Source organism: Acinetobacter sp. YH12072, assembly GCF_013419565.1.
GTDB lineage: Bacteria > Pseudomonadota > Gammaproteobacteria > Pseudomonadales > Moraxellaceae > Acinetobacter.
The window spans coordinates 1-82,942 of sequence record NZ_VOZV01000012.1 but is presented as its reverse complement, the minus strand read 5'-3'; the positions used below and the strand labels follow the sequence as shown (position 1 = coordinate 82,942).

Here is an 82,942-nt window from a genome sequence, read left to right as displayed (position 1 = left end):
CTCATGAAATACGGTATTCTGATGGGACAAAACCTGAATCCTGGTCGTTAAAGTGTTTGTTTGCACTCATATTTTAACTGTTAGGACTCAGGTTTTTTTATTTAAAGCAAACTATGGGACAGCAGTGATCATATTGATCCCTTTAAAAATGATTCATTATTAGAATTCTTTTTTCGCGCCAGTACGTACGTGTGTGGTATAAAGTGCCAGACCTGTTAAGGCTAAACCACCGACCAGATTACCTAAAGCAACCGGTAATTCATTCCACAGGAAATAATCTGCAATCGAGAAGTCACCACCCATCATCATGGCAAATGGGAACAGGAACATGTTTACCACTGAATGTTCAAAGCCCATGGCAAAGAACAGCATCACTGGCATCCACATTGCGATGAATTTTCCACTTACTGTAGTTGACATCATCGCACCAATCACGCCCAATGACACCATCCAGTTACACAACATGCCACGAATAAAAATAGTCATCCAACCTGAGAAACCATAAGCCGCATAACCTAAGGTACGGTCTTCACCAATATGAGAAATCTTTTCACCGACTGGATTCGGATCAGTCGCAAAGCCCATGGTATAAACAGCAGCCATCAGTACTGCAACGACTAAACACCCAGTAAAGTTACCTAAAAATACCAGTCCCCAGTTTTTTAAAATGCGTGCCCAGGTTACGCCAGGACGTTTATCCAGCCATGCCAGCGGTGTTAATACAAATACCCCGGTTAGCAAGTCATAGCCCAATAAATACAACATGCAGAAGCCGACAGGAAACAGTAATGCGCCAATCAGTGGCACACCAGTTTGCACTGCAATCGTAATTGCAAATACGGCTGCCAAGGCCAAAATCGCACCTGCCATAAAGGCACGAATCAAAACATCACGGGTTGCCATATGAAGCTTGGATTCACCCGCATCTACTACTTTTTTTGCAAACTCCGCAGGAGCAAGATATGCCATGTTGTCGTCCTCTTTTTCAATATACGGACCTGTTTTTCGAAAAAAAGACGCCTAAGATCATTGAAGACCTTAGGCGCCGTTGCCTTGAATATTAGAACAGGTAATGGTGAATGGCGTCGTTGCCATGTATATCGAAATAGAAGCAAAAGCTATGCCACAAATAATTAACAATCACTTAAATATTCATTTTCTATTTAGCATGAACTCTAGAATGCTGTTGGCATGATATCTGCATTATGCGTTCTGCATACATTCATTTGAGAATAATTTGGAGAGGATTATGATTACCCATCGTCAACAAGTAACTGACATGATCATTTCAGCGAAAGTTTTAAAGTCAATTAAGTGGTCAGATGTTGCCAAAGAGATTGGTCTTTCTAAAGAATGGGTAACCGCTGCATGTTTAGGTCAGATGGCGTTTAATAAAGAGCAAGCAGAAAAGATTGGTCAGATTTTTGGCTTAAGTGATGAAGCCGTTGCATGGCTACAGATCGTGCCATATAAAGGTTCCCTGCCAACCAGCGTACCGACCGATCCTTTAATTTATCGTTGGTATGAAGTGGTGAATGTATATGGTTCTACCATTAAAGAACTGATTCATGAAGAATTTGGTGACGGTATTATGAGCGCGATTGATTTTAGTATGGATATTCAACGCGAAGAAAATCCGAATGGCGACCGCGTCAATGTCGTATTGTCTGGCAAGTTCTTGCCTTATAAAACTTATTGATCAATATCATTTATAAAAAGCCATCAATGTGATGGCTTTTTTTTATTTCATTTTTCTTTTTATATTTGAGCATTAATCTCATTCTCTACATGAAAAAAATTTAGCGACTATACTTTATAAATTTAAAAAATTAATATGAAGTCAATAATTTACATATTATTTTACTAAAATAAATCGTTTTTATTTTAAGCAAAATCTTAACCCCTTCTTCTTTTAATCTGCTTTAACTGCAAAGTATTCCTCTATCAATGAGTAATTTTTAATTTAAATTTCCTATTGTATTTAGATTGATTTAAAAATATCTAATCAATAACATTATCGATAATTATTATCATTTACATTCATTAAAATGTTTTATACCAATCATCCAACTTTCAAGCTATCTTTGCTCAGTTTTGCTATTTTGATGACCCAGCAAAGTTTTGCAGAAAATAGTCAGCAACTTCCCACCATCACGATAGTCACTGATGCAGCACAAACAACAGAAAGCTCTGAACAGACTAAAAGCTATATTATTCAAAATTCTGCAACAGCTTCTAAACTAAATATTCCTCTTAAGGAAACGCCACAAACAGTGAATGTAGTGACGCGTCAACAATTAGATGACTTTGCACTGGATAATACCCGTGATGTACTCCGCAACTCACCGGGGATCATTGTAAGTAACCAGGAGACCGAACGAACTTCCTATCTATCACGTGGTTTTGAAATCTCAAACGTATTGGTAGACGGCGTTGGGATTCCGCTTGAAGGCTATAACTACAATAATGACAATCCAGACAGCTTTTTATTTGACCGTATAGAGATCGTTAAAGGTGCAAATGCCTTAAATAATGGTATTGGCGATCCGGGCGCTACCATTAATATGATTAGAAAACGCCCTACTCAGGAACTTCAGGCCGCGTTTAATACCAGTTATGGTTCATGGAATACCCAACGTTATGAAGCAGATGTTTCCTCTCCCCTGACACAGGATGGAAAAATCAGAGGCCGAGTATTTGGCTATCAGCAGACAGGTGATAGTTATCTGGATCACTATGAACTCGAAAAAAATGGCATTGGTGCCGTGGTTGAGGCTGACCTGACTGATTCGACCTTAATAACTGCTGGTTATACCGAAACGAATCATAATCCCAATGGGGTCAATTGGGGTTCTAATCCTTTAATCAATACTGAAGGTGAACAGTTAAGCTATTCAAGAAATTATAATTACAGTCCGGACTGGGCCTACTGGGACAGTAATATTAAAAACTATTTTGCCGAGATCGAACAACAATTTGGCGCTGATTGGAAAGCTAAACTGAGTTATGAGGAAAAACGGACTGACCGGGATTCAAAACTTTTATTCCTGTCCGGTAAACCTGGTGCTGACGGTACTTCAGGTATTTTCTTATATCCAGGTATGTATATTGATGACAACAAGGAACAGCAGGCCAGTCTGAGTTTTAGTGGCACCTATCCACTTTGGGGACAACAACATGAGGCATCTTTTGGCTATATCTGGGCTGAAAACAATCTGAATGAGTTAGGTTATGCAGGCAGCTTTACCAACCCACTTACCACAGATTTATCCAGTTTTACGCCGCCCGAACCAGTTTGGGATATGTCAAAAACCAGTGGTGAGATGCACATCCGGCAAAAAAACCAAAGCCTATATGCCGCCACCCGTTTACATATGACTGACGATCTGAAACTGCTTTTAGGTGCCAACTATGTTCAGGCTGAAAGTACAGGCAGCAGTTATGGAACAGACACGATTTATGATGAGAATAAGCTATTACCTTATGCAGGCCTGACTTATGAATTTAGTCCTGAATATACAGGTTATCTAAGCTATACCTCAATTTTCCGTCCACAAACAACTAAAGCGCTGGATGGCAGTATTAATAAACCGGTTGAAGGTGAAAGTTATGAAGCCGGGATTAAAAGTTCCTGGCTAGATGATAAGCTCACCGCCAACATGGCCGTATTCAGAACAGAACAAAGCAATTATCCGTTGCGAGATTCTGACGGTATCCCGACTTTACGCACAACTCAGGTCAGTGACCTGCGTTCCCAAGGCTACGAGTTTGGCTTGGCGGGACAACTGACCGACCATTTTAACTTAAGCTTTGGTTATACCCAGTTTAGCCTGAAAGATCTGATCAATGGCGGTGATGCGCGTACCTTCAATCCAACCCAGTCTTTTAATCTTTTAACGACCTATCAGGTGCCACAGATTCCAAAACTGAAACTGGGCCTTGGTGTGCAATGGCAGGATAAAACTTATCTAGAAGTTCCTGAAGCTGCTACAGAGGGTGTTGTTACCCAACAAGCAGGCATTATCAAACAGGATGCATATGCGCTTGTGAATCTGATGGCCAGTTATGAACTCAATGATCACATTACTTTGCAGGCCAACGGGAATAATCTGACCAATGAAAAATACTTATTTAATTTCCCGAATCAGCAAGGCTTCTATGGTGCACCGGCAAATTACAGTGTGGCCGTAAAATTCAAATATTAATTTTTCGCTTGAGCTTTGAAAGAATATTCGGAGCTCATTTTCTTATATGTAAACAATAATCAGGTAGAATTCATGAAAAAAATCATTACTTTGACAATTGGACTGTCACTGACCCTTTCTGCTCAGGCCCATATGCTTTGGCTAGAACGTGCTTCAGATGCAAAAACACATGCATTCTTTGGTGAATATAGTGAACAGCTCAAAGAGACTCAAGAAGGTGCCTTAAAGTCATTCAGCCAAGCAAAAGCGATTCAGACTAAAAAACAATTTAGTCCCCAACTACACCAGGATCATCTGGTCTACTCTACAAAAGATCAAGCAGATGTACAGCTCCATCATGAACTGATCTATGGGGAATCCTTACTCAGCTATCACGCGAAATCCGGCAGACAAAACCAGAAAGCAGACTCAGAGCTGGATATCGTACCGGTTCAGCCGAACAGTAATACTTTTACAGTCATGTATCAGGGTAAACCCGCTGCGGATGTCAAAGTGACTGTCTATTCCCCACAGCACTGGCTTAAAAATTATACGACCAACAACCAAGGCCAAATTAATATTGCTACGCCATGGAAGGGTCAATATGTACTAGAGGTGAGTCAAGAAGTAGACAAGACAGGAAAATTGAATCAGCAAGTGTATAAGAAACAGTACCTGGTCACGACCTTAAGCTTTGTGCATTAAGTTGCCTCAATATTTACTTGTAAAGATTCATATAAAGGCCTTTCCATGATTTCTACCCTTCAGCCACTTGCTATCCTGTATCGATTAAGCATGAGCTTTGGTATTGGTTATTTATGTAGTTATCTGATTGCTCTCGATCTGGCCTATTTTTTACAGGCGAGTCTACCCAAAGCTGAATCGGTTTATCTGGCTGCCTTTATTGCCCTGATTTTTTATGTCTGTTTTGTGATTGGAATCTTCTGTATCCAAAATCTTAAAACACTTTCAGTCTATAGCCTGATTCCTCTCATTGTTTTATTTGTCATTTCCCGCTTCATAGGTTAAACCATGCATAAATCTGTCCGTCAATCTATGGCATGGCTACATTCATGGCTAGGTTTAAGTTTTGGCTGGCTCCTCTTCGCGATCTTTTTAACAGGTGCGGTTACCTATTATCGCCATGAAATTACAATGTGGATGCAGCCACAATTTGTCATGATGCAGGTGAACCAGGAAACAGCTTTAAAAACTGCTTATAGCTATTTACAGCAACATGCACCTGATGCACAGAACTGGTATATCGGGGTAGCAAATCATGATTTACCGGTTAATAAAATTTATTGGCAAACTGCAGAGGGTGCTTATCAACTTAAAACCCTGGATGCTATGACAGGTAAGGAATTAACGCTTTCGGCTACACAGGGCGGAGATTTTTTCTATAACTTTCATTTTCAGCTATATGGCGTACCTTATACCATTGGCCGTCTGATTGTCACCATTGCTGCATTCATCATGTTGATGACCCTGATTTCCGGAATCATTACTCATAAAAAAATTCTGACCGACTTCTTTACTCTGAGAGCTTTTAAAGGACAACGTTCCTATCTGGATTTTCATAATGTCAGTTCCGTCATTGCGCTACCGTTCTTTTTAACTATGACTTTTACTGGACTGGCTATTTTCTTTTATATTGTTTTGCCTTCTGGCATGAAGCAGCTATATCCAGAAAATCCATTTCAATATTTTGAAGAAATCCGAACCAAAAATGTGCTTGCTCCCTCTGCTGTGCCCATTAAAACGGAGATGTTACCGATTCAACATTTTATCACTACGGCGCAGCAGCACTGGGGAAAATCAGAATTTGACAATATTACCGTGAAGCAGCCGAATACCCAGCTGGCAAAGATTACCTTAACCGAATTGAAAGATCATTCTATTACCCGCAATCAGGCACAACTCGTATTCAATGCGACGACAGGCAAATTGCTTGAAAACACCCGTAATGACAGTGCAATTGCTACCCTGAATGCTGGAGTATATGGTTTGCATATGGCACGTTTTGCCGAACCTGTTTTACGTTTCGCCCTATTTTTCTCAGGCATATTAGGCTGTGCCATGATCGCTTCCGGATTATTGCTCTGGAGCCTGAAACGACAGATGCAGAAAAAATCGGATCGTTTTCACTTTGGATATTATCTGGTGAATCGTCTGAATATCACCATGATAATTGGTTTACCTATTGCCATGCTGGCTTATCTTTATGCAAACCGTTTGATTCACATTCCTGTGGGCACCACAAATTATGAAATCTATATCTTCTTTAGTATTTGGCTGATTAGTTTTATCTTGGCCTGTTTAACGCCACAACAGCATTTATGGAAAACGCAGCTTAAAATTCTCATCTGTGCCGCTTTTATGCTTCCACTCATCGACCTGTATTATTTGTGGTCCCAGCATTATCTGGATTCTTTTGCGAACTATTGGCTGTTTTTGCGTATCGATCTGATGCTCTGGATCTTGGCACTTCTCGCTTACTTCCTACATCAGAAAATTACACCTATCCAGCAAAAAGCTGTTCATAAAATTCAGGCCAAGCTTAAAACTGCACAGCAGGAGTCTTCTTCATGATATGGATGGCAATAGTAGGACTGATCTGGATGGCCTGTTTTGGTTTTTATGCCGTGAGTGAAAAACAGATTTTAAAAACCAGACAGTCTCGATATTCTTTTCTTGTGAGTTATCCGGTCATCGTTAAATTGATCTCAGGCAGTCTTTTACTATTGGTATTGTCCCTTTTACGAACTCAATTCAGTAGTAGTATTAGCTTTATGGCACTTTGGGTTTTTATAAGTCCAATCGTATTTATATTTATTCTGAAGATAAATAATTTAAAACAAAGAAAAATTTAAAAGTTTATAAAGGCCTTAAGAATAAAATATAGCTGAGTATATGAGGCGAGAAAATGATTTTTCCGCCTCATAAATATTAGCTTATATAGATATCTGTTTAGAACATCACTCTTAAACCGATTCCATAACGCCCGCCCTGTTCAGAATCAGATGCGTCCTGCCATGAAGTTTTCTCGTTGCCCTTGGAATATTCATAAGCAATATTAAGGTAAGGCATGATCTTTTTATTGATCTCATAACGAGTTTCCAGACCTAATGCTGCATGACTTATTCCAGTCTTTTTAGCATTGGCTGCTTTATCCTTCAAAATGAGGTCAACTTCAACATAAGGCTGCAAAATCAGTTTTTGTGTGAGTAGCAGATCACGTTCTGTTTCTAGCTCAAGTCCGATAAAATCATCTTGACCAAGATACAGATGTGCATTGGTTTCAAAGAAATACGGCGCCAACCCATGGAATCCAAATATTGCATCTACATGTTCAATATTTTGCCCAGCATTAGGCTGACCCAAATTTTCCTGACGGTAGCGAAGACCCGCCTGAGCATCCCAGAAATCTGAAATATTCAGGCTATACAGAGCTTGGACTGCATATTCTGTTGCTCTGGATTCCTGCTTGTCAGCTTTGAGTTTAATGAACAGTTTATTTTCATCCGTGCCAATCCGAAGCTCATTCTCAGACTGTAAGCCTCCCTCACCTTCTGAGTTTTTGATCCATTTATTGTCCAGTTTGACCCGCGTATAAATTTGCCCTCCATGTTCCTTGCGATGATCATGTTCGCTGGAATAGGTTGAAGCTGAATCTGGAATTAAATTTTCAGTAATTTCCGGTGCTGCTGAAGTTAAATGATGCTCTGAAGATTGGATAAATTGTTGATGATGCATCGAATGATCAATATGCTGTTGAGAACTTTCTTCAGCAAAAACAGCCATATTTCCCAACGCTAATACACTAGCCAAAACAGGCTTCAGACAAAGATTAATGTTGCACATGAGCATCTCCTTGTTTTTCTACTGGTTTTGTCATGTGATGATGGGAATGCTCTTCCCGCACAGTATCCTGAGTCGAAACGCCATTTTCCTGAACATTTGCTACAATCAGTTTATTCATCATTCCGGCAGTCATGTGATACAACAGATGACAATGAATCGCCCATTCACCTAGTTCATCTGCAGTCAGCAAAGTCGTAACGGTTTTTCCAGGTGGGACAATCACTGTATGTTTATTCGGCATATCTATTGCAAACTGGCCATTTTCGAGCTGCATGAACATGCCATGTAAATGCATCGGATGTGCCATCATACTGTCATTGATAAATTTCAGCCTGATCCGTTCCCCAAATTTCACTTTGAGCGGCTCTGCTTCATTAAATTTCTTGCCGTTCATGGTCCAGATATACCGTTCCATGGTGCCGCCTAAACGAATCACCAATTCGCTTTCTGCGTCGCGAATATCTTTTTGCGGAGTTAAAGATTTGAGGTCGCTATATTGCAAAGCTTTATGCCCTACCGGTGTAGAGGCATTGGCCCAGCCGTAAACTGGTTGCTGCGTAGAAATCTTGGCATCTTTTTTATATTGCATATGCCCGGTCATATTTGAATGAGCCATATGATCCAAAGCGGATGAAGTATCTGAATGCTCGGTATGATTGCCCTTTCCTTGCTCGATCACTTTGGCCGATGCATGCTGCTTATGCCCTATCATTGAATGTTCAGTATCCCTTTTAACATTTATGTCATGACTAGCATGATTCTGATGATTCATCTGCTCGTGTGCTTCACCCTGCATATTGCCATGTCCCATATCTTCCATGGTCAATAAGGCACGAGGACGGGATATAGGTTTGTGTATGGCGTGATGAACTGGCTTTAATTCATTCTGTAAGCTGCCAATCGCAAAACCGGAACGGTCAATCGATTCAGCTTCAATCTGATAATGTTCCGCAGTGGGCTCCACAATCACATCATAGGTTTCTGCGGCACCAATGCGGAATTCATCGACCGCTACAGGTTTAACAGGCTGCCCGTCTGCACTGACGACTGTCATTTTTAACTGTGGAATACGCACATCGAAAAATGACATGGCAGAGGCATTGATAAAACGCAATCGCACTTTTTCATTTGGTTTAAACTGTCCCATCCAGTTCTGTTCAGGCGTTTTTCCATTCACCAGAAAGGTATAGCCGGTTACATCAGACAGATCAGTTTTCAGCATGCGCATCTGATTCCACATTTTGCGATCATTCCAGGTGGCCTTAAGTCCATCCCGTTTGATTTGCTGAAAAACATCGACCAGAGTTTCACGCTGATTTTGATAATACTCGGCAGATTTTTTTAAATTATTCATGATCTGCAGGCCGGACTGCTCATGAAATTCTGAAAGCATGACCACATAATCACGCTCGGTCTGCTCATGTGCAGGAACTTCCGCCTGGTTTTTAGGATAGATTACAAAGGCGCCGTAAAGGCTGTCCTGTTCCTGCCCCTTGGAATGGGCATGATACCAGTAGGTTCCACTCTGACGAATTTTAAAGCGATAGACAAATTCCTGATTAGGTGCAATGCCCTGAAACCCGTTAAAACCGGGGACACCATCCATCAGGCCGGGTAGCAATAAACCATGCCAATGCAGAGAGCTTTCTTTATTCTTTAGCTTGTTTTTGACGCGAATAACAGCTTCATCACCTTCCTCAAATTCCAGTAAAGGTGCAGGAAATTTTCCATTCACTGTAATACGTTGTACGGTTTTACCGGTGATATTGACTGGACCTTCATCAATAACCAGCTGATATTCTTTTACAGCAGCCAATAATGAAGACGAGATCACTAAACTTAAGCCCAATAACAGGCTTTGACTAATTTTAATCGACATAACTTAATCCTTGATTTATTAAAATATAAATAACGAGGATTAAGTTTTAGGTGGGCGCAGAATTTCCTGCCAATACCCGGCAAGGTGCTTGGCTTGATAATTAGAGATAAAAGTGGTTTCTAAGGCATGAATCTCAGGAAGAGTTAACTTCGAGATTTCCACATCGATCCAGCTACTCAGACTATGGCAAGAGCTATAAATACAATCTGGACAAACATCTTTATGGTCATTTAAGTCGGAGTGGCAATTCATGTCCTGTCTCATATCATGAGCAGAACCATGCATAGCTTGATGCTGGCGATGTAACTTCTCTATTTTTGCCATTTCCTGACAATGGGAACTCATCTGCTTGGCTGACGTTTCCAGATGCATCGTTTTTGCTGAAGCAATCGACATGCCACTCCAGCTTACGGCGAATACCATAAGCATCACAAACCAGATCTGTTTAAAGAACTGTCTGAGCACGATGCACCCTGAAAATATAAAAATGAGTTAACCCAAATAGCATAGGGTGGAATATTAAAATTCGCAAACTTTATAAGCGCTTAATTTAAAGATTAATATTTTGTTCCTGATAAATTGATCACTTCTTAAAATAATTTAGCGGCAGCTTCAAATAAGACACGCCATTGGCTTCTGGCATTAGGAACTGTCCGCCATTCATATTAATCTGGATCGCAGGCAAAATCAGTTTAGGCATACTTAGACCTGCATCACGCTGCTGACGCATCTGTACAAATTCAGATTTGCTAATCCCTTCACGGATATGAACGTTTTGCTGTTTTTGCTGCTGAATCGTGGTTTCACATTGATATTCATGACGTGACTCTGGCAAATAGTCATGACACAAAAATACACGGGTGCTTTCCGGGAGCTGAAACAGCTTGTGAACAGAATCATATAAAACCGAGGCACTGCCATTTGGAAAATCACAACGAGCCGTGCCATAGTCCGGCATAAACAGTGTATCCCCTACAAAGACGGCGTTACCAATCACATAGCTTAAACAGGCAGGTGTATGTCCTGGCGTAGGAATATTATAAACTTCCAGCTTGCCAATCTTGAAATGCTCACCATCCTCAAACAGATAGTCAAAAGGCTGATGCGCATTGATCTGTTTCATGTCCAGATGATAAATCTCGGCAAACGTTTCCTGTACCAGCGCAATTTTTTTACTGATTGCAATCTTGCCGCCTAATTGCTGTTTCAGATATTGGGCAGCTGTCAGATGATCAGCATGTACATGAGTTTCCAGAATCCATTCCACCGTCAAACCTTGTGATTTCACATAGGCAATCATCTGATCGGCATGCTCGGTCGATGTGGTGGCAGACGCAGCATCGTAATCCAGCACGCTATCAATAATGGCACATTGGGCAGTTTGAGGATCGCTCACCACATAACTAAAAGTATTGGTATTTTTATCAAAAAACGCTTTGACGTTTGGCTGCTGTGTCATATTTATACTCCTGCCCATTTACGGTGAATCCAGACCCCAAGCAGCATAGCTGCAATAAAATACAGAGCTTGATAATGTCCCAAGCCAATCAGGGTAAAACTGGGTGCCGGACAAATGCCTGCAATTCCCCAACCGATACCAAATAATAAACTACCCGCCAGCAGTTTAGGATCAATCTTTTGATTCTTTGGTAAATCAATGGGTTCATTAAATAAAGTGGTCGGATGTGGATTATGTTTAGCTTTCTGGAAAGGAATAAAAGCCACCAGAATTGCCCCCATCATGACAAAGGCAAGACTGGCATCCCAATCCCCAAACAGATCCAGAAAATCCAGAACTTTTTCAGGATTAGACATACCTGAGAGCATTAAGCCGACTGAAAACAGGCCACCAAATAGAAAAGCGAATAGATTTTTCATTTAGATAGCTCCAACCAGATGACGAACAACATAAACCGTGATAAATCCCGCCAGCATAAAAGACCCGGTCGCAACAAAGGAGCGATTTGACAGACGGCTAATCCCACAGATGCCATGTCCACTGGTACAACCTGAACCTAAACGTGTACCAAAACCAACTAGCAAACCGGCAATGACCATCATCCATGGGCTGGCATTCAGCTCAATTTCTGGCTGAAACAATACGCCGTAGATAAATGGAACTATAAATAGTCCTGCTAAAAACCAGATCGCAGGAGTTTTGAAAATTGTCTTTCGATTAAGTACCTGCCCAACCAACCCACTCACGCCCGCAATACGGCCATTCACATACAGATAGCCGACCACTGAAAGACCAAGCAGTAATCCACCGAGAAACGCTGCCAAAAAGTCATGCATGAGCATATTCCACTTAAAATATATAATTTTATATTATATAATTATAAATATTAATCAAGACGGTTTTTAAATATTGTGTGACTAATACAGGTTTTTTATATGACAGCAGATGAAACTCAGACACGTATTGATTTTTCTCAGGCTCATGTGGTAAGCGAACGCTTAAAAGTGTTGTCGAATTCTGACCGACTGAAAATTCTATGTGTACTGGTCGATAGTGAAATGAATGTGCAACAGATTGAGCTACAAACAGATATTCACCAACCCACTCTCTCACAACAACTTACGGTACTGCGAAAAGCCGAAATGGTCAGCACGCGTCGTGAAGGAAAGCAGATTTTCTATCAGCTTTCCGACCCCAAAGTACTTACCCTGATGCAAACCTTGTATCAGCTTTATTGCAAGGCTTAAGTGATAAGAAAAATCTTTATTTATCCATAATTGGAGAATACAAATTCTTAAAATATTTAAAAATTAAGTATTTTCAGGAATATCTGCTGGAGCTGTTCTGGTATCACTTTGAATCAGGCCGTCAACTAACTTGATGGTGCGATCACAACTAACAGACAAGCGCGGATCATGAGTCACCAGCAAAATGGCACAGCCCTGTTCCTTATTTACTTTACGAAACAGTTCAAAAACTTCAGACGCGGTCTGGGTATCCAGGTTCCCGGTCGGTTCATCGGCCAGTAACAAGGCGGGTTCTGTAATCAGTGCCCGAGCAATTGCAACACGCTGTTGTTGCCCGCCGGAAAGCTCATTCGGTTTTCGATGTGCATACTTTTCCAGCCCGACTGCAGCCAGAAGTTCATGAGCGCGGTCTAGAGCTTTTTGATCCGGTTTACCATGTGCCATCATTAACGGCATTAGGACATTGTCTAATGCATTAAAAGCTTGAATCAGATGGTGAAACTGAAATACAAAACCAATACTGCTGCCGCGTAATGCGGTACGTGCAGCGTCATCCATACGGCTGGTGGGTTGACCAAGCAGATACAGTTCACCGCTAGTCGGCTGGTCCAATAGACCCAGAATATTTAATAAGGTACTTTTACCCGATCCTGATGGACCAATTAGTGCTGCAAAGTCATTACGTTCAATACACAAATCAATGCCATGCAGAACTTCAACCTCATTGGGCTGACCAATATTATAGGATTTACGTAGTGCTTCCAGCCGCAAGACTTCATTCGATGAATCAGACATGACGAATCGCCTCCACAGGATCAAGTGCCGCAGCACGACGGGATGGTATAGCCGCTGCCACTACACCAGTCAATGTGGCCAGCAATAAAGCCAGCAATAGCAGATTGATTGAAATTGGGATATAGAACAGGCCTGGGCCAAATTCATTAAAGATCCAGACCAGCAAATAACTGACTGCACTGCCGATAATAGACCCCAACAAGCCAAAAATTGCGCCTTGAAACAGGAAAACGCGCAGGATTTGTCTTTGTGTGGCCCCTGTTGCCCTTAAGATGCCAATTTCACGAGTCCGTTGTACGACACTGACTGACAAGACGCTGGCAATACCAAAAGCGACGGAGATGGCCACAAAAATAATAATCATATTGGTTGAAAGGCTCTGCGCTGAGATGGCATTCATTAACTGACCATTGGTTTTAATCCAGCTTTCTGCCTGTAAGGAAGTCAAACGCCCGACCTGCGTTGCAATATTTTCTGCTTCAAAAATATCTTCTACCGTCAGGTCGATTACAGTGATCCCGCCTGGCAGGCTTAGTAAGGACTGTGCCTGTTTTAAATCCATATAGACATAGCGCGAATCCAGCTCACGTACTCCAAGTTCAAAAATTCCGGAAATATTTACGACAGTACTGTTGTCCTGACCGGTGTCTAATCGTAATTTGCTACCCACCTGTACACCCAGATCTTTAGCCAGCTGACTGCCAATCATTACATCATCTGCACCGACACGTAACTGCCCACTGATCATATATTCTTTGAGTGGAATTATTTTCTGATAACGTTCTGGATCCATGCCCACCAGCGCAACCGATTCCTGAGCTTCACCGCGCTGTGCGAATGCAGGTCCAGAAACTACTGGAGAAACAGCTGTCAATAAAGGCACCTGATCCAAGGTCGTCACGACCTCTTGCCAATTATTGATAGAGCGTAGTCTTTGGGCCCGTTTATCTTCTAGAACCAGCTGCACAGTGCCTGCGGGTGCGGGTATAACTTGGTTCACTTCATCGGGAGACAATAAACGGATATGTGCCTGTGTCCCTAAAGTCCTTTCGATGATATTAGACTGCAAGCCCTGTATCAGTGCCGAGATAAAAACAATCACAGACACCCCTACAGCAACACCCACTGTAATCATCAGAGACTGCATTCGGCCTTCTCGCAAAAAACTGATTGCGATCTTCCATTCAATCCAGAGACGCCCTAGTAATTTTTTCACTCGAATTTCACCGGTAATTCATTTTTATTGCTGGCATCATTATTCTGGTCGGCATAGTTGATTTCTTCGGGCTTAAATCGAACTCGTGTGCCATCTTTTAAAGTTGAAGTTGCATCTGACAGTACCTGGTCACCCACTTTTAAACCGGAAATCACTTCAGACATGGCAAGTCCGCGCAGACCCAGTTTCACTTTTTGTCGCTGGATTTTGCTATCACGTGCCAGTAATACGGTGGTCTGATCGCCCTGTACTTTCCCTAGCGCATCATTCGGAATCGCTAAGGTACGATCACGGCGACCTGTCTCGACATTAACCGATACCGTCATATCCTGACGCAGGAAATCAGGTACCGGATCAACCGATAGACGCACTTCTACCGTGCCGCGTTGAGGATCGATACTCGGTGCAATAAAATTAATCCGGGCTGGGAAAGGTTTATCCGGGTAAGCATCGGCAATTGCAGTCGCTTTCTGGGACAACGCCAGTCGTGACAGATTACGTTCATCCAGTGGTACACGGATTTCGGTATTGCCATCCATTGCAATGGTAAATAAGGTACGTCCTGGCTGAACCAGATCGCCAGGCTCAACATCACGGGTCAGCACCGTTCCAGCAACAGTTGCCCGGATTTTAGTTTTAGCCAGTTGAGCCTGTGCTACCGAAAGCTGCTCACGCAATGAAGCCTCCTCTACCTGGCCAGGTGCCAGTGCAGCTGCTTTTAAACGCACAGTTTCATAATTATTGCGTGCTACCCTTTCTGCCTCTACAGCCTGTTCAATTTCTTCTGCCGAAAGGATGCCTGCTTCGGCATTGCGACGACGCGTCGCTTCACGGCTGGCCTGTTCCAGCTGAGCTTTTGCTGAAGCTAATTCTGCTGAGGCTTGTGGACGGCGATTGGTTGCCAGTTCATTCAATGCGACTTCTGCCTGACGAACTTGGGCTGCCAGTTCATCCGATTTAAGTACAACTAGCAAATCGCCCGGTTTGACCCGATCGCCTTCCTTGACCCGACGTTCTAGTACCACGCCGGTTACTTCACTACCGACTTGAGCACGTGAAACGGTGATGACCTGCCCGGTGGCAACCACTGATTGCACCAGCGGCATCGGCTCTAAGGTATAACCTGTGACTTGTGGCCCTTGCCACCAGCGAAATACACCAAATGCAACGAGCAAAAGTAAAAGGATCAGGACAATATATTTATAGCGGATAGCGCGCAATGTGCTTCTCCATTCTGGTTAAAAGCGCAGTTGTAAAGAAATACTTGTAGCTTATCTAGCTGTATATTTTAGATTTATTTGGTTGTAAATAAGTTATTGGTTTTATTTTGCAGATTGGTTCCTAAATCGACTTAACTCTTCTGTAATCCGCTGAAGGTATATTTCTGCTTATCGCTCTTTTCCCTAAAATAAACCCGATATTTCATTCTAGAAGTGAAATTTGAATAACCAAAACAGGCAGTTCTAAAGTGTCAATTTAAGCTAAATGTATAAATGCTAAATCTTGCACAGGTTCTGTTATGAAATGTTGAGTCTAATTCAATCCCAACTAAAAGCTCCTAATATATTTTTTCATCAAGAGCAATCATGGAAAAAATATGAATAACTATCCTGAAACTCCAGCTTCAACTGAAACCCAAGCCCATCAACCGGGTGACCAGACTAAAATGGATCCTAATCCGGAAGTCATTAAAGAAAATTATAAAGGTAGCGATAAATTAAAAGGCAAAGTAGCACTCATTACAGGTGGTGACAGCGGGATTGGTCGCTCTGTATCAGTATTATTTGCCCGCGAAGGCGCCGATATTGCCATTTGCTATCTGGATGAAGATCAGGATGCGCTTGATACAAAAAAAATGGTTGAAGCAGAAGGACGACGTTGTCTGCTGATTCAATGCGATTTACAGCATCCTGATGAAATCAAGAAAATGGTTGAGCAGACCCTTCAGGAATTTAAAACCATTAATATTCTGGTAAATAATGCAGGTGTGCAGTATCCGCAGGACAGTATTACCGATATTTCTCCAGACCAGTTATTCAAGACCTTCAATGTCAATATCCTGTCCATGTTCCATCTGACTCAGGCGGTACTTCCACATATGCAGGCAGGTGACAGTATTATCAATACCACCAGTATCACCAGCTATCATGGACATGACACACTGATAGACTATTCAAGCACCAAAGGTGCGATTACTTCTTTTACCCGCAGCTTATCTACCAATCTGGCGAAAAATAAAACCGGAATTCGTGTGAATGGTGTTGCACCAGGCCCAATCTGGACACCACTCATTCCAAGCAGCTTTGATGAAGAACAACTGGAAGATTTTGGTAAACAGACACCAATGGGACGTATGGGACAACCGAGTGAAGTCGCTCCTGCCTATTTATTTCTGGCCAGTGAAGAAGCCAGCTATATCTCAGGTCAGGTCATTCATGTAAATGGCGGCAGTATTATTAACGGCTAATCAAAGTTTGAAAGTAGATAACAGCCTTTCTAGCTGTTATCTACTTTTTTCTAAAATATTTAATACGTTTTAGTTTTAGAATCTTTGAAAAACAGAATTTGATGGATATCTATAAAATTCATCTTAAAGCTATAAAACAATTCAAACAAATCCTGACAGATGATTACCCGCGCCAAAATCATCCCTTGTTATAGTGATTTCAGACTCTACCTGATGAGGATTCTAAAATGTCTAGAGGTGATAAATCAGCTTATACCGAAAAGCAAAAACGACAGGCTAAGCATATTGAAGACAGTGAAAAAGATCGTGGTCGCCCTGAAGACGAAGCAGAGCGTATTGCCTGGTCGACTGTGAATAAGCAGGACGGCGGTGGCAAGAAAAAGAAAAACTGAGCTATCCAAAGTTCAAGGAAAGTGATGCTATTGATTTAGCATCAATTCAACTATCTAGATTTTATTCCTTTTATTTTTTAAGCAATCGAAAAAGTCTGATAGCGTTAGGAAGTCAGATTCTTTCCTTTGTTTCGTTATTTCATCAAGTCATTCAAGATAATTTTAAGGAAAAATATGAAAATTCTGATTGTATTAACCTCCCATGATCAACTTGGCGAAACGGGTAAAAAAACCGGATTCTGGCTCGAAGAACTGGCTGCTCCTTATTACACTTTTATTGATGCAGGCGCAGACGTAACGTTGGCCTCTCCAGCCGGTGGCCAGCCACCACTTGATCCAAAAAGCAATGAACCTGATGCGCAAACCGAAACAACCAAACGTTTTGAAGCAGATGAAGTGGCCATGCAGGCTCTTGCCAATACGCATAAATTAAGTGATGTGCTGAATCAGGATTTTGATGCGATCTTTTATCCGGGTGGTCACGGACCGTTATGGGATCTGGCCAATGACCAGAATTCTATTTCCTTAATTGAACAGACTCTACAGGCCAATAAACCTGTGGCACTTGTCTGTCATGCACCGGGTGTGCTTCGCGATGTTAAAAATGCAGAAGGCCGACCTATCGTCGAAGGTAAATCAGTGACTGGCTTTAGTAACACTGAAGAAGATGGTGTTGGCCTGACTGATATCGTGCCATTTTTAGTTGAAGATACGCTGAAAGAAAAAGGCGGACAGTATTCCAAGGCTGAGGACTGGCAAGTGCATGTACAGCAAGATGGCCTGTTAATTACCGGACAGAATCCGGCATCTTCTGCTGCAACGGCTGAGGCGCTGTTAAAGTTATTAAAATAATTTCATCCAGATATAAGTCATTGGAGACCAGTTACTTATTTGCTGGTAAAAAACCCTGATGTGATGTCACATCAGGGTTTGTTCAGTTTTATTCTCAGTTCTAATTTGCTACTGCCACAGTTGATGCAATATGCTGGGCCAGTAATTCTCTGAGTTTAAATTTCTGGATTTTCCCAGATGGCGTCATTGGAATCTCGTCCCAAATTTCCAAACGTTCTGGAATATATTGCACTGCCAGATTATGGGTTTTCAGGAAATCGACCAAATCATTAAAACTTAAAGACTGTGAAGGATCTTTTAACTTAATAATCGCACAGGCACGCTCACCCAGCCGTTCATCTGCATAAGCCACTAAAGCGACCACCGCCACATTGGGATGTTTATATAAAAGTGATTCAATTTCTGCGACCGGAATATTTTCACCGCCACGAATGATTACATCCTTTTTACGGCCACAAATCCGGATATAACCTTTCTCATCCTGATAGGCAATATCGCCCGTATCAAACCAGCCATCTGCATCGGTATCATTTAAATGAGCACGTTTGAGGTAGCCACCGAATCCAGAACAAGCGCGAATCATCAAGCGACCAGACTCATTCACCGGCTTGGCCTTCCCTGTTTTATCGACAATTTTGACGTCTACACCCGGCAAGGCGATGCCATCAGTATTAAAAGAACGTTCATCGTCATCTTCTGGACAGGTAGTAGTGACCGCGCCACATTCAGTCATTCCCCAGGCTGAAATCACTTTTACGCCTAAAATCTCCCGGGCTTTTTGCACTAATGGTCCCGGAATTGGCGCACCAGCACAAAGGAAAATTTTCAGTGAATCGACTTTGTCATGCTGTTCAGCCACAGTATTGGATAGGTCATTCAGGAATGGTGTTGAAGCCATGGTGAAATTCACCTGATGCTGATGAATCAGATCGACTGCTTTGGAGACATCCCAGACATCCTGTAATACCACTTTGGTATTGAGCTGAATCGGCATCATCAGGCCATACATAAATCCGGTCTGATGCGCCATCGGTGACGCCATCAATACCACATCATTTTCAGTTAAATGCAAACGCTCTGCATAAGGCACAATATTGGAAAACAAGGTATTAGCGGTATGCATCACGCCTTTCGGTTCACCTGTAGTGCCCGAGGTAAAGATCAGTTGGGTAATATCATCCGGGCCAGATTCCAGCCCATCTAGTGCAACAACGGCTGCAGCATTCTGTTCCAGACCATGGTTGAGTAACAGGCGATCAAAATTATTCTCGCCATCCCCATTTACTACGACGACATGTTGCAGGGTGTCCAGCTTGCTTTGTAGCTGATTGGCCAACTGTTCATGGCTAAAATTGCGGAAAGTTTTAGGCACTACAAAAACTTTAGATTCACCATGTTTCAGCATGAATTCCAGTTCACGCTCACGGAATATCGGCATGAGTGGATTCAATACGGCGCCAATACGACTACAAGCCAGATACAGCAAGGTAAATTCCCACCAGTTCGGCAACTGGCAAGACACCACATCATTTTTCTCAATACCCAACTGTTTCAAGCCCAGCGCAATTTTGTTGGTCATGTCCCAAATCTGCTGGTAGCTGAAAGTCTGTTCAGTTTGATTCTCGACCTTAAAACTCACTAAAGCGGTTTTGTCCGGATTTTTTTCTACCGCACTGCGTAAAAAATCGAGAATTGTTTGATTGAGCCAGTGTCCTTGTTTGAGCATGGCCTCTTTTCTTGTCGGGATCAGAACCGCATCGAAATCCATTCGCTTACTCCTTATTTTTTATAATAGTCTTATTCAGGCTGGGGCGTATTTTCCTTAAGCTGGTACAGCCTTACGTCCTGCCTTATGCCGAGCAATAATTGTTTTCATGATCTGTGCTGTGCCATCGCCAATCTGGAATCCTAGTACATCACGCATGCGTTGTTCCATCACACCACGATCATAACCGGCATGACCAAAAGTCAGCAGGCATTGATGAATCACATCATAGGCCAGTTTCGGCCCCCACCATTTACACATGCCTGCTTCAGAGGTATGTGGCAGATGGTTGTCTTTCAACCATAATGTTTGCAGACAAAGTAAGCGCGCAGCTTCAACCTGCGTTTCATATTCTGCTAACGGATGGGAAACACCCTGGAAAGCAGTCAATGGCTGACCAAAAGCTTCACGTTGCGCAGCATATTCCCAAGCCTCATCCAGACTGACGCGTGCAACCGCCAAAACTTGCAGACCAATCAGGGCACGCGAGAAATCAAAGCCCTGCATAACCTGAACGAAACCTTTATTTTCATTGCCCAGACGATGATTTACTGGTACACGGACATTGTCAAAGAAGATCGAACCGCGGCCAATCGCACGCTGACCATGGCAGTCAAATCGTGTGGTGCTGATGCCTGGTAAATTCATCGGAACCAAGAGCGCTGTCACGCCATGTGCACCATCTTCATGGGTGCCAGTGCGACCGAAAACCACCGAAGCATCTGCCTGATCGGCCGCAGAAATTGAGGTCTTTTCGCCGTTAATCACATATTCGTCGCCATCACGTTCAATCTTTAAACGTAAGTTGGCAGCATCTGAACCACCACGCGGCTCGGTCAACGCAATTGAAAAAATCGCTTCACCAGCTGTCAGTTTTTTTAACCACAGCTCCACCACTTCAGGTTGGCCATGTTCTGCCAGAATCTGGCCATTTAACGATGCAAGCAGATTGATATAGGAAAAACTTAAATCAGCCTTGGCAATGGCTTCATGGATAATCCCTGCTGCCAGTCGGCCCATACCCTGACCACCGTATTGTTCAGGGAGTTCGGGGGCTATAAAGCCCATTTCCCCCATTTTTTTCACCAGATCACGATCAAAGACTCGGCTTTGATCACGCTCCAGAAAACCGGGAGCCACATATTTCTGGGCAAATTTTTCTGCCGTTTCAGCTAAAAGTTCTAGATCTTCGGTGATATAAGGATTCTTTTTCATTGATCAGTCTCCTTATTTAGCATACTTACGGAATTCAGGCTGACGTTTTTCCTTCAATGCATTCACGCCTTCACGAGACTCTTCAGTATCGTAATAAAGTTTTAGCGCATACATGCCCATGCCAGCGATCCCCGCCTGATGTGCGGTATCCATATTGAAACTGCGTTTGGCAATCGCGATTGCGGTCGGACTACGCTGACAGATTTCTTCGCCCCATGCCTGAACTTCTGCATCGAGTTGATCTGCTGGTACACATTTATTGGCCAATCCAATTTCAACCGCTTCCTGACCAGAATAACGGCGGCACATGTACCAGATTTCACGGGCTTTCTTCTCACCCACGACGCGTGCTAAAAATGCTGTGCCATAACCTGGATCGACTGAACCCATTTTTGGTCCGACCTGACCAAAGATTGCTTTATCTGAACAGATCGTCAGATCACAAATCGTGGCCAGTACATTACCTCCCCCAATCGCATAACCTTGTACGCGCGCAATTACCGGTTTGGGGACATCACGAATGGCGGTATGCAATTCTTCCATCGGTAAACCAATGGTACCGCGACCGTCATAATTACCATCATGCGCAGACTGATCACCACCCGTACAGAAGGCTTTTTCACCGGCACCCGCCAATACAATCGCACCAATATTACGGTCATAACCAGCCTTGTTTAAGGCCTTAATCAGTTCGTCACAGGTTGTACCACGAAAAGCATTCATTTTTTCTGGGCGGTTAATTGTGATCCAGGCCACACCGTTTTTTACTTCATATAAGATATCTTCAAAATTCATATTCATTACGTCCTGTACTGTTTTTATCTATCTAATTTATTGTCGATTAATTTGATGCTTTAACCGTTCATGGTCAGGCCACCAGAGACACTAAGCACCTGTCCGGTAATAAAGCTGGCATCTTTGCTCAAGAAAAAGGCAATCGCAGAGGCTAAATCATCCGGTTGACCCAAACGGCCCAGTGGAATGGCACGAACAAAGGCTTCACGTAATTTTTCGGGATTCGATGCACCCTCAGTCACGCCTGCAAGTAAAGCGGTGTCTGTTGGGCCTGGGCAAATCACATTAATTTTGATGTTGTGGCGTGAATGTTCGCGTGCCAGAGTTTTGGAGAAAGATAGCAAACCTCCCTTACAGGCGGCATAGACAGCTTCGCCCGAAGAACCGACACGGGCTGCATCTGAGGCAATATTAACAATGCTGCCGGAATTACGTTCGACCATGCCTTTCAGCACAGCAAAGTGCATATTCAGCATACCAACCAGATTGATCTGGATGAGTTTTTGCCATTCATCAGGCGTACTTTTGATGAAAGGTTTGAAAATGTCCCAACCGGCATTATTCACCAGTCCATCGATCGGGCCCAGTTCGGCTTCCGTTTTTTGGACTGCCTGTTCAACGACGTCACTTTGGGTAATATCACACTGAATTGCTAACGCCTGACCGTATTGATTAATTTCATTTGCCAGCTTCTCGGCAGCTTCCAGATTCATATCAAAAATGGCAACTTTTGCACCTTCTTCAGCCAGACGTCGGCAGGTTGCAGAACCAATTCCGCCAGCACCGCCTGTTACAATCACGACCTTATCTTTTAATCCTTTCATTGTTTTATCCCTACGCTATTCGTTGTCGAATTTAATCGGCTGTTGTTCTAATTCAGTATGTTTTATCTAAAATAGAAACAGATTGAATTTATGTCAATATATTTACATAAAATAATATTTATATTTTTATAAATATATAAATAACAATTACTTAATAATTTTATTTATTCAATGTATTGACCTATATTGACATTTATCTTTAGAGTAACCCATATCTAGTCCCAGCTTATTACTAAGCTGTTTCTGTTTCATGAAGGATGTTTTATTTCTTTAGTTTGCTAGATGACTGCCTTGATATTCAGCTAGAGAACAAACTGAAACTGTGAATATCAAGAAAGATATTTTTAAATGATTTAATCGCTTAGTACAGGATTTAAAGATGCAGATTTCTACTAAAAAACTATGATTTTTAAAACAAATTATAAAAGAAACTGATTTATGCGAAAAAGCGATAGGTTATACTTTGCACCGTTTGGCTATTTCAGTATTGAGGATGTTGCATATAGTGAGTGATACTTTGTCAAAAAAATATGATCAATCCTTATATTCCGCTCATAACCGGCTGTTTTTCCGGCTGTTTCAGGTGGGAAACAGTCTGGATCGAAAATGCTTAAATGAGCTAAAAATATCTCCCGTGCATTGGGCGGTGCTCGGTGCCCTGTCTCGTCCTAAAGTTAAGTCTGGTATGTCTTTTTCAGATCTGACCGAATATCTGGGTGTAAGCCGACAAAATCTGGATGCCGTCTTAAAACGACTGGAACGTGATGGACTGGTAGAGCGTGTTATCAATGAACAGGATCGACGTGCCAAAATTGTTGCGCTTACCACGGAAGGTTTTCAGACCTGGGATAGCCTGCAGGATGATTTTTTTGAGTTTTATGGACAAGCCTTAAATAAACTGGCTTTTGATGATGTGATTACCCTGATTCATTTACTCAATAAAGTAAATGATGGTCTGAAAAGTATTCATCTGCAAAAAGAGTCGGACCAATAAAAAATAGAAATCTTATTTTTAAATTAAATAGATAAAAAATGAGCCCTTATGAGGCTCATTTTTAACATCATTGTTTAAAATGATCATTATGCTTTTTGTGGGTCATATTGACGATCTTTGATAAAGATCCCAGACACTGCACCACACAAGAAATAGGCACCGCCCATAATCAGGAAGCCCAAGCCAATTGAACCACCACTCGCTGCTGCGCCAATAATCGCAGGCGCAAACATGGCCCCAATACGCCCTGCATTATAAGCACCACCGACTGCTGTACCGCGGATTGACGTCGCAAAGCTTTCAGTCATATAAGTTGCGTTAATTGCATATGGAATACCATATAGGAAACCAAAGAAAATCAGCAGATAGGCAATATTATCGGGGGTGTTGAACAGCACAATTACGGGTAGAAAAATCGCCGTACCAATCGCGCCAAAAGAGAAAACGGCGCGTCGACCTAAACGGTCTGCAGCAAAACCGGCCAGAACTTTACCAAAAATCATGGCGACATAAGTCCCGATCATATAGCCCGCCATTGATTTAAAGTTCATGTGTAATTCAGATTCTAGATAAGCCGGCATCCAGTTATTTACACCGTAATAGCCAAACTGCAGGAACCCAGCCGTAAAAATCCATAAAATAAACATTTTACGATTTGCAGGATCTGCAAAGATTTCTTTAATGGTACTTTTCTTAACAGGTTGTTTGGTGGTTTCTTCAGCGGGTGCATATAAACGCAGTAATCTTGCACGCTGCCACGATTCTGGTTCAGGAACCAGTTTCTGGATAAAAATCGCCATAACCGAGGGAATAATGGCAATAAAAAATAGGGTTCGCCAGCCATATTCAGGAATAATCCAACCTGCCAATACAGTAGCTACGATATAGCCGACCGTCCAACCTGCCTGTAAGGTACCTAAAATTGTAGTCCGGTATTTGGTTGGTACATATTCAGCCATCAGGGTACTGGCTGCAATATATAAAGACCCGATCCCAAACGCAGACAGGAAACGTAGTACCGCGAACTGTTCATAGTTTTGGGTAAAGCCCAAGGCTGCAGTTAATACTGAAAAGATCAGAATTGAAATAACGACTGTACGTACCCGGCCTAAACGGTCACAAGCCCAGCCACCAATAAAACCACCAATCGCCATACCCGCCAGTGTAAAACTACCCAAGGTACCGGCTTGTAAATTACTTAAACCAAATTCTGCTTTCAGGCTGTTTAAGCTGAAGGACAGCAGTAGCATGTCCGCGCCATCGACCAGGAGTGCCAAAAAGGCAAAGACAAAGGCAATCTGCTGGGTTCGTTTGGTAGTGGGTTTTATCTTTGCGAGTTCTCTTTCTAAAACTTGTTCTCTTACTAATTCCGTCATATTTAAATCTCTATTCCTATCCTTAGGTTTTTTCATTCTGATCTTGTGTATGCACACTTCTGTATGCATGCGCTTTAAGCGCGATCCGTTTTCAAAGCACAGTACTTACTCCTGTTCTTGTAGTCTCATTCCCGAGACTTTTCCCTCTCCTGTTATTTTTGAATCGTATTTATTCTCGTCATCAGGCTAAAGAAGTTAGGATGATTTTTCAATTATTTTAGATGTTTTATTTTGTTAGACGAAATTAAGTATCGTAAAGTTGATTGTTTTTCCATTTTCATATAGCTTTAAAGCGATTATTAAAATGACATGTAATCTAAATAACATCGAACAGGGAGCGTAACGATGGGTGCTTTAACGGGCTTTCGTGTACTGGATTTAAGCCGGATTTTGGCTGGTCCTTGGTGTAGCCAGATTCTGGCGGACTTAGGTGCGGAAGTGATTAAAATTGAAAAGCCTGATCATGGAGATGACACACGCATCTGGGGACCACCTTGGCTTAAAAATAATCAGCAGGAAGATACCCATGAATCGGCTTACTATCTTTCAGCCAATCGCGGTAAACATTCAGTTGCCGTAGATTTATCTACTCCGGAAGGTCAACGCATTATCAAGAAACTCGCAGAACAGAGTGATGTAGTGATTGAGAACTATAAAGCGGGTTCGTTGAAAAGATATGGTCTGGATTATGAAAGTCTGAGCCAGATAAATCCGCGTCTGGTGTACTGTTCAATTACCGGCTTTGGCCAGAATGGCCCGCGTGCGCAAGAACCAGGCTATGACTTCATTGTTCAGGGTATGGGCGGTATGATGAGTGTTACGGGTGAACGTGATGACCTTCCAGGGGGTGGTCCGCAAAAAGCAGGTCTAGCCTTTGCTGATCTGACCACTGGCTTATATGCTGCAATTGCGATTCAAGCTGCTTTATTGTCCCGTGAAAAAACTGGTGAAGGTCAGCATATTGATATGGCACTGCTGGATACCCAGGTCGCTTCCCTCTCTGTTCTAGCCATGAATTATCTGACCTCAGGTAAAGTCCCTGGCCGCTTCGGAAATGCCCATGCCAATATTGTGCCTTATCAGGTGTTTAAAGCACAGGAAGGTGAATTCATTATTGCTTGTGGGAATGACCTGCAATTTCAAGCGCTGTGTCAGGCCGTGGGTTTGACCAAAGTGGCAGAAGATCCGCGTTTCTTGAAAAATTCAGGCCGGGTTACACATCGTGAAGAACTCACCACTCTCTTACGGGCTCATTTCTACTCTCAACCGGCAAAACACTGGGTAGATCTGATTCATGCAGTCAAAGTCCCAGTGGGCATGATCAATAACCTGAAACAGGCTTTGCAAGAAGAACAGCTTCTGGCGCGTGAAATGGTCATTCAGATGCCGCATACTCTACGTGACGATTACACCTCGATTGGTTCGCCGATTAAACTTTCCAAGACCCCGGTAGAATATAAAAAAGCACCACCGTGTCTGGGTGAAGATACCGACGTCATCTTGAGCCAGTATTTAAGCCCTGCTGAAATGGAAGAGCTGAAAAGTAAAAAAGTCATCCAGCAGCGCTAAACTGCTCAGCAATAAAAAAAGGAATCGAAAGATTCCTTTTTTATTTTGACTATGTCATTTCTCAGCAGGCTTTGGCATCCGGCTGCACGGTTTTAGGCAACTCACGGCGTAGAATTTTACCGACTGCAGACTTTGGCAATCCAGACACAAACTCAATATATTTTGGCAGCTTATAACTGGTCAATTGTAGTCTCAGATAAGTCATGACTTCATTCTCGGTCAGACTGGTATCCTGTTTTACAATAAAGGCTTTCGGAACTTGTCCAGATTTTTCATCATCCACTCCAATGACGGCACATTCCAGTACTTTAGGATGTTTGGATAAAACGCCTTCCAGCTCATTTGGATAGACATTAAAGCCGGAGACCAGAATCATGTCCTTTTTACGGTCCAGAATAGTGATATAACCCTGCTCGTCCATACAACCGATATCACCTGTCAGGAAGAAACCATCTTTGGTAAATACCTGTGCTGTTGCTTCCGGTTGCTTCCAGTAACCTTTCATCACCTGAGGGCCGCGAATAGCAATTTCTCCAGCCTGATGAAGTGCTACAGGTTTTCCTTCATCATCCAGAATCTGAATTTCTGTGCCTGCCAATGGCAAGCCAATACTACCGCTAAAGCGCTTGCTTAAAGGTGGGTTAAATGTTGCCGTTGGTGAGGTCTCAGAAAGACCGTAGCCTTCATAGATATGACAGCCTGTGACTTCGTACCATAATTCTGCTGTATTTTTTAAAACAGATGCACCACCGCCTGTCGTGGTTTTTAGGCGTGAGTGATCCAGCTCGCGGAAACGTGGATGATGAGCCAATGCATTAAACATGGTATTCACGCCCGGAAACACCGTCGGTGGATGCTTATGATATTGATCTACCAATGCATCCAGATCTCTTGGATTTGGAATCAGGACATTGGCAAAACCGCGACTTAGTCCATAACTGAACAGGCAGATGGTAAAACCATAAATGTGATACAGCGGCAAGGCACAAAACACATATTCTTCTTCAGTGGCATAGCGGTCACCAAAATGGCTGATAAACACCGTACTGTTCTGGGCAATATTAAATAAGATATTGCGATGACTGAGTTCAGCCCCTTTGGAAACACCTGTAGTCCCACCGGTATATTGCAGAATGACAGTATCTTCCTGCTGCTGTACAGGCGCTACAAAATCAATCACCTGTACCTGATCAATCGCCTGCTTAAAGTCAGAAAAATGTTTATCAGGATATTGCGCTGTTTGGCTATAAATTGAAACTGACTGATCCTGAATGAAATCGAGTGGATGGGTAGAAATCACATGTTTTAGCGCAGAACATTCATCCAGATTATTTAACTGTTCTAAGGTTGAGCCCAGAATAATCAAGGCTTCTGCTCCTGAATCCTGAACTTGATGATACAACTCACGTTGGGTGTACATCGGGTTTACATTAACCAGAATATAACCCGCACGAATAATCGCGAAAGTCGCAATCGGATATTGAATAATATTCGGCAACATCACCGCGATGCGGCTACCGGCTGCTAGGCCTAGATTCTGTAGGTAAGTAGCCAGTTTCTGGCTATAAACATCAATCTCCTGATAGCTGAACTTTCGATCCAGATAAAAGAATGCAGTCTTATCCTTAAACTTAAGCAGATTCTCAGCAATCGTCGTACTCAAAGTTTTGTCAGGATCGGGCCGGGTAAATTCCGGATTGACATTCCATTTTTTATATTCTTCCATCCATGGCTGACTTGTCATTACAGCACTCCTATCCTTGATTTTAAATTTATTTTGTATCGTGAAACTTTATTTTGATTAAAAAATAATAACGTTATCTTTCCTCCCAAATCAATGCAATATTTGGCTAATTTCAAATTTTTACAAATAAAATCACGAATTTTATGGCTAATTATTTGGATATATTTTATCAATTAATAATATAACATTTCTTATAGCGAAATAATAAATCAGTAAATCAACAAAAGAATGTGGATTCATTCTTATAAAACAGCAATGTAACAAGAAAAGGATGTCGATGATGACGTATGAAACTTCAGTGCTAGAAGCTGAACGAGTCACAGTTCAGCCTAAAAAATATGGATGACCGCGTTTATTCTATGTTTTCTTATTTTACTTACAGACGGTGTTGATCTGGCTTTTTTGGCCTATAGCCTCACCAGTATCAAAGCTGAATTTAATTTAACCACGGTTCAGGCAGGTGCCTTAGGGAGCTGGAGTCTGGTCGGTGGAGTGATTGGCGGATTAATTGGCGGTTGGGCCTGTGACCGTTTTGGCCGGGTGAAAGTTATTGTATTTTATATGATTCTTGCTTCCAGCTTATCCTGCACCTTGGGCTTTGTAGAATCTTACCATCAGTTTTTAATTATCCGCAGTATTGCAGCTATTGGACTGGGTTCCCTATACATCGCCTGTAATACCTTAATGTCAGAATATGTTCCGACAAAATACCGGACGACTGTTCTGGCAGCACTTATGGCCGGTTTTACCTTAGGTTCATTATGTGCAACTTTACTGGCGGGCTGGATTATTCCTGAATATGGCTGGCGTATGCTGTACTGGATTACCATTTGCCCGATCGTTCTGGCTTTTCTGCTTTATTTTCTTGTTCCTGAACCGGATTCATGGCTACGTTCACGTGAATTAAAACGTCAGGAAGCAGCTAGCAAAGTTAAGGTGAAAAAGCAGAATCCTTATAAAGTCATTCTCAAAGATAAAAATCACCGCTGGATGTTTTTACTATGGATTTTAAGTGCAGGTGCCCTGCAATTTGGTTATGCCGGTTTAAGTAACTGGTTACCTGCCTATCTGGAATCGAATCTGGGCATCAGTTTTAAGGCCATGACTGGCTATATGGTTGGCACGTTTATGATCATGATTTTTGCCAAGATCGTCGCAGGCATTCTGGCAGATCGTTTCGGACGACGTGCCTTGTTCGCTTTTGGAACCATGGGCACAGCCCTGTTTCTTCCGATTGTAATTTATTTCAATACACCGACCAATATTTTGTACCTGATGCTCATGTTCGGCTTCTTATATGGTATGCCATTTGCCATTAATGCCACATATATGACTGAAAGCTTCCCTACTTCGATTCGTGGTACTGCTGTAGGCGGCGCATTTAATATAGGTCGTATCGGAGCAGTATTTGCACCACTTACAATTGGATATTTTGCTCATGGAGGCTCAATTGGAACAGGTCTACTGGTAATGGCCGGTGCCTATTTTATTTGCGGTCTGATTCCTGCACTGTTTATACGTGACCGCTTATATGATCCGCAAAAAGCAGATTAATCTCCATCATCTTTTGATAAAAAACCAGTCAAATAGACTGGTTTTTTAATGAGTAAAATTTAAAAATCAGACAACTTTTCTTTGAGCATTTTCCATGTATTCATAATAGTAACCACTGCGAATAAAATGCTGGTTTTTGTCTCTGAATGAATGCGCATAATCTGGCCAGACCAAAGTCAGCTTGCGACTCAGCGGGTCCAGATACCAGCTTTTACAGCTTTCTGATAACCAGACACTGCCTTGGGAAAGCTGCTGTAACTCCTGCATATAGGCATTTTCAGCATCTTGATCAGCTTCAAAGACCTGAATCTGTTCCTGTTCAAAAAACTGCAAGGCGTCCAGTACCAGATCAAATTGGGTTTCCAGGAAATAAAGTGCTGAGTTATGCCCACTTCCGGTATTAGGACCATTTAGAATAAACAAGTTTGGAAAGTTATGGACGGTCGTAGATTGATAACCCTGCATACCACTAGACCATTGCTGCTCCAGGCTTAAACCCTGTTTACCTACCACCTTTGCCGCATAGGGTGGACGTGCCGCTTCAAACCCGGTGGCGAATACGATGATATCTGCAGGGAATTCATTGCCGGACTTACTGATTACACCGTCTTTCGTAATTTCAGCCAAAGCTGAATTTTCAAGCGTGACATTGGGTTTTAGAAAAGTCGGATAATAATCATTGGACAGCAATAAACGCTTGCAGCCCGGTTCATAATTCGGTGTGAGTTTCTGCTGTAATTCAGGATCTGAAATCTGATGTTTTAAAAATTGCAGACAATTTTTCTTGACCCGCTCGATCTGGCTTTTCAGATTACGGCGCTGGGCAAAATTGTATTCATTACCCCAGAACAAGGAATGTCTTAACGCTGACATGCTGTCCGGATCTTTGCGGAAGAGCTGTTTTTCTGACTCAGAATAAGGTCGGTCTGGTCGCGGCAAAATATACGGTGCACTGCGTTGCAATACGGTCAGACTTTTTGCTGTTTTGGCAATTTCCGGTACAAGCTGAATAGCAGAAGCCCCTGAACCTACGACAACGACGCGCTGATTATCCAGATTAACTTCGTGATTCCAGCGTGCAGAATGCATCACCTGACCTTGGAATTCTTCTAGTCCCGGAATTTGTGGGAGATGTTCATCTGCCAGATGCCCAGTAGCGGTAATTAAAAATTCCGCTTCATAAACACCTTTAGAGGTCTGAATATTCCAGCTACGTTTTTCGGTATTCCAGCTGGCTTTTTCCAGTTGTGTATGAAAATCAATATGTGGCCGGATATTTTCCTGATCACAGCATTGAATCAAATAGCGCTGAATTTCTGCCCCTTGCGGAAAGACACGTGACCAATTGGGATTTTTAATGAAAGAGAAAGAATATAAATGTGACGGTACATCACAGGCGACGCCGGGATAGGTGTTATCACGCCATGTTCCCCCTACTTCTGCTGCACGTTCAATGATTTTAAAATCGTGAATGCCCTGCTGTTTAAGACGGATCGCCATGCCTAATCCACCGAAACCGCTGCCTACAATTAAAATCTTGCTGCGCTGTCCTTGAGCTTGCATTATTTTTCTCCTTTTTTACGGCATCATGGGCTGGATTTTTTGATTCGCCGGATACTGTTCTGGATGCTGGCTAAACTGGTTGATCAGTTGCACCACTTCTGCTGGCGCTTCGATATGGATCGCATGCCCTGAAGCAATTTCGATATATCGGCTGTTCTGAATCGAAGCAAAGAGTAATTTTGCTTGGGCTAATGGCACCATGCGGTCTTCACGGCAAGCCACGATTAATGTCTCTGCAGAGATATCTGGCAAGATGGCAGTAATATCAATGCGATAATTCAGTTCACGCTGTTTGGCTGCATCTTGGGAAGGCTTTACAAAGCGTGCCAGATCAAGCACCTGTTTTTCAGAACGGGCTGACAGATAGTCATCGCTATACAGGCAATAATTCACAAAATGTGGCAATGCCGCAGATTGATCATTAAATAGCTGTTGCCAGATCGCGGTCCGTAGTTGTTGCACCGAACTGGTTTTTGCCCAACCCGCTAACAGAATCAAATGTGCTACGCGCTGTCTAAGACTCGCGGCTACTTGTGCAGCAATCACGGCACCGAGTGAATAACCCACCACGGTAATTGCTTCATCTTCTGCCACTGCATACTGGATCAGTGCTTCAACTTGTTGACTAAAATCAGTCACTGCTAAATCGGATTTATCCGGGGTATGCAAATCAATTGATAAAACCCGCTGATGAATACCGAGCATGGGAAAAATATAGCTGAAATGTTTGTCCGTATTTCCACCTGTGCCATGAATCAGAATAATGGTGGGATATGAGGATTTCTCTCCGACTTCATGATAAGTCAGTTGTTGATCACCATAAGGACATTGTCGAGTAATCGTGTCTAAATCCATATAGACTCCTGATCTTGTTGTTTTATGGCCGATGCAATACTAAAAAGTACTCATCGATATTGAATTTTGTGCAGGATAAAAAAGTAGTAAGAAAAAAAGACCCACGATCGAAAGATTGATCGTGGGTAAAAGGATTAATCGAATTTGAACTCTTCAGGAGTCAGCAGGAACAGGCTCTCACCACCGGCCTGAATATTGGCAATGTGGGTTGAAGTTCTTGGCAGAATACGTGCAAAGAAGAATTGCGCGGTTTTAATCTTCGCTGCATAGAACGGATCAGTATTGCCTTCCTCAATTTTTTGCTGCGCCGTAATCGCCATTTTCAGCCATAAATACGAAGACACCACATAACCAGAGAAATATAGGTAATCCACAGATGCCGCACCGATTTCATTGGCAGACTGTTGTGCCTGAGCCTGAATCGTTTTGGTTAATTCTAGCCATTGCTCAGTCAGCTGGCTCACTTGTGCAACCTGCTGGTTAAACTGGGCATGTTGCTGATGCTCTTTAACAAAGCCCTGAATCTCATCCGTTAATGCAGTGAGCAAACCCAATTTTGAACCTAGCACTTTACGCGCCAGCAAGTCGATTGATTGAATTTCAGTAGTACCTTCATACAGACTGGCAATACGTGCATCACGGGCAATCTGTTCCATGCCATGTTCAGCAATATAGCCGTGTCCACCAAAGACCTGCATACCGTGTTTGGCAGCTTCTACACCTGTTTCGGTCATTAAGGCTTTAGCAATTGGGGTCAATAATGCCAGACGGTCTTCTGCAGCTTTCTTCTCTTCAGGATTATCCGTTGCTTCAGCGATATCAGCATACGTTGCCAGATAATAAGCCAAGGCACGTGAACCTTCTGCAAATACCTTTTGAGTCAGTAGCATATTACGCACTGCTGGATGCACGATAATTGGATCCGCAGGCAGGTTTGGCTCTTTCGCACCTTCAAGTGAACGCATGGCCAGACGGTCTTTGGCATAAGCCAATGCGCCTTGATAAGAAGATTCAGCTGCAGCCAAACCTTGAATCGCTGTACCAATACGCGCAGAGTTCATAAAAGTAAACATGCAGTTCAAGCCGCGGTTTTCAGGCCCGATCAGGAAACCTTTGGCATTATCAAAATTCAGTACACAGGTCGCATTGCCATGAATACCCATCTTGTGTTCAATTGCGCTACACACCACGCCATTGCGTGAAGCCACATTTCCAGCTTCATCCAGATTGTATTTAGGCACGATAAACAGTGAAATACCTTTAGTACCTGCTGGTGCATCCGGTAAACGTGCCAATACGATATGCACGATATTTTCCGCCAGGTCATGCTCACCTGCAGAAATAAAGATTTTCTCACCGCTGATGCTGTAGCTGCCATCTTCATTTGGCACCGCTTTGGTACGGATCAGGCCCAGATCAGAACCGGCATGTGATTCAGTCAAACACATGGTTCCGGTCCAGCGACCTGCAATTAAAGGTACCAGGAATTTCTGTTTCTGTTCATCGCTACCATGATGCTCTAAGGTACGCATCGCACCATGTGACAGGCCTGGGTACATACCCCAAGACCAGTTAGTCGCCGTAATAATTTCTGAAATGGCAATACGGTATAAGGTCGGGAAGCCTTGGCCACCATATTTTTCATCACCAGTTAATGAGGTAAAACCAAGTTCTACATATTTGTCATAAGCAGCTTTAAAACCATCCGGTGTAGTCACGACGCCATCTTGCAGACGGCAGCCCTGCTGGTCGCCTGTCGCATTAATTGGTAGAAGTTCGTTTTGGCAAAAGTCAGCAGCGACTTCCAGATATTGTTCCATAATATCCATAGAAACTTTGTCTGCGAACTTTGCATAGCCTTCGTATTTCTGTTCAACATTGAGCAGATCTTTCAGGACAAACTTCATGTCTTTTAATGGCGCAATATAATTTCTCATCGTAATTCCCTTGTATGAGTTCTAATTTGTATATTTATGACAATTAATTTCATAATACGAAATTATGTTTTAGGTCGAATATAATATAAGTGCATGGATAAAATCTAGTCATGACATAAAAAATCACATTTAAAAAATTAAAACTTTGGTATAAAAAAGCCATTCGGTAATGAATGGCTTTTTATTAAATGATCAAAATAAATCGATCTAGCGCGGGAAAAACTGAGCCAAACGTTGCTGAACAATCTGTTCTGCTTCTTGCATGATATTGTCAATCAGCGTTTGACAGGTCGGGATATCATGGATCAATCCCATGACTTGACCTGCTGTCAGTACGCCTGCATCTACATCGCCATTTTCCAAAGCCAGCTTGCCTTTTAAGCCACTGACATAAGGGCGAATCTGTTCAAATTCCAGATTTGGATCTTCACCCATTTTAACGACGAGGTTAGATACCGCATTTTTGGCAACACGCGCAGTATTTCTGAACTGGCGGTAAAGCAGATGCGTTGCCCTTTCATCATTGTCGACATAAAACTGCTTGATGTTGGGATGGATTGGCGCTTCTTGTGTGGCACAGAAACGTGTCCCCATATTGATGCCTTCAGCACCTAAAGCGAGTGCTGCTACCAGACCACGACCATCCGCAAAACCACCACTCGCTACAATCGGTATAGTGAGCTGATCAGCGGCTGCTGGAATCAGGATTAGTCCAGGAATATCATCTTCACCCGGATGGCCGGCACATTCAAAACCGTCAATCGAGATCACATCCGCACCGATTCGTTGTGCTGAAAGTGCATGTCTGACCGAGGTACATTTATGAATCACAATGATGCCGTGCTGTTTAAAGGCCTCAATATGTTCATGTGGCTTGTTACCTGCCGTTTCTACAATCTTGATTCCACTTTCAATAATGGCCTGACGATATTCGGCATACGGCGGTGGGTTTACAGCGGGTAATAAAGTTAAATTGACCGCAAAAGGCTGATCCGTCATTTCACGGCAACGTGCAATTTCCTTGGTCAGCGCTTCAGGTGTGGGTTGTGTCAATGCCGTCAGCGTTCCCAAACCACCCGCATTGGAGACTGCACTGGCCATTTCTGCGGTACCGACCCACATCATGCCGCCCTGAATAATCGGATAGCGAATGCCTAAAAGCTCGGTGATACGCGTTTGAATGTTCATGAATGTTCTCCTTAGCGTCCGGTAAATTGTGCAGGACGTTTTTCAACAAAGGCCTGCACACCCTCTTTGTAGTCCTGGCTACTTAAGGCCAAGTATTGCAGGTTTTGTTCCAGCTCCAGTTGCTGATCCATGCTATTTTCAGCACTGCGTTGCAAAGCCTGTTTGGTTAAGGCCAGTGCATAGGTCGGCTGTCGTGCCAGTCGCTGTGCAAGCTCATCGATATAAGCATCAAATTCTGCATCAGGGATCATTTTCCAGATCATACCCATTTCAGCCGCTTCTTTGGCATGCACAGGCTCACCAAGTAAAGTCAGTGCCATGGCACGTGCATAGCCGATCAAACGCGGCAACATCCAGGTGCCGCCGGCATCAGGAATTAAGCCAATTTTAGAAAAGGCTTGAATAAATTTGGCACTTTCCTTGGCAATAACCAGATCGCAAGCCAGCGCGATATTGGCCCCTGCACCGGCAGCCACACCATTTACTGCCGCAAGCACCGGTTTGGGACTTTTACGAATCAGGTTGATCAAAGGATTATAATATTTGGCTAGAGAGCCTTCGGGAGGCAACGGCACACTACCGAGCTGCCCGGCACGTTCTTTTAAATCCTGTCCCGCTGAAAATGCCCGACCATTACCACGAATCACAATCACCCGAATATCCGAGTCTGTATTCCAGCTTTTCAGCACCTGCTGCACTTCCTCATGCATTTGCCGATTGAAACTGTTCAGTGAATCTGGACGGTTAAAACTTAAAGTGGCAACGCCTTGCTGAACCTGGGTCTGAATCATTTCCCACATCATCAATTTCCTTATTTTTTTGTCTGTATCTCTACAATTAATAGCCTTTATTGACATCCACCTGATGACACAAATCCAGGCCCTGATTTAATCGGCGGTCATTTTCCAGTATCTGCTCTACCACCACAGACATTGGGGCATGTGAGGCAACATGTGGTGTCACCACAATTTTTTCATGCTGCCAGAATGGATGGTCCACAGGTAACGGCTCCTGCTCAAACACATCAACAATCGCACCACGAAGATGACCTGAATCCAGCGCATCCAATAAATCCTGCTCGATTAAATGCTGGCCACGCCCGACATGAATCAAAGCCGCCTGTTCAGGCAGTTGCTGAAATAATTCAGCAGAAAGAATACCGGTATTTTCTTCAGTAAGTGGTAGTAGGTTAATCAGAATCTGACTTTGAGCCAGGAATTCGGAAAGCTGTTCTTGGCCCACATAACTTTTGACTTGATTAATGTCTTTTGGGGAATTCGACCAACCAGAGACTTGATAGCCCATGTCTGCGAAACGTTCTGCTACGTATCCGCCCATATGCCCCAGTCCCATAATCCCGATCTGGATATGATGGCTATAGCTCTGGCGATACTGCTTCCACAGCTGCTGCTTTTGCTGTTGGATCATGCGGTCAAAATAACGCTGAAAATACAGCACGCCCCAAAGCAGATAATCAAACATGCCCTTTTGGTGATGTGGATCCAGTACCCGGCAAACGGCTTGATCTGGGCGTACAGCATTTAAGTTTAAATGTTCTACCCCAGCAGCAATCGAATGAATCAGGCCAAGCTTTGGTAGCTGCTGCACTTTTTCCAGATCTGGAAACCAGGCAGCAACCGTGGTTGCCTGTTCAGCTTCAGGGCTGTCAACTGTACAGAAACTACCAGCTGGCGCATATTTTTGAAAAGACTTGACCAGAATGGCTTCAATATTTGGTACAGAACTGGAAATAACAATCATGATGCATACTCCGTATATTGATGCTCAATCAGGGACAAAGCGGCCTGCCAGGCACGCTGTAAAATCGGTTCAATGAGAGGACTGGCGAACTGTTTGGCTGTTTTAATTCGGACTTCTTCAGCTGGATAATGCAACTCGGCACCGCCGCTTAAGGCCTTCACCTGTGCCTGACAGGCGCGTTCCAGGAAATAGATTTCATGAAAAGCCCGTGCAATGGTTTCCCCAGCTGTTAATAGCCCGTGATTGCGTAAAATCATGGCACGATGGTCGCCCAAGTCCTGAATCAAGCGTTCTTGTTCGTTAGTTGAAAGCGCAACGCCTTCATATTCGTGATAGGCCACATGCTGATAAAATTTCATGGCATGCTGGGAAATTGGGAGAAGGCCGTGTTTCTGCGCAGAAACAGCAATTCCATCCGCGGTATGCGTATGAATGACACAGTTCAGATGAGGATGCGCGTCATGAATTGCAGAATGAATCACAAAGCCTGCCATATTGACTGGCTTGTCTTGTTCATAGCTTTCTACCACCTGCCCTTCATGATTAATCTTCACCAGCGTTGAGGCACGCATTTTTTCAAATGCGACCCCATATTGATTAATCAGAAAGCAATCTGGCTGATCTGGAACTCTTAGGCTGATATGAGTATCAATCAAGTCAGTCATCCGATAATGCGCAATAATGCGATAAAGCGCAGCCAGTTCACAGCGTGCCTGCCATTCAGCAGCTGTAACGAGATTTTTTATTGTCATCATTCCATCCTGGAAAAATATAGCATTTCGATCACTATCTGTTATATCATAATTTTAGAAAAACAGAATATTATTTCATAAAGCGAAATATTTTATTAAAGGGAAGTTATATGACTACAGCTCAAATGAATGGACTTGAATATCTAACTGCAATTAAAAATGGCGAATTGCCTGGTTCAGCGATGGGACAACTGATTCCCATGAAACTCAGTGTCGTCCGTGAAAACTACGTGGAATATGAAGTTTATCCAGATGAACGTCATTTCAACCTACAAGGTGGCATTCATGGTGGATTTTGCGCTACTGTTCTGGACAGCGTAACAGGTGCAGCGGTTCATACCACAGTTGATGCTGGTGTCAGTTTTTCTACTATTGACCTGAATGTCAAAATGCTCAAAGCCATGAAAAATGGTGAAACTTATACTGCGATTGGTGAAGTGATCCGGATTGGGCGCAATGTACTGACTTCAGAAGGACGAATTATCGACAAAGACGGTAAAATTTATGCCTTTGGTTCAGCAACTTTATTGGTCACTGGCCGCAAATAATCCTTACGCTGATTTAATTAATCCCTGCGATATGCAGGGATTTTTATTTCTATATAAATAGTCCAATAAAAAATGCCATGTATATCAGCTATACATGGCATTAATACGATGACTAAAGTGGTTATGCAGCTTCAGGGTTTTCAATCACCATCGCAAGACCTTGACCCAGACCGATACATAAGCTGATCACGGCATATTTTTTACCCGTACGCTGTAATTGACGCGCAACAGTTAAAGCCAAACGAGCACCTGAACAGCCCAATGGATGGCCAATCGCAATACCACCACCATTTGGATTCACACGCGGATCATCAAATGCAACATCCAGGCCTTTCAAGCAAGATAATACCTGGCTGGCAAATGCTTCATTGATCTCGATAATGTCCATATCATCTAGCGTCAAACCTGCACGTTTTACGGCTTTTTTGATTGCTTCGATTGGACCCGCGCCCATGATGCGTGGCTCAATGCCAGCGGCTGCAGAAGACAGGATACGTGCTAAAGGTTTTAAGCCATACTGTTCCTGAACTTTTTCACTGCCGATAATCAGTGCTGCAGCGCCGTCATTGATACCTGATGCGTTACCCGCAGTCACTACACCACCTTCGAAAAGCGGTTTTAGCTTGGATAATGCTTCAAATGTTGAAGATGGACGTGGATGTTCATCTTCAGTCACTAATTTAGGCGGCAATTTACGCCCTTGTGAAACTTCAATCGGGGTAATTTCACCTTCAAAGAAACCTGCTTCTTTTGCAGCTTGATATTTCGCTTGTGATGCAGCAGCAAAAGTATCTGCCTGTTCACGCGTAATGCCAAACTCTTCAGCGACGTTATCACCTGTTTCCGGCATGCTGTGCGCGCCAAACTGATCGGTGAATTTACGGTTCGGGAAACGTGTACCAATCGTGGTGTCATAGATTTTGGCATCACGTGAATACGCGCTTTCAGCTTTAGCCATTACAAACGGTGCACGTGTCATGCTCTCTACACCACCTGCAATATACAGTTCGCCTTCACCTGCGGTAATGGCACGTGCTGAATCGATCACAGCACCCAGGCCCGACGCACATAGACGGTTAACTGTTTGACCTGGAACGGTCACTGGCATACCAGCAAGCAATGCTGCAAATCGAGCCACATTACGGCTGTCTTCACCGGCTTGGTTCGTGCTACCAAAGATCACATCTTCTACGTCAGCTGCTGGAATACCGGTTTTTTCTAGCAGATTTTTAATGACTGTTGCTGCCAGATCATCTGGACGCACAGTGGCCAGGCTTCCTGCATGGCGACCGATTGGAGAACGTAAACCATCATAAATATAAGCATTTAACATGAGTGTTATTCCTTTAACTTTTTAATTAATGTGTAGTATGAACAAGAGGTAAACCGAGTTGAACGCGGCGGCGTAACCAAGGACTTGGACGGTAACGCTGGTCACGGGTAATCGCCGTCATACGGTCTAGAATTTTCAGAATTTTTTCAGCGCCTAATACATCGCCCCATTCAATTGGGCCGTATGGATAACCAAGGCCTAACTTCACGGCAACGTTGATATCTTCTACAGTGGCAACACCTTGCTGGGCAATATCACAGCCAAGATTCACAATCATTGCTAAAGCACGTTGCGCCACAAAGCCGACGCTTTCCTGAATTGTGCTCGCAGTCACACCATCCAGATTGAAAATCGATTGTGCTGCATTTACCAGTTCAGCTTTGGTCACAAACGTTGGCATTAAAGTACGGTGTTTATTCAGGCCATAAAGCAGATCGATACAGACTACTTGCTGCGGAGATACTTGATAACGGACTGCTGCTGAAGTGGCATCTTCACCATAAGTCGCAATTAAAATTAAAGCATCTGCTGAAGGTGCGTCAGTCTGCTCGATCTGGATGTTGAACTGCTGTAGATATTGCTCAAGCGCTTGACGGTCTTCGCTATATTCTGTACCCAGCCAAACCGATGGATATTGATCCAGCTTTTCAACCAAGGTTGGAGCCACATCACCTACTTTGCTCCCCGAGGTATAATCGTAAAAACCTTTACCAGTTTTACGGCCTAGCTGTTTAGCAATAAAACGCTGGCGGGTAATCACGCTTGGGCGGTAACGTGTTTCTTCATAATATTGGTGATAAATCGATTCACTTACCGGATGAGATACATCCATCCCGGTCAGATCGCCTAACTCGAATGGTCCCATCTTGAAACCGATGCCGTCACGATAGATGCGGTCAATGTCATAAAATGGAGTGACATTTTCATTCAGAATCGCATAGGCTTCACTACCAAAGGCACGACCAGCATGGTTAATGATAAATCCTGGGGTATCTTTGGCTTTTACCGGGCGATGTCCCATTTTTGTAGATAACTGAGTAAGCGCATCCACAATATCAGCACGGGTATTAAAGCCTTCAATGACCTCAACCACTTTCATCAGTGGTACTGGGTTAAAGAAGTGATAACCGGCAACGCGTTCCGGTTGGCTGCAATTGGCGGCAATCGCACTGATAGACAGTGAAGATGTATTGGATGCCAGAATTGCTTCCGGTTTTACGATACCTTCCAGTTGCTGCATCAGCTTTTGTTTGATTTCCAGATTTTCAATAATCGCTTCAACGATTAAATCGCAATCTTTCAGGTCTTCGATCTGCTGGGCAATGGATAAATGAGCAAGATCTTCAGCAGCTTTTTCATGGCTGAATTTACCTTTATCAGCCAGGGTATTTAATGTTTTAGCCAGCTTTTCCTGTGCCTGTTCAGCAGCACCCGCTTTGGCATCAAACAGCACCACATCATGGCCAGATTGAATTGCGATCTGGGCAATGCCCGCACCCATCGTACCTACGCCAATAATACCGATTTTCTGAATTTGAATGCTCATGCTTATCGTCCCTGATAATTTGGTTTACGTTTTTCGATAAAGGCTTGCATACCTTCTTTTTGATCTTCTGAAGAAAACAGCATCTGGAAGGATTTACGTTCCAGCATTAATCCGGCATTGAGTGGCACATCTTCAGCCAGTAAAGCCACTTCCTTGATTTGTTCCAGCGCGATTGGCGGCATTTTTGCCAGACCTTCTGCCATTTTGATTGCTGTTGCCAGGGTTTCGCTGTCTTCCGTTACTTGAGACACCAAACCAATCTGATACGCTTCTGGTGCAGGCACCAGACAACCCGTCATGATGATACGCATCGCATGGAATTTACCCACGGCACGAAATAAACGCTGTGTACCACCAGCACCCGGCATCACCCCTACTTTGACTTCAGGCTGACCGAACTGGGCACTTTTCCCGGCAATAATAATGTCAGCATGCATCGCCAGTTCACAACCGCCGCCCAATGCATAACCGTTTACTGCTGCGATCACCGGCTTTGAACATTGTGCGATGGCTTGCCAGTAACGCTCAGTACGACGTTGCATCATCTGGATCGTTTCAGCATTGGCTAATTCTTTAAGGTCTGCACCTGCTGCGAAGTCAGTTTCACCACCAGTGAGAATAATGGCGCGGATATTTTCATCATCATTCAATTGCAGAAAAGCCGCAGCCAGTTTCTGACGTACTTCTGTATTCAGGGCATTTTTAGCTTCTGGACGATGGATCTTGACCATCGCCACATGTGTCGAGATTTGCTCTACTTGAACTACCTGTTCCATCAAAAATCTCCATTTATTTTGTATAGCGAAATTTTATTTTATATAAAACTACGGTTTCTAAACCCATAAATCAAGATTTTTTCTCTCAAAAACTCAAAAAAGTTATTTTTTAATAAAAATTAGAGTAAAAACTCTTGTTCAGTTGGCTATTTTATGATTAATTGATTTCGCAATACGGAATTAATTATTTAATTCGAATTTTGGTTATTCATTTATGTAAATAATAACCACAATACAAAATAAAAAAATTAATTTCCGTCATAAGGATACTACGTTGTTCAGTGATTTTTCACTCAAGGTGAAACGGAAAAATCAGATCCAGCCTGATCGTAACAGGACGAATGTGCACAGACGCTTAGACCGTAGATAAGGAAAATGCTTTTCCGTGAGGAAGAAAATGGATTTAGCGGTAGCAGAGGAAATGCTACTTTTAATTTATAGAGGATATAAGAATGACAAGCGATACCATCGTAGCTGAGGAAACTAAAACGGGAGTCTCCTCCGACGGCACCGTCAAACAGGCACCTAAACGCCTGTGGATGACGGCCTTTGTCTTTGCTTTTTTGATTTTACTATGTGACGGTGCAGACATTGGTATTCTGGCTTTCAGTTTGACCAGTCTGAAAGCGGAATGGGGACTGACTTCTGTACAGGCTGGCGCCTTGGGAAGTTATTCTCTTTTGGGTATGGGAATTGGTGGCTTTGTCGGTGGATGGGCCTGTGACAAGTTTGGACGTGTGCGTGTCATCGTATTAGCAACTATTGCTTTCTCGATATTGTCTGCTTATTCAGGTTTTGCCCAGTCTTATACTGAATTCTCAATTCTACGTACCCTTTCTTGCTTGGGTTTAGGCTGTTTATATATTGCCTGTAATACCTTGATGTCAGAATACGTACCAACCAAATACCGTACTACTGTACTGGCAACATTGATGACTGGTTTCACTTTAGGTTCATTGGTGATTACCATGATTTCGGGCTGGATCATTCCTGAATTCGGCTGGCGTATGCTGTACTGGATCACAATTGCTCCATTAGCTTTGGGTATCCTGATGCACTTTATGGTGCCAGAGCCAGAATCATGGAAACGTGTGCGTGAAATGAAAAGAACTGGTCAGATCGTGGATAATGATGCTAAAAAAGGCAATCCATATATCACCATTCTTAAAGATAAAACCCATGGCAAGATGTTCATCCTTTGGTCTTTCAGCTCTGGTTTCCTGCTATTCGGTTATTTCGGTGTAAGTAACTGGTTACCAAGTTATCTTGAAGCTGAGTTAGGCATTAAATTCAAGGAAATGGCGCTATACATGGTGGGTACCTTTATCACCATGATGTTCGCCAAGATCATTGCAGGTTATGTGGCTGATAAAATTGGTCGCCGTATTGTGTTTGCTTTCGGCACCATGGGAACAGCGCTATTTATTCCTGTTGTCGTGTATATGCACAATGCCGATAACATTGGTGTACTGATGCTGATCTTCGGCTTCCTGTACGGTATTCCATATGCAATTAATGCAACCTATCTAACTGAAAGTTTCCCAACTGGAGTTCGTGGTACAGCAGTTGGCGGTGCGTTCAATATTGGTCGTATCGGTGCAATCTTCGCTCCAATTACCATTGGTTATCTTGCGATGAATGGTTCGATCGGTACTGGTCTATTGGTAATGGGTGCAGCTTACTTCCTATGCGGTTTGATTCCTGCCCTGTTTATTAAAGACCGTTTATACGATCCACAAAAAGCAGAATAACTTAACCTGTGTAAGGGCTGTAAATTAACGGCCCTCCTCAATCCAAATTTTTATGACTTTAAATATCGAACCTATGGGGTTTGACCTGAACTGGATGGTTCCTGTTGAACTGGCCTCATACTCATTATTCCGAAGTTAGCATCTCTGCATTTAAAAATTAGAGCAACAACAAGGAAAAGAGCTTTCCTTCTTATACATCTGAAATATTTCTTTAGGGATTAAGAAATGAAAAAATTAGTTTTAGCGACGTTATGTGGTATTGCTTCAGCACAGGCATTTTCAGCAGAAGCGTCTGAAGACCGGATGCAGTTTTTAGAATCACAGTTAAAGCAAATCCAAGCTGAACTGGAACAGCAAAAAGCAGCTCAACTTGCGTTAAAGAACCAGCAGGAAGAAGCCAAAGCACAAGACTCTAAAACTTTGAGTTCGATGGTTGATAATGTCGATGTTTATGGCTTGATCCGTCTGGATGGTGCTATTGATTTTAAGAGCACTCCAAAAGAACGTGGTCGTACCATTAATCAGATCAATAAAGTACCTTTTACTGAACCTGACTCTACCCGTTCAGATTTTACTGCAGCTGCCAGCCGAATTGGTTTTCTGGCCAAAGACTTAGGTGGCAATCCGAATGTTTCTGCACGTTTAGAAGCCGACTCCTGGACGAATAATGGTAAAGGCGATGGTGGCTTACGTATCCGTCATGCGCATTTAAAATACTATAACTGGACTTTTGGTCAGGCCTGGTCATTGATGTCTACACCAGAGATTAGCACTGAAGCTGTCGCCTACAGCTTGTTCTTGGGTGGATCAGTCTTACGTACACCTCAGGTGAGCTATGCTTTCAAACTTGATCCGGAAAATACCTGGAATGTCGGTCTGGAGTACATGGCCGGTGGCGATCGTTCTTCTGCCTTGCCTGCTTTAACCACTAAATATGTTCATCAATCAGGTCCGCTGCATTTATTAGCTCAAGGCTTTGTCAATCAAAAGCAGGCGCAAACAGATACAGGTGATATTGAAAAAGTTGGTTGGGGTGTAGGTCTTGGTGGTCGTTATCATCTCGATGATCAAAACTCGATCCAGGGTAACTATTTCCATATGGTCGGCGACCAGCGTATTGCAGCTTTCTTGACTCAAGGTTCAACAACTGATGGTGCTGCCTGGGGTGGTGATTATTCAGTCGACCCAATCAATAATGAACTTTTACTCAATGAATTTAATAGCTTAAATATCGGCTTTACGCATAAATTTACGCCAAAACTACGTAGTAGCATTAATGCCAGCGTTGTTGATTTTGATGATTCCAGCGACTATGCACGCGCGAATCCTGAAACCAATAAACGTTTAACCGACTATGTGGCTAACGTGATTTATTCTCCAGTTCCAAAGATTAATCTGGGCGCAGAATATCACCACGGTAAGCGTGAAACTTTTGATAATCGAGAAGCGGATGTTTCTCGTGTGAACTTATCAGCGACTTATAGTTTCTAAAGCCTTAGGAGACAAGGATGTCAGCCCAAGGGCAAATTTCAAGAAAGTTTATGTTTATGATGGCTATGACCTGCGCACTTTGCGCGGGTTGTAACTATTTTAACCAGCCATTAATTTATTCTATTGCAGAAGATCTGCATATCAGTGTAGCCGAGTCTGGCTGGACTGTCGTTTTAACTCAGATTGGTTATGCCACTGGGTTATTTTTGTTTGTGCCTCTAGGCGATTTATTTGAAAAACGTCTCTACATTTGTAGTTTGATGCTGTGTACCGGTCTGGCGCTAATCGGACTTTCTGCCAGTACCAATCTGCATATGCTGTATGGTTTTACTCTGCTCGCCTCTTTCTGTTCGATTACCACCCAGATTCTAATTCCTTTTGCGGCCAACCTATCTCAAAGAGAAAAAAGTGCTGAAGTGGTCGGTCTGCTGATGAGTGGTGTTTTGGTCGGTATCCTGTTTGCCCGAACTGTATCAGGACTGATTTCTACCTTATGGTCTTGGCACGCCGTATACTTATTGAGTGGCTGTTCTATTCTCTTGCTCAGCATTGCCATGTGGTATCAGTTACCTAAGGCGAAAAGTCAGCTACAGATGAGCATCTTGCAGATTTATCGCTCACTATTTACCTTTGCTAAAACCGAACCGATGCTGATTCGACGCAGCATCATTGGTGGTTTGGGCTTTGGTATGCTGAGTATTATTTTTACCACCATGACTTTTGTGCTGGCGGAAGCACCCTATCATTTTAATGATTTCCAGATTGGCTTGATGGGCATCGTTGGTATAGTCGGCATCTGGTCATCACAATGGACCGGTAAAATGATTGGACGGCACCGAGAAAAATGGGTCGCACAACTCGCTACCACAGGATTAATTCTGGCCTGGATTCCCCTATTTTTTGCGCAGAGCTATTTATGGGTATATATCATTGGTTTAATTCCTGCCTATTTTGGGATTTCTTCACTGCACGTCTTAAACCAAAATCTGGTTTACCGTATCTCGGTGCAGGCCCGTTCCCGTATTAATGCCATTTATATGACCTGTTACTTTTCAGGTGCCGGGATTGGTGCGTTTCTATCACTCAACCTATGGAAAATGTATGGCTGGTCAGCCTGCGTTGCATTAGGCTTTGTCTTTGCCCTGCTCATCTTTAGTATTAACCGCTACGACCTAAGCCGCGAACGCAATCTGGTCAATATCCAGTCCCAATCCTAATCGATCTAAACTAAAAACTACGCACTCATAAAATATGAGGTTGAGTGCGAAGTGCATGACACATTATCTATGTTAATTTTAGAAATTCTTTAAAGCTCATTTGTCGCTTTTTTACATAAAGATAGACTCCAAATTGGAGTATTACAAAGAAGCCTATGTTTCTTAAAATAGTAAACAATAAGTCTAAATTGCCAAAAATTAAGTCTGTAGCGAAGAGCAAGATCACTAATACGGAATGTAAGTATAAGGTTTGTTGAGTCTTACTTTGCAGTGCGGTAGCTGCATTGATATAACCAATGAGCGTTAATCCTAATATCATAAGAATGATTCCGCAGATAATACCTAGGGTCATATAAGGCCCAGAGCTATATGCAAACAGTGTTAATACAGCACCAGTTAAAGCTACTAAACCTACAAATGAGCCTAATAAATTTCTTAAATAATATGCCATTTGTTACATGATCTCTTCTAATGAAAGTTTAGAATTTTTAGCCTTGTAGTTGCTAAGAAATGTTTTCTCTTGTTCCAGGTATATCTATTACTTCTTGTACAAATACATTAGATTGATGGCACTTAATCTTTTGAATAAAACCGAATGAAGATGCAATCATATTTCAAGTATTTCTGTTTTGGATTTGCAGCATTCTCTTTATTCCAAATTTATTCGGATATTGTAGATGGTAAAACAGAAATTAGTGCATATTTAGGAAATATCGGGTTATTTCTAGTATGTATTGAAATGGGCGTTCTAATGACTTATGAACAACTCACAGCTGAAGTAACGTTAAGAAATTTCTTTTCCAAAGATAAATCTCTATCTCTCTCACCAGTTGGGATCTTTGCTCATACACTAGGGAAAATTGGATGTATCTTATTAATTATTGATTTTGTAATAAGCTTTGCCTAAAAATTTCTAGCTCATTTAACATAATGGCGATTATGCAAAATTTAGTTGCAATCTAAAAATAGAAATGTCCACTTTTAGAATACGTAACTAAACGCATAAAAATACAGCGTAAAAAAAATCGCAGCCTAAGCTGCGATTTTTAACCATATTTAAATGACTTAGCTTATTATACGGATGCTTTTAACTGTGCAGCTGCACGGCCATCGAGCAACTTGCAACCTGTCTGTTGCTGAAGTTCCTCAAAACTCAAGCCATCGACCATTTCTAGCACCCAAGCCTGATTATCTTTGAGTTCAATAATACACAAATCGGTATAAATGCGGTCAACGCAGTTTTTACCGGTAATCGGATAAGTCAGCTCTTCCACAATTCGTGGTTCGCCATTTTTAGTGACATGTTCCATGCAAACATAGACACAACGAGCACCAACCGCCAGATCCATCGCCCCACCCACCGCTGGAACCGCATCCAGTGCACCGGTATGCCAGTTAGCGAGATCACCGTTCACAGCAACCTGAAAGGCGCCCATAATACAGAAATCTAAATGGCCGCCACGCATAATATCGAAGGAATCTGCAGAGTTCATAAAACTGCCGCCATCCAGCATGCTGACTAGTTCTTTACCGGCATTAATCAGATCATCATCAGCTTGATCAGGATCAGTTAAAGCGGTAAAACCCAGAACGCCATTTTCGGAATGCAGGATAATATCCTGTTCAGGCTTTAAATAACCGGCAACGCGTGTTGGTAAGCCAATGCCTAAATTCACATAAGAACCGGTCGGAATATCCTGTGCAACTTTTTCTACAATCTGTTCGCGTGTACGTTTTTGAATTGTCATTATTTGATATCTCCTACCTTCACCACATGCTGCACAAAAATACCCGGCGTTACGATAATCTCTGGATCAAGCTCGCCTAGCTCTACAATTTCATGCACTTGGGCAATTGTTGTTCTGGCTGCTTTTGCCATTAACGGGCCAAAGTTTCGCGCTGCTTTACGGTAGGTTAAATTGCCCCATTGATCAGCCTGATTGCCATAAACCAAGGCATAGTCTGCATGAATTGGATATTCCAGCACATAGTCCTTGCCATTGATATGGCGGGTTTCTTTGCCTTCAGCAATCTTGGTGCCGTAACCTGTAGGCGTAAAAATAGCGCCCAGACCTGCACCCGCTGCCTGAATACGGCAAGCCAAGTTGCCTTGTGGCACCAACTCTAGTTCAACCTTTCCAGCTTTATACAGTTCTTCAAAAACCTTGGAGTTATTGGCACGAGGAAATGAACAGATCATTTTTTTCACCAGTCCTGACAATAACAAGTTGGTTAGACCACGGTCACCAGAAGCTGCATTATTATTAATAATAGTCAGATCTTTAGGACCAATATCAATCAAAGCTTCAATCAGTTCGATTGGCTGTCCTGCCAGACCGAAGCCACTGGTCATAATATGTGCACCATCTGGAATCTGCTTCAGTATGGTTTCGATATCCTGTGTGATTTTATTCATTTAATTGCTTCCTAGCATCTTCCTGTCTTTATAAATGTTTGATTAATCAATTAGTCAGCTTTTTGTGGGTCAAATAAACGGTTTTTAATGAAAATCGCCGGGATCAGGCCACAAATAAAATAAGCCACACTCATGATGAGTAGACCTGTACCAATTGATCCACCTTGCGCAAAATAGCCGATAGTTAAAGGTGCCAATACTGCGCCTAGACGGCCAATGTTATAAGCGCCACCTGTAGCTGTACCACGGACTTTGGTAGAGAAACTTTCAGTCATATAAGTCGCGTTAATGCCATATGGAATACCGTAAAGGAATCCGAAAAACAGCATCAGCCATAAGATATTGTCCGGTGTGTTGCCAAAGACAATAATTGGAATAAAGATTGCAGTGCCCATGGTACCGAAAGCAAATACTGCACGACGACCAATTTTATCCGCAATAATGCCTGCGATCACTTTGGTACACATCATGATCAGGAAGGTCCCAATCATATAGGTGGTCATTTCTTTAAATTTAATACCTAAGTCTGATTCCAGATAAGCCGGTAACCAGTTACTTACGCCGTAATAACCAAACTGTAAGAATGCGGTGCTGAACGACCAGAGGATGAACATGCGACGGCTTAAAGCATCGGCAAAGATCATTTTGAAGGTATTCTTCGGCTTTTCCTGCACTATGCCGCTGGCTTTGGCTGCCAATCTTTCTTGACGTGCCTTTAACCAAGCTTGTGGTTCTGGTACCAGGAAGAACATGCCAATCGCAAGAACAATCGGAACAATGGCAATATAGTAAAGATAACGCCAGCCTAGCTCTGGAAGCAGCCATCCTGCAAGTACAGTGGCAACGACTGAACCAAGTGTCCAACCTGTCATTAAGGCAGCAAGTACTGTAGAACGATATTTTGTTGGCACATATTCTGCCATTAGAGTATTACAGGCAATATAGAGGGCACCCAAGCCAATTGCTGAAAAGAATCGCAACCACTTAAATTCTTCATAGCTTTGAGTGAAGCCCAGCCAGAAGGTTAATGAAGAGAATAAAGCGATCGCAACAACAATCACCCGCACTCGTCCGAAGCGGTCACAAGCCCAGCCACCAAAAAAGCCACCAATGGCCATACCAGCAAGTGTCCAGCTACCGAGTGCACCTGCCTGAATACTACTTAAAGAAAATTCTTGTTTGAGGCTGGTTAGACTGTAGGCTAATAGTGCAAGATCTGCACCATCTACCAATAACGCTAAAAATGAAAAGATAAAAGCCAGAATCCAGACCTTTTTCTTAGGCATATTTTCTTCTGGTAGAAGGTTTTGTTGTGAATTAAGCGTATTCATAATGTCCTTTACACTTTGCTGGCACTCCTGTGCCCTTTAGAAGTTTATGGTTCACCTAATTAATTAAATGAAACATAGAATGTTGAATTGATCTTTAATTCTGAATCTGACTAGATTTTTAAAATCCATCCCAGAACTGGATTGGCTGACTTTAATTAAAGTCAGCCAAAACAAACTAGCCAGCAATGCTGGCTAGAAGTTGATCTGCATTTAGTTGGAGAATGCAGCAATACCTGTTTGAGCACGACCTAGAATTAGGGCATGTACATCATGGGTACCTTCATAAGTATTGACCACTTCCAGGTTTACCAGATGACGTGCCACACCAAATTCATCAGAAATCCCGTTCCCGCCCATCATGTCACGCGCTAAACGGGCAATGTCTAAAGCTTTACCACAGTTATTACGTTTGATCAGTGAAGTACCTTCGACTGATGCAATGCCTTCGTCTTTCATACGGCCAAAACGTAATGCTACTTGCAGACCCAACGCAATTTCAGTTTGCATGTCTGCCAGTTTTTTCTGGATCAGCTGATTCGCAGCCAATGGACGACCGAACTGTTTACGGTCCATGGTGTATTGATGCGCTGTATGCCAGCAGAATTCAGCTGCACCCATCGCACCCCAGGCAATACCATAACGCGCACTGTTCAGACAGGTAAATGGACCTTTTAGACCACGAATTTCCGGGAACGCATTTTCTTCTGGAACAAAAACATTGTCCATCACGATTTCACCGGTAATCGAAGCACGCAGGCCAACCTTACCGTGAATCGCTGGTGCAGAAAGCCCTTCCCAGCCTTTTTCTAGAATAAAGCCACGAATATCACCGACATTGCCTTCAGGAGACACTTCTTTTGCCCAAACCACAAAGACATCAGCAATTGGGCTGTTGGTGATCCACATTTTCGCACCAGTCAGACGGTAACCACCATCAACTTTCTTGGCACGAGTAATCATGCTGCCCGGATCAGAACCATGATCTGGTTCAGTCAGACCGAAACAACCGATATATTCACCGGTCGCCAATTTCGGTAAATATTTCTGCTTCTGTTCTTCAGAACCAAATTCATTGATTGGCACCATCACTAGCGAGCTTTGTACGCTGGCCATTGAACGATAACCTGAATCCACACGTTCTACTTCACGGGCAATCAGACCATAGCTGACATAATTTAAGCCGGCACCGCCGTATTGCTCAGGAATGGTTGGACCCAACAGACCGAGTTCACCCATTTCACGGAAAATGGTTGGATCAGTTTTTTCATGACGGAACTGTTCTAATACGCGTGGCATCAGCTTGTCCTGACAGTATGCATGTGCGCTGTCACGGATCATGCGCTCTTCTTCAGTCAGTTGCTGTTCCAGTAAAAATGGATCTTGCCAGTCAAATCTAATTCTTGTGCTCATTTTAATATTTCCAATATTCTAAAATCTGCTGCTTAAGCAGTCGCTTGTTTAATCATTTCACGTGCGATGATGATTTGCTGGATTTGAGTAGTACCTTCATACAGACGGAACAAACGCACATCACGATAGAAACGTTCAATTGAATATTCACTGATATAGCCCGCGCCACCATGAATTTGCAGACAGCGATCCGCTACACGGCCACACATTTCAGTCGCAAACATTTTCGCGCATGAAGATTCAGTGGTCACATTCTTACCTTCGTCACGCAGACGAGCAGCATCAAGAACCATACATTTCGCTGCATAAATCTCAGCTTTAGAGTCTGCCAGCATGCCTTGGATGAGTTGGAAATTCGCAATTGGTTGACCGAACTGCTTACGTTCCACTGCATAATTTAAAGCGTCTTCCAGCATACGCTCTGCCATACCTACGCTATAGCCAGCAATGTGCAGACGGCCTTTATCCAGGACACGCATTGCAGTTTTAAAGCCAATGCCTTCAACACCACCGATCAACTGATCTTTATGAACTTTACAGTTGTCAAAAATCACGTCACAAGTGTATGAACCGTGTTGACCCATTTTTTTATCAATTTTGCCCAGACTTAGGCCCGGTGTATTCGCTTCTACCAGGAATGCAGAAATGCCGCTTGCACCTTTGATATCAGGATTGGTACGCGCCATCACCGTAAATGTCGTTGCACGCGGTGCATTGGTAATAAAACGTTTGGTACCGTTTAAAATATAGTAATCCCCATCTTTAACCGCGCTAGTTTTCAAAGATGCTGCATCTGAACCTGAATCCGGCTCAGTTAAACAGAATGAACCAATGATTTCACCAGTCGCATAACGTGGCAGGTATTTCTGTTTTTGCTCTTCTGTACCGTCAATCACGATCCCGCTTGAACCGATCCCGTTATTGGTCCCGATCAAAGAACGGAATGCAGCCGATGTACGGCCTAATTCCATTGCGACCAGAATTTCCTCTTCCATGGTGATACCTAAACCGCCGTATTCCTCTGGAATAGTTAGGCCAAACAGACCCAATTCTTTCATCTGCTCGACAATACGCTCAGGAATCGCGTTGCTTTCTTCAACTTCATGTTCTAAAGGGACTAGTTCATTTTTGACAAAGTTACGAATAGTCGAAAGAAGTTGCTCAAGCATTTCCGGATCGCGAATCATAGGGATCTCCATGTTATTTAGTTCATCTGGGTAAATTCCTTTACCCTTTAATTTTAGTTTCGTAATACGAAATAAATAATCATAAAAATTCATTTTGAGCAAGAAAAATTATTAAAAATTTTATTTTTTAAGCAAAAAAGCAAATTTTTCTAGCTTTAATTAAAAATTATAGTTAGAATTTTATTTCACAATGCGAAATTTTTTAGATTGTTAGTAGATTTAGAAAAGAGTTAGATGATTTGAATCAGATCATAATTGATTCTATAAAAGCGCAGCGAGATAAGAATGTTTCAATTAAATCGTGCTGATGATTCTAGTTTTGATTGGCTCCATTTTCCTGAAATTTTATCTGGCGAACTTTAAATTTTCTAAAGATACTTAAAGATCATTACAGGTCTCAAAAACCTATAGATTCTGCATGGTTTTTAGCTGAATAGCGCTAATTAACTTAAATACAGATAAAGTGAGCACTTTTTTATTTATTTTTATCATTAATAGAAGTGTTTTATTTTGTATCGTGAAATTTAATTGCTATCATATTTATTAATTTACCTTTAATTGCTCTGACCATGACAAAAAATAAAACTGGCGAAATACCTAATTTTGATGAGATCCGTTTAGATCCGATTTCACATATTCATCGAGAAAATAACCCACAATTTATCGCGTCTATTGCACGTGGTTTAGAAATCCTCAGATGTTTTTCCGCAACGAATCAATTACTGGGCAACCAAGAAATTGCACAGCTAACTAATCTGCCAAAACCGACTGTTGCCCGGATCACCAGCACGTTGGTTTCTTTAGGTTATCTAAAACAGTTACCGAATACGACCAAATACCTGTTGGACGTTGGTGTATTGGCTCTGGGTTATGCGGCGCTCAGCAATATTTCGGCACGTACACAGGCTTATCCATTTATGGAAGAAATGTCACGTTATGCGCAAGCGCCTGTCGCCATGGCAACACGTGATCGTCTGAGCATGATTTATTTGGAAGTCGTTCACACAGAGTCTACTTTGACCATGCGTCGTCCAGTTGGCTCTACCCTGCCTATTCATAGTAGTGCGATGGGCCGTGCCTGTCTGGCTGCGATGGAAGTTAAAGAACGTGAATATCTGTTTGATGCGATCAAGAAAAGAAATGAAGATCAATGGCCAACCATTAAGCGTAATTTAGAACGTGCCATCCGTGATTATCAGGATTATGGCTATTGCTTATCTCTCGGCGATTGGGCCAAAGATGTGAACTCTGTCGCAGTACCTTTAATTCACCCTAAACATGGTATTTTGACCTTTAACTGCGGCGCGCCAACTTACCTGCTCAATCAGGAAAAACTGGAAAATGAAATCGGTCCTCGTCTGATTCATATGGTTAATAACATTTCTCTGACTTTAAATAATATTTAAGCTGTTATTTAAGATTTAAATGGGCGGCAATGATCGCCCTTTATTTTTTCTTTTTTAAATTATCCGTAAGATATGAGAGCAATATATAAAAAAGCCCATTCTAAGATGGGCTTTTTTAAAGATTTAAAGATCAGCAAATTTGGCTGATGATCTCAGCTTATCGTGCTAAAAACTTGGCACGTGCTGCATGCAGTTTCTTGTAGCTATCAATTAAACGTAGATGACGATCCAGACCTTTAAGCTGCATATTGGTTTCAGCTAAACCGTAGAAACGTACTGTACCTTCTACTGAACCGAGGACTGAATCCATACGGGCATCGCCAAACATACGGCGGAAGTTGTGTTCATAGTCTTCCAGTTCCATTTCATCATCCAGAATGACTTCAAGCACTACATTCATGCATTGATAGAACAGGCCACGTTCAACCGTGTTGGTATTGTATTGCAGGAACTGTTCGACCAAATCTTTAGCTTCTTCAAATTGTTGTAGAGCCAGATAGATCAGCAGTTTTAGTTCCAGAATGGTCAGCTGACCCCATTCGGTATTTTCGTCAAATTCAATCCCGATCAAGGTACGGATCTCGGTATAATCATCTTCATCTGCTTCTTCCAGACGTTCAACCAGAGCTTCCAGCTGCTCATCATCCAGACGATGCAGGTTCAGGATATCTTCACGATATAAAAGCGCCTTATTAGTGTTATCCCAAACTAGATCTTCCACCAGATAAATTTCAGAATAACCCGGTACCAGAATACGACAAGCGGTTGCACCTAAATGCTGATAGACCGCCATATAAACTTCGTGGCCCATCTCTTCCAGAATGGTAAACAATTCCTGCGCTTCATCGGCATTTGAGTTTTGGCCATTATTGGTGAAATCCCACTCGACAAAATCATAGTCAGATTTTGCGCTGAAGAAACGCCAAGATACGACACCACTTGAGTCAATAAAGTGCTCAACGAAGTTATTCGGTTCAGTAACTGCATTTGAAGTGAAGGTTGGTTTTGGCAGATCATTCAGGCCTTCAAAACTACGACCTTGTAACAGTTCAGTCAGACTACGCTCTAAAGCGACTTCAAAGTTTGGATGTGCACCAAATGAGGCAAAGACACCACCCGTACGCGGGTTCATCAAGGTCACGCACATCACCGGGAACTGGCCACCTAAAGAAGCATCTTTGACCAGTACCGGAAAGCCCTGTTCTTCCAAGCCTTTAATGCCTTCAACAATTTTCGGATATTTTGCCAGTACGTGTTCAGGTACATCCGGCAGTGCCAGTTCGCCTTCCAGAATTTCGCGTTTAACAGCACGTTCGAAAATTTCAGACAGACATTGCACTTGAGCTTCAGCCAAAGTATTGCCCGCGCTCATACCATTACTGAGGTATAGATTTTCAATCAGATTCGATGGGAAATATACAGTTTCACCATCAGACTGACGTACAAATGGCAATGAACAGATACCGCGTGCTTTATTGCCCGAGTTGGTGTCATACAGATGAGTACCTAGTAACTCATCTTCAGGATCATAAATTTCACGGGTATGTTCATCTAAAACTTCGGCTGGCAGTTCACCATTTGGACCTGGCTGGAACCATTTTTCATCCGGATAATGCACAAATTCTGCATTGGCAATATCTTCACCCCAGAACTGGTCGTTATAGAAGAAGTTACAGTTCAGACGTTCAATGAATTCACCCAGTGCAGACGCCAGCGCACTTTCTTTGGTTGAACCTTTACCATTGGTAAAGCACATTGGTGACTGAGCATCACGAATATGCAGTGACCAGACATTCGGTACGATATTACGCCAAGACGCAATTTCAATCTTCATGCCGAGGCCTGCCAGAATCGCAGACATATTGGCAATAGTTTCTTCGAGTGGTAAGTCTTTACCCGGAATACAGGTCAGACTGTCTGAAGCCAGATTAGGCATTAATAATGCCTGAGCATCAGCATCAATACTTTCTACTTCTTCAATAACAAATTCAGGACCGGTCTGAATTACTTTTTTGACGGTACAGCGGTCAATCGAACGCAAAATCCCCTGACGGTCTTTTTCAGAAATATCAGCTGGTAGCTCGACCTGAATTTTAAAAATCTGTTTGTAGCGGTTTTCAGGATCGACGATATTGTTTTGGGACAGACGGATATTATCGGTGGGAATGTCACGCGCTGCACAATAAACTTTAACAAAATAAGCTGCACACAACGCAGAAGATGCCAGAAAATAATCAAATGGACCTGGCGCAGAACCATCACCTTTATAGCGGATCGGCTGATCGGCGATTACCGTGAAGTCATCGAACTTGGCTTCCTGACGAAGATTATCGAGATAATTGACCTTAATTTCCATGTGGATACCTAAATATTCTTATGTGCCACCACGGACAGATAAGATGCTAAATCTGAATATACAAGCCGAATCACGGAGGAGAATTTGACTCAAAAATAAAAATAACCCGGGTTAAACCTTCAACCAGTTAGTTTCAGGATAAGCTCGAGTAAGAATGGGCGCTATTATAGAATCATTTTATGAAATTGATAATGTTTGCTCGAATTTCCTGCAGATTTATCAAAATATCTGTTAATTAAATATTCAGGAAATCTGGCTTTAAGCCGGGAACAGGCTGTTTTTATTGATACTTGCTGTTCCCGACTGGATTTCATGGACTGCGAAATGCATATTTTAAATCAGATCAAGATCCAAATTAAAAGTCATAGCCAATGCCAAACACAGCGAGATCGCGCTGCTTATCACCGAAACGGTCGTAACCACCGAAGATATAATCACCAGACAAGGTCAATTTCGGCGCAACTTCATAACTTAATCCAGCAGTTGCATAACGGAAAGCATGCTGTTTTGTGGTATTACCTAGCTCATTACCTTCATATTTACCTTCATCATTAAAATAACCACCTGCTGCACCGACATGTGCACCAAGCTTGTCATTAATCTGATGGGTTAAATCCAAGGTATAAAAAGTATCGCCCTGATTGGCATAGGCCACATCATATAAATAGGTCGACACACCTGCTGTAACACTGGTCTTGTCATTCAGTGCACGACTTACATTCAAACCTAATTCATTTGAAGTCGTATGGCTGCCACCCGGATAATAATAGGTTGCATCCCAGAAATTCCAGTCGTAGTTTTCACTGCTATAGTTATAGCCCACGATAAAATCATGTTCGACTTTATCGCGACGATGTGATTTTTTGCCTTCCAGTTCCGGATAGGAATAACCTAAGGTTGAGCCCCAGTAACCGACATAAAAATTACCATAAGCCAGATTCAGCGCTGCCTGTAAAGCAACGTCATCATTTTCTGGTGCATTGGTCAGACCACGAGAGATGTATTTAGAAACTACACTGATGTTTCCACTGGTTTCAATTTTTTTTGCTTCCGCATCATCTGCAAAACAATAAACACTAGAAACAGCAGCACAGCCGAAAAGGACTGTTTGTTTGAAAATTCTCATAAAATATAAATTATATTAAGCAAAGAATGGATAACACTGAAACCGACTACAGTTTTATCCAGCTTTGGGTAAAAATAAATTCCGCTATATTCCTTGATGCAACAAGCAACAGGAATATAGCCATGACTTAAGCGCGTGGGGCCCGGTAGAAAGGCGCTGTAGAAGCAGGTAATGCCTGCTTGCCACGGATATGATCTGCAAGCTTTTCAGCCATCATGATCGTGGTTGCATTGAGGTTGCCTGTAATAATAAGCGGCATAATTGAAGCATCGATGACACGCAGACCTTGCATCTCATGCACACGCCCATAACCATCGACAACTGCCATATCATCCTCACCCATTTTACAGCTACAGGACGGATGATACGCTGTTTCTGCATGATTACGAACAAATTCATCAATTTCTGCATCAGTTTGCAGATTTTTGCCCGGACTGATTTCTTCACCACGATATGGATCCAAGGCTGGCTGATGCATAATTTCACGGGTAATGCGGATGGCATCACGGAATTCACGCCAGTCCTGTTCGGTACTCATATAGTTGAACAAAATACTTGGATGTTCAAACGGATCTTTGGATTTCAGGCGAACCCGACCACGAGATGGTGAACGCATGGAACCGACATGAGCCTGGAAGCCGTGTTCATGAATAGCATTGGTCCCATTATAGTTAATCGCCACTGGCAGGAAGTGATACTGGATGTTTGGCCATTCAAACTCATCCGAAGAACGGATAAAGCCACCCGCTTCAAACTGGTTGCTGGCACCAATGCCTTTGCCTAGGAATAACCATTCTGCGCCAATCATGGGCTGGTTATACCATTTCAATGCCGGATATAAGCTGACCGGTTTTTTGCACTTATATTGTAAGTACATTTCCAGATGGTCTTGCAGGTTTTCACCCACACCCGGCAGATCCTGAACCACGGGAATATCCAGACTTTTTAATAATTCAGCCGGACCTACACCAGAGCGTTGCAGGATTTGTGGAGATGCAATTGCACCTGCACATAGTAGAACTTCACGATCTGCAAAGACCTGAATCGGCTGTAAGGTATTTTGACCTTCAAAATATTCTACGCCAATCGCCTGATTACGGTTAAACAGAATCCGGTTGGTCATGGCATGGGTAATAATGGTGAGATTATCCCGACCTTTGGCCATATCTAGATAACCACGTGCCGTACTGGAACGACGACCTTGTGGTGTCACAGTACGATCCATCGGCCCGAAGCCTTCCTGCTGATAGCCATTTAGGTCATCGGTACGTGGATAACCGGCTTGAACCCCAGCTTCGACCATGGCATGGAACAGCTCATTGTTACCATTCTTAGGCGTTGCGACTGAAACCGGACCTGAATCACCATGATAGTCATTGCCGCCAATATCGCGGGTTTCAGCTTTTTTGTAATAGGGTAGACACTGCGCATAGTTCCAGTGTTCCAGACCTTTAAGGCTGGCCCACTGTTCCAGATCCATAGCATTACCACGGATATAGCACATGCCATTAATCAGTGAAGATCCGCCCAGACCTTTACCACGGCCGCATTCCATACGGCGATTGTTCATGTGGGGTTCTGGATCGGTCAGATAGGCCCAGTTATAACGGCGTCCTTGTAAAGGATAAGCTAAAGCAGCCGGCATCTGGGTTCTAAAATCCAGACGATAGTCCGGGCCACCTGCCTCAAGTAATAGCACCTTAGTATCTGGATCTTCAGTTAAACGCGCTGCCAGAACATTACCCGCAGAGCCCGCACCGATAATAATATAGTCGTAATTCATCAAATCCCCCTTATGCGCTAAATACAGACTGGAAAGGACTGAGTTCGACCTGAACCGATTTGGTCTGGGTGTAGTGCTGCAAAGTGACTAGACCATTTTCACGTCCGACACCGGAATGCTTATAGCCACCGACCGGCATTTCTGCAGGTGATTCACCCCAGGTATTAATCCAGCAGATACCTGCTTCTACCTGATGAATAATTCGGTGTGCACGGGCCAAGTCTGGTGTGACGACACCTGCGGCCAGACCATAATCGGTGTCATTGGCACGACGAATGGCTTCTTGCTCGGTGTCATAACTCAGGATACTCATGACAGGACCGAAGATTTCTTCACGCACAATGGTCATGTCATCGCGGCAGTCGGTAAATACGGTTGGCAGGACATAAGCCCCTTGGGCAAACTGTTCATCCTCAGCACGTCCGCCGCCACATAATAGGCGTGCTCCTTCTATCTTGCCTTTCTCGATATAACCCAGTACTTTTTCCATATGCTCAAAGCTGGAAACCGGACCGAAATTGGTTTCAGGATCGAGAGGATCACCCATACGGATATGTTCAACACGCTGCAAAATCTTTTCTTCAAATTCTGCTTTCAATGCCAAAGGTACAAAAACGCGAGTACCGTTAGTACACACCTGACCGGAACTATAGAAATTGGCCATCATGGCAATATCAGCCGCCAGATCCAGATCGGCATCTTCACAGATAATCAGCGGGGACTTACCGCCCAGCTCCATAGTGACTTCTTTCAAACTAGAATTAGCAGCTTGCGCCATGACCTTTTTGCCGGTAGAAACACCACCAGTGAACGATACTTTGGCAATATCAGGATGCGAAGTCAGATAACCACCAATTTCACCACTGCCGGTAACCACATTAAAGACACCATGCGGTACACCAGCTTCAGTATAAATTTCTGCCAGTTTCAGCGCAGTTAAAGGCGTAACTTCACTGGCTTTGAAAATCATGGCATTGCCTGCAGCGAGTGCCGGTGCAGATTTCCATAAAGCGATCTGAATTGGATAATTCCATGCACCAATTCCAGCGACGACACCCAAAGGTTCACGACGGGTATAAACGAAGGAACTGCTTCTCAGCGGGATTTGCTGGCCTTCAAGAACCGGTAGAATCCCCGCATAATATTCGAGTACATCTGCACCTGTTGTTATATCAACAGTCGATGTTTCACTAAAGGCTTTACCGCTGTCCAGACTTTCTAATTTTGCCAGCTCATCGTTGCGCTCGCGTAAAATGGCGACTGCCTTGTTCAAAATGCGCGAACGTTGAATCGCGGTCATTTCTGCCCAGACTTTTTGCCCTTGTTGTGCAGATTCAACCGCACGATCGATATCATTTTTTGAACAGACCTGCACTTCAGCCAGGACTTCGCCTGTTGCAGGGTTAATAGTTTGAAACGTGCTATTGGACGTTGCATCGACATATTGTCCATGGATATAAGGACGTTGCAGTTTGAATGTTGTCAATGGAATTCCCTCGCAGATTGTTTATTTGAGTTGTTGCCGGATATATTCACTACACAGTTCAATCGGCAGTTCTGGATCAATTTCGCCACTTACTAAAGCACCTCTTAGCCAGAATCCATCAATGAGTGCAGCCAGACCTTGTGCTGCCTTCTCAGCTTGATCCTTACTCAGCTTTTTCATGAATTCATATTTAAGATTGGAATGTAAGCGGTAATGGTTTATTTGCTGTAAACGATGTAAATCAGGCTGGTGCAGACTGCTGGCCCAAAAAGCCAACCACACCTTCATGGCCGCTTTATCCGTTTGTGGAGCAGTAAAATTGCCACGCACAATCGCCAGTAAGCGTTGTTCAGGAGCGTCATTCACCTGTGACTTGATTTCAGCAACAGATTTACCTAATTGCTGCAATAAGTAACGCATTGTGGCTTCAATTAACCCATTTTTACCTTGAAAATAATGACTTATGATGCCGGTTGAGACACCTGCCCTCTGAGCAATCTGACTAATTGAAGCTTCTGCAAAACCTAGCTCATTCACTGCAGCTAAGGTGGCATCGATCAGTTGCTGACGACGGATCGGTTGCATACCAACTTTTGGCATAGGACTAACCTGAATAACGGATGTAGCAATAAAAAATCACTCTGCTAAAGCAAATAGCTGAATGATGTAACAATTCATAAACGCTTTTTTAATTGAACGTTCAATTAATAAAAATTATAGTGCCAGCTCACCCTTGATGTACAGCGCAGTTTGTTTTGGATTTGCAAAAGTTTGTAATTCACGAAAACAAGGAAGCTTTAGGGCCAGTTTTTGCTTTTAAATCACACTGCACTGTAGATCATCCGGCAACAAAAACGATGGTCAGAGATTTATGCAAAAGAAAAACGAAGAGGTGCAAGATAGTCTGAATAAGGTAGTCTTTTATTGTTCGGCGACGCTTATTCTGCTGTTTTCTATCATCACGATTTTATTTAATGAACAAGCCAATCTAGTCATTATTAATATTTTAAACTGGGTCAGTAGTACCTTTAGCTGGTATTACCTGCTGGCGGCAACGCTGTATCTGGTTTTTATTGTCTTTATCGCCTGCTCACGTTATGGCGAAATCAAGCTTGGTCCCAAACATTCTAAACCCGAATTCAGCCTGCTGAGCTGGTCGGCCATGCTGTTCTCAGCCGGGATCGGGATTGACTTGATGTTCTTCTCGGTCGCTGAACCCCTGTCGCACTATATGAGTCCACCAGTCGGTGAAGCTGAAACCTTTGAAGCCGCGCGTCAGTCCATGGTCTGGACCCTGTTTCACTATGGTCTGACTGGCTGGAGCATGTACGCGCTGATTGGGGTTGCGTTGGGATATTTCAGTTATCGCTATAATTTACCACTGACAATTCGCTCTGCGCTTTATCCTATTTTTGGAAAAAGAATTAATGGCCCGATTGGCCATACGGTAGATACCGCTGCAGTACTCGGTACGATTTTTGGTATTGCCACCACCTGCGGTATCGGTGTGGTTCAGCTAAATTACGGTCTGCATGTCCTGTTTGGCTTGCCGGAAAATATCTGGATTCAAACTGCATTAATTGGTGTTGCAGTCGTTATTACTATTATTTCCGTGACTGCGGGTGTCAATAAAGGTATTCGGGTTCTGTCTGAAATTAATATCTATGTATCAATCGGGTTGCTGCTCTTTATTCTCTTTATGGGAAATACAGAGTTTTTATTAGCGGCTCTAATTCAGAATTTTGGTGATTATCTCAGCCAGTTCCCGAAACTCTCTTTAAGCAGTTTTCCTTTTGAGCAGCCTAAAGAATGGATGAATAGCTGGACCCTGTTCTTCTGGGCATGGTGGATTGCTTGGTCGCCGTTTGTAGGTCTGTTCCTGGCACGTATTTCCCGTGGTCGTACTATTCGTGAATTTGTCACCGGGACTTTGGTTATTCCTCTGTTATTTACCCTCACTTGGTTGTCTATTTTCGGTAACAGTGCTTTATACAGCGTGATTTTTGATGGTAATACTCAGCTTGCGACAACTGTTTTAGAAAATCCGGCACATGGTTTTTATGACCTGCTGGCACAGTATCCAGGTTTCACATTTCTCGCAGGTGTCGCCACCATTACAGGTTTGCTGTTCTATGTGACTTCAGCGGATTCAGGGGCATTGGTATTGGGGAACTTCACCACTAAATTCACTAATATTGAGCATGATTCACCGCGCTGGCTCAGTGTGTTCTGGGCGATTGCGATTGGCCTGTTGACGCTAGCTATGCTAATGGCTAACGGTGTGACAGCATTGCAAAACACCACCATTATTATGGGCTTACCTTTTAGTTTCGTGATCTTCTTTGTCATGGCCGGTTTGTATAAATCCTTGCGGCTTGAGGATTTCCGTCAGGCCAGTACCAGTCTGAATGCTGCACCAGTCGTCGGTAATGTTGACATCTTTAACTGGAAGAAACGTCTGAGCCGGGTGATGTTGCATCCAAGCCTTTCACAGACTCGCGCCATGCTGGATGACGTCTGCAAGCCGGCCATTGAGGCAGTTGCGACTGAGTTAACCGATAAGGGTATTCAAGTGAATATTCAGGAAAAACCGCTTGAGGAAGAACCTGAACTGTATCATCTGGATCTCACCATTCAGCTGGATGAAGAAGAAAACTTTGTCTATCAAATCTGGCCAGTACGTTATGCCACACCGAACTTTAGTTCACGGGGTAAACGGACTAAACGTTATTACTATCGTCTGGAAAGTTACCTGTTTGAAGGATCTCAGGGCAATGATCTGGTCGGTTATAGCAAGGAACAAGTCATTAACGACATTCTAGATAAATATGAACGTCATATGATGTATCTGCACATCAACCGGATCAGTCCGGGTAAACGTCCACTTTTCCCGGATCGTGAAATCTAGGATCACTCAACTACGGAAGGATTGAATGATGTCAGCAAGTTTAAATGCCTTTGCCCTGTTTTTTTCGTTACTCAATCCATTTTTGATGAGTATCTATATGCTCGGAATTATTCGTAATTCCGAAGCAAAGGTCTTCAATATGGCATTGATTCAGGGCAGCCTGATCAGCTTTATTGTTTTCATCATTTTTGCGAAAACTGGCGAAGCCTTCTTCAATGAAGTGCTACATGCTCGCTTTGAATCCTTCCAGATTTTTGGTGGTCTGATTTTTCTGGTGATTGGTTATCGCTATGTCTTTGAAGGTGCGGATACCATTGGGGTGATGCGGGGTGCGCCGAATCATCTGGCGGGTACGATTGCCATGCCTTTTATGATTGGCCCTGGAACAATTTCAGCTTCGGTTATTACCGGTGTACAGCTCAGTTTAATGCAGACTATTTTAGTGATCTTTTTTACTTTATTTTTAACCTGCAGCTTACTGATCCTGATGAAATATCTGCATGATCATATGCAACACAAATATTCCAATTATATTGACCTTTATGTCGATATTGTTGGTCGTGTCGCAGCACTATTAATCGGTACAATTGCGATTGATATGATTGTGACAGGTGTCAGTGGAATTTTGGAAGGCTAGTTTTATACAAGCTGACAGGATAAAAAAGCGGGTAAAAATGCCCGCTTTTTTATGAAGTGATGATTTTAAAATTTAAACGACACACCTGCATAGGTTGAGAAGCCTTCACCCGGTGAAGATCGTGCTCGATCTGCACCTTTGTCGTCATAACCTGGAATCACCACTGCTGCATATTTTTCATCGGTGATATTCTTGAAGTTAACCCAGGCACTCCATGACTGATCTTCTGGCGCATATCCCAGATCAATACCCCAAATCTGATAATCATCACTAAAGCGGCTATTGGCATAATCATGCGCCATCTTCGATGCATATTCAGTATTTAGCCCTACATAAAGACCGTTATTCAAGGCGTAACTGAGCTGCGCCTGATAAAGATGTTTTGGAATCCCTGGCAACTGGTTTTTGCCAAATAAAGGATCGTTTTTATACTGGAAATCACTCAAGGTATAAGCCTGTCGTAGGCGAAGTTCACCCTGCTGTGATGCATACAATGGTGTATCCAGACTGAGTTCTACACCTTGATGAAGGGTTGGAGTCACATTGGATTCAACACTAATCCGTTCTTCTGGGAGAGCCGTGCTATTGTCATACTCCTTAATCATTTCAGAAGACAATAGCTCATTTTTAACTCTGGAATAGTAATAACTCAGTGCCCAATCACCCCAGGCTGATTGGCCCCTGCCACCCAGTTCTAAAGTATTTGCAGTTTGCGTGTCCAGATAAATAGGTTCACGCACTCGTCCTGCAGCGACCCCACCATCAAAATAATATGGCGAAGACCAAGCCATCGCCCATGGATGTGCCGGTTCAATACTACGACTTAAATTGGCAAACCATTGCAGTGTCTCATTTGGCTGATAAGTCAGGCCAATGCGCGGTGCGAAATTCCATTCATAGCGACTGACTTCGGGACTGGCCTCCGGATAAGTCACTTCACTTTCACGATGGGTATAGGCAGCTGCCAATCCAAGATCAAGCTTAAACCGATCATTCAACTGGGTTTCCTGATCAAATTGCAGCACATTGTCTGAACCACGATAGGTATAACGGCGTGTTACGGTACCTGCTGGATACTCCTCCCCGGTTATAACCCGATCAGTTCTTAAACTTTCGGTAACCCCACTGTTTGGACGGTGCGTGGTACTTCGAAAAGCAACTCGTCCTTGATGTTCAAGACCGAACAACTGATAAGGCTTTTCATACTGAATCCGTGCACTAATATCTTCATAATCGACATTAGTACGATAGGTACTTTCACGTAAATCTAGTGGATAATGATGATAAGCCAGACTACCGGTCAGTATGGCATCATCCTGCAAATTCCATGTCGTAGTATTGGCTAGCCAAGTACTGCCCGGCTGAATCCGTTTGGCATCAATAGTTACGAAATTAGTGTCAGCCGCTTCAGGATTATTCTTGAGCTGTTCCTGGGTAATGCGCCCTGGCGTTAAATGTTTGCTTTCACGGTAACGGGCATAAAAGCGGGTCTCAATATCTGGACTGATCTGATAACCCAGATTAAAAGCTAGACCTTTACCATCACCTTCGGCATGATCCTGAATCCCGTCAAACTGTGAACCCGTTACTGTCAGATAATAATCTAACTTATCGAGTTCTCGGCCAGTACTAAACTGGTATTTCTGATAGCCATGGCTACCCGTTTCATATTTTAATTCAGAGCCATTCTGCTCTGCACCAGTCTTACTTTTATAATTAACTGTTCCACCTAAGGACAATCCGCCCTGTTTTAAACCATTGGCACCACGGTACACCTCAACATGATCAATCCACCATGGTTCAAGCAGTTCATAAGCTGTACCACCCGGTCCGGTAAAGGGAATATCATCGATCATGACATAAGTTCCGGATGCATGTGCACCAGAAGTACGGTTAATGCCAGAACCACGGATAGAAATTTTGGCTCCTTCATTGCCCGGCGATTGGGCATAAATACCGGGCTGGAGACGGAAGACGTCAGCAATGGTTCCCAGACGCTGATGTTCGAGCTGCTGATCTGAAATAAAATTGGTTCCTCCCGAAACTTTAGCGAGTTCGGCCGCAGTCTGTTGCTGGGAATTTGTATTTTGCTCAGTGGTCACCACAATAGTGTCCAGTTGCTGAACACTATCCTGTGCTAGCGTAGTTTCAGCATAAAGATGGCCTGAAAATGCCAACAGTATCATCAGGCTAAGCGGATTTTTCTTGAGAGGGATTTTTGTCATATTCATGGCGAATTTATACAATCCTGTATAAGTGATCCTGATCTGCTTTAGGACTTGGCTTAAAATTTAAGCTGTAGCATAAATGAAGCATGCAAAATTAAGCAGATATTTTCTGCCAAAATATCTGACTGGTGCGGCAATATTTTTAATTTATTCTATACAAATAATCTGTCAGTACTTTGCAAGATCACAGATAGATTCAAACAATTTCTGACATCTAATTTATTAAGTATTTGTAATTTATATATATGTATTTTTTTCTTGCAACCATCTCTTTCGAGTTGGCAAAAAATGATTTAAATTAAAAATTTTGAAGATATAAACAATATTCTGATTCATAAAGATCAGTTTAATAGACAGGTTTCTAGACCAAAATCTTAGTCATAACTAGAAAATAGAATTCTTATTTTTTGAACTATGGCTTATAGATTTCAGCCCAAAAAAGAAACCCTCCTGCTGGAGAGTTTCTTCATGTATTCTGGCTATTATTTTATTTAGAGGCATTTTCGATTACTTGTGCTTGTAATGGTACAGCTTGCTGGGTTTCAGCTGATTTTTTCTTGGTTTTCATTTCTGCCACTTTGGCCAGAGTTTTCTCGGTAAAACGTAAACCACCATCTTCTGCCATCACATTACCCGCCATCAAAAGACTGCTCATTACTACTAGCAGGGATGGTATAAGTTGTAATTTCATGTCTATTCCACCTTTTTATTTTATAGTGGATTAAAAATAAGCAATTATTATTCCAATATTTTTATCTATATTTGATTTTTTTATTTTTCCCGATCATCTTGATGAAATTAAAATTGATCTAAGCGATAAATTTTATATTCTTTATTGTCTTAAAATTCCTTATTTTAGTGCGATTATTTTGGTTACGCCTCATTTTAGTCAGAGTAATTTAGTCTCATCAGACTCTATGCACTATTTTTATGACACTTTTAACCTGATCTCCTGATTTTTTGCACCAAATTGCATGGTATGTTTTTTGCATAAGTCCTCATAGAATATTCCCCGATGTACTAGTTAAAAATCTTGCATGTCTAAATTACGAATTGCCCTGATTGATGATGATCCAGAACGCGCTGAATTTATTCAGGCTTCTTTACTTGCGCATGATTTTCATGTGGTGGCCTGTGTCATTCTGAATGACCTCAACATTGTTGATATCAAAAGCCTGCATGCCGATGTCATTCTGTTAAATATGGATCATCCTCATCGCGATATTATCGAAAGCTGCGTGAGTCAGTATGAATTACCTACGGTTCTATTTACCCAAAATTCCAACAAGGACACCATCAGAAATGCCATTGATGCCGGAGTCACGGCATATATTGTGGACGGGATTGATCCAACCAAACTGGAAAATATTCTGGAAATATCGATTGAACAATTCCAGAAACATAAAAAACTGTTACATGACCTGAAGGAAACTCAGGAAAAATTAAGTGATCGCAGGGATATTGATAAAGCCAAAGTCCTGCTGATCCAGCTGCATGGACTGAGCGAAGAAGAAGCATTTGCCCTGTTGCGCAAAAATGCCATGAGTCACCGGATTACCATTGGCGATATGGCAAGGCGCTTACTTGATGCACAAAAACTGTTATCCGGCCAATAAGGAGCATTCAATGACAACATTAGAAAAAACAGAACTCAATATTGGCTATATTCCACTGCTTGATTGTGTTGCCATTCTTTGGGCGGAGCGACAAGGTTATTTTACTGAACAGGGTTTAAAGGTAAACCTGATCCGTGAAGCCTCCTGGTCCAGCTTACGCGACCGTCTGGCCTATGGCTTTCTGGATGCTGCCCATTGCCTGTCTGCCATGCTTCCCGCGGCTGCTTTGGGCGCAGACCAGTTACAAGTCGCTTTGCAGACCCCATTAGTCCTCAGTATCAATCAGGCATTTATCAGCTTAAGACAGGATCTGTGTTATGAACTGGGCATTCAGCCTGAAGATAATGAACAGATCACGTCGCAAAAGCTGGTCAGTGCCTTAAAGCAGCAACACAAAGTAGGTCTGGCGCATGTTTATAAATATTCTATTCATCATTATTGTTTAAGAGAATGGCTGGCCTTAAGTGATCCGCAATATGCCAAAAATATATTGCTCAAGACCTCACCACCCCCTTTAATGGTCAAAGGAATTGCAGCACAGATTTTTGATGGTTTTTGTGTGGGTGAGCCATGGAATATTCAGGCCAAGCTTGAAGGTTATAGCCTGATTGTCGCAGCAAGCCAAAATGTGATTCCTAAAGTGGCAGACAAAGTGCTGGCAATAACTCAGGAATGGGGCGAGTTGCATCCACTGACTGTAGAGGCCTTAGTCGCTGCTGTAAAAAAAGCCCAGATGGATTTAAAGCATGCTACGGATCTTTCTGAAGTCTGGGACATGCTGATGGATTATCAGATTATCCAGTTTGAATGTTCAGCTTCTCGACACGTTTATGACTTCCATAAGATTCAGAATATTATTCGTAACCTTGCAGGTGAAAGTGTTGAGCCTCAATTCACCGATTTTATCTGGCTATTAGAGCAGATGGAAAAATGGGAAAATATTGATCTGTCCGCAGATGATCAGCAACAGATTGCCCAATCCTGTATTTATCAGCAAGAATCCACGACTGTATAAATTATAAATTTATAAAATTCCATAAAAAAAGACCCAGAATCGTTCTGGGTCTTTTTATTTACTGCTGATATTTAGCTGAACGCTTGCTGCAAATCCAGTTGCATGAATTTTTGCAAGGACAATTTTCCAGCAATCATCTGATTGATGAATTGTGACATTTCATCATACAAGGTCTCATATAGTTGCGGCTCTAATGCCATATGTCTTAACTGGATCTGTAAATGCATCAACAGTTCCTGCTGCTCACATTCACCCTGTTCCAGAGCATAGATATAACCTAACACTGCGCCTTTTAAAACCACATCAGACGGTAAACTATATTTAAGCAAGGTCGATAATGAACCCATAACCCGTTCATTGTGTTTCAGCTTTCTTAAGGGTTCACGCCCTACACGTGCACATGGGTCCTGATAAGCATAGGCACAGGATTCAGTAAAACTTTGTGCCAGACGTTCCAGATCTGAAGCATGCTTAGGAATCTGGTAACAGAGACCATGCTTCACCTGCGCTAAGGCCTGCTGCATGAATTTTCTGACCGCATGATCTGACATGGCCACGCCAATGGTCTGATGACCGCGCAGGCTGGCATACCAGGCCATCATCGCATGCACACCATTCCATAAGCGGTTTTTAATCAGCTGGATATTGGCAATATCATCTACCAGAATCATCTGGCGCATTTTAGCCAATAATGGACTGTTATTTTCCACATAGATTGGCATATCCGTTTCGGCATTAAACAGAATCAGATCCATTGACTGTAGAATATGACTTGGCTGAAAATTACGGCGCAGGTCTTCAATATATAAGCCCGCCTGATGTTCCTGCTCTGCATTCAGGGCTGTAGAATCATCCAGATCCACTACGGACAGATCTTCATCCAGCTGATACTGCTTGAACATGTTGTATTTGATGCGCAGCTGACGGTACAGTTTCTGGTCGGACAGTTTGGATACCATACGGTTCACCACTGTGTCACAGAAATAATGCTGATCCATAATGTGCTGCGCTGTCTGTTCATCCGTAATCTGTTTCAGACGGCTCAGAATCTGCTGCATCACCAGCTGTTTGGCCCCGATTTTATTCAGGATAATTAACAGCGTCAGCGGCTGTTCCTGCTGCTCGTAGGCCAAGTATCGCGCATATAAACCCTGTGCAATTACTTCTGCTTCAGAAACCAGAGCTTCCTCAGGGACACAGACTGCCACCAGACTGGATTCAATATACATGTTCTGCATTTGCTCCAGATCATGCGCATCAATCACACTCATATTTTCAATACGCTGGTCAAAAGAGTTCTGACCATAACGAATGCAATAGGTGCCAAACGCATTTACGGCAGATTGATAGAGTGGATTACGCGTTGAGGCAATAATTTTACGGGGACGTGTATAACCATCCCAGTGTGATAACACCTGAGCCAAATAACCACCGCCAATTGCACCGAAGCCGTGAATCCCGACCGTTAACTGATTCAGCGTTTGCGGAAATGCGGTCTCAAGTTCTGGCATTTCCAGAACAGGAACAAACTGGTTCAGGTCTGTCAGAAAATCTTCCATTGTTTCATAATAATACTGGGCTTGTGCCAGCATCGATTCATTCGGCGTTTTAATATCTTTAAAAAGTACCGTCATACCGCCTGCATCATAGGCAGATCGTAGACCATTTTCAGAATCTTCAAACATCAGGCATTGAGCCGGACTTAAATTGATTTTTTCGGCTGCACTGATAAAAATTTCTGGATGAGGTTTCCCCTGTTTAATCTCATCGCCACACACCAGTACATCAAAAAATTTATAGACATTGGCATTGATCAGATATTCTTCTGCGATCGCACGTCGGCTCGAAGTCGCCACAGCCATTTTCAGGCCTGCCTTGCGTAGGCGTTCCAGTACTTGTAATAAACCTTTTTTAATTGGAACACCATAATTGCGTACATGTTCTAGTTCCAGTACATCAGCACGCTGGCGGATCTCGGCATAAGGAACATCTTGTCCATAACGCTCTTTGGCCAGCTGCTCGGCACTACGGGCACTTAAGCCCAAACACTGCATTAAATAGTTTTCAGAAAATTCGACGCCGATCAGCTCACGCGAAGCTTGTTGCAAGGTTTGAAAGCGCAAGCGTTCAGTATCAAACATGGTTCCATCCATATCGAAAATTGCGCCGTGTACGATTTGATTTTTAAATTCTAGCATTGCTCCCCTTTTATAATTCAATGAGTTAAGAAGTGGACAATACCTTAAGGAAAATAAGAGATTAAATAAACCGATGTAAAGATATGAAATAGTTCTGACTATAAATTAATCAATAAAGACTAAAATACGATTATTTATGTTTCTGGATGTAATCAAACTGTTAACTTAAGTAAGTTGTTATTCCTGCCTATCAGTTTAAATTTTTCTTTTGAAATATCAGTTTATTTTATCATTTTGAATGTTTCTGCTTATTATGGCATTCATTTTGCTTAATCAGTATTACGTTTTATAAAAATTGTAATATTGAGGGGCAACACTATGAGTTACGTTGCACGTGAACTCAGTCAAAGAAATAAAATACTGTTTGGCTTGGGGTCTTTTTTAATACCGATCTTGATTTGGTGTGCAGTCAGTTATTTGCCATTTATCTGGCATCCACAAGTCCAGATTGCCGATTCAGGCAGCGTTAGCTATTTACAGGTCGGTAGTCGTATTGATAAGGATATCTTTTTCTCTGCTGCGCAATCCGCCGTGGATCAAGGTCTGGCGCCGCCCCAAGGTATTCTGGTCAATCCGATCTATCTGCCTGCCCCGCATGAAGTGGCGATCGCGTTGGTCACTGCATTTACCACAGAACCTGCTCAGGCCAATGCCCCATGGTTTCATGAAAGCCTGTGGCACAGTATCAAACTGGTGTTTACTGCCTTCTTTATTTCTTCCCTGATCGGTATTCCACTCGGTATTTTATGTGGCTTCTCTAATAAAATTTCCCAACTGACCGAGCCATTTGTTGAGTTTTTCCGCTATTTGCCAGCCCCAGCCTTTGGTGCGCTTGCGGTAGCTATTTTAGGCATCAATGATGCACCAAAAGTAGCCATCATTGTGATTGGAACCCTGTTCCAGCAAATCCTGATCATTGCCAATACTACACGACTGGTAGATCGCAGTCTGATTGAAGCCGGTTTTACCCTGGGTACTAATAAATTAAAAAGCCTGTTTCATGTGGTCATTCCAGCGGCCCTTCCTGAAATTTATCGTAACTTACGCGTACTGCTCGGCTGGGCATGGACGTACCTGATCGTGGCTGAACTGATCGGTAGTACGTCTGGTATTACCTGGTTTATTACCCAGCAGGCCCGTTATCAGAATTTTGACAATGTCTTTGCAGCGATCCTGATCATTGGGGTAATTGGTCTGCTCTGTGACGTGATTTTAATGAAATTGGGACAACGCTTATTTAAATGGAAACCGGGAGCAAACTGATGCAAAACACTGAATTTAATACCCACGAATATTTTGACAAGATTTATAGCCGTCCAGTCATCCTGGAAGCCAAACAGCTCACTCAATCCTTCAAGCATGGCAAAACTGAACGCACCATTTTAAATGGCATTGACCTGAAAATTCATAAACGTGAGTTTATCTGTGTGATTGGTCCATCGGGTTGCGGTAAATCGACCTTTAGCCGCGTTGTTGCTGGGCTTGATCCTTATACCAGCGGTGAAATTCTGGTGGATGGCAAGCCGATTACTGGCCCAAGCCCGGAACGTGGCATGGTGTTTCAGGGCTATACCCTGTTTCCATGGAAGACCGTGAAAGAAAACATCATGTTTGGCCCGAAAATGAAAGGTCAAAGCAATGCTTCTGCTGAAGCGCAGGCACGTGAATGGATCAACATTATTGGCCTGGAAAAATATCAGGATCAGTATCCGCATCAACTCTCAGGTGGGATGAAACAGCGTGTGGCGATTGCCCGCGCCTTGGTCAATGAACCTAAAGTACTACTGATGGATGAACCTTTTGGTGCATTGGATCCTCATACGCGCCAAAAAATGCAGCGTCACCTGATGGATCTGTGGCAAAACATCGACATCACCATCATTTTCGTGACCCATGATATGGATGAAGCCATCTTGCTGGCAGACCGGATTGTGGCGCTGAAAGCCAATCCAGGTGAGATCAAAGAGATTATTGAAGTGGATTTGCCACGTCCACGTCATCCAGATCTGATGCTGACTCCGGAATTTAAACAGCTTCGCGAGCACGTTAATCATCTGGTACATGCACAGGAGGATGAGTTGGATCCTGCACTAGCCGATCTTCCAGAAATTCCACGCTTGACCAAAGTCAGCACGAGCAAATAATCCATTTAAAAAAAGAGCCTTTGGGACGACCCAAAGGTTTTAGTCGCTGTGTTGGACGACCAACAATAAGGTGATTGCAATGCAAGACCAATACGTACTTCCACTCGTCGATATTTCCAAAATGCAAAATCCACATCTGGCCGATCGTCTTGAAGTTGCGGCAGCTTTAGACCAGGCCTGTAAAGATGTCGGATTCCTTTATCTTAAAGGAGATCAGTTTAATTTTGATTATGCCACGTCACTGGTTGAACTGGCCAAATCCTATTTCGAGCAGGATCTGGACACAAAAATGCAGCACTATATTGGCAAATCCAGTAACCATAGTGGTTATGTGCCAATTGGTGAAGAACAGTTCGCAAGCAACAGTTATGACCTCAAAGAAGCCTATGATGTGAATTATGACTATCAGGGTTCTAGAAAAGACTGCCCATTGCTTGGCCCAACCTTATGGCCTGCATATCCAAATTTTAAAGCCATTGTCAGCCAATATTACGGTCACTTGCGCACCATTAGCGAACAAATTTTTTCTGCTTTTGCCCTGGCTCTTGGTGTCAAAGAAGATTTCTTTGCCGATAAAATTAATGATGCGCCAAGTCAATTGCGCCTGATTCATTATCCGTACAATCCGGATATCAAAGATGCCGAAGGCATCGGCGCACATACCGACTATGAATGCTTTACCCTGCTATTACCAACTGCGCCAGGTTTGCAGGTGCTGAACAAAGCTGGCGAATGGATTGATATTCCATTGATTGAAAATACGTTGGTGATGAACATTGGAGACATGATGGAAATCCTGTCCAATGGCAAATACCTGGCAACCAAACACCGCGTAAAAAAAGTCTCTGAAGAACGTTATTCCTTCCCGCTGTTCTGTGCCTGTAACTATGACACGGTGATTGAACCGGTGGTAAAAACTGATGATTCCAAATATAAGCCTTTGATTGGTGGTGAACACCTGTTTAATCAGACCGCACAAACGTTCCAGTATTTAAAACAGCGAATTGCCAATGGTGAGCTGGTTCTAAAAAATGCCGTTCCACTGTCTTCCTTTGGTTTAAATGAAAAATCGGAGGCAGCATCATGAACCTATTAGAAGCCATAAAAAAATTAACGCCAACAACTACTCAACCTGAAGTAGTTCCGAGCTTTTTATATGGGGCATTTCGCAGGAAAAGCATCAGTTTCTTTAATGGCCTGACCGATCAAAACACCATTGTGTACTGGTTCCAGTCACGCAGCTTTACTATTGATCTACGCCTGAAAAGTCAGAATGACACACCAGTGACAGAACGTCAGGGCTGGATTGGCAATACGGTATGGGATGATGCAACGCAGCTCTTGTCATGGGAAGTTGAAGACTACGCCAATTATCAAAATCATGTGCAGTGGCCTGAACCGGCCAAACTACATGCGATTGGTAACTGCATTCTGGAATTTTCACCAAGCAATGTCTATGTCGAAGACTGGCGTCAGCAAGTGAAGAAAGGGCTGTTCTTAGGCCTACGCTTAGAATCTGCGGTAGATGTCCAATCAGGTGCAAAACTGCAAATGGATGGCGGTCTGATCATCTGTGATGATCATATTGCCTATGCCCTGACCCGTTTGCCAGAGATGCAATCTCAAGTTGCAGAACTAGATATCAAGTCAGCCGATACTACTTCATTTGATCTATTACAAAGCTTTGAAGTCTCTATTGGCACCCAAGGTTTAAGTAAAACCTACAGCACCCGTACCGGTGAAACAGGCAACGCCTTTGATCTGGACAATTTTGAAATTCTGGATGCAACCCGTCTGGTCCAGCATGTGGTTCTGGATGGTCGTGCAATTGACCTGATTTTTAAGATTGATATCTACCAACCTGAATATGAGTTTCAGCACAAGACTAGCACGACTACAGAAGCTGAACAGTGGATGAGCAAAGAACAGAATCACCTGCTGCATCATGCAGAACGGGTGTTATAAGGAGGAATATGGCTTTTTTATATCTATCCGTTGCTATTATTGCAGAAGTCATCGCGACTTCTGCACTAAAGGCCTCCAATGGCTTTAGCGTACTCTGGCCTTCAATCACCACCTTTGTTGGCTATGCGATTGCCATTTTCTTTCTTTCCATGGCCATGAAAACCATCCCAATGGGCATTGCTTATGCCATCTGGTCCGGTGCAGGTATTATCCTGATTTCTACAGTGGGACTGCTGGTGTTCAAGCAGCTTCTGGATATTCCGGCACTGATTGGTCTGTCATTCATGATTGTGGGAATTATTTTTATTAATGTCTTTTCCAAAAGTATTGAACTTTAATTTCTTAATATTAGTGTTTTTCATCAGTCATTTTTTAATTACTAAGAAGTAAATTCCCTCTCCTTGTAGGAGACTTGCGGAGCATGCTCCTCAGGGAGAGGTTCTCTCTAATAAATACCCTCATCCTCTTGCAAAGCTATGCTTCTCATCCCAGAGGGAGAAGAAACTTTCAATATCCATTAAATTTGAATATTAATGATCATTTTTCGATTTATAAAAGATATTTACACATCTAACAATAAAAAATCCCCGAAACTGGGGATTTTTTATTGTTTGGATTTCGACTTATTTCAGCTCTTGTACCAGCGTTGGAACAATCACACTATCCACATTCATTTCAGTGCTATAAATGCCATTAGTGACGTTAAACTTGTTGACGTGATAGCTTGAACCATAGATCGAATCGAAACCCTCACCTTTGGTAAAGACTTTTTTGTTCGCTTCCAGATCCAGCAAATGGGTACCATCTACAAACTGCATATAGGCTTTAGCATCAACACCGACACGTTTCGACATGATTTCTACAGCATCTGCACGTGTTGCCGGGTCATTGATATATTTAACAGTTTTATCCCAAACTTGAATGACCTTTTTCCATTGCTCTTTATTGGCTTCCAGATGCGCAGGATTCACGGTCAAGGTGTCGTAAATCAGACCAGCTTTATCTTTAGAGCTGAAAATAATTTTTGAACCAGCAACCGCAGATAAGGCCTGATTCGCGACTGGCTGCCATACCGCAATCGCATCAATATCCGCTGTTGCAAAGACCTGTGGCAGTTCATTGGTCATGGTATTGACCAGTTTCACTTCATTCAGTTTAACCTTTGCATCATCCAGAGCAGTCGATAGCAGCAAGTGATCGACCAGACCTTTTTCAGTGGCAACAGTTTTACCGCGTAAATCCTGAATCGAATTAATGCCATTCTTGGCAATAATCACGTCATTTCCAGCTGAATAATCCGTCGCCAGAATCATCATGCCTTTAGTACCACCAGAGCCAGTCACCAGATTATCACCATTGGTTACCATGACTGCATCCAGCTGATTTGCTGCAAAGGCAGACAATGAAGCAGAATAGTCAAACCATTTAAAATCTGCATTCACACCTGCTTCTTTTAACCAGCCTTTTTCAATCGCCACTTGCCAAGCCACCCAACCTGGCCAGTCGCTATAGCCGATACGAATCGGCTGAGTATTTACATTGCCTTTGGCCTGACCAGAGGATTCTGGAACTTTCGCCGTATTGTCACAACCACTGAATAAAATGGCACCGCAAACCGATGCTGCCAGAGTAGCTTTTTTGATCATTGTGCGATTTCCCCTATGCAATTACATTTAAAACGCGTATTTGAAAGTTGTTTTGATTTGATAAATTCACGCCAACCGCCGAAATGACTGATGTCAATTGCATCTTCAAGCGCATAGCCTTCGCAGATAAAACCTTTAACCCAGCTGCCATCTGCCAGCTGTACATTGCCAATGCCCAGCGGTGCCGGAACTTCTGCCACGATCTGACCAAAGTTGGCAAACGGAATCTCCCAAACTTCCACTTCGATTTCTTGACCTTTACTGTGATGCTGCAAACCTGGTTTTGGTGGTGTGGTATTTTTCAGTGCAAACAGTTTGTAGCTGGCTGCGGTTTTGGTTTTTTGCACTAAAGTGCCACCACGTGTGGTGAGCTGGAAGTTCAATGGCATACCAGTCAGATGCGCACCGACGACTGCCAGTTTTACTGCATGCTGTGACTGAATCTGGCTTGTTTGTTCATAAGTTTTTTGCGAAGTGCCCAGTGTTAAAGCTGTTGCCTGCTGCCAGCTCTGACCAAAGTTCGCCAGTGCCTGATCCATCCAGGCGGGTGCAATAAAGGTCACCCCACTTGGCAAACCATCAGCACGAATTGCATTAGGCAGTGCCAAAGCCGATAAATCCGCAAAATTCACAAAGTTGGTATAAGCGCCCATGTGGCTGTTTTTGACTAATGGATCCGCTTCCACATCAGCAATCTTGTAGATGGTTGGAGCCGTTGGCACCATCAAGGCATCAAAGTCTGCCAGCGCCAGATTGATCTGACGAGCCAATTGCGCTCGTTCATATTCCGCCTGCATCATATCGACAGCATTAAAGTTGTCTGCCTGACTGATGATCTGGTTGATCACCGGATGGGTCACCTCACGAGAAACCAGTTTTTCAACAGCGTTGGTTCGTTCTGCTACCCAAGCCTTGTTATACAGTGCTGAAGCCAGCTGATTGAAAATGCTGAAATCAATGGCTTCAACTGCATAACCCAGCTGTTTTACACGAGTAATTGCCAATTCAAAGGCTTTTTCAGTTTCAGCATCGCCATAGAATTCCAGTTGTGCCGGAATGGCAATTTTGCCTTTGGAAAATTGGGTTGGTACATTGGCTGGATGTTGGCGGGAATATTCATCTGTCGCGTCATAGCCTTGCATAATCTGCGCAACTTGCCAGGCATCATCAATAGTCAAGGCAAAGACTGAAATCACATCAATAGTGCGGCACGCTGGCACCAGACCTGTGGTAGAAAACCAGCCTTTGGTGGGTTTTAAGCCGACAATATTGTTATGTCCAGCTGGTACACGACCGGAGCCAGCGGTATCCGTGCCTAAGCTAAAGGGCACCTGACCATTGGCCACGGCTACAGATGAACCCGAACTTGAACCGCCACTGATATATTCCGGATTAAAGCTGTTTTTTACTGCACCGTAAGGTGAACGTACTCCAACTAAACCAGTTGCAAACTGATCCAGATTGGTTTTACCTACGACAACTGCACCTGCTGCTTTTAATTTAGCCACCACCGTCGCATCGCTGGTTGCGAGATAAGATGCTTCTTTACAGGCTGCAGTGGTGTAAAAACCGGCAACATCAATATTGTCTTTGACTGCGAATGGAATGCCGTAGAGTGGCAATTCGGCTGGTGATTTTCCTGTTAAGGCATCAATTTGTGCTTGTAATTGTTCTGCAGATGCAATTGAAATCCAGGCATGATCATCATTATGAAATGATGCAACATAATCGATCAGGTCCTGTAACTGAATCTGCTGCTGTTGGTAGGCGTTCTGCCAGTCTTGAATTGTCCATAAAGTATTCATGACAATACTCCTTTATTGGTATTTTGGGGAATGGGAGGCATCACGGCATCCATCAGTTCCAGGTGTCCTTTGAGCACCCCTTTTAATGCAATAAATTGTTCGCTAATTTCTTTTAAATCACTGCTCACGCCCTGCATCAGCATGACTTGCAGGACTTTCTGATCATCCAGCTGGATATGCAGCGAGCTGATCACCTGTTCCAGATATTGCTGTTGCAAATCGACCAGCTGGGAACGTAACGGTTTCAGGCTGACGTCATAAACCAGGGTCAGTGTGCCGACCATGACTTCATCACGAGAAACTAGTTCATCAATCAGGTGGCGATTAATCATGTCGACAATGGCCTGCGAGCGGCTTTCATAATGTTGCTCGACAATTTTCTGGTCCATGGCCTGTAAGGTGGTTTCCGGCACGGTGATACTGATTCGTGCCAATTTTGGTTTAGACACGTCTGCTTTCCTTGAGTGAATCTTGTTTGACATAAAGCCCGGCGCGAACGCTGAGCAGTTCAATTAAAAATTGGGCAAATGGATGCAGCTTGGCTTTTTTACTTTGATTATTCATGCGCATCTCCTCGGTATTACTGAATGTAAATTTCGTATTACTTTAGGAAATGCAGAAAGCGTGCCAGTTTTAGGTCGGGGAATTTGCTAATTAGGAGGAGAAAAGACAGAAATTCAGCTCAAAAAAAGCCCCATCAACGATTATGGGGCTTATTTGGAATCAAAATGAGTGAATTAATTCACCAAGAGGTCGTTAAATTAATCATGTACTGTAATTATTTTTAGACATGATGGATTGATCGAGAATTGCGTCTGGTTCTTCAAGTAATATGCTCTCCTCTTTTAATTCGGTATATAAATAAAAGCAGAAAATATGCCAAATATAAAGAGTTTTTTATTATTTAAAAAGTTTTTTAAAACAGTGAGTTGAAACTTAATAAATGCTACAAAATGTGTCTGAAATATTTATGCGCCAAGAGTGATCAAACTTGCACCAAAACGATATCAAATGGGGTTTCATGGTACAGTTTTCGGTAATGAAATCTTCACCCCTTACCCTCCTGTAGCCTTAATTTTGGATGCTAAAACCATTTAGATTTAGGGTTCGATTAAAATTTGCACTACAAGCTAATTTCTATACAATAAATTCCATAAAAATGCCGAACAATAAGGAAATTTAATGAAGACTGCCACTCTCCTTCGTACTGCCATTCTTTGTACGCCTTTTATTTTTGCGGCATGTAGCAAAACCGAGCAAGCAGAAACCTCCAAAACCGAAATCCAGCAGGAAGACACCACGCAAGCTGCCGAAACGGCACAAACACAAACTTTTGACCTGAATAAAATCCCTCTGAGCACAGCAACACTCGGTGACTTTCCTTATATTGCCCTGCCAGACGGTTATATCTATCAAAATACTGAACAGCGCAATTTTGAGCGTGTTCCATTCTGGACAGGACAGCAACTGGAATGGGTCGAAGGACAATTATTCAGCTCAGGCATTACCTCGAAGCCGGAATATAAAGAAGGCAATTTTTTAGAAATTCAGCGTAATCTGGAGAGTGTGATCAAGGATTTGGGTGGTGTAGAAATTGCCAATAGCCAGATTCCCAAAGACATCATCGAGAAAATTCCGAAGGATTTTCAGGTGCAATATTATGCTGGCCTGGGTGATATTTTTAACTACCCGACCAAGACTTATGTAGTTCGCCAGGAAAATAAGTCTGCATGGTTCCAGCTAACCCAATCTGGCAACTATATTTCGCTGATGGTGGCTGAATCCAAACCTTTAAATGTGACTGCCAAAGCGCTCACCTCAGATGCGCTAAAACAAAGTCTGGATCAGGACAATAAAGTCAGTGTACAAATTAACTTTGCAACGGATAAAGCGGAGATATTGCCGGACTCGCAAGCGCAAATTGAGCAAATTATTGCTTTATTAAAAGACAATCCGGATTTAAAACTGGGCATTTATGGTCATACCGACAATACCGGTGATGAAACACATAACTTAAAGCTGTCTGATCAACGTGCGCAAAGCGTGGTTGCTGCCCTGACCAAAGCGGGTATTGAAAGCAGCCGTTTAACCTCTAAAGGTTTCGGGGATACGCAGCCTGTTGCAGATAATGCGAATGAAGATGGTAAGGCGAAAAATCGTAGAGTGGAGTTGGTGAAATTGAAAAAGTAAGTCTATGAGGCTTTGAAAAAGTTTTAAAAGTGTACCATTACTGATAAATTAGCCTCCATAATTCAGGGGCTTTTTTATGACAGAAAAATTATATTATTGGGCTGAAAATATAGAGAATTATAGTTCTGATAATGCTGCAGATTATTCTGAAGTTGTAGAAGTTAAACGGTTGAATTTTTTTATTGGAAAAAATAATTCTGGAAAAAGTAGGTTTCTTAGAAGTCTTTTCGTAAATAACTATCCATGTGGAATATATAAATATAAAGAACTATTAAAGAATTTAATAATTTTAAAAAATAAACTTCCTCAAATAGATGATGTTTTGGGATACAGTACAACTCATTCAGACATTAAATCTTTATACAAAGATTTAATTAAAAATCTTTCTGAAAAAAGAGTTGATCAATTGATTTACCTTAATTCTTCCATAAAGGGGCATCTAGAAAGAAATTCAAAAATACATAATTATTTAGATAATTATAGTTTATTTGAACTTAATGATGAAGATTTAAAAATTATCTCTGGTTTTTTCAAAGAAAAATTCTATATTCCTATTCTACGTGGTATGCGTCCTGTAACAGACTTAGAAAATAAGCAGCCCTACATAGAACGTGCTAAAAAAGATTATTTCACCAATTTAAGTAAATTTACTTCCCAAAATATTATTACAGGTGAATGTCTATACCATGAACTTAAAATTCATCTATTAGGTGAACCTGAACAACGTGATTTAATTAAAAATTATGAAGCAAAATTAAGTCAATATTTTTTTGATAACGATCCAATTTCTCTAATACCTAAACATGACCAAGATGTTGTGAATATCAAAATAGGTAATGACAGACAATTTCCTATTTCTCAATTAGGTGATGGTTTACAACAAGTTATCATTTTAACTTATGAAGCTTTCATAAAAAATGATGCCGTACATGCTTTCTTTATTGAAGAGCCTGAACTTCATATGCATGCCGGTATGGTTCGTCAACTTATGAATTTCTATTTAAATGAAACTAGGGTCTGTTGACACTTACTGTTCATAATTAACCCTATAACGGTAGCCATAAAAATATACAGGCTAAGGCAACAGAACTTTGATAATTTCTTTTGAGCTTGTCATATCGAGTAGCTATTCCTCTAAATTGCTTTAATCTACAAAACATATTTTCAACTAAATGCCTGA

At 42.7% G+C, this 82,942-nt stretch carries 72 protein-coding genes and 2 pseudogenes; 29 read left to right on the top strand and 45 right to left on the bottom strand.

Going from position 1 to position 82,942, the window contains the following annotated elements:
- Positions 1-159 precede the first annotated feature (159 nt).
- A complete protein-coding gene (locus FTU19_RS07195; RefSeq protein ID WP_104426134.1) occupies positions 160-969 on the bottom strand; it encodes a formate/nitrite transporter family protein in 810 nt (269 codons plus the stop codon).
- Positions 970-1,249: 280 nt separating this feature from the next.
- Between FTU19_RS07195 and cynS the strand changes: the two genes are divergently transcribed.
- From cynS to FTU19_RS07170, 5 genes are all read left to right on the top strand, one after another.
- Positions 1,250-1,699, top strand: a complete 450-nt coding sequence (gene cynS / locus FTU19_RS07190; protein WP_004785763.1) for a cyanase — start codon at positions 1,250-1,252, stop codon at positions 1,697-1,699.
- Between the two features lie 349 nt (positions 1,700-2,048).
- Positions 2,049-4,205 (top strand): TonB-dependent siderophore receptor, encoded by a 2,157-nt coding sequence (locus tag FTU19_RS07185; RefSeq protein WP_180130577.1) that lies wholly within the window; start codon positions 2,049-2,051, stop codon positions 4,203-4,205.
- A 72-nt stretch (positions 4,206-4,277) separates the two neighbouring features.
- Complete coding sequence (locus tag FTU19_RS07180) at positions 4,278-4,889, top strand: DUF4198 domain-containing protein (protein ID WP_180130574.1); 612 nt, start codon at positions 4,278-4,280, stop codon at positions 4,887-4,889.
- Positions 4,890-4,934: 45 nt separating this feature from the next.
- Entirely contained in the window at positions 4,935-5,213 is a 279-nt protein-coding gene (locus FTU19_RS07175) for a hypothetical protein (RefSeq protein ID WP_180130572.1), read from the top strand.
- Positions 5,214-5,216: 3 nt separating this feature from the next.
- Positions 5,217-6,776, top strand: coding sequence for a PepSY domain-containing protein (locus FTU19_RS07170; protein ID WP_180130570.1), 1,560 nt, complete (start codon positions 5,217-5,219; stop codon positions 6,774-6,776).
- A gap of 378 nt (positions 6,777-7,154) precedes the next feature.
- On the opposite strand, the gene FTU19_RS07165 is transcribed toward FTU19_RS07170, so the two are convergent.
- From FTU19_RS07165 to FTU19_RS07140, 6 genes are all read right to left on the bottom strand, one after another.
- Positions 7,155-8,048 carry a copper resistance protein B gene (locus FTU19_RS07165; protein ID WP_180130567.1) on the bottom strand — a complete coding sequence of 298 codons (894 nt, stop codon included), beginning with the start codon at positions 8,046-8,048 and terminating at the stop codon, positions 7,155-7,157.
- Positions 8,035-9,927: a copper resistance system multicopper oxidase gene (locus FTU19_RS07160; RefSeq protein ID WP_180130564.1), complete on the bottom strand. Its 1,893-nt coding sequence runs from the start codon at positions 9,925-9,927 to the stop codon at positions 8,035-8,037. Before FTU19_RS07160 ends, FTU19_RS07165 begins: the two co-directional genes overlap by 14 nt.
- Positions 9,928-9,966: 39 nt before the next feature.
- Positions 9,967-10,392: a hypothetical protein gene (locus FTU19_RS07155; RefSeq protein ID WP_180130561.1), complete on the bottom strand. Its 426-nt coding sequence runs from the start codon at positions 10,390-10,392 to the stop codon at positions 9,967-9,969.
- Between the two features lie 118 nt (positions 10,393-10,510).
- Positions 10,511-11,386, bottom strand: coding sequence for an MBL fold metallo-hydrolase (locus tag FTU19_RS07150; RefSeq protein WP_180130558.1), 876 nt, complete (start codon positions 11,384-11,386; stop codon positions 10,511-10,513).
- Between the two features lie 2 nt (positions 11,387-11,388).
- Positions 11,389-11,805, bottom strand: a complete 417-nt coding sequence (locus FTU19_RS07145) for a DUF6691 family protein (protein WP_125278655.1) — start codon at positions 11,803-11,805, stop codon at positions 11,389-11,391.
- The gene (locus tag FTU19_RS07140; RefSeq protein WP_180130555.1) at positions 11,806-12,222 is read right to left on the bottom strand and encodes a YeeE/YedE family protein; all 417 of its coding nucleotides are present in this window, start codon (positions 12,220-12,222) and stop codon (positions 11,806-11,808) included.
- 99 nt (positions 12,223-12,321) lie between these two features.
- On the opposite strand from FTU19_RS07140, the gene FTU19_RS07135 reads away from it, so the two are divergent.
- Positions 12,322-12,633 carry a metalloregulator ArsR/SmtB family transcription factor gene (locus FTU19_RS07135; RefSeq protein WP_125278654.1) on the top strand — a complete coding sequence of 104 codons (312 nt, stop codon included), beginning with the start codon at positions 12,322-12,324 and terminating at the stop codon, positions 12,631-12,633.
- 63 nt (positions 12,634-12,696) lie between these two features.
- On the opposite strand, the gene FTU19_RS07130 is transcribed toward FTU19_RS07135, so the two are convergent.
- From FTU19_RS07130 to FTU19_RS07120, 3 genes are read right to left on the bottom strand one after another with little or no spacing between them, the layout of a single operon-like run.
- Positions 12,697-13,428, bottom strand: a complete 732-nt coding sequence (locus FTU19_RS07130) for an ABC transporter ATP-binding protein (RefSeq protein WP_125279884.1) — start codon at positions 13,426-13,428, stop codon at positions 12,697-12,699.
- Positions 13,421-14,644 carry an ABC transporter permease gene (locus FTU19_RS07125; protein ID WP_159123574.1) on the bottom strand — a complete coding sequence of 408 codons (1,224 nt, stop codon included), beginning with the start codon at positions 14,642-14,644 and terminating at the stop codon, positions 13,421-13,423. Before FTU19_RS07125 ends, FTU19_RS07130 begins: the two co-directional genes overlap by 8 nt.
- On the bottom strand, positions 14,641-15,864 hold the full coding sequence (locus tag FTU19_RS07120) for an efflux RND transporter periplasmic adaptor subunit (RefSeq protein WP_180130553.1): 1,224 nt from the start codon (positions 15,862-15,864) through the stop codon (positions 14,641-14,643). The genes FTU19_RS07125 and FTU19_RS07120 overlap by 4 nt, the downstream gene beginning before the upstream one ends.
- Positions 15,865-16,241: 377 nt before the next feature.
- Here FTU19_RS07120 and FTU19_RS07115 point away from each other — a divergent pair, with 377 nt between their 5' ends.
- The 3 genes from FTU19_RS07115 to FTU19_RS07105 all read left to right on the top strand — a co-directional run bounded on the left by FTU19_RS07115 (position 16,242) and on the right by FTU19_RS07105 (position 18,355).
- Entirely contained in the window at positions 16,242-17,111 is an 870-nt protein-coding gene (locus FTU19_RS07115) for an SDR family oxidoreductase (protein ID WP_159123576.1), read from the top strand.
- Between the two features lie 227 nt (positions 17,112-17,338).
- The gene (locus tag FTU19_RS07110) at positions 17,339-17,503 is read left to right on the top strand and encodes a hypothetical protein (RefSeq protein WP_166138732.1); all 165 of its coding nucleotides are present in this window, start codon (positions 17,339-17,341) and stop codon (positions 17,501-17,503) included.
- A gap of 174 nt (positions 17,504-17,677) precedes the next feature.
- Positions 17,678-18,355 (top strand): type 1 glutamine amidotransferase domain-containing protein, encoded by a 678-nt coding sequence (locus tag FTU19_RS07105; protein ID WP_179993040.1) that lies wholly within the window; start codon positions 17,678-17,680, stop codon positions 18,353-18,355.
- A gap of 100 nt (positions 18,356-18,455) precedes the next feature.
- On the opposite strand, the gene aliA is transcribed toward FTU19_RS07105, so the two are convergent.
- Genes aliA through FTU19_RS07085 form a run of 4 tightly spaced genes read right to left on the bottom strand, consistent with a single transcriptional unit; the run spans position 18,456 to position 22,954 of the window.
- On the bottom strand, positions 18,456-20,123 hold the full coding sequence (gene aliA, locus FTU19_RS07100) for a cyclohexanecarboxylate-CoA ligase (protein ID WP_180130551.1): 1,668 nt from the start codon (positions 20,121-20,123) through the stop codon (positions 18,456-18,458).
- Positions 20,124-20,177: 54 nt separating this feature from the next.
- On the bottom strand, positions 20,178-21,335 hold the full coding sequence (gene aliB, locus FTU19_RS07095; protein WP_180130549.1) for a cyclohexanecarboxyl-CoA dehydrogenase: 1,158 nt from the start codon (positions 21,333-21,335) through the stop codon (positions 20,178-20,180).
- Between the two features lie 12 nt (positions 21,336-21,347).
- On the bottom strand, positions 21,348-22,130 hold the full coding sequence (gene badI, locus FTU19_RS07090; RefSeq protein WP_166138718.1) for a 2-ketocyclohexanecarboxyl-CoA hydrolase: 783 nt from the start codon (positions 22,128-22,130) through the stop codon (positions 21,348-21,350).
- Between the two features lie 59 nt (positions 22,131-22,189).
- Complete coding sequence (locus tag FTU19_RS07085; protein ID WP_180104868.1) at positions 22,190-22,954, bottom strand: glucose 1-dehydrogenase; 765 nt, start codon at positions 22,952-22,954, stop codon at positions 22,190-22,192.
- A 505-nt stretch (positions 22,955-23,459) separates the two neighbouring features.
- On the opposite strand from FTU19_RS07085, the gene FTU19_RS07080 reads away from it, so the two are divergent.
- Positions 23,460-23,948: a MarR family winged helix-turn-helix transcriptional regulator gene (locus FTU19_RS07080; RefSeq protein WP_034706362.1), complete on the top strand. Its 489-nt coding sequence runs from the start codon at positions 23,460-23,462 to the stop codon at positions 23,946-23,948.
- Positions 23,949-24,034: 86 nt separating this feature from the next.
- On the opposite strand, the gene FTU19_RS07075 is transcribed toward FTU19_RS07080, so the two are convergent.
- On the bottom strand, positions 24,035-25,324 hold the full coding sequence (locus FTU19_RS07075) for an MFS transporter (protein ID WP_180130546.1): 1,290 nt from the start codon (positions 25,322-25,324) through the stop codon (positions 24,035-24,037).
- 345 nt (positions 25,325-25,669) lie between these two features.
- On the opposite strand from FTU19_RS07075, the gene FTU19_RS07070 reads away from it, so the two are divergent.
- Positions 25,670-26,893 carry a CaiB/BaiF CoA-transferase family protein gene (locus tag FTU19_RS07070; protein WP_180130544.1) on the top strand — a complete coding sequence of 408 codons (1,224 nt, stop codon included), beginning with the start codon at positions 25,670-25,672 and terminating at the stop codon, positions 26,891-26,893.
- A 61-nt stretch (positions 26,894-26,954) separates the two neighbouring features.
- Here the strand turns inward: FTU19_RS07070 and FTU19_RS07065 are convergent, their stop codons facing one another.
- Positions 26,955-28,637, bottom strand: coding sequence for an AMP-binding protein (locus tag FTU19_RS07065; protein ID WP_180104865.1), 1,683 nt, complete (start codon positions 28,635-28,637; stop codon positions 26,955-26,957).
- Between the two features lie 342 nt (positions 28,638-28,979).
- Between FTU19_RS07065 and FTU19_RS07060 the strand changes: the two genes are divergently transcribed.
- A complete protein-coding gene (locus tag FTU19_RS07060) occupies positions 28,980-30,191 on the top strand; it encodes an MFS transporter (protein ID WP_180130542.1) in 1,212 nt (403 codons plus the stop codon).
- 66 nt (positions 30,192-30,257) lie between these two features.
- On the opposite strand, the gene FTU19_RS07055 is transcribed toward FTU19_RS07060, so the two are convergent.
- From FTU19_RS07055 to FTU19_RS07025, 7 genes are all read right to left on the bottom strand, one after another.
- Positions 30,258-31,754 carry an NAD(P)/FAD-dependent oxidoreductase gene (locus FTU19_RS07055; protein ID WP_180130540.1) on the bottom strand — a complete coding sequence of 499 codons (1,497 nt, stop codon included), beginning with the start codon at positions 31,752-31,754 and terminating at the stop codon, positions 30,258-30,260.
- Positions 31,755-31,769: 15 nt separating this feature from the next.
- The gene (locus FTU19_RS07050) at positions 31,770-32,609 is read right to left on the bottom strand and encodes an alpha/beta fold hydrolase (protein WP_180130539.1); all 840 of its coding nucleotides are present in this window, start codon (positions 32,607-32,609) and stop codon (positions 31,770-31,772) included.
- A 134-nt stretch (positions 32,610-32,743) separates the two neighbouring features.
- On the bottom strand, positions 32,744-34,546 hold the full coding sequence (locus FTU19_RS07045) for an acyl-CoA dehydrogenase C-terminal domain-containing protein (protein WP_153566521.1): 1,803 nt from the start codon (positions 34,544-34,546) through the stop codon (positions 32,744-32,746).
- A gap of 207 nt (positions 34,547-34,753) precedes the next feature.
- Positions 34,754-35,734, bottom strand: coding sequence for a nitronate monooxygenase family protein (locus FTU19_RS07040; RefSeq protein ID WP_180130538.1), 981 nt, complete (start codon positions 35,732-35,734; stop codon positions 34,754-34,756).
- An 11-nt stretch (positions 35,735-35,745) separates the two neighbouring features.
- On the bottom strand, positions 35,746-36,534 hold the full coding sequence (locus FTU19_RS07035) for an enoyl-CoA hydratase-related protein (protein ID WP_125278514.1): 789 nt from the start codon (positions 36,532-36,534) through the stop codon (positions 35,746-35,748).
- 37 nt (positions 36,535-36,571) lie between these two features.
- Positions 36,572-37,495, bottom strand: coding sequence for a glyoxylate/hydroxypyruvate reductase A (locus FTU19_RS07030; RefSeq protein WP_180053273.1), 924 nt, complete (start codon positions 37,493-37,495; stop codon positions 36,572-36,574).
- Entirely contained in the window at positions 37,492-38,247 is a 756-nt protein-coding gene (locus FTU19_RS07025; RefSeq protein WP_180130537.1) for a class II aldolase/adducin family protein, read from the bottom strand. The genes FTU19_RS07030 and FTU19_RS07025 overlap by 4 nt, the downstream gene beginning before the upstream one ends.
- Before the next feature lie 110 nt (positions 38,248-38,357).
- On the opposite strand from FTU19_RS07025, the gene FTU19_RS07020 reads away from it, so the two are divergent.
- Positions 38,358-38,795 carry a PaaI family thioesterase gene (locus FTU19_RS07020; RefSeq protein ID WP_180130536.1) on the top strand — a complete coding sequence of 146 codons (438 nt, stop codon included), beginning with the start codon at positions 38,358-38,360 and terminating at the stop codon, positions 38,793-38,795.
- 121 nt (positions 38,796-38,916) lie between these two features.
- On the opposite strand, the gene FTU19_RS07015 is transcribed toward FTU19_RS07020, so the two are convergent.
- From FTU19_RS07015 to FTU19_RS07005, 3 genes are read right to left on the bottom strand one after another with little or no spacing between them, the layout of a single operon-like run.
- Complete coding sequence (locus FTU19_RS07015; protein WP_104473213.1) at positions 38,917-40,128, bottom strand: 3-oxoadipyl-CoA thiolase; 1,212 nt, start codon at positions 40,126-40,128, stop codon at positions 38,917-38,919.
- Between the two features lie 25 nt (positions 40,129-40,153).
- Positions 40,154-41,674, bottom strand: coding sequence for a 3-hydroxyacyl-CoA dehydrogenase (locus FTU19_RS07010; RefSeq protein ID WP_180130534.1), 1,521 nt, complete (start codon positions 41,672-41,674; stop codon positions 40,154-40,156).
- Between the two features lie 2 nt (positions 41,675-41,676).
- Positions 41,677-42,450, bottom strand: coding sequence for an enoyl-CoA hydratase (locus FTU19_RS07005; RefSeq protein ID WP_004785705.1), 774 nt, complete (start codon positions 42,448-42,450; stop codon positions 41,677-41,679).
- 452 nt (positions 42,451-42,902) lie between these two features.
- On the opposite strand from FTU19_RS07005, the gene FTU19_RS07000 reads away from it, so the two are divergent.
- From FTU19_RS07000 to FTU19_RS06990, 3 genes are all read left to right on the top strand, one after another.
- Positions 42,903-44,201, top strand: coding sequence for an MFS transporter (locus FTU19_RS07000; RefSeq protein ID WP_144723707.1), 1,299 nt, complete (start codon positions 42,903-42,905; stop codon positions 44,199-44,201).
- A 225-nt stretch (positions 44,202-44,426) separates the two neighbouring features.
- Positions 44,427-45,692: a DcaP family trimeric outer membrane transporter gene (locus tag FTU19_RS06995; RefSeq protein ID WP_180130533.1), complete on the top strand. Its 1,266-nt coding sequence runs from the start codon at positions 44,427-44,429 to the stop codon at positions 45,690-45,692.
- A gap of 17 nt (positions 45,693-45,709) precedes the next feature.
- Positions 45,710-46,909, top strand: a complete 1,200-nt coding sequence (locus FTU19_RS06990) for an MFS transporter (RefSeq protein ID WP_159123598.1) — start codon at positions 45,710-45,712, stop codon at positions 46,907-46,909.
- 67 nt (positions 46,910-46,976) lie between these two features.
- Here FTU19_RS06990 and FTU19_RS06985 read toward each other — a convergent pair whose 3' ends face one another.
- A complete protein-coding gene (locus FTU19_RS06985; protein ID WP_159123599.1) occupies positions 46,977-47,360 on the bottom strand; it encodes a hypothetical protein in 384 nt (127 codons plus the stop codon).
- Positions 47,361-47,504: 144 nt separating this feature from the next.
- On the opposite strand from FTU19_RS06985, the gene FTU19_RS06980 reads away from it, so the two are divergent.
- Positions 47,505-47,816, top strand: coding sequence for a hypothetical protein (locus FTU19_RS06980; protein WP_159123600.1), 312 nt, complete (start codon positions 47,505-47,507; stop codon positions 47,814-47,816).
- Positions 47,817-47,982: 166 nt separating this feature from the next.
- On the opposite strand, the gene FTU19_RS06975 is transcribed toward FTU19_RS06980, so the two are convergent.
- The 5 genes from FTU19_RS06975 to FTU19_RS06955 all read right to left on the bottom strand — a co-directional run bounded on the left by FTU19_RS06975 (position 47,983) and on the right by FTU19_RS06955 (position 53,253).
- Positions 47,983-48,657: a 3-oxoacid CoA-transferase subunit B gene (locus FTU19_RS06975; protein WP_179992558.1), complete on the bottom strand. Its 675-nt coding sequence runs from the start codon at positions 48,655-48,657 to the stop codon at positions 47,983-47,985.
- Positions 48,657-49,325 (bottom strand): 3-oxoacid CoA-transferase subunit A, encoded by a 669-nt coding sequence (locus tag FTU19_RS06970; RefSeq protein ID WP_179992559.1) that lies wholly within the window; start codon positions 49,323-49,325, stop codon positions 48,657-48,659. The genes FTU19_RS06975 and FTU19_RS06970 overlap by 1 nt, the downstream gene beginning before the upstream one ends.
- Before the next feature lie 50 nt (positions 49,326-49,375).
- Positions 49,376-50,656 (bottom strand): MFS transporter, encoded by a 1,281-nt coding sequence (locus FTU19_RS06965; RefSeq protein WP_180130531.1) that lies wholly within the window; start codon positions 50,654-50,656, stop codon positions 49,376-49,378.
- A 210-nt stretch (positions 50,657-50,866) separates the two neighbouring features.
- Positions 50,867-52,066, bottom strand: a complete 1,200-nt coding sequence (locus FTU19_RS06960) for an acyl-CoA dehydrogenase (RefSeq protein ID WP_005235711.1) — start codon at positions 52,064-52,066, stop codon at positions 50,867-50,869.
- Between the two features lie 32 nt (positions 52,067-52,098).
- Complete coding sequence (locus FTU19_RS06955) at positions 52,099-53,253, bottom strand: acyl-CoA dehydrogenase family protein (RefSeq protein ID WP_034171043.1); 1,155 nt, start codon at positions 53,251-53,253, stop codon at positions 52,099-52,101.
- 569 nt (positions 53,254-53,822) lie between these two features.
- Between FTU19_RS06955 and FTU19_RS06950 the strand changes: the two genes are divergently transcribed.
- Positions 53,823-54,659, top strand: coding sequence for an IclR family transcriptional regulator (locus FTU19_RS06950; protein WP_004785687.1), 837 nt, complete (start codon positions 53,823-53,825; stop codon positions 54,657-54,659).
- A gap of 157 nt (positions 54,660-54,816) precedes the next feature.
- On the opposite strand, the gene FTU19_RS06945 is transcribed toward FTU19_RS06950, so the two are convergent.
- The 5 genes from FTU19_RS06945 to betI all read right to left on the bottom strand — a co-directional run bounded on the left by FTU19_RS06945 (position 54,817) and on the right by betI (position 62,010).
- Positions 54,817-57,015: an OsmC domain/YcaO domain-containing protein gene (locus FTU19_RS06945; protein WP_180130529.1), complete on the bottom strand. Its 2,199-nt coding sequence runs from the start codon at positions 57,013-57,015 to the stop codon at positions 54,817-54,819.
- A gap of 355 nt (positions 57,016-57,370) precedes the next feature.
- The gene (locus FTU19_RS06940) at positions 57,371-58,141 is read right to left on the bottom strand and encodes a hypothetical protein (protein WP_034705255.1); all 771 of its coding nucleotides are present in this window, start codon (positions 58,139-58,141) and stop codon (positions 57,371-57,373) included.
- 127 nt (positions 58,142-58,268) lie between these two features.
- Positions 58,269-59,924: a choline dehydrogenase gene (betA, locus tag FTU19_RS06935; protein ID WP_034585192.1), complete on the bottom strand. Its 1,656-nt coding sequence runs from the start codon at positions 59,922-59,924 to the stop codon at positions 58,269-58,271.
- A 10-nt stretch (positions 59,925-59,934) separates the two neighbouring features.
- Positions 59,935-61,410: a betaine-aldehyde dehydrogenase gene (gene betB / locus FTU19_RS06930; RefSeq protein ID WP_159122946.1), complete on the bottom strand. Its 1,476-nt coding sequence runs from the start codon at positions 61,408-61,410 to the stop codon at positions 59,935-59,937.
- Positions 61,411-61,431: 21 nt separating this feature from the next.
- Positions 61,432-62,010, bottom strand: coding sequence for a transcriptional regulator BetI (betI, locus tag FTU19_RS06925; RefSeq protein ID WP_005235723.1), 579 nt, complete (start codon positions 62,008-62,010; stop codon positions 61,432-61,434).
- A 271-nt stretch (positions 62,011-62,281) separates the two neighbouring features.
- Here betI and FTU19_RS06920 point away from each other — a divergent pair, with 271 nt between their 5' ends.
- Both FTU19_RS06920 and FTU19_RS06915 read left to right on the top strand, forming a co-directional pair.
- A complete protein-coding gene (locus FTU19_RS06920; protein ID WP_180130527.1) occupies positions 62,282-64,318 on the top strand; it encodes a choline transporter in 2,037 nt (678 codons plus the stop codon).
- 28 nt (positions 64,319-64,346) lie between these two features.
- Complete coding sequence (locus FTU19_RS06915; RefSeq protein ID WP_159122944.1) at positions 64,347-64,955, top strand: MarC family protein; 609 nt, start codon at positions 64,347-64,349, stop codon at positions 64,953-64,955.
- Positions 64,956-65,020: 65 nt separating this feature from the next.
- Here the strand turns inward: FTU19_RS06915 and FTU19_RS06910 are convergent, their stop codons facing one another.
- Positions 65,021-67,186 carry a TonB-dependent receptor domain-containing protein gene (locus tag FTU19_RS06910; RefSeq protein ID WP_180130525.1) on the bottom strand — a complete coding sequence of 722 codons (2,166 nt, stop codon included), beginning with the start codon at positions 67,184-67,186 and terminating at the stop codon, positions 65,021-65,023.
- Between the two features lie 484 nt (positions 67,187-67,670).
- Entirely contained in the window at positions 67,671-67,874 is a 204-nt protein-coding gene (locus FTU19_RS06905) for a hypothetical protein (protein ID WP_125278494.1), read from the bottom strand.
- A 346-nt stretch (positions 67,875-68,220) separates the two neighbouring features.
- Here FTU19_RS06905 and FTU19_RS06900 point away from each other — a divergent pair, with 346 nt between their 5' ends.
- Positions 68,221-68,799, top strand: a complete 579-nt coding sequence (locus FTU19_RS06900) for an ANTAR domain-containing response regulator (protein WP_004785667.1) — start codon at positions 68,221-68,223, stop codon at positions 68,797-68,799.
- 10 nt (positions 68,800-68,809) lie between these two features.
- The gene (locus tag FTU19_RS06895; RefSeq protein WP_180130523.1) at positions 68,810-69,814 is read left to right on the top strand and encodes an ABC transporter substrate-binding protein; all 1,005 of its coding nucleotides are present in this window, start codon (positions 68,810-68,812) and stop codon (positions 69,812-69,814) included.
- A 71-nt stretch (positions 69,815-69,885) separates the two neighbouring features.
- Here FTU19_RS06895 and mtlD read toward each other — a convergent pair whose 3' ends face one another.
- Entirely contained in the window at positions 69,886-72,012 is a 2,127-nt protein-coding gene (mtlD, locus tag FTU19_RS06890; RefSeq protein ID WP_180130521.1) for a bifunctional mannitol-1-phosphate dehydrogenase/phosphatase, read from the bottom strand.
- A 318-nt stretch (positions 72,013-72,330) separates the two neighbouring features.
- Between mtlD and FTU19_RS06885 the strand changes: the two genes are divergently transcribed.
- The 5 genes from FTU19_RS06885 (at position 72,331) to FTU19_RS06865 (ending at position 76,459) form a co-directional block, all read left to right on the top strand.
- Positions 72,331-73,275, top strand: coding sequence for an ABC transporter permease (locus tag FTU19_RS06885; protein WP_180104845.1), 945 nt, complete (start codon positions 72,331-72,333; stop codon positions 73,273-73,275).
- Positions 73,275-74,156: an ABC transporter ATP-binding protein gene (locus tag FTU19_RS06880; RefSeq protein WP_180130519.1), complete on the top strand. Its 882-nt coding sequence runs from the start codon at positions 73,275-73,277 to the stop codon at positions 74,154-74,156. The genes FTU19_RS06885 and FTU19_RS06880 overlap by 1 nt, the downstream gene beginning before the upstream one ends.
- Positions 74,157-74,235: 79 nt before the next feature.
- Positions 74,236-75,243, top strand: a complete 1,008-nt coding sequence (locus tag FTU19_RS06875; protein WP_180130517.1) for an isopenicillin N synthase family oxygenase — start codon at positions 74,236-74,238, stop codon at positions 75,241-75,243.
- On the top strand, positions 75,240-76,121 hold the full coding sequence (locus FTU19_RS06870; RefSeq protein WP_180130515.1) for a hypothetical protein: 882 nt from the start codon (positions 75,240-75,242) through the stop codon (positions 76,119-76,121). Before FTU19_RS06875 ends, FTU19_RS06870 begins: the two co-directional genes overlap by 4 nt.
- Positions 76,122-76,129: 8 nt before the next feature.
- Complete coding sequence (locus FTU19_RS06865) at positions 76,130-76,459, top strand: multidrug efflux SMR transporter (RefSeq protein WP_180130513.1); 330 nt, start codon at positions 76,130-76,132, stop codon at positions 76,457-76,459.
- A gap of 285 nt (positions 76,460-76,744) precedes the next feature.
- Here the strand turns inward: FTU19_RS06865 and FTU19_RS06860 are convergent, their stop codons facing one another.
- From FTU19_RS06860 to FTU19_RS16315, 4 genes are read right to left on the bottom strand one after another with little or no spacing between them, the layout of a single operon-like run.
- Positions 76,745-77,767, bottom strand: a complete 1,023-nt coding sequence (locus FTU19_RS06860; RefSeq protein WP_180130511.1) for an ABC transporter substrate-binding protein — start codon at positions 77,765-77,767, stop codon at positions 76,745-76,747.
- A complete protein-coding gene (gene atzF / locus FTU19_RS06855) occupies positions 77,764-79,572 on the bottom strand; it encodes an allophanate hydrolase (protein WP_180130509.1) in 1,809 nt (602 codons plus the stop codon). The genes FTU19_RS06860 and atzF overlap by 4 nt, the downstream gene beginning before the upstream one ends.
- The gene (locus tag FTU19_RS06850; RefSeq protein ID WP_099339103.1) at positions 79,569-80,021 is read right to left on the bottom strand and encodes a CopG family ribbon-helix-helix protein; all 453 of its coding nucleotides are present in this window, start codon (positions 80,019-80,021) and stop codon (positions 79,569-79,571) included. Before FTU19_RS06850 ends, atzF begins: the two co-directional genes overlap by 4 nt.
- On the bottom strand, positions 80,014-80,136 hold the full coding sequence (locus FTU19_RS16315) for a hypothetical protein (protein ID WP_257225439.1): 123 nt from the start codon (positions 80,134-80,136) through the stop codon (positions 80,014-80,016). The genes FTU19_RS06850 and FTU19_RS16315 overlap by 8 nt, the downstream gene beginning before the upstream one ends.
- 618 nt (positions 80,137-80,754) lie before the next feature.
- On the opposite strand from FTU19_RS16315, the gene FTU19_RS06845 reads away from it, so the two are divergent.
- Together FTU19_RS06845 and FTU19_RS06840 are read left to right on the top strand one after the other, a co-directional pair.
- The gene (locus tag FTU19_RS06845; RefSeq protein ID WP_180130507.1) at positions 80,755-81,762 is read left to right on the top strand and encodes an OmpA family protein; all 1,008 of its coding nucleotides are present in this window, start codon (positions 80,755-80,757) and stop codon (positions 81,760-81,762) included.
- Between the two features lie 76 nt (positions 81,763-81,838).
- A pseudogene (locus tag FTU19_RS06840) lies at positions 81,839-82,774 on the top strand (AAA family ATPase); the annotation flags it as partial.
- Positions 82,775-82,808: 34 nt separating this feature from the next.
- Here FTU19_RS06840 and FTU19_RS06835 read toward each other — a convergent pair.
- Positions 82,809-82,942, bottom strand: a pseudogene (locus tag FTU19_RS06835) (IS5/IS1182 family transposase); the annotation flags it as partial.

What these genes read in the sequence shown, in the direction of transcription:
- FTU19_RS07195 (WP_104426134.1), bottom strand. Translation starts at nt 969, where the DNA reads ATGGCATATCTTGCTCCTGCGGAGTTTGCAAAAAAAGTAGTAGATGCG.
- cynS (WP_004785763.1), top strand. Translation starts at nt 1,250, where the DNA reads ATGATTACCCATCGTCAACAAGTAACTGACATGATCATTTCAGCGAAA.
- FTU19_RS07185 (WP_180130577.1), top strand. Translation starts at nt 2,049, where the DNA reads ATGTTTTATACCAATCATCCAACTTTCAAGCTATCTTTGCTCAGTTTT.
- FTU19_RS07180 (WP_180130574.1), top strand. Translation starts at nt 4,278, where the DNA reads ATGAAAAAAATCATTACTTTGACAATTGGACTGTCACTGACCCTTTCT.
- FTU19_RS07175 (WP_180130572.1), top strand. Translation starts at nt 4,935, where the DNA reads ATGATTTCTACCCTTCAGCCACTTGCTATCCTGTATCGATTAAGCATG.
- FTU19_RS07170 (WP_180130570.1), top strand. Translation starts at nt 5,217, where the DNA reads ATGCATAAATCTGTCCGTCAATCTATGGCATGGCTACATTCATGGCTA.
- FTU19_RS07165 (WP_180130567.1), bottom strand. Translation starts at nt 8,048, where the DNA reads ATGTGCAACATTAATCTTTGTCTGAAGCCTGTTTTGGCTAGTGTATTA.
- FTU19_RS07160 (WP_180130564.1), bottom strand. Translation starts at nt 9,927, where the DNA reads ATGTCGATTAAAATTAGTCAAAGCCTGTTATTGGGCTTAAGTTTAGTG.
- FTU19_RS07150 (WP_180130558.1), bottom strand. Translation starts at nt 11,386, where the DNA reads ATGACACAGCAGCCAAACGTCAAAGCGTTTTTTGATAAAAATACCAAT.
- FTU19_RS07145 (WP_125278655.1), bottom strand. Translation starts at nt 11,805, where the DNA reads ATGAAAAATCTATTCGCTTTTCTATTTGGTGGCCTGTTTTCAGTCGGC.
- FTU19_RS07140 (WP_180130555.1), bottom strand. Translation starts at nt 12,222, where the DNA reads ATGCATGACTTTTTGGCAGCGTTTCTCGGTGGATTACTGCTTGGTCTT.
- FTU19_RS07135 (WP_125278654.1), top strand. Translation starts at nt 12,322, where the DNA reads ATGACAGCAGATGAAACTCAGACACGTATTGATTTTTCTCAGGCTCAT.
- FTU19_RS07130 (WP_125279884.1), bottom strand. Translation starts at nt 13,428, where the DNA reads ATGTCTGATTCATCGAATGAAGTCTTGCGGCTGGAAGCACTACGTAAA.
- FTU19_RS07115 (WP_159123576.1), top strand. Translation starts at nt 16,242, where the DNA reads ATGAATAACTATCCTGAAACTCCAGCTTCAACTGAAACCCAAGCCCAT.
- FTU19_RS07110 (WP_166138732.1), top strand. Translation starts at nt 17,339, where the DNA reads ATGTCTAGAGGTGATAAATCAGCTTATACCGAAAAGCAAAAACGACAG.
- FTU19_RS07105 (WP_179993040.1), top strand. Translation starts at nt 17,678, where the DNA reads ATGAAAATTCTGATTGTATTAACCTCCCATGATCAACTTGGCGAAACG.
- aliA (WP_180130551.1), bottom strand. Translation starts at nt 20,123, where the DNA reads ATGGATTTCGATGCGGTTCTGATCCCGACAAGAAAAGAGGCCATGCTC.
- aliB (WP_180130549.1), bottom strand. Translation starts at nt 21,335, where the DNA reads ATGAAAAAGAATCCTTATATCACCGAAGATCTAGAACTTTTAGCTGAA.
- badI (WP_166138718.1), bottom strand. Translation starts at nt 22,130, where the DNA reads ATGAATTTTGAAGATATCTTATATGAAGTAAAAAACGGTGTGGCCTGG.
- FTU19_RS07085 (WP_180104868.1), bottom strand. Translation starts at nt 22,954, where the DNA reads ATGAAAGGATTAAAAGATAAGGTCGTGATTGTAACAGGCGGTGCTGGC.
- FTU19_RS07075 (WP_180130546.1), bottom strand. Translation starts at nt 25,324, where the DNA reads ATGACGGAATTAGTAAGAGAACAAGTTTTAGAAAGAGAACTCGCAAAG.
- FTU19_RS07070 (WP_180130544.1), top strand. Translation starts at nt 25,670, where the DNA reads ATGGGTGCTTTAACGGGCTTTCGTGTACTGGATTTAAGCCGGATTTTG.
- FTU19_RS07065 (WP_180104865.1), bottom strand. Translation starts at nt 28,637, where the DNA reads ATGACAAGTCAGCCATGGATGGAAGAATATAAAAAATGGAATGTCAAT.
- FTU19_RS07060 (WP_180130542.1), top strand. Translation starts at nt 28,980, where the DNA reads ATGACCGCGTTTATTCTATGTTTTCTTATTTTACTTACAGACGGTGTT.
- FTU19_RS07055 (WP_180130540.1), bottom strand. Translation starts at nt 31,754, where the DNA reads ATGCAAGCTCAAGGACAGCGCAGCAAGATTTTAATTGTAGGCAGCGGT.
- FTU19_RS07050 (WP_180130539.1), bottom strand. Translation starts at nt 32,609, where the DNA reads ATGGATTTAGACACGATTACTCGACAATGTCCTTATGGTGATCAACAA.
- FTU19_RS07045 (WP_153566521.1), bottom strand. Translation starts at nt 34,546, where the DNA reads ATGAGAAATTATATTGCGCCATTAAAAGACATGAAGTTTGTCCTGAAA.
- FTU19_RS07040 (WP_180130538.1), bottom strand. Translation starts at nt 35,734, where the DNA reads ATGAACATTCAAACGCGTATCACCGAGCTTTTAGGCATTCGCTATCCG.
- FTU19_RS07035 (WP_125278514.1), bottom strand. Translation starts at nt 36,534, where the DNA reads ATGTGGGAAATGATTCAGACCCAGGTTCAGCAAGGCGTTGCCACTTTA.
- FTU19_RS07030 (WP_180053273.1), bottom strand. Translation starts at nt 37,495, where the DNA reads ATGATTGTTATTTCCAGTTCTGTACCAAATATTGAAGCCATTCTGGTC.
- FTU19_RS07025 (WP_180130537.1), bottom strand. Translation starts at nt 38,247, where the DNA reads ATGACAATAAAAAATCTCGTTACAGCTGCTGAATGGCAGGCACGCTGT.
- FTU19_RS07020 (WP_180130536.1), top strand. Translation starts at nt 38,358, where the DNA reads ATGACTACAGCTCAAATGAATGGACTTGAATATCTAACTGCAATTAAA.
- FTU19_RS07015 (WP_104473213.1), bottom strand. Translation starts at nt 40,128, where the DNA reads ATGTTAAATGCTTATATTTATGATGGTTTACGTTCTCCAATCGGTCGC.
- FTU19_RS07010 (WP_180130534.1), bottom strand. Translation starts at nt 41,674, where the DNA reads ATGAGCATTCAAATTCAGAAAATCGGTATTATTGGCGTAGGTACGATG.
- FTU19_RS07005 (WP_004785705.1), bottom strand. Translation starts at nt 42,450, where the DNA reads ATGGAACAGGTAGTTCAAGTAGAGCAAATCTCGACACATGTGGCGATG.
- FTU19_RS07000 (WP_144723707.1), top strand. Translation starts at nt 42,903, where the DNA reads ATGACAAGCGATACCATCGTAGCTGAGGAAACTAAAACGGGAGTCTCC.
- FTU19_RS06995 (WP_180130533.1), top strand. Translation starts at nt 44,427, where the DNA reads ATGAAAAAATTAGTTTTAGCGACGTTATGTGGTATTGCTTCAGCACAG.
- FTU19_RS06990 (WP_159123598.1), top strand. Translation starts at nt 45,710, where the DNA reads ATGTCAGCCCAAGGGCAAATTTCAAGAAAGTTTATGTTTATGATGGCT.
- FTU19_RS06985 (WP_159123599.1), bottom strand. Translation starts at nt 47,360, where the DNA reads ATGGCATATTATTTAAGAAATTTATTAGGCTCATTTGTAGGTTTAGTA.
- FTU19_RS06980 (WP_159123600.1), top strand. Translation starts at nt 47,505, where the DNA reads ATGAAGATGCAATCATATTTCAAGTATTTCTGTTTTGGATTTGCAGCA.
- FTU19_RS06975 (WP_179992558.1), bottom strand. Translation starts at nt 48,657, where the DNA reads ATGACAATTCAAAAACGTACACGCGAACAGATTGTAGAAAAAGTTGCA.
- FTU19_RS06970 (WP_179992559.1), bottom strand. Translation starts at nt 49,325, where the DNA reads ATGAATAAAATCACACAGGATATCGAAACCATACTGAAGCAGATTCCA.
- FTU19_RS06965 (WP_180130531.1), bottom strand. Translation starts at nt 50,656, where the DNA reads ATGAATACGCTTAATTCACAACAAAACCTTCTACCAGAAGAAAATATG.
- FTU19_RS06960 (WP_005235711.1), bottom strand. Translation starts at nt 52,066, where the DNA reads ATGAGCACAAGAATTAGATTTGACTGGCAAGATCCATTTTTACTGGAA.
- FTU19_RS06955 (WP_034171043.1), bottom strand. Translation starts at nt 53,253, where the DNA reads ATGATTCGCGATCCGGAAATGCTTGAGCAACTTCTTTCGACTATTCGT.
- FTU19_RS06950 (WP_004785687.1), top strand. Translation starts at nt 53,823, where the DNA reads ATGACAAAAAATAAAACTGGCGAAATACCTAATTTTGATGAGATCCGT.
- FTU19_RS06945 (WP_180130529.1), bottom strand. Translation starts at nt 57,015, where the DNA reads ATGGAAATTAAGGTCAATTATCTCGATAATCTTCGTCAGGAAGCCAAG.
- FTU19_RS06940 (WP_034705255.1), bottom strand. Translation starts at nt 58,141, where the DNA reads ATGAGAATTTTCAAACAAACAGTCCTTTTCGGCTGTGCTGCTGTTTCT.
- betA (WP_034585192.1), bottom strand. Translation starts at nt 59,924, where the DNA reads ATGAATTACGACTATATTATTATCGGTGCGGGCTCTGCGGGTAATGTT.
- betI (WP_005235723.1), bottom strand. Translation starts at nt 62,010, where the DNA reads ATGCCAAAAGTTGGTATGCAACCGATCCGTCGTCAGCAACTGATCGAT.
- FTU19_RS06920 (WP_180130527.1), top strand. Translation starts at nt 62,282, where the DNA reads ATGCAAAAGAAAAACGAAGAGGTGCAAGATAGTCTGAATAAGGTAGTC.
- FTU19_RS06915 (WP_159122944.1), top strand. Translation starts at nt 64,347, where the DNA reads ATGTCAGCAAGTTTAAATGCCTTTGCCCTGTTTTTTTCGTTACTCAAT.
- FTU19_RS06910 (WP_180130525.1), bottom strand. Translation starts at nt 67,186, where the DNA reads ATGAATATGACAAAAATCCCTCTCAAGAAAAATCCGCTTAGCCTGATG.
- FTU19_RS06905 (WP_125278494.1), bottom strand. Translation starts at nt 67,874, where the DNA reads ATGAAATTACAACTTATACCATCCCTGCTAGTAGTAATGAGCAGTCTT.
- FTU19_RS06900 (WP_004785667.1), top strand. Translation starts at nt 68,221, where the DNA reads ATGTCTAAATTACGAATTGCCCTGATTGATGATGATCCAGAACGCGCT.
- FTU19_RS06895 (WP_180130523.1), top strand. Translation starts at nt 68,810, where the DNA reads ATGACAACATTAGAAAAAACAGAACTCAATATTGGCTATATTCCACTG.
- mtlD (WP_180130521.1), bottom strand. Translation starts at nt 72,012, where the DNA reads ATGCTAGAATTTAAAAATCAAATCGTACACGGCGCAATTTTCGATATG.
- FTU19_RS06885 (WP_180104845.1), top strand. Translation starts at nt 72,331, where the DNA reads ATGAGTTACGTTGCACGTGAACTCAGTCAAAGAAATAAAATACTGTTT.
- FTU19_RS06880 (WP_180130519.1), top strand. Translation starts at nt 73,275, where the DNA reads ATGCAAAACACTGAATTTAATACCCACGAATATTTTGACAAGATTTAT.
- FTU19_RS06875 (WP_180130517.1), top strand. Translation starts at nt 74,236, where the DNA reads ATGCAAGACCAATACGTACTTCCACTCGTCGATATTTCCAAAATGCAA.
- FTU19_RS06870 (WP_180130515.1), top strand. Translation starts at nt 75,240, where the DNA reads ATGAACCTATTAGAAGCCATAAAAAAATTAACGCCAACAACTACTCAA.
- FTU19_RS06865 (WP_180130513.1), top strand. Translation starts at nt 76,130, where the DNA reads ATGGCTTTTTTATATCTATCCGTTGCTATTATTGCAGAAGTCATCGCG.
- FTU19_RS06860 (WP_180130511.1), bottom strand. Translation starts at nt 77,767, where the DNA reads ATGATCAAAAAAGCTACTCTGGCAGCATCGGTTTGCGGTGCCATTTTA.
- atzF (WP_180130509.1), bottom strand. Translation starts at nt 79,572, where the DNA reads ATGAATACTTTATGGACAATTCAAGACTGGCAGAACGCCTACCAACAG.
- FTU19_RS16315 (WP_257225439.1), bottom strand. Translation starts at nt 80,136, where the DNA reads ATGAATAATCAAAGTAAAAAAGCCAAGCTGCATCCATTTGCCCAATTT.
- FTU19_RS06845 (WP_180130507.1), top strand. Translation starts at nt 80,755, where the DNA reads ATGAAGACTGCCACTCTCCTTCGTACTGCCATTCTTTGTACGCCTTTT.